This window comes from Bacillus sp. RB3, from assembly GCF_030164735.1.
In the GTDB taxonomy this organism is placed as follows: Bacteria; Bacillota; Bacilli; order Bacillales; family Bacillaceae_G; genus Bacillus_A; species Bacillus_A cereus.
Window position 1 is genome coordinate 1 of sequence record NZ_JASNGE010000005.1, and the last position, 113,675, is coordinate 113,675.

A 113,675-nucleotide genomic window follows, 5' to 3' on the forward strand; every position below is an offset into this window, starting at 1 on the left:
CCCTGTGCAATACAGAGTTCAATCCTTAGTAGCTGCTTAATATATTTGTCTAATTTTTTGGGTTCAGTTCAAAAATGTTGGTCTTTTTTTCTTGGGGAAATTTCAAAAAGGCACCTTCTTCAATAACGATAATAGGAAAGTAAAAGTTTATAAACAGAGAGATTACTTGGTACAACATCTTTTGGAGTATGTAATATAAAGCTGAAAACGATAACGAGAATGAGAAAGAGGAAAAATAAAAATAGAATTTGCTTATGTACGGAATTTTGCATATTATCCACTCCTTTTTAGGTAGTATGTCCAAAAGAAAGGAGTGTATAAAAAGTTTTAGGAGGGGAGAATGATGAACAAAAGAAAATGGTTATATAGAATAGGGATATTTTTATTTTCAATTGGTCTCGTATTAGCAAATTTTTACTCAGATATACCATCACCAATTCCTAATTTGCATAAAGGAATTGGTATAAGTATTGTTATAATTGGTCTGTTTTGTCTTATCACATCTAACTTCTACAGAAAGTCTGAATGAATATAAAAAAGGACAGTTACTCTTTTTCAGAAGTACTGTCCTTTTTAAATAACTTATTCCATAGTTTGGCGATACTCCATATAATGACGATTGCAATGGAGGCGATAATGGACCAAACAATCGATATAATTTCAAGTGTCATGTTAGGAAGGAATGTGAGAATGGATAATACTTTATGAAACAATGATTCTATTATATGAAAACTTATTTGTAATAGAATGACGATACAAAGTGTGATCCATGCTAATATTTTCTTTCCTTGTTCTTTCCACATGACATTCACCTCACGTTAGCTTAATAGTTTTAAGCCAACAGCGCCGCATAAAATGCAGCTTAAGAAAGCAAGACGACGCCAATCCGCTGATTCTCGGAAAATGAGAATGCCTAGAAGTGCACTTCCAGCAGTTCCGATTCCAGTCCAAATTGCGTAAGCAGTTCCCATCGGTAATGTGTTCATCGCAAGAGATAAGAAGAAGAAGCTTACGCCGAAGTTAGCGATTAAAATAACTTTTGGTGCCCAGCCTTTCTTTTCAGTGGCTACTTTCATAAAGAGTACACCAATAATTTCACAAATACCAGCTAGAATTAGAAATACCCAAGCCATTTTATGCGGCCTCCTTCGCTTCTTTTTCTTCTGTTACTCGTTTTAAACCAATTACTCCGAAGAAGATTAAACCGATTAATAAAACTTTTACGATAGAGAAAGGTTCTCCGAAGATGAAAATCTCTGTAAGAACGATTCCACCAGCTCCGATTCCTGTAAAGACTGCGTATACAGTGCCGACAGGTAAATCTTTATAAGCTCTAAATAATAAGACGAAACTAATTGTAATTAATAGAGCAACACCAGCCCATTCAAGTGGTGCCTCTGCTTTTTTTAGTCCAATCACCCAAAAGATTTCAATAATACCAGCGATGATTACATAAATCCATGCCATATGTCATTTCTCCTTCCTACCAGTCGTTAGGTAAAGGGCTTAAAAACGACGCATTGCAAAGGGCAATCCGTCAGTTTGAAAGTCCGCGCCAAAATACTTTCCAAGAAGCGTCTAAACGTGTCTCAAAACGATTTAAACCTGCGTATAATAGTTCAACCATAAGACCGTCGAGTAAGCATAGAAAAGCCTCTAAGGCGTCTTTTACTTCAATGTTATGCAGCTCATCTTGTTCGCTTGCTCTTTTAAATACAGGGAATAAAAGTTTTCCGACGTTTTCAATGTGTACATTTGCTTTATTAATAATTTGTTCGCGAAATGCATCAGGCGGAAAATAAGAAGTTCGTAACCAAAACATTGATTCTTCACTTTCACCAAATCGTTTTGCATACCCTTTTAATAATTTTAAAAGCAATTCTTCAGTGGACGAATTGGAAAAGCTTTCGATATCGCCTGTGAAGCTCTGCAAATCTTTTTGAAGAGCAGATTCTAAGCATATGAAATATAGCTCTTCTTTTCCTTTAAAGTGTGCGTAAATCGATGGTTTTTTAATCCCAACTTCTTGAGCAATATTTGCCAATGAAGTTCCTTCATAGCCGTAGCGTGCGAAATGAGAAAGTGCTACAGCTTTAATGCGGTTTGCTGTCATTTTCATCCCCTACCTACCGTTCGTTAGGTTCATTATATGAGATGAAAAATATAATGTCAATAGGTGAAGAGCTGAAAAAGAGCATTATAGGTAACGCTCTTTTTAGACAGTCTCTCGCTCAATTAAATGGAATGAAAGTTCTTTTGCACTGCCGACAATTTGCTCGCTTTGGATCTGCTTATGGAATAAAGAAAAAGCATGTGAGCCCATTGCGAGACCGGGATGTTCAATTGTGGAAATTTCTAATGCCTTTGAAATTTCATGATTATCAAATCCAAGGATAGCAAGGTCTTCAGGTACTCGAATACCATGTTTTCGAGCCTCTGTTAATAAACCAGCTGCAACTTGATCGTTCGCTGTGAAAATAGCAGTTGGACGATTTTTCATATTTAAAATATGATGGAGTATTTGTGCTCCGTCCTGCATTGTATAGCATTGGTGGAAAATCCATTCAGGATGCAACGTTTTCCCTTCGTTACGAAGTGTATCGGCGAACGCTTTTTCGCGCTCCATGGAATTTACACTTGTTTTTCTTGCTAAACAAATTCCGATTTTTTCATGGCCTCTACTTAGTAAATAGGCAGTACCGAGACGGAAACCTTCATAATGATCTACGTAGATGGATGAAATGAGGGGATGCTTCATTTTTTCACATGAAATAATAGGGGCAAATTTTGCAAAAGGTTCGATTTGTTCCCAAGAGCTCGTTCGGGAGCAAATAATCATCCCATCAAATTGTTTCATTTTCATCATTTCAAGAACACGAATTTCTTCAATGCTATCGTAATTCGTTTGACATAAATTAATGTGATATCCGGCAGCTAACGCTTCGTTTCCGATTCCTTCAATAATCGTACTGAAGTAGGGGAGGTTAATGAAAGGAAGCATAACGCCAATTGTATATGTTTTCCCTCTTATTAAATGGACAGCATTTATATTTTTTGCGTAGTTTAATTCTTCAACAGCATCTAGAACACGCTTACGCTTTTCTTCTTTTACGTAAGGGTGATTATTCAGGACACGAGAAACAGTTGATATCGATACACCAGCAGTTTTAGCAATTTGTTTTATATTGGCCATATGTATCACCTCTTTCCCTTATTATAAAGGGAAAATAATAAGAAAGAAAAAATCTTGACCTGAAAAGCTTTTCACAAACTATGGTATTAATAAGACTTCTTTTTATTCGCGTAACCTTTTCACTTGGGCGTAAGAATGATAGGGGTCTTTTTTGTTTGCAAAAAGTGTTGTCAAAATGTGTGAGAATAACGTGGAAAGTTTTCAAAGGTGGAGTTTGGTGACAAAGCGAATATGAAGAGAATATCAACGCTTCGTTCGTTAAGAGAGCGGTATGAAAGGGCGGAAACAAATTGAAAAAAAGAATCATTTGTTTCGTGTTTTCTAGTTTCATGCTTAGTTCGTGTTCGTTTCAGCAAACGATGCAAGAAGAAAAACACTTTGTGGGAACAACAGGAGGAGCTATGGATTGTGTTACGGATCCTATTCCGCTAAAGGAACTTCCAAAATATTTTTCGGTGAAGTTTAAAGTTCCAACGTTTTTACCGTACGACATTACAAGTGATGTGAAGGGGGAAGTAAGAACGCTTGGGAAAAAGAACACTGTCTTAACGATTAAATATAAACAGAAGGAGTCAGGTAGAAATGAGTATATTGAGTTAAATGTCGCGAACTTTCCTTATAGTTTTCCGGATCTTGTGGAAGAGAAGCGATTTCAAGAACAAATGAAACTGAATAATGGAACGTCTGCTTATTTTAAAAATAAAGATGATTATGAACGTGGTGACGAATTTGCTACGCTTATATGGAAAGAGAAAGGAATTGAATATCAACTGCTGTATCGGAATGTAGAAGAGAACGATGAAAAGGTAATCAAGCAGAATTTATTATACATTGCGAATAAGATGAAATGAAAAAACTAGCTGATTTATTCAGCTAGTTTTTTGTATGTTATTATTTCTTTTTAATTTTGCCTGTCCAAGATTTAAATCCACCTTGTAATTGGTAGAAATCTTTGTAGCCTTGTTTTTTTAAGTATTGCGCTGCACGACCTGTACGGAATCCGCTTTGGCAATATAAGTAAACAGGTTGATCTTGACGAAGTTCTTTATGGCGAAGGCGAATTTGTGATAACGGAATGTTACGTGCACCTAAAATATGCCCTGCGTTATATTCGTCTGCTTCACGAATATCGATAAGCTGTGCTTTACGGTAGCCAGCGCGAAATTCTTCTTCTGTAAGAGTTTTAATTAATTTTTTCTGATAGAAGTACATCCATACAGTGTAGCCGATAAATGCTACGATTACGGCTAATAAAATAATCCAAGTTGTTGACACGATTCTATCGCTCCCTTTTTTCTTATCCTACTTTCAATATTATAATGCCCTTATGTATTTATGCAACAGATTCATTTGCATATAAGAAGAAATTTCGTATTCTTTCACAAATTTTGTCGAATTTGGTAGACTAGAGAATGTGAAAAATAATTGGTTATATGAGGTGCAGGATGGGAAAAGAAAAATGGTGTTATATTAACTCTGGTCAATGTTCACCGGCATTTAATATGGCGTTAGATGAATGTTTATTAAATTGGCAAAGTGAAAAGAAAATGCCACCAACAATTCGTTTTTATGAATGGGAAGTACCAACATTAACAGTTGGGTATTTTCAACGTGTTGAAAAAGATATTAATATGGATGTAGTTAACGAAAAGAAATATGGATTCGTTCGTCGTCAAACAGGCGGCAGGGGTGTACTACATGACAAAGAGCTAACGTATAGTGTTATTGTGTCTGAAGATCATCCGAATATGCCGAAAACAGTTACAGAAGCGTATCGTGTTATTTCGCAAGGTTTATTAGATGGTTTTAAGGCATTAGGGTTAGAAGCATATTATGCAGTTCCAAAAACAGAAGCAGATCGTGAAAATTTAAAAAATCCACGTTCAGGCGTATGTTTTGATGCACCATCTTGGTATGAAATTGTAGTGGAAGGACGAAAAATTGCTGGTAGTGCTCAAACACGTCAAAAAGGTGTTATTTTACAGCATGGATCGATTCCATTAGAAATTGATTTAGATGAACTATATGATCTATTTTTATTCCCAAATGAACGTGTGAAGGAACGTATGAAGAGTATGTTCTCTTCTAAAGCAGTAGCAATTAATGAATTAACAGACCGTACATTTACGATAGAACAGTTAATTAAAGCGTTTGAAGTTGGCTTTGAAAAAGGATTGGATGTAGAACTTGTTCCATATGAATTAACAGAAGAACAGTTACATGAAGTTCAAACGTTAGCGAAAGAAAAGTATGAAAGTAATGAGTGGAATTATAAAAAATAAGAGGTGGCGATAGCCACCTCTTATTTTTTTATAGTAAATTAAGTACTTTTTCTACTTTGATTCCTTTATCTTGTAAAGAACGAAGGCGACTTACAACGTCCATAATTTCTTTGTCAAATGTAACGCTAATACCTTGGCTTTGTAGTTCTTCTTTTAAGCTTTCAATAGAATCATCTATGTCGATGCCAAGCTCGTAATCTTGACAAACTTCAATTGTCTTTTTCACGAGTTTAACATAATTTTCTTGTAGTTTTGAATTTGTTTCAGTCAAAGCAGGCTGCTTCGGTTTTGCAGGAGCAACCGGTGCTGTCTCTTGCTTTGTAACTGGAGTAGGGACTGCTTTTTTCACAGGCGCTGGAGTAACTAGTTCTACAGCTGCTTCTACGCTTACTGGCTTCGGTGTCGGTACCGGAGTAGGCTTAGGTGCCATAGCAGGTGTTTCCACACGCGTAACAGGCTTAGGAGCAGGCGTAATTGCTTTTGGAGCTTCTACAACTACTTCTTTTTTCGGTGCTGCTTCTACCTGTGTTTCTTCTTGCTCGGCAGCTTCTTTATTTTCTTTACTCCACATAACGCGTTCAATTTCTAGAGAAACATTGTTTTTGTTCATCGCTGTTAATGTAACTTTACCAACTTCAGCGTTTCCAGTGAAATCAACAATTTTATAAATAACACTCTTGTTCCAATCCACGTTTCCGCTCAAAAATAATTCTTCGTTACATTTCGGCGTTAAGCCCTCGATTTTAATTTCTGCGTTTACACCGTTTTCACTATATACCATAATTAGCGAAGCATTTACATCTTCGTCTGCTAACATTAGTTCACGTACCATTTTGCCGGTGCGTACTTGCGTTTTCTTCTTAACTGACATCTAATTTCTCCTCTCAAAAATTCAGTAATAATAAAAAAATCGTATAACGAAAAATAATTGCTCACGAAGATTTATGATACCGATAATAAAAGCATCACGTCAACAATTAACTTTAATTATTTTGCATTTTTCTTATTTTCTTTATGAAATTTTTCAATTTGTAAAATTAGACAGAAGAAAAAACAGCCTTTTGAAGGGCTGTTAAAAATTTGATTTTTTATATAGTAATTTATATAAAACGTAAAATAGGATAGCGATTAAAGCATTTTGCCAAAAGGTTAGATGATAAATGAGATAAGGTTGCTTTTGGAAATAAATATTTAAGAATACAGCGGAACAAAATGGAGTAGCAAATGCGAATCCAAATAGAATTCTTCTTTTCCAATTCATTTTCTGATCAAAGGAGTAACGCTTTAATAAATATAAAATAAATAGTATACCTAGTATAATTATTGAAACAGACAAAGTAGTTCCAAGGATGCTAAAAGGCGGACTTGATAATGTATTATTTTTTTCAAAGAGAAACATAAAAAATGAAATAATTGCATTTATGCCAAACTGTATAGCAAGAATTAAGCTAACAGAAAATCCAATTAAAGAAGTTTTTTCTAACTTTGTTTGGGTTGGTAAAGCTGATATAAGTTCATCACAATAAGATTGTAAGTCATCACCAAAAATGTCATAAGCATTTTTATTTTCTACTTGTGCTTCGATAAGATGATCTAATATTTCTAACAAAAGTTCTTCTACTTGATGTTCGGGTACATTAGATAACCGAAGATATACTAGCATATCACCATAAGCAATTTCGTTTTCGGAAGTTAGAAGCTCACGTTTTTTATTATTCAATTCAATCATGTCTTGTGCATTCATCCCTATCACTCCCCCTGTAATAAGTTATTTACCGTAGTAGAAACCATTCCCCAGCTTTTTTTAAATTCTTCAAGTTGTTCTAGCCCTTTATCGGTTACGTGATAATATTTTCGCTTCGGACCGAGTGAGGAAGCTTTTAATGTGCCTTCGATCAATTTTTCTTTTTGCATACGTAATAATAACGGATAGATGCTTCCTTCGCTTACGAATGTAAAGCCATGTTTATTTAATTTTGTGCTCAGTTCATATCCGTACACTTCTTCTTGTGAAATGATGTATAGGATGCAACCTTCTAGTACACCTTTTAACATTTGGCTGTGCATGATTTCACCACCTTTTACTCAGGTAACTTGCGTTGCAAGGTAGCTGTTATCCAAATTATAACCCCCAGTAACTTGCAACGCAAGTTACTGGGGGGAAACTTTAATGTCCCCCATACTAACGAGAGGGCGAAAAGCATATGAGACCATTTATGCCAAAGCTCGTTTACTTTGAACGAAAGGCACTTGAATATCCACTTGGTTTTATAGTTGCGCCAATTTAAATGCATGAAGAATGGGAAGAAGGAACCGTAAACTATTTGAGCGACAAAGATATGACGATACCAAATTTAACGCTTGAATTGATTCAGCATCGTTTTCCAAAACCATCGGAAAATATGTATATAAAAAGGATGATGCAGCAGTATTGGAAGAAACGATAAGAGGTTATATAAATGAGTTTTTTCCTAATGCAGAAATACAATATTTTACTTAAGGGCGGTCTGTATGCAAATACAGATTCTTTTTTGTTTTATATATTTAGGCTCGTTTTCAACTTGTCACGTTATTCTTTCTGGTGTATCATTTTATTGATTGCTTCGTACGGAATAAGCAAAATGAACTTGGATGGAGGAAACCGATGCCTACCCCTAGTATGGAAGATTATATTGAACAAATTTATTTGTTGATTGATGAAAAGGGTTACGCCCGCGTATCTGATATTGCTGAAGCGCTTAGTGTACATCCATCCTCTGTAACAAAAATGGTGCAAAAATTAGACAAAGATGAATATCTAATTTATGAAAAATATAGAGGGCTTGTATTAACAACAAAAGGTAAAAAAATCGGAGAACGTCTCGTATATCGTCATGACTTGCTAGAACAATTTATGCGTATTATCGGTGTGGATGAAAGTAAAATTTACAATGATGTAGAAGGAATCGAACATCATTTAAGTTGGGAAGCAATTGATCGCATTGGTGATTTAGTGGAATACTTTGAACAAGATGCAGACCGAGTGGAAACACTTCGTGGTGTTCAAAGAGCAAATGAAGAGAAAAGTAATTAAGGGGAACGTATGGCGTTTCCTTTTTTATTTCAATTCGAAAAGGATGGGAGAATTATGAAAGCAATTATTTTTGATTTTGATGGATTAATTGTGGACACAGAAACGATATGGTTTCACTCTTTCAGAGATGCTGTTCGTGAATACGGCGGGGAACTACCTTTAGAGGAATTTGCGAAATGCATTGGAACAACAGATGAGGTACTTTATACATATTTAAATGATCAATTAAAAGAGAAGTTTAACAAAAGTGCATTAAAAGAAAAAGTGGCAACTTTACATAAAGAGAAAATGAGAATACCAGAAGCTCGTGACGGGGTAAAAGAATATTTAGAAGAAGCGAAAGAAATGGGATTAAAAATCGCACTAGCTTCTAGTTCTTCTAGAGAATGGGTTATTCATTTTTTAGAAGAGCTACAAATTCGAGAATATTTTGAAGTAATTAAAACGAGAGAAGATGTTGAGAAGGTAAAACCAGATCCAGCTCTTTATCGAGTTGCAATAGAAGAATTAGGAATTAAGCCGTCTGAAGCTGTTGTATTTGAAGATTCATTAAATGGATTGAGAGCAGCAGTTGCAGCGGGATTAACGTGCGTTGTGGTACCTAATGATGTGACACGGAATTTACCATTTGAAAATCATCATCTTCGAATTGAAAGTATGAGAGAGAAAAGTTTAAAAGAAGTGCTTCAAAGTATAAAAAAAGACCGTATTTCCTAAAAGGAAGCACGGTCTTTCTTTTTGCTTTTTTTGCCTTCAATGACAGTTAAATGAGACTGTTTTCTTTTTCGTTTCAAAGTGGAAGAATTCCCTTTTTTACTTTTGTCATTAGAAGTATTTGACTTAAAGAAAGAATTGCCTAGGGGTGCTACATTTTGTTTCCCATGTTTGCGGTTCGATTGTTTTGCCGCACGCTTATATGAGCTTTGTGAATTTGCAGAACCACTGGAATTTGTAAACATCTTGTATAGCAAGTAAAAGATACCAACAACAAGTAACATGTACCCAATATTTCTTAATACACCCATGGGATTTGTAATAACAGATGAAACAAGGCCGAATATTGCCAATCCGATAATAAGCACAAATATAGCGAAAGTAAACGAACGACCGTTCATAAGGGACACCTCCTAAAAACGTATATTAAAATTAGTATATTAACGATGAGGAAAGGAGTTGAACACCATTTTTAAATAATTATTGTTTGTTCTCTAAACGTAATAATTCTTCAAACGATGCAATTGCTACTTCCACTTGATCATCTGTTGGTTCTTTCGTTGTTAATAGTTGTAGCCATAATCCAGGATATCCAAGTACGCGTAATACGGGAATATCTCGTAATCGATTTGTAAATTGTAATACTTCAAAAGAAATACCAAGTACAACTGGAATTAATAAAATTCGGTTTATAACTCGTGCCCAAAGAGGATCTGTAGGGACTAGGAAATAAACGAACATTCCAATAATGACTGTAAATATAATAAAGCTACTGCCACATCTATAATGGAGACGAGTTTGCTTTTGAACGTTTTCTAAAGTCAGAGGAAGGTTATTCTCGTAAGCATTGATTACCTTATGCTCTGCACCGTGATACTGAAATACCCGCTTAATAAGTGGGGTTAAAGAAATAAAGTATATATAGCTCAATAATAGCATGAGCTTAATGACACTTTCGACAATGATTTGCCCAGTATGAGACGGGAAAATCGGTCTTGTTAATTCAGCTAATAGTGCAGGAACTGCTGTGAAAATGACTTTACCGAATATAAAAGATAAAACGCCAACAGCTGCAACTCCTAATACCATCGTTAATTTTGATTGTTCTTCTTTTTTATTTGCAATTTGTTCATCATCTTCTGGGTGGACGTCAAATCGTTCTGAAGCGAAGTTTAAATGCTTTGCTCCATTCGCACTTGCATCCACAATAGCGGCAATCCCTCGTAAAAATGGAATTTTTTTTAGGGTAGATAGTACTTTATTACGAACGCGTGGTAATCGATAAAATTCAATCGATTTATCTTTACGACGAACCGCTGTAACAGTATATTCTCTACCGCCAAACATAACTCCTTCTATGACCGCTTGCCCGCCATATATTTGTTTTGAATCTTCTGCCATGTTAACACCAACCTGTATTTGTTTCTCTCTTATGTAGAAAAAGAGGCAATTGTCATACTGGGTTCTGTCGTTTTGAAATAAGACAATCACCGAGTTTCCTTTATTTTATCGGCAAATACAAGTAGATGACAAGGGAAAATGTTATGAGAGTCGGACATTTCTTATTCTTTTTATAGACAAATTTCGCAGGATTTAAACATGCTTCAAAATAGTTTCGGGCATACTATTGAGCGGAGGTGTCGATGTGAGTCAAGAACAATTAGGAACAAGGAATTTTGTGCAGATTGGTTTGTTTGGTGGAATCTTTTGGGGCGGGATATGGTATTTCCTTCATATATTTTCATTCACGGAGGCGGGCCCGAATTATTTCCTTTTACCATTTGCGTTTGGAAGTTGGAAAGAGGGTGTATGGGGCAATGTGTTCGGAATAGTGTGTATGGGACTTCTTTCAATTTTGATTGCCTTTTTGTATAAAGCATTTTTTGCAAAGTTTGAAGGGATTATAGCGGGAATTATTTATGGGCTATTTTGGTGGGCACTACTGTTTTTGGGGATGGGTTTAATGGCTCCTGTTATTAAAAGTGCGCTCCATTTACCAAAAGAGACAATTGTGACGACAATATGTATTTTTATATTGTATGGTGTGTTTATAGCATATTCTGTTTCTTACGCAGTAAATAGCAATAAAGCAGAACAAGAAGGGTAAGAGAAGACGAACTATTCAAATAAGTAACTCCTATGTTAAAATATTGTATAGATATTTAATATTAAGGAGTTTTAAGAATATGAAAAAGTTACTCCTCGTAAACGGTCCTAACCTAAATCGCCTCGGTGTTCGTGAGGTAAATGTATATGGAAAGGGCACGCTAACGACACTTGAAGCAGATATGAAGCAAGAAGCAGAAACAATGGGAGTGGAGTTAGAATGTTTCCAATCGAATCATGAAGGTGCCATTATCGACATTATTCATGAAGCGGAAGATATATATGAAGGGATCATTTTAAATCCGGGAGCATTTACGCATTATAGCTATGCGATTCGTGATGCCATTGCGAGCATTTCGATTCCTGTTATTGAAGTACATATTTCTAACATTCATCAGCGTGAATCGTTCCGTCATGAATCTGTGACGGCAGCTGTTTGTGCAGGTCAAATTGTAGGATTTGGTTTTTATGGCTATAAGTTAGCGTTATTTGCATTAATGGAGAAATTGAGGGAGGCATAAAGTAATGGAGAAAATTGAAAGATTACGAAGTGCATTTGATGAGGCTGGTATTGACGGTATTTTGTTAACAAATGAACATAGTCGTAGATATATGGCTAACTTCACAGGAACAGCAGGCGTTGTTCTTATTTCAAAAGATTGTGCTCAATTTATTACAGATTTCCGTTACGTCGAGCAGGCAAGTAAACAAGCGGTTGGATATGAGGTTGTACAGCACGCAGGATTGATCATTGATGAAGTGGCAAAGCAAGTGAAAGAGCTTGGAATTCAAAAACTTGGTTTTGAGCAAGATACTCTTACATATAGTTCTTATTCAGTGCATAAGGAAGCGATTGATGCTGAATTTATCCCGACTTCTGGACTTGTAGAAAAGTTACGCTTGATAAAGACTGATTCAGAGATTAAGATATTAAAGGAAGCTGCACAGATTGCAGATGCTGCCTTTGAGCATATTCTATCATTCATTCGCCCGGGAGTATCTGAAATTGAAGTGTCAAATGAACTTGAATTTTTCATGAGAAAACAAGGAGCAACATCTTCTTCGTTTGATATTATCGTTGCTTCAGGTCTTCGTTCGGCATTACCGCACGGCGTGGCATCTGAAAAAGTGATAGAAACAGGAGATTTCGTTACATTAGACTTCGGCGCTTATTACAAAGGATATTGCTCTGATATTACTCGTACGATTGCAGTCGGTGAACCATCTGATAAATTAAAAGAAATTTATAATATCGTTTTAGAAGCACAACTACGTGGTGTGAACGGTATTAAAGCTGGTTTAACAGGTCGCGAGGCTGATGCGCTAACGCGTGACTACATAACGGAAAAAGGATATGGTGAATACTTTGGACACTCTACTGGTCATGGAATAGGTCTTGAAATCCATGAAGCACCAGGTTTAGCGTTCCGTTCTCATACAGTACTTGAACCAGGTATGGCTGTAACAGTAGAACCAGGTATTTATATTCCAGGTATTGGCGGCGTACGTATTGAAGATGATATCATTGTGACAAGTGAAGGTAATGAAGTAATTACGAAATCACCAAAAGAACTTATTATTTTGTAATACACAGGAGGATTTTTTTACATGATTTCAGTAAACGATTTTCGTACAGGTTTAACAATTTCAGTGGACAATGCCCTTTGGCAAGTACTTGATTTCCAACACGTAAAGCCAGGTAAAGGTGCTGCATTCGTTCGTTCTAAACTACGTAATCTTCGCACAGGTTCTGTTCAAGAGAAAACATTCCGTGCAGGTGAGAAAGTAGAAAAAGCACACATCGAAAACCGTCGTATGCAATACTTATACGCAAGCGGTGAGGCTCACGTATTTATGGATAACGGAACTTATGAGCAAATCGAACTTGGTGAAAAACAAATCGAGCGCGAGCTTAAATTCCTAAAAGAAAACATGGAAGTAGCAATCATGACTTACCAAGGCGAAGTACTTGGTGTTGAACTTCCAAACACAGTTGAATTACAAGTTACAGAAACAGAGCCTGGTATTAAAGGTGATACTGCTTCTAACGTAACAAAACCAGCTACATTAGAAACTGGTCTGGTTGTACAAGTACCAATCTTCATTAACGAAGGCGAAATGCTTATCATCAACACTGGTGAAGGTAAATACGTTTCTCGTGCATAATAGAAAAGCACTCGTGATAATTCACGAGTGCTTTTTTTATAGGAAATAGGGTAGATAGTAAATAGCTGTTATTATAAAACTGACTAAAACAAGTGAAAGAGTACCCATAATAGATGGAGTCAAAACAATTTGAAATGGTTTTATTTCGCCAGTCTCAACGCCAGTTAATGTTTTACTTATTGCGTGATCTGTAATGTTATTTCTATGGTTACTCATAATAATTAACCACATAATTGCAAATATTGCTAAACTACCAAGGAAAAAGGTCTCTATAAATGACCAACCGACCAATAATGAAAAAAGATAAATAAGAGCTAATTCTACTACAACGGTTAAACTAACTTTCAATGCCTTCATATTTTTCCCCCTCATTCTGTAATTTCAACCAATTTAAAAAATTTTCACGTGACACGACATGCAAAGAGCAAGGTGACTTTACTTCTTTCTCTAGTGCAGCGTGTTCGTCTGGAAACTTGTTTTCCACATGCAATGAAATATAAGGTAGTTTTTCTTGTGCTTTTAAAGAGCGGATATTATTCGTTTTAGCACCAGCAAATACGTAGGAAAGTTGTAAGTCTAAAAAGGCGATTTTAAAGATTTCTTTTTTAGCAGCCTCGTTATAGCCTTTTCCCCAGTACGGATAGCCGAGCCAACTACCAATGTGAGATTGCTTTTTCTCATTATTAATATGTTTAAGTGTGGTGAGGCCAATTATTTCATTTTCTTCATTCACAATCATTCTCGATAAGGATTTCTTTTGACGCTCTTCGTCTATTGCGAAAAGAAGAAATGTTTTCGTGTCTTCGATGTTTTCTACCGTTATCCCCAATGCATTTTTTATATGTGGATCACTTGATAGCTCGAAAATCACATTTGTATAGCATAAATCTAGTGGTAATAAAGTGACGTGCTGCATGGTTTAAACCTCTTTTAAACTAAATATACCATAATATACCATGAAATAATATGAATATTCAGATTGTAATTCAGAATTTAGAGAAAAATTATGTTTTTACTTCTGAAATAGACAACCTCTGCATATGGTTGTACAAATATATTCTTTTTTAGAATACGAAGTTAGTAACTGTTACGGGAGAAGGTGGAAGAATGAAACAGTGGCTAGCGGCAATGGAAACATCCGTGCTTGTTATGGGGGCACTTCGATTATTTTCAGGTAGTGCGGAGATATTTGCTGCTTTGCTTATGCTTTATGTGAATGATGCGAAGAAAGCGTTGTTTATAAATGGTATGTTGGCGTTTGTTGGACCTACCGTATTAATTTTAACAATGACAATTGGGATAGCGAGTGTAGCAAGTGAAATTTCTTTCTTGAAGCTCTTTTTTCTAGCGCTTGGAATTTGCTGTATTTTTATCGCATTACTGAAATAGTAAGTCGAGTATAGTGGGGAGAAGCCGATGAAAGAGGTATTAGAAGTTTTACCAAAAACGATGAAGTACTTAATTGAAGAATGTAAGCAATACGATGCTTTAGAGGAAATTCGTGTTCGAATTGGAAGGCCGCTAGAGTGTATTGCACACGGAAAGGTGTTTTTTTATGACTATATCACTACTGCAGAGGATGCTATTTACTTATTGAATAAGTTAAGTCAATTCTCAATTTATACGATGGAAGAGGAATTAAAACGTGGGTATGTGACGCTTCGCGGAGGGCATAGAATCGGGTTAGCAGGAAAAGTCATTACAGAAAAAAGCGCAGTGAAAATGATTCGTGATGTCTCTTCCTTTAATATTCGTATTGCTCGTCAAAAAAAAGGGATTGCTGAACCGCTTTTGCCATATTTGTATGAAAAAAGGTGGTTAAACACGATGGTAATTGGCCCTCCCCAAACGGGAAAAACGACACTCTTAAGAGATGTAGCACGTTGCATGAGTCAAGGGGTAAGTGCTTCGGAAATTCCTTCCTGTAAAGTGGGGATCGTTGATGAACGGTCAGAAATTGCTGGTTGTGTGAAAGGGATCCCGCAATATGATTTTGGTACCCGAGTCGATGTGTTAGACGCATGTCCAAAGGCAGAAGGAATGATGATGATGATTCGTTCTATGAGTCCTGATATTTTGATCGTAGATGAAATTGGCCGTAAAGAAGATAGTGAAGCAATTATGGAGGCAGTGCATGCAGGTGTCCAGCTTTTTATAAGCGCACACGGATTTTCCTATGAGGATGTTGTGAGACGTCCATCGCTCAAGGCAGTGCTAGAGCTTGGTATATTTGATAGGTTTGTGGAGTTGTCAAAAGCGAGGGGTCCAGGAACGGTTATGCAGGTGAAAGATAAATATGGAAAACCAGTGTTATCAAATAGAAAGGCTGAGGGCGTATGGTGAAAATATTTGGTGCAGTGTTAATCGTTGCGGTCAGCACCTTTTTCGGGTTTTCGTACGCTAAAAGATACAGTGAGAGACCGAGGCAACTTAGGTTATTAAAATCAGCACTTCAATCATTAGAGGCAGAAATTATGTATGGACACACACCTTTATCTGAGGCTGCCGAGCGATTAGTTAAACAAATGCCAAAGCCATTAAATTGGATATTTCAAAGTTTCGCTAAAAAACTAGAAAGTGGAGAACAAACAGTAAGGGAAGCTTGGATAGATAGTTTGAAAGAGAATTGGAAGTTGACGGCTTTTCAACAAACCGAGTATGAAATACTGCAGCAATTTGGTGAAACGCTAGGGCAACATGATCGTGAATCACAACAAAAACATATTCGCTTATGTATTACACATTTGGAGAGAGAAGAAGAGGAAGCGAAAGCTTTACAACTGCAATACGAAAAAATGATTAAGAGCTTAGGGGTACTAGCAGGGCTACTTATTGTAATTTTACTGCTATAGGGGGGAGAAAGGCGATGTCCATTGATGTTGGATTAATATTTCAAATCGCCGGAATCGGCATTGTTTTAGCTTTCATTCATACTGTACTAAAAGAATTGAAGCGTGAGGATATTGCAAATTGGGTTATCCTTGTCGGTTTTGTCGTCATTTTATTTCATGTTGCATTTTTAATTAATACGCTATTCGACAAGATTAAAAGTGTCTTTCTCTTCCAGTAAAGGAGGCGGTTCGAATCGAAATTATACAAATTGTCGGATTAGGCCTCGTTGCTACGTTTTTAGCTGCTGTTTTGAACCAGCATAAATCTAGTATTACATCTTTATTTATTGTGTTCGTAGGTAGCGTGATGTTTCTTATTTTAATCGATCAAATTCATTCTATTTTACAAATGATTGAGAGAGTAGCGAGTGAAGCGAAAGTTAGCAACGTCTACGTGGAAACGTTACTAAAAATTATTGGAATTGCTTATATTGCCGAGTTTGGAGCTCAAATTACAAAAGATGCTGGTCAAGGTGCCATCGCTTCGAAAATTGAACTTGCTGGGAAAATCTTAATTCTCGTTATGGCAATTCCTATTTTGACGGTTGTAATTGAAACTATTCTCGGATTTTTACCGACGGGATAAGGGGGAGTGAATGTTGAGGAGGTTTGGAGCTAAGCTGCTATTTGCTTGCTTCCTTTTCTTTTCTTTACCGGTTGTTGTACAAGCTTCTCCTGTAGAAACAAACGTCGTTGATCAACAATTGGATAAGCTCGGAATTGAAGATGTGAAGCAATTTTGGGACGGGCTTGTTACAAAATATGGTGGCTATTTGCCAGAGAGTCAAAAAGGGAGTTTTATGGAGTTTGTAAAGGGAGAAAAAGAATTCTCTCTAAAAGAGTGGATGATAGGGTTATTAAAATATTTATTTCATGAGCTTGCAGCTAATGGAAAACTGCTTGGCACACTCATTATGCTCACAATCTTTAGTGCATTGTTGCAATCACTGCAATCCGCTTTTTCAAAAAGTAGTGTAAGTAAAATTGCTGATGCTGTTGTATATATGGTACTTATTATTTTTGCTTTAAATAGTTTTTATGTCGTTATGACATATGCAAGAGAAACGATACAAACAATGGTAGATTTCATATTAGCGCTATTGCCAATTTTATTGGCGCTTATAGCGACTGGTGGCGGGGTTGTATCTGTATCTTTCTTTCATCCGATTATCATTTTCTTAATGAATACAAGCGGGCTTCTTATGAATTATATCGTTCTACCGCTTTTATTACTGGCAACGATATTAAGTATTGTAAGTACAATGAGTGATCAATATAAAGTTACAAAATTGTCCAAGCTTCTGCAAAACGTTAGCGTTGGGATTATCGGTATCTTCTTAACGATTTTTTTAGGGGTATTATCTGTACAAGGAACAGCGACAGCCGTTGCTGATGGCATAGCTGTGAAAACTGCTAAATTTGTAACAGGAAACTTCATTCCAGTAGTTGGAAGGATGTTTACGGAAGCGGCAGATACTGTTATTAGCGCATCAGGATTATTGAAAAACACAGTCGGAATTATTGGGCTCGTCATTTTATGCTTAATTGTTGCTTTTCCTGCGATTCAAATTTTCTGTATTGCATTTATTTATAAATTCGCAGCAGCAGTATTACAACCGGTTGGCGGCGGAGCAATTATTCAATGTTTAGACATTATTGGAAGAAGCATCATTTACGTATTTGCTTGCTTAGCTATCGTATCATTTATGTTCTTTTTAAGTATTACAATTATTATTGCTGCGGGGAATATTACACTTATGATGCGGTAGGAGGTGAAGAGTATGCAATTTGTTACAGAGTGGATCAGAAATATTATCGTTTTTTTGCTCTTAGCGACAATGCTTCATCTTATTCTTCCAAATTCGAATTTGCAAAAATACGTTAAATTTGTTGTAAGTCTTTTGTTAGTCGTATTAATTTTAACACCCCTTTTTAAACTATTGCAGACAGATGTAAATGAAGTAATTGCAAATTTTAATGAAGAAAAGTACGTAGCAGAAGGATCTGTAAAAAATTCAATAGATTCGAAGAAAAAAGAAATACAAGCTCTAACACGTGCATATAGTTTAGAAGAGATGGCTACCAAAATGAAAAAAGAAGTAGGAAAAGAGTTTGAGAAAAAGTATGGTATGGCTGTCTCTGAAATACAAATAGTCGCAGCAGAAAATATAGAAGAAGTAAAGTCAGCGAAAGATATTCAATCTGTTGTTGTGACGTTGAAAGAAAAAGAACGTAGTAAAAATGATGCAATCGAAACAGTAAAGCCAATTGAAATTAACACGAAAGAGCCTCCAAAAAAAGTGGAAGAAACGAATGTAGAAATGAAAGATTTCTTTTCAAGCAGGTGGCAACTAGAGGGTAAACAAATCCAAGTTCAAATGGAAGGGAGGACAGGTAGAGTAAATGGACAATAAAGATAAAAATTCGAAGTTCTCATTTTTTCGAAACTTATTGAATGGGGATCAAAAAGAAAGTAACGAGAAGGGTAAAAAGGTAACACCTAAGTTTTTACTTGTCCTACTCATACTTGGAATTTTGCTTATGTTTTCTAGTAGTCTCTTTTCAAGTAAAAAAGAAGAAGTACCTGTATTTAAAGAACAAAAAACTCAAAACCAAGAAAAAGACGTACCAACTTTCGGACAAAAAAGTAATGATAGTATGTCAAATGTAGAAAAATATGAAAAAGCGTATGAACAAGAATTAAAAACTGCTTTAGAAGAAATAGCAGGAGTAAAAGACGTAACGATTAAAGTGAATTTAGATTCATCTGAAGAAAAAATTTTAGAAAAAAATACAGTGAAACGCTCACAAACAACAGGTGAAACAGATAAAACAGGCGGTAAGAGAGAAGTAGAGGACGAGTCTCTTGATGAAAAGACTGTCATTATACGTGAAGGGGATAAAGAAACTCCTGTTGTTTTACGAACAGAGAAGCCGAAAGTACGTGGTGTTCTTGTCGTAGCAAAGGGAGTGGATAATATACAAGTTAAAGCAATGGTAAAAGAAGCTGTGATAAGGCTGCTAGATGTACCGGCCCATCGCGTTTCAGTTTCACCGAAAAATTGATAGGGAGGAAATAAAGTGTTAAAAAAACAAACAGTTTGGTTATTAACGATGTTAAGTTTAGTTGTTGTACTATCTGTGTATTACGTGACAACTCCTGACAAAATGAATACAGCATCGCCAGCAACAGGTGAAAAGATTGGACAAGAAAAACAAGGTACTGATAAAGCAGTAACAAACGAAGCGCCTAAAGAAACTCCGAAAAAAGAAAATACAAGCAAAGAAACAACAAATAAAGAAACAGACAAAAAAGAAAATGCAAAAAAAGAAACAAGTAAAAAAGAGGGCAATGTATCAGTTCAATCAAGTGATGAGAATTTCACAGCTTTACGTATGCAAATGGAAGATCAGCGTAGTGAACAAAAAGCAAAATTACAAGAAGTGATGAGTTCAACAAAAGCTTCAGCAACAGAAAAGAATAAAGCGAAAGAAAATTTTGATGCCATTACGACAATGGAAACGAAGCAAGAATTACTTGAGACAGTAATTAAATCTCAAGGAGGATATCCAGATGCTCTTGTAAGAGCTGATGGTACTGATATTAGAGTAACGGTTAAAGCGGCAAAACATTCACAGAAAGAAGCAAATAAAATTATTCAACTTGTAAGAAGTGAAGGCGGATCAAAAGATGTAGGTGTGAAATTTGATCCACCAGCGAAATAAGTGAAACTTTAATCCGTAGGGATTTCCCTACGGATTATTATCTTTTACTAAGCAAAGGGTATGCAAATAGTAAAAAGAGTATGCAAGTACGTGTGAATAGAAAAAAGCTATCATTTTCGATAGCTTTTTTCTATTGCGTCTTTGTAATTATTTTTATTATGTTCAGCTCGGAATGGAGAAACACGTTGTGAGTAAAAGATTAATGGTTCATGGTACTGATGATTACTTTTTCCGGATTTGACGTGGATGCAAAGAACGCATGCCCAAACGATTACAGCAGGTAAAAAGAGAATGAGCCATATCATATTTCCACACCTCGACACAATATATTTTCTACACTTTGAACATACTATTCTTATATGAAGGAATGATGAACGGTGTGTAAACAAAAAAAAATATTTGGTAAAAATATGTTATTGACTATAGGTGTGGTGAAGAGTGAAGAGGGAATGGCATGTTTGCTGTGTAACGTTTTGAAAAAGTAGTGAATGTTTTTTAAGAAGTGGTCTTGCCAATTTCGTGTGAAACTTGGTATTATTACTAGGTATTAAATTTTTATTGGAATAATATTTTTACAGGAGTTTCGATTTATTATAAAGAAATATAAATTGGAATGTTTAAAAAATTTATCGTAAGATGGAAATAGTAAATATTTCTATTAGTTAATGAAATATATTTTCTAATAGAATACATCGTATTTTTACAGTCAATCTAGTTTTCGTGACGAGAATCTGTAAAAACGGGACAAACAAGAGTATGGGAGTGGATTTTACATGTTTAAAATTCAAGAAGTTCGCGAATTAATTAAATTAATTGATAGCTCTAATATTGATGAATTTGAATACAAAAAAGACGGTACAACAATCAAAATGAAAAAGCGTGGTAATGAAGTTGTTGCTGTGCAAGCACCTGCAGCAAAACAAGCTATGCAACCAGTAGCGCCTGTTGAAGTTGAAACGAAAGTAGCAGCAGCACAAGCAGAAGCGCCAAAACAAGAAGAGAAGAAGGCTGTTCAAAATGAAAACCTACATAAAATCACATCACCGATGGTAGGTACATTCTATTCTTCTTCTTCGCCTGATACACCTCCATATGTAAGTGTTGGGGATAGAGTATCGAAAGATTCTATCGTGTGTATTGTCGAGGCTATGAAGTTATTTAACGAAATTGATGCTGATGTAGAGGGCGAAATTGTTGAAATTCTTGTTAATAACGGACAGCTTGTTGAGTATGGACAACCGCTATTTCTTGTAAAAGCGTAATAAGGGAGTCTTTGTGATGATAAAAAAAGTATTAATAGCCAATCGTGGGGAAATTGCTGTACGAATTATTCGTGCTTGTAAAGAAATGGATATTGAAACAGTTGCAATTTATTCAGAAGCAGATAAAGAGTCACTTCACGTACAGATTGCAGACGAGGCGTATTGTGTAGGACCAACGATTTCGAAAGAAAGCTATTTAAATTTGACGAACATTATTAGCGTTGCGAAGTTAACAGGCTGCGATGCTATTCATCCGGGATACGGGTTTTTAGCAGAGAATGCAGATTTCGCAGAATTATGCCGTGAATGTAACTTGATTTTTATCGGTCCAAGTCCAGAAGCTATTTCAAAGATGGGCACAAAAGACGTTGCTCGTGATACAATGAAAGAAGCAGGGGTTCCGATTGTACCAGGTTCACAAGGGATTATTAAAAATACCGAAGAAGCGATCGAGCTTGCTAATCAAATTGGATATCCAGTTATTATTAAAGCGACTGCAGGTGGCGGCGGAAAAGGTATTCGTGTTGCACGCCATGAAGAAGAGCTTATAAAAGGAATTCAAATTACACAGCAAGAAGCTAGTACCGCTTTTGGGAACCCTGGTGTATACTTAGAAAAGTACGTTGAAGATTTCCGCCATGTTGAGATTCAAATAATGGCAGATACACACGGAAATGCCATTCATTTAGGAGAGCGTGATTGTACAATTCAGCGCCGTTTGCAAAAACTACTAGAAGAAAGTCCATCACCTGCACTTGATGAAGATATTCGCAAGCAGATGGGTGAAGCGGCAGTTAAAGCGGCGGTAGCGGTTGATTATACAGGTGCTGGTACGGTTGAGTTTATTTATGAATATAAAACGAAAACCTTTTATTTCATGGAGATGAATACGAGAATTCAGGTTGAGCATCCGGTTACTGAAATGGTAACGGGAATGGACTTAATTAAAGAGCAAATTCTTGTTGCTTCAGGAGAAAAGTTATCGTTACAGCAAGAAGAAGTACAATTTAATGGTTGGGCAATTGAATGTCGAATTAATGCGGAAAACCCTGCCAAAAAATTTATGCCATCTCCAGGTAAAGTAGAAATGTACTTACCACCAGGAGGATTTGGTATTCGCGTCGATTCAGCTGTATATCCGGGATATTCAATCCCACCTTTCTATGATTCGATGGTTGCTAAATTAATTGTTCACGGAAAAACACGTGAAGAGGCAATTGCAAAAATGAAGCGCGCACTTAGTGAATTTGTCATTGAAGGCGTACATACAACAATCCCGTTCCATTTGCAATTGCTAGATCATCCTGATTTTGTAAAAGGTGAGTTTAATACGAAATTTTTGGAAGAGCATGAACTTGTGACGCAGTGATACATTAAAGGAGGTTTTTTTCATGGCTGAACATATGTTAGATATGGGTCAAGATACAACTCTTGGTAAAGTAGAAATTGCACCAGAAGTAATTGAAGTAATTGCAGGTATTGCAGCTGCTGAAGTAGAAGGTGTAGCGGCAATGCGCGGTAATTTTGCTACAGATGTTGTTGAGAAGTTAGGTAAGAAAAATCATGGTAAAGGTGTAAAGGTTGAATTAGCAAACGAAGATATTATCGTTGACCTTTATGTTGTAATGTATTTTGGTGTAGCAATTCCAGTTGTTGCACAAAAGATTCAAGACAATATTCGCCAAGCACTCTTTACAATGACAGGACTTGAGCCAAAAGAAGTGAATGTTCACATCGTTGGCGTAACATTCGAAACACAAAAAACAGAAATCGAACCAGTGTAAGAATGAAAAGGTGCCTAGTAACATAGGCATCTTTTTTATCGTTTCATTTCTTCACAAATTACAACCCTCTAATTATTATACTATTTCAAAAAATAAGAAATAAACAAGAAAATGTGTCGTTTTTCCAAAAAACGTACATTGTGATAAGATATGGAACTTGAAGTTAATCTTTTTATTATTTTTCAGCCTTGTAACCCGTGTGTGAAACGATAAATTGTGTTATTATCATTGTATTATAAGGTTGGAAAATCAATGAAAACTGTAAGAGTAAGTGAATTGACGGCTTATAAATTATAATAATATAACAAAGTATAAGGAAAGACTTGAAGCATAAAGGAGAGTTACAATGAAACGTAGGACGGCTAGAGAAAGAGCAATGCAAGCATTATACCAAATGGATATTACAGGTGAATTAGAACCGAAAGTAGCAGTGGAAAACACGCTGGATGAAGGCGAAGAAACAAATGAGTTTCTAGAGTCACTTGTAGTAGGTTTTGTAGAAAATAAAGAAGCAATCGATGAAGCGATTCGTCAAAACTTAAAAAAGTGGAAGCTTGAGCGTATTAGTATTGTTGATCGCAGTATTTTACGTGTAGCTGTGTATGAAATGAAGTACATGGAAGAAATTCCACACAACGTAACAATTAACGAAGCAATTGAAATTGCAAAAACATTTGGGGATGAGGAATCTCGTCGTTTTATTAACGGCGTTTTATCTAATATAAAAGATACACTGTAAATTCTTTAAGGGGGAATCTTAAAATGGTAGCAGTAATCATCAAAGGAAATGAAGTTGCGGAGAAAAAACGAGCACAATTAACAGAAGAAGTTGTGAAGTTGAAAGAGCAAGGTATTGTACCAGGATTAGCAGTTATTTTAGTTGGAGAAGATCCAGCATCTCGTTCTTATGTGAAAGGAAAAGAAAAAGGCTGTGAACAAGTAGGGATTTACTCAGAGCTAATTGAACTTCCTGAAACAATTACTGAGGAACGTTTGCTTGCTGAAATCGATCGCTTAAATGGCGATGACCGTATTAATGGCATATTAGTGCAATTACCTTTACCAAAACATATTGAAGAAAAAGCTATCATTGAAAGAATTTCACCAGAAAAGGATGTAGACGGATTTCACCCAATCAGCGTGGGACGTATGATGACGGGACAAGATACATTCCTTCCATGTACACCGCATGGTATTGTAGAATTAGTAAAAGAAACAAATCTTGATATTTCTGGAAAACATGTAGTAGTAATTGGAAGAAGTAATATTGTCGGTAAACCAGTGGGACAATTGTTTTTAAATGAAAATGCCACTGTAACATATTGTCATTCTAAGACGCAAAATATGAAAGAGTTATCGAAGTTAGCTGATATTTTAATCGTAGCTGTTGGACGACCTAAAATGATAACAGCGGATTATATTAAAGAAGGAGCGGTTGTAATTGACGTTGGTGTTAACCGTTTAGAAACAGGAAAACTTTGTGGTGATGTTGACTTTGACAACGTGTTAGATGTTGCGGGTTACATTACACCTGTGCCAAAGGGTGTTGGTCCAATGACAATCACAATGCTTCTTCATAATACTGTTGAATCTGCCAAACGTGCAGGTGTCGTTTGTAAATAATTTGAGTCGGCTATGAGGAGAGAGAAATGGAGAAGCAATATTTAACCGTTACAGCGTTAACACGCTATATAAAAACAAAAATAGAATATGATCCGCATTTGCAGTCTGTTTGGTTAAAAGGTGAAATTTCCAACTTTAAAAATCATAGCCGTGGCCACATGTATTTTACATTGAAAGATGAAAATGCAAGAATCGCAGCGGTTATGTTTGCGGGCCATAATCGTAATATTAAATTCAAACCTGAAAATGGGATGAAGGTACTCGTGAAAGGGAAAATCTCTGTTTACGAGGCGAGTGGTTCTTATCAAATTTATATTCAAGACATGCAGCCTGACGGAGTCGGGAATTTACATTTAGCGTACGAACAGTTAAAAGTTCGTTTAGAAGAAGAAGGACTTTTTTCTCAAGTTTATAAAAAAGCGATTCCTCCTTACGCTAAAACAATAGGTGTGATTACGTCGCCAACAGGAGCAGCGATTCGTGATATTATAACAACGATTAAACGTCGTTATCCAATTGGGAATGTTATTGTATTTCCGGTACTTGTACAAGGGGAGTCAGCGGCTCCCTCGATTGTACAAGCGATTCGTACAGCGAATGAAATGGGAGAGATAGATGTACTAATCGTTGGTCGTGGTGGAGGTTCTATTGAGGAATTATGGGCTTTCAATGAGGAAATGGTTGCAAGAGCAATCTTTAAGAGTGAAATTCCTATTATTTCGGCAGTAGGCCATGAAACGGATTTTACAATCGCAGATTTTGTTGCAGATTTACGCGCGCCAACACCGACTGCAGCAGCTGAGCTGGCAGCACCTAACATTATAGAGTTACAAGAAAAGGTATTACAAAGAACTCTGAGATTGCAAAGAGCAATGAGAGAGTTAGTACATAAAAAAGAAGAAAAACTACAAGTGTTGCAAAAATCGTATGCGTTCCGTTATCCAAGACAAGTATATGAGCAAAAGGAAGAGCAATTAGATAGAGCGCTAGAACAGCTTGTTTTAGCGAAAGAGCGCTATATTGATAAAAAGGTGAATCAGTTAAAGCAACTTTCATTTTATTTAGAGAAGCACCACCCATCTCAAAAAATTATGCAAACGAAGGTAGCTGTTGAAACGTTGCAAAAGCAATTACAACGTGAAATGCAAACGTTACTTCAAACGAAAGAATTTGCCTTTGTAAGAGCTGCTCAAAAACTTGAAGCGTTAAGTCCGCTTAAAGTAATGATGAGAGGGTACGGGCTTGTATATGATGAAGAGAAGCAAGTGTTAAAAAGTGTGAAAGATGTAAGCCTTGGAGATGCTGTTTCAGTTCAATTACAAGATGGAATACTAGATTGTAGCGTATCAGGCATAGAGGAGCGTGAATTGAATAATGGAAAATAAATTAAGCTTTGAAGAGGCAATTTCGCAACTTGAGCATCTTGTTTCTAAGCTAGAACAAGGTGACGTACCTTTAGAAGAAGCGATTTCTTATTTTAAAGAAGGTATGGAATTATCTAAGCTTTGTGATGAGAAGCTGAAGAATGTACAAGAACAAATGGCAGTTATTCTTGGGGAAGATGGAGAGCTTGAACCGTTTACTGCTTTAGGAGATGAAGCATAGTGACGATTGCTTTTGATACTTTTTTGAAAGAAAGTAAAACTTTCGTAGAAGAAAAACTTGTAAGCTATGCAAATGAATTACAATGTCCAAATGTACTTCGTGAAGCGATGGCATATTCTTTGGAAGCGGGTGGAAAACGTCTCCGCCCGTTACTTTTGTTTGCAACATTACAAGCGTTTGGGAAAGAAAGAAATCTTGGAGTAGGTGCAGCTTGTGCTCTTGAAATGATTCATACATATTCATTAGTTCATGATGATTTACCTTGTATGGATGATGATGATTTAAGAAGAGGAAAGCCCACAAATCACAAAGTATTTGGTGAAGCGATGGCAGTTTTAGCAGGAGATGGCTTATTGACGTATGCTTTTCAAGTTATTATGGCATATGAGCAAAAAGAAATTTCTGCCGAAAAAAAAGTAAGACTTGTACTTGAACTTGCAAAAGCAGCAGGACCAGAAGGAATGGTTGGCGGACAAGTGGCAGATATGGAAGCTGAAGGGAAACGCCTTACGATTGATGAATTGGAGTACATCCATAAACATAAGACCGGAAAACTGCTTGAATTTGCTGTACTTGCGGGTGCGATACTTTCTGATGCGACAGAAGAGCAAGAAGAAAAGTTGCTTACGTTTGCCAAATATATCGGTCTAGCTTTCCAAATTCGAGATGATATTTTAGATGTCGAAGGAACTGAAGAAGAGATTGGAAAACCGATTGGTAGCGATCTTTCTAATGAAAAGAGCACATATACAACGTTGTTTACTGTAGATAGAGCAAAGGATATTTTAGAAGAAACAATTGCAGAAGCAAAAGGTGCGATTAGTTCCTTGCAATTACAAGATGAATATTTACTATCTATTTGTGATTTGATTGCAAAACGTAATAACTAATATAACAGCGTTTTCATTTGTTGAGTCATTCATCATTTTATGATATAAATGTAGGAAAAGGTTTTTCTTTTCTTGTTATTGGCAAAAATATATGTAGATTACATTGCCGTTATCACTTCGTGTTAGCGGCTATTTTTTTCATCGCCTAAAGAAATATGGTTTATAATAGGATTAGGGCGCAATAGACTGGTTAATAGCGGGACAAGACGAAAAATAGAAAAGAGAATTTCTTGTTTTGTGTAAATGTTTTTTATAATATTTGACATGTTGACAGATTATGAAATGAAAGTGAGTGATCCATGTGGATCTAACGCAAATTCAAAACCCTAGTTTTTTGAAAGATATGTCTATCAGTGAACTAGAGGGATTGAGTGAGGATATTCGTAAGTTTTTAATTGAAGAGCTCTCTCAAACAGGTGGACATATTGCACCTAATTTAGGTGTAGTAGAACTCACAATTGCTCTGCACAAATTATTTGATAGCCCGCAAGATAAATTTTTATGGGATGTAGGACATCAATCCTATGTACATAAAATTTTAACTGGACGTGCGAAAGAGTTTGGTACATTAAGGCAATATCAAGGTCTATGTGGTTTCCCGAAACGTTGCGAGAGTGAGCACGATGTATGGGAAACTGGTCATAGCTCGACTTCGTTATCGGCTGCAATGGGAATGGCTCTGGCACGTGATTTAAAGAAAACGAAAGAATATGTTATACCAATTATTGGAGATGGTGCTTTAACAGGCGGAATGGCTTTAGAGGCATTGAACCATATTGGACATGAAAAAACAGACATGATTGTTATTTTGAATGATAATGAAATGTCAATTGCACCAAACGTTGGTGCGCTTCATAATGTGCTCGGTCGTTTACGTACCGCAGGAAAATATCACTGGGTAAAAGATGAATTAGAGTATATATTAAAGAAAATCCCAGCAGTTGGCGGGAAAGTGGCTGCGACAGCAGAGAAAATAAAAGATAGTCTTAAATATTTACTAGTATCTGGTGTCTTTTTCGAAGAGTTAGGCTTTACATATTTAGGTCCAGTCGATGGGCATGATTATGAAAAGTTATTCGAAACGTTGCAATATGCAAAGAAAACAAAAGGCCCAGTGCTTGTTCACGTTATTACGAAAAAAGGAAAAGGTTATAAACCGGCTGAGAGTGACGTTATTGGAACTTGGCATGGAACAGGACCTTATAAAATTGAATCAGGTGACTTCGTTAAGCCGAAAGAAGTTGCACCAGCATGGAGTGCTGTCGTTAGTGAAACAGTACTTAAGCTAGCGAGAGCGGATGAGCGTATCGTAGCAATTACACCTGCAATGCCTGTTGGATCAAAACTTGAGAAATTCCAAAAAGAATTCCCAGATCGTATGATTGATGTAGGTATTGCAGAACAGCATGCTACAACAATGGCAGCAGGTATGGCAACGCAAGGAATGAAGCCATTCTTAGCGATTTATTCAACATTTTTACAAAGAGCATATGACCAAGTTGTTCATGATATATGCCGCCAAAATTTAAATGTTTTCATCGGAATAGATCGCTCGGGATTAGTAGGAGCAGATGGTGAAACGCATCAAGGCGTATTTGATATCTCATTCTTACGTCACTTGCCGAATATGGTGCTTATGATGCCGAAAGATGAAAATGAAGGGCAACATTTAGTTTATACGGCGATGCAATATGAAGATGGACCAATCGCATTGCGTTATGCTCGCGGTAATGGACTTGGCGTTCATATGGATAAAGAATTAAAGGCGATTCCAATCGGTACGTGGGAGACGTTAAAAGAGGGGACACAAGCAGCTATTTTAACGTTTGGTACGACAATACCAATGGCAATGGAAGCAGCTGAGCGTCTTGAAAAAGCTGGGGTTTCAGTGAAAGTAGTGAATGCTCGCTTTATTAAACCAATGGATGAAGCATATTTACATGATCTTCTAGGAAAGAATATACCGATTTTAACGATTGAAGAAGCTTGTTTAATCGGTGGTTTTGGAACAGGAGTAGTTGAATTTGCATCTGAAAATGGTTACCATAGTGCATTAGTTGAACGAATGGGTATTCCAGACCGCTTCATAGAGCACGGAAGTGTAACAAAATTATTAGAAGAAATTGGTTTAACGACAGATGCTGTTGTAGACCGTATTCATACAATGATTCCATCAAAACAAAAAAGGGCGTAACAAATGAGCGTAAAAAAAGAAAGAGTAGATGTACTATTAGTAGAGCGAGGACTTATAGAAACGCGTGAGAAAGCAAAGCGCGCCATTATGGCCGGACTCGTATATGCAAATGAGATGAGACTTGATAAGCCAGGAGAGAAAATCTCGCAAGATACTGAGATTACGGTGAAGGGACAAGTTATGCCGTATGTAAGTCGTGGTGGTTATAAACTTGAAAAGGCATTAGAGACATTTCATCTTGATTTACAAGATAAAGTTATGATAGATATTGGTTCATCAACTGGTGGCTTTACAGATTGCGCGCTTCAAAATGGAGCGAAATTATCTTATGCATTAGATGTAGGATACAATCAACTAGCGTGGAAATTACGTCAAGATGAGCGTGTTGTTGTAATGGAACGAACAAACTTCCGTTACGTGACACCAGCAGACTTAGAACGTGGTTTACCTCAATTTGCAAGTATTGATGTTTCATTTATATCATTAAAGCTTATACTGCCAGTTTTAAAAACAATGCTTATGCCTAACGGAGATGTAGCAGCGTTAATTAAACCGCAGTTTGAAGCTGGAAGAGAGCAAGTTGGGAAAAAAGGTATCGTTCGTGATAGAAAAGTACATGAAGCTGTTGTAGAAATGATTGTCGAGTTTGCTTTAAAAGAAGGCTATGATGTGGAAGGTTTAACATTCTCACCAATTACGGGTGGGGATGGTAATATTGAATTTTTAATTCATCTGAAATGGCATGGTGAACGTGAGAATGGCGAAAATCATTCTCCGATTTCTATAGAGCAAGTTGTTACAGAAGCGCATGACGTTCTAAAACAAAAAGGGAAAGGGGAATAACATATGTTGTTCCTCTTTTTGCTGTAATTGTATAATGATTGTAAAAACAATTGTGTACAAGAAACGAATTATAAGTTAACATAAATAAGTGAAGTATACCAATGTTTAAACTATGGTAAGAGATAGTGTGAGGTGCAAATGTATGAATAAAGGTCAGCGCCATATTAAAATCAGGGAAATTATTGCAAACAAAGAAATTGAAACACAAGATGAATTAGTTGATATTTTACGTAATGAGGGATTTAATGTAACGCAAGCAACAGTATCGCGCGATATTAAAGAACTGCACTTAGTGAAGGTGCCATTACATGATGGGCGCTATAAATATAGCTTGCCAGCAGATCAACGATTTAACCCGTTACAAAAATTAAAACGAAATCTAGTGGATTCATTTGTAAAATTAGACACGGCAGGACATATGCTTGTGCTAAAAACATTGCCTGGTAACGCTCATTCACTTGGAGCACTTATTGATCATTTAGAGTGGGATGAGATCATCGGAACCATCTGTGGTGATGATACTTGCTTAATTATTTGCCGTACACCTGACGATACAGGTGTTGTCTCTGATCGTTTCTTAAATATGTTGTAACAAAAAATCTTGTTTGCTTTCCATCGTAAAGTGGAAAGTGAACAAGATATTTTTATTGGTTAAAAATATGAATTTTCAATTGTAATATAATATTTTGTTTGCATAAAGTTAAAAAATAGATGGATTGACCCGTAAAACAAATGTTTGGTACAATGAAGCGGGTTAGAAGAGTATATACATACAAATATATAGCATGATTATTTGAATGAAGAACTGAGAAAATCCTTTAGTAAGGGATTATTTTATAACGAGGTGAATGGGGCATTGTTATCGGAATTATCGATTAGAAACTTTGCTATTATTGAAGCATTAAATATTTCTTTTCAAAAAGGTTTAACGGTTTTAAGCGGTGAAACAGGGGCCGGAAAATCGATTATTATTGATGCAATTAGTTTACTTGTAGGTGGCCGTGGGTCAGCAGAATTTGTTCGATATGGAACAGAAAAGGCTGAGATTGAAGGGCTATTTTATGTTGAAGATGAGAAGCATCCATGTATTGAAAAGGCAGAAGAGTTAGATATAGAAATAGAAGATGGTATGATTATTTTAAAGCGTGATATTGCTGCGAACGGGAAGAGTGTATGTCGTGTAAATGGGAAGCTTGTTACACTTAGCATATTAAAAGAAATTGGGAAAACACTTGTTGATATTCATGGACAACACGAAACGCAAGATTTAATGAATGAAGAACGACATCTGTTTATGCTTGATCACTTTGATGGGGATCGAATCGTTAAACAATTAGACATATATCAAAACGTATACGCTGACTATGAAAAATTAAAAAAACAATTGAAATCGTTAAGTGAAAATGAGCAACAAATGGCACATCGCTTAGATTTAATTCAATTTCAGCACGAGGAAATTCGCAAGGCGGATTTAAAGATGGATGAAGAAAATGAATTAACTGAGGAACGATTGCAAATTTCTAATTTTGAAAAGATTTATAAAGCGTTAGGTGATGCATATCGTTCTTTAAGTGCCGACGGACAAGGATTAGATAATGTAAGAAGTGCAATGGGGCAAATGGAAAGTATTACACATTTAGATGAAGTGTATCAAGAGAATCATGATTCAATTGCAAATAGCTATTACTTATTAGAAGAGGTTGCCTATCAACTGAGGGAAAAGCTCGATATGATGGAATATGATCCAAATCGTTTAGATGAAATTGAAACACGTTTGAATGAAATTCGTATGCTAAAGAGAAAATATGGAAATAATGTAGAAGAGATTTTAGCGTATGCTGATAAAATTGAACAGGAAATTTTTACCATTGAAAATAAAGACGTTCATATTGAAACGACGAAGAAACAGTTGAAGGAATTAGAAAGTGTTATTATGAAAGAAGCAACGTTGTTAAGTAATATGCGTCATGAGCTTGCAGAACACCTTACAAATGCAATTCATCAGGAATTAAAAGAATTATATATGGAAAAAACGAAATTTGAAGTGAGAATTATGAAGAGAGAAGGAAATGCAGAAGAGCCCCTTGTGGAAGGTGCGCCGGTAAGACTTACGGCGGATGGTTACGATCATGTGGAATTTTATATTTCAACGAACCCAGGAGAGCCGCTAAAACCACTTTCAAAGGTTGCTTCTGGCGGAGAGTTATCTCGTATCATTTTAGCTTTAAAAAGCATTTTTTCTAAGCATCAAGGGGTTGCATCTGTTATTTTTGATGAAGTGGATACGGGTGTAAGTGGCCGGGTCGCACAGGCTATTGCGGAAAAAATTTATCGAGTATCAGTAAACTCGCAAGTACTTTGTATTACGCACTTACCTCAAGTAGCTTCAATGGCAGATTCACATTTATTTATTCGAAAACAAGTAGCGAATGATCGGACAATTACATCAGTTACTGTTTTAACTATGGAGGATAAAGTAACAGAAATAGCTCGAATGATTTCTGGTGTGGAAATCACAGATTTAACGACAGAGCATGCGAAAGAATTACTTACGCAAGCGCATCATTTTAAACAGACAGCAGAGGCTATCCAGTAATGGATAGCTTTTTTTCTCAAATGACGATTTCTTAATTCTTCCGGTTATAAATAAAGCACTGCAAGGAGAGATTAAAAAGTGAAGCCAAGAGGCTGAATGTGGGGTAGGAGCGAGGAGAGTGAACAAGTTGAAATTAGAAAAATTTCGAAAAATAATAGGTCTTTGTCTCCTTGTTTCTTTAGTTTTTATTGGATGTTTTAAACCGCTTCGAACGTTTATTTCATCACCGAAACAACTTGTTGTTTTTGAAGGACAACAATCAGAAATATCATCATTACCAGTTTTCAAAGCTTCATCCACAAATCGTCATGTATTTACAGTGAGTTCGAATGAACAAAAACAAGGACTTATGGTAAATTCTCATCAAAATGGTGAAGCTGATATGGTATTTCAGCTTGCTGGTTTTCCAGTGAAAAAAGTAAATGTGAAAGTGTTAAAAGATTTTAAAGTGATTCCAGGTGGACAATCAATTGGTGTGAAATTAAATACAAAAGGTGTACTTGTTGTAGGCCATCATTTAATTCAAACTGAAAAAGGTAAAATATCTCCTGGTGAAACAGCAGGTGTACAAATTGGAGATATGATTACTGAAATTAATGGTAAAACAATTGAAAGAATGAGTGATGTAGCACCGTTTATTCATAATAGTGGAGAAACAGGTGAACCGCTTAATCTTGTATTGTTAAGAGATGGAAAATATATTCGTACGAAGCTAACTCCACAAAAAGACAACGGTGAATCGTCTTATCGAATTGGCTTGTATATCCGTGATTCGGCAGCTGGAATTGGAACGATGACATTTGTTCATCCAGATTCTATGAAATATGGGGCACTTGGTCATGTTATTTCTGATAATGATACGAAAAAGCCGATTCAAGTCGAAGATGGACAAATTATGCGCTCGACAGTTACATCAATTGAAAGAGGTAGTCATGGGAATCCAGGGGAGAAATTAGCAAGATTCTCACCAGACCGTGAAGTGATTGGCAATATTACAATTAATAGTCCATATGGTATTTTTGGAAAATTAAATACGAATATGAAAAACGGTATAATGGATAAAGCAATGCCTATCGCATTATCTCATCAAGTAAAAGAAGGACCGGCAAAAATATTAACAGTTATTGATCAAGATAAAGTAGAAGCGTTTGATATTGAAGTTGTTAGTACAGTGCAGCAAAAATTCCCAGCCACAAAGGGTATGGTAATAAAAGTAACAGATAAACGTCTATTAGCGAAAACGGGCGGTATCGTACAAGGAATGAGCGGAAGTCCAATTGTACAAAATGGAAAAGTAATTGGTGCTGTTACGCATGTATTTGTAAATGATCCAACATCAGGATATGGTGTTCATATTGAATGGATGTTACATCAAGCTGGAATTAATATTTATGATCAAGAGAAAAAAGCGAGCTAATATATATTATTAGCTCGCTTTTTCTGTTGAAAAATTCGTTGAAATTTTGTAAAAGCTCCGCAAGAGGTGTTTTTTGTTGTAAAATAAAAGGAAAGGGTTGAACGTTTCGTTGTATTTCTATGATGGAATGTGTTGCGAAAGGGAATAAATGAACGATAAACATATTTTTTTGTGATTTTATCGGAAAGTAAGAAACTTTAAAAGGGAATTTTCACACAATTGTCGAACAATTCATGTAGCCTAGAAGGATACACATGTCGGAGAATCGATTCGGTAAGGGAGGAAAAGCTGTGGAGAAAATTAAAGTATGTCTTGTGGATGATAATAAAGAACTAGTATCAATGTTAGAGAGCTATGTAGCCGCTCAAGATGATATGGAAGTAATCGGTACTGCTTATAATGGTCAAGAGTGTTTAAACTTATTAACAGATAAGCAACCTGATGTACTCGTTTTAGACATTATTATGCCACACTTAGATGGTTTAGCTGTATTGGAGAAAATGCGACATATTGAAAGGTTAAAACAGCCTAGCGTAATTATGTTGACAGCATTTGGCCAAGAAGATGTGACGAAAAAAGCAGTTGACTTAGGTGCCTCATATTTCATATTAAAACCATTTGATATGGAGAATTTAACGAGTCATATTCGTCAAGTGAGTGGTAAAGCAAACACTATGATTAAGCGTCCACTACCATCATTCCGATCAGCCACAACAGTAGATGGAAAACCGAAAAACTTAGATGCGAGTATTACGAGTATCATTCATGAAATTGGTGTACCCGCTCATATTAAAGGATATATGTATTTACGAGAAGCAATCTCCATGGTATACAATGATATCGAATTATTAGGATCGATTACGAAAGTATTGTATCCAGATATCGCAAAGAAATATAATACAACAGCAAGCCGTGTGGAGCGCGCAATTCGTCACGCAATTGAAGTAGCTTGGAGCCGTGGGAATATTGATTCTATTTCGTCCTTATTCGGTTATACAGTATCCATGTCAAAAGCAAAACCTACGAATTCTGAGTTTATCGCAATGGTTGCGGATAAGCTGAGACTTGAACATAAAGCTAGTTGAGAGTAAAAGTAGTAAGGGATTTAAGCTTTAGTAAAGCTTAATAATTCTTGAAATTGATACTCGCTATCAAATTTAAAACCAATGAACTTTTTATTTAAAGACCAATGAATGTTATAATTCGTTGGTCTTTTTATTTTGTTGAGAAAAAGAGATTATTTGATAGTATGGAAAATAAAACCTATTTTTAGTAATATTACATGTAAGTGAGTTTTTTATAAGGCAATAAAATAGATATAGATAGGGAGAAGGGGAATGGAAAATAAAATTTTAACTTGGCTAGGAATAGTAGCAGCTATGGGAGTTCTTGCTATTGCAGTTACATTTGGAATGTTAGAACTTGCAGATAATCCCGTAGATAAAGAAGTGAGTGCTCAAATAGATAAAAAAGAAGACCAAACAATAGTAGGTAGAGAGGTAGATGGGGTCTTTGTTGATGTGTATGTTACTGAAAATTCTACTGAAAGCGAAGTCATTACAGCGATGCATCGCATGACTCATCAAAAAGTGGTGGCAGAACGAAAATCGGGCTCTATCCCAATGATTCAAAGTAATACTAAAAAATTAAAAGAAATTATAAATAAGAGTAGCTTTGCGAAGAAAAATGAACTTTTAGCAATTGCTGATAGATGGGCGAAAAAAGATTTTAGTAAAATTGTAGAAGATCACAATTATTTCTCAGATGCTCAAGAAGATAGCGTTTGTAAAGCAACTAGAGCAATGGATACGTTAGAAGAGCAACATTATATTTTAACTACATTCGGGGAGGAAAAAGCGAAAGAACTATACGAATCAGGGGATGCTCCGCACGTTCAATAAAAAACAATATAAAGGGCTTCTAGTTTTTTATGATCGTGTTTTTAGGACGCAATGGGGACTTATAAATAAATGGTCTGCTTTCTTTATGACGTGTAACAAAAAAGAAAAGATGTGATTCATTATTAAATGATGAAGGAACGGCTAAATCACATCGTAGTACATCTGTTAAAGGATTTTAGTAGGAAAGGCATCCGTGATATAATAGAAAATAATAAAAAGTCCTGCAAAAAACAGGACTGTATTATTCTTCGTCTTTATTTTGTTTTTCTAATTCAACTAGTTTTTGAATTAAAATGTGCTGCGGCATATGCATGAGTTGTTCAAGTGGAACACCTAGTGCTTTTGATAAGCGGACTGCAGTATCTGGAGAGATTTGTAATGGTCTCATAGAAGTACCTCCTTTTTCGTATAGTATAGCATAAGATTGGGGGAGTGAGGATGACTCTTATATTTGCACATCGTGGTGCGGCTGGAACGTACCCAGAAAATACAATGATTTCATTTGAAGCAGCTGAGTCTTTTAGAGCAGATGGAATTGAACTTGATGTTCAATTAACGAAAGATGGAAAAGTTGTCGTCATTCACGATGAAACGGTGGACCGGACAACAAATGGAAAAGGTGCGGTTCGGAATTATGTATATGAGGACTTATGCAAGTTAGATGCAAGTTATAAATTTGGTGATAAAGTAGGTTTTTGTAAAATACCACTTTTAGAAGAGGTATTAGAATGGCTTGAACAAACGAGTTTGCTACTTAATATTGAACTTAAAAATAATAAAATTCCATACAGAGGTTTAGAGGAAGAAGTTATAACGCTTGTACGGAAATTTAGTCTAGAGGATCGTGTTATATTTTCTTCGTTTAATCACTACAGTATGAAACGGTGCCATATGATGGCTCCTGATATTCAAACAGCAATTTTATATCGCGAAGGTTTGCATAGTCCGTGGGCATACGCGAAAAAAATGGGGGCTACAGCAGTACATCCGAATTATCGTTATCTTCAAGATGCTATTGCCGAACTAACGATGGAAAGTGGTGTAGAAGTTCGACCTTATACAATTAATGAAGAAACGCTTATGCGTAAATATTTTGATATGAATATATCGGCGATTATTACTGATTACCCTGAAACGGCAAGAACGTTATTGCCAATAAAAAAATGAGACCGCGTGTAACGGTCTCATTTTTTTATTTATAAATAGTGGGGCATTCCTATCTTCTAAAGCGAGCTTGTACTTTATTTCGTTTGCGATCTCGGTGCAAGACGAAGCCACCAAAGATATAAAACCCGAGCGCGAAGCAGAGAGCGCCGATTAAAAATTGTAACCATAGTATGGAAATTGGTGGAAATAGAATCCCGAATACAGTATCTCTCATTAACTTTATACCAAACACAGCTAATGAAATAGGGATGAGTGCTAATAGTAGAGCAACGTAACGCTGCATACATAACGCTCCTTTTCAGATTATTTCGTATATTTTAATGATGTTATACGGAAAGGGGGTTTGTCAAGAGGGTGCTGAACGAGTAAGATAAGGGTGTGAAAAAATTTGCAGAGTTACTTCGAGAGGAAGTGTAATATATGAAACAAAAAGTATTAATTGTTGGTGCAGGTGAAGGCGGGAGCGCGCTGCTGAATCTGTTACAAAGTTCGAATATATTTCAAATTATAGGGATTATTGATATAAATCCGTTGGCAAAAGGACTACAAATTGCTAAGGAATACGGGATTGCAATTGGAGAAAGTGTAACTCCATTTCTTTCTATGCATATCGATGTAATATTTGATATGACAGGTGAAGATGATGTACATAAAGTTTTATTAGAAAAAAAGAAAAAAGACACTCTTCTTATACCAGGTGATATCGCAAAAATTGTTACAGGATTAGCGCATGAGAAGGAAGGGCTAATTGGGCGGTTAGAGGAACAGACGCAACAAGGAGAATTAATTTTAAATTCTACACATGACGGCATGATTGTAATTGATCGAGAGGGACAAGTTCGTCTTTTTAATAAAAGTGCAGAGCGTATTATCGGATATAAAAAAGAAGAGGCGATAGGAAAGTATATTTTAGAAGTTATTCCAACTAGTAAATTACTTCGCATTATACGTACGAAACAAATAGAAGTAAATTATGAACTGACATTAGAGAATGGAAAGAAAATTATTACAACGCGTATTCCAATATTAAAAGAAGGAGGAGAGGTACAAGGGGCATTTGCAATTTTTAAAGATATAACAGAAGTTGTAGATCTTGCGGAAGAAGTTACAGACTTAAAAGAAATTCAAACACTATTAGAGGCAATTATTAACTCATCTGAAGAAGCGATTTCGGTTGTGGATGAAAAAGGAAGAGGTTTAGTCATTAACCCAGCATATACGAAATTAACGGGTTTAACAGAAGAAGATATTATTGGGAAGCCTGCTACAACTGATATTGTAGAAGGCGAAAGTATGCATATGAAAGTACTTCGAACGCGTCGTGCGGTGCGCGGAATACATATGAAGATTGGGCAAAAAAAGCGAGATGTAATTGTAAACGTAGCACCAGTTATTGTGGATGGAATATTGAAAGGAAGCGTCGGTGTTATCCGTGACGTGTCGGAAATTCAAAAATTAACAAATGAATTGAATAGAGCAAGGCAAATTATTCGCACATTAGAAGCGAAATATTCATTTGATGATATTGTCGGAAATTCAGATGAAACAACGGCAGCTATCGAACAGGCGAAGCTAGGAGCGAATACACCAGCAACAGTACTGTTACGCGGGGAATCTGGGACTGGTAAAGAATTGTTTGCACATGCAATCCATAATGGAAGTAATCGAAAATACAATAAGTTCGTCCGTGTAAACTGTGCGGCCATTTCGGAGACGTTGTTAGAAAGTGAATTATTTGGTTATGAGGAAGGGGCGTTTTCTGGAGCGAAAAGAGGCGGGAAACGTGGGTTCTTTGAGGAAGCGAATAACGGTAGTATTTTTTTAGATGAAATAGGGGAGTTGTCTGCAAATACACAAGCGAAACTCCTTCGTGTATTGCAGGAAAAAGAAATTGTAAAAGTTGGTGGAACGAAAGCGATACCTATTAATGTTCGAGTAATTGCAGCGACACATGTGAATTTAGAAAAGGCTATTCTAGAAGGGAAGTTTAGGGAAGATTTATATTATCGATTAAATAAAATCCCAATTCAAATTCCATCTCTTCGTCAACGTAAAGGAGATATACCGACAATTGCGGACAGATTGATTCAAAAAATTAATCAAGATTACGGTCGTAATGTAGAAGGGCTCACTGATTCAGCCATTTTATATTTACAATCATACGAATGGCCAGGGAATGTGAGGGAACTTGAAAATATTCTGGGGAGAGCTATTATCTTTATGAATTATAACGAGACCTATATTGATGTACACCATTTACCGCCATTACATAATGAAGAGCAGGTGGAGTCAAAGCAATCTCATTTATTACCTGAATTAGAAGAAAAGCCACTTGAACATTTAGTGACAGAGTTTGAAGGGAATATTATTTATGAATATTTGGAGAGATTTGATGGGAATAAAACACAAACTGCAAAAGCGTTAGGAATTTCCGTTCGAAATTTATATTACAAGCTAGAAAAGTATGACCATGCAAAAAATAGCATGCAATAAATTGCGTACCGTGCAATTTATTGCATGGTATACAAAAAGTGACAAAATAAGACAGAATCTTTCGTCATTTTCCAAAGTATTGATTTTACTGCATTTTGAATGCGTTTTCATTATTGGTAAGACCACTTTTAAAAGTTGGCACGGTATTTGCTTTATAAATAGACGAGGGACGACGGAAAGGGTTGATTACAAAATATGAAGTTAGAATACTTAATTGATCAAGCAGCAGGAAAGCCTAAAAAAACTGTGGCTGTAGCAGTAGCTGAAGATCATGAAGTAATTGAAGCTGTAGCGAAAGCAATTAAATTACAGCTAGCTCAATTTCGTCTATATGGAAATCAAGAAAAAATAATGGGGATGCTACAAGAACATGGTTTACAAACTTCAGAACATGTTGAAGTGATTGCAGCAATGTCTAGTGCTGAAGCTGCAGAACTTTCTGTTAAAGCTGTGAGAAATGGTGAAGCAGATGTGCTTATGAAGGGGAACATCCCAACAGCGAATATTTTGAAGGCTGTGTTAAACAAAGAGTGGGGCCTACGTAAAGGTAGCGTACTTTCACATGTAGCAGCATTTGAAGTTCAAAATTACGACCGTCTTATTTTCGTTACAGATGCAGCGATGAACATCGCACCTGACGTAACACAAAAAGCTGCTATTATACAAAATACTGTAGAAGTTGCCCAGGCAATAGGAATCGACTTGCCCAAAGTGGCACCAATCGCAGCAGTAGAAGTTGTGAATCCAGCGATGCAGGCGACAATTGATGCAGCGATGTTAACACAAATGAATCGCCGCGGACAAATTAAAGATTGTATCGTTGATGGACCACTTGCTTTAGATAATGCAGTATCACAAATTGCAGCAGAGCATAAAGGCATAGTAAGTGATGTAGCAGGTAAGGCAGATATTTTACTCGTCCCAACGATTGAAGCTGGAAATGTGCTATATAAATCACTCGTATACTTTGCGGATGCAAAAGTAGGAGCAATGATTGCTGGCGCAAAAGCACCGATTGTTTTAACATCTCGTGCTGATTCAGCAGAAACAAAAGTATATTCATTAGCATTGGCAGTTGCGACTGCTTCAAAATAAACCAAAAAGGGTAAAACATTAGGGGGAAACGACAATGACATTAGAAATCTTCGAATACTTAGAAAAATATGATTATGAGCAAGTAGTATTTTGTCAAGATAAAGAATCTGGTTTAAAAGCAATTATTGCAATTCATGATACAACACTTGGACCGGCTCTTGGTGGAACAAGAATGTGGACATATGATTCTGAAGAAGCGGCGATTGAAGATGCATTGCGTCTTGCAAAAGGGATGACATACAAAAACGCAGCAGCTGGTTTAAACTTAGGTGGTGCGAAAACAGTAATTATCGGTGATCCTCGTAAAGATAAGAGCGAAGCAATGTTCCGTGCACTAGGACGTTATATCCAAGGACTAAACGGACGTTACATTACAGCTGAAGATGTTGGTACAACAGTAGATGATATGGATATTATCCATGAAGAAACTGACTTTGTAACAGGTATCTCACCATCATTCGGTTCTTCTGGTAACCCATCTCCAGTAACTGCATACGGTGTTTACCGTGGTATGAAAGCAGCTGCAAAAGAAGCTTTCGGTACTGATAATTTAGAAGGAAAAGTAATTGCTGTTCAAGGCGTTGGTAACGTAGCATATCACCTATGCAAACATTTACACGCTGAAGGAGCAAAATTAATCGTTACAGATATTAATAAAGAAGCTGTACAACGTGCTGTAGAAGAATTCGGTGCATCAGCAGTTGAACCAAATGAAATTTACGGTGTTGAATGCGATATTTACGCACCATGTGCATTAGGCGCAACAGTTAATGATGAAACTATTCCACAACTTAAAGCAAAAGTAATCGCAGGTTCTGCAAATAACCAATTAAAAGAAAATCGTCACGGTGACATCATTCATGAAATGGGTATTGTATACGCACCAGATTATGTAATTAATGCAGGTGGCGTAATTAACGTAGCAGACGAATTATATGGATACAATAGAGAACGTGCACTAAAACGTGTTGAGTCTATTTATGACACAATTGCAAAAGTAATCGAAATTTCAAAACGCGATGGCATAGCAACTTATGTAGCGGCAGATCGTCTAGCTGAAGAGCGCATTGCAAGCTTGAAAAATTCTCGTAGCACTTACTTACGCAACGGTCACGATATTATTAGCCGTCGCTAATCATTCATATATAACTTTTACAAAAGGCGTGGTTACCTCTTATGAGGTTTCCACTTCCTTTTAAATTTATTAGTGGAGGTAGCAACATTGTCTGTAAATCGAATTCTTGTTATTAACCCAGGTAGTACATCCACAAAAATTGGTGTTTTTGATAATGAAAGACCCGTTTTAGAAGAAACGATTCGTCATGACGTAGAACAGATTGGGAAATACAAGCGAATTATCGACCAATATGAGTTTCGAAAAGAAACGATTTTAGAAGTTCTACATTCTCATGGTATTAACATTTCAAAATTAAACGCTGTTTGTGGACGTGGTGGATTACTTCGTCCAATCGAAGGCGGTACGTATACAGTAAACGATGCGATGTTAGAAGATTTAAAAAATGGGTTTAGCGGTCATCACGCTTCAAACCTTGGAGGCATTTTAGCATATGAAATTGCTTCTGGATTAAACATTCCTGCATTTATTGTGGATCCTGTCGTTGTAGATGAGATGGAGCCAGTTGCTCGTATAAGTGGTATTGCTGGTATGGAACGTAAAAGTATCTTCCATGCATTAAATCAAAAAGCAGTTGCTCGTAAAGTAGCCGAACAGTTAAACCACAAATATGAGGATTTAAATTTATTAGTTACACATATGGGCGGTGGTATTACAGTTGGTGCTCATAAAAAAGGAAGAGTAATCGATGTGAATAACGGTTTAAACGGAGAAGGACCATTTAGTCCAGAGCGTGCTGGTACAGTACCAGTAGGGCAACTAGTAGAAATGTGTTTCTCTGGTGAGTATTACCGAGATGAAATGATTAAAAAGCTTGTCGGACAAGGTGGACTTGTAAGTTTAATCGGTACAAATGATGCGATTAAAGTAGAGAAAATGGTTGAAAAAGGTGATCCTGAAGCAACTCTTATTTATAAAGCAATGGCATATCAAGTTGCAAAAGAGATTGGCGGAGCTAGCGCTGTACTTCACGGGAAAATCGATGCAATCGTATTAACTGGTGGACTGGCATACAGTAAAATTCTTGTCGATGAAATAAAAGAGCGAGTGGACTGGATTGCAGATGTTATCGTACATCCAGGCGAAGATGAGTTAGAAGCGTTAGCAGAAGGAGCACTTCGTGTATTACGTGAAGAAGAAGCTCCAAAAGAATATGTTGTACGTGAAAAAGAAACGGTAGCTAGGGGTTGAGATAATGGCAAAAGAATATGATTTAGTCATCGTTGGCGGCGGTACTGGTGGATATGTTGCTGCAATTCGTGCATCACAACTAGGGTTAAAAACTGCACTAGTCGAAAAAGAAAATCTTGGTGGTACTTGTTTACACAAAGGATGTATCCCTAGTAAAGCTCTTTTACGTAGTGCGGAAGTATATGCAACTGCTAAAAAAAGCGAAGAGTTCGGAGTTATTGCAAGCAATGTAGAACTAAACTTTGCGAAAGTACAAGAGCGTAAAGAGAAGATTGTAACGCAGCTTCATAAAGGCGTTCAACACTTAATGAAACAAGGTAAAATTGATGTGTTTGAAGGTATTGGCCGTATTCTTGGCCCATCTATTTTCTCTCCGATGCCAGGGACAATTTCAGTTGAACTTGCAAGTGGAGAAGAGAATGAAATGTTAATTCCAAAAAATGTACTTATTGCAACAGGTTCTCGTCCAAATTCATTACCAGGTTTAGAATTAGACGGAGAGTACGTAATGTCTTCAGATCATGCCCTAAAAATGGAAACGCTTCCTAGTTCGATTATTATCGTTGGTGGCGGTGTAATCGGTATTGAGTGGGCATCTATGCTTGCTGACTTCGGTGTAGAAGTTACAGTATTAGAGTATGCAAAAACAATATTACCACTAGAAGATCAAGACGTTTCAAAAGAAATGCAACGTCTATTCAAGAAAAAAGGTATTAAAGTGGTAACTGGTGCAAAAGTATTACCAGAAACATTGGTAAAAGATAATGAAGTAACAATCCAAGCTGAACACAACGGTGAAAATAAAGAATTTAAAGCAGAAAAAATGCTTGTATCTGTAGGAAGACAAGCGAATACGCAAAATATTGGCTTAGAGAACACAGATATCGTTGTGGAAAAAGGATACATTCAAACAAATGAGTTTTATCAAACGAAAGAATCGCATATTTACGCAATTGGAGATGTAATCGGTGGCCTGCAACTTGCTCACGTTGCTTCTCATGAAGGAATTGCTGCAGTAGAACATATTGCAGGGAAAGAAGTTACACCAATTGATTACTCTATGGTATCAAAATGCGTATATAGCAGTCCAGAAGTTGCTTCTGTCGGTTTAACAGAACAAGAAGCGAAAGAAAAAGGCTATAAGTTAAAAATAGGTAAGTTCTCATTCCGCGCAATCGGAAAGGCACTTGTATACGGAGAATCAGATGGTTTCGTAAAACTTGTAGTTGATGAAGAGACAAATGACATTCTTGGTGTTCATATGATTGGACCACATGTAACAGATATGATTTCTGAAGCGGGTCTTGCAAGAGTACTTGATGCAACACCTTGGGAAGTAGCACATACAATTCATCCGCATCCATCATTATCTGAGGCGATTGGTGAAGCAGCACTTGCTGTAGATGGAAGAGCGTTACACGCATAAAAATGTGGATTTAGGAGGTTATGAAAAATGGCAGAAGTAAAAGAAAAGCGCCATGAAGAGCTTGGCTTAAGTGATGAGCAAGTATTAGAAATGTTCCGTACGATGTTACTTGCACGTAAAATTGACGAACGTATGTGGTTATTAAACCGCGCTGGTAAAATTCCATTCGTAATTTCTTGTCAAGGACAAGAGGCTGCACAAGTTGGAGCGGCGTTCGCTCTTGATAGAGAGAAAGATTATGCATTACCATACTACCGTGATATGGGTGTTGTACTAGCATTTGGTATGACAGCTAAAGAGCTTATGTTGTCTGCTTTTGCGAAAGCTGGAGATCCAAACTCTGGTGGTCGTCAAATGCCTGGTCACTTCGGTCAAAAGAAAAATCGTATTGTTACAGGTTCATCTCCAGTAACAACACAAGTACCACATGCAGTTGGTATTGCACTAGCTGGAAAAATGGAGAAGAAAGATTTAGTAACGTTCGTTACATTTGGAGAAGGTTCTTCAAACCAAGGTGACTTCCATGAAGGGGCAAACTTTGCTGGTGTACACAAACTACCTGTTATTTTTATGTGTGAAAATAACAAATATGCAATCTCTATTCCAGTTGAAAAACAATTAGCATGTAAAAACGTATCAGATCGTGCGATTGGTTACGGTATGCCTGGATATACAATAGACGGAAACGATCCACTTTCAGTATATAAAGCTGTAAAAGAAGCAGCAGATCGCGGTCGTCGTGGTGAAGGACCAACTTTAATTGAAACAGTATCATATCGTTTAACAGCACATTCTAGTGACGATGATGATCGTGTTTATCGTGATAAAGAAGAAGTAGAAGAAGCAAAGAAAAAAGATTCAATTATAACATTCGCAGCTTATTTAAAAGAAGCTGGTGTGTTAACTGAGGAATCCGAAAAACAAATGTTAGACGAAATTATGCATATCGTAAATGAAGCAACAGAATATGCAGAAAATGCTCCGTATGCAGCACCTGAAGATGCATTGAAGCACGTATACGCAGAATAGGGGGGAACGTTTCATGGCTGTAATGTCTTATATTGATGCTATTACATTAGCAATGCGCGAAGAAATGGAACGCGATGAGAAAGTATTCGTTTTAGGAGAAGATGTTGGTAAAAAAGGTGGCGTGTTTAAAGCGACACACGGTTTGTATGACCAATTTGGTGAAGATCGTGCGCTTGATGCACCGCTTGCAGAATCTGCAATTGCTGGGGTAGCAATTGGTGCAGCAATGTATGGTATGCGTCCAATCGCTGAAATGCAGTTTGCTGATTTCATCATGCCAGCAGTAAACCAAATTGTTTCTGAGGCAGCAAAAATTCGTTATCGTTCTAATAATGATTGGACTTGTCCAGTTACAATCCGTGCACCATTTGGCGGGGGGGTTCACGGTGCATTGTATCATTCACAATCTGTAGAAGCGATGTTTGCAAACCAACCAGGTTTAAAAATCGTTATCCCTTCTACACCATATGATGCAAAAGGCTTATTAAAAGCAGCCATTCGTGATGAAGATCCAGTATTATTCTTCGAACATAAACGTGCATATCGTTTAATTAAAGGTGAAGTACCAGAGGATGACTACGTATTACCAATCGGAAAAGCAGATGTAAAACGTGAAGGTGATGATATTACAGTTATCACGTACGGATTATGTGTTCATTTTGCTCTTCAAGCGGCTGAAAAGTTAGCACAAGATGGCATCTCTGCACACATTCTTGATTTACGTACTGTATATCCATTAGATAAAGAAGCAATCATTGAAGCAGCTTCTAAAACAGGTAAAGTTCTTCTTGTAACAGAAGACAATAAAGAAGGAAGCATTATGAGTGAAGTGGCAGCAATTATCGCTGAAAACTGTCTATTTGATTTAGATGCGCCAATCGCACGTCTTGCAGGTCCAGACGTTCCAGCAATGCCATATGCACCAACAATGGAAAAATTCTTTATGGTAAATCCAGATAAAGTTGAAAAAGCAATGCGTGAACTTGCGGAATTTTAATCGGGGGGACTATACATGGCTGTAGAAAATATTACAATGCCTCAGCTCGGGGAGAGCGTTACAGAGGGCACAATTAGTAAATGGCTCGTTAATGTTGGCGATCACGTAAATAAGTATGATCCGCTTGCAGAAGTAATGACTGATAAAGTAAATGCTGAAGTACCATCTTCTTTCACGGGTGTTGTGAAAGAGTTAATCGCTGGTGAAGGTGATACGTTAGCTGTAGGTGAAGTAGTTTGTGTTATTCAAGTAGAAGGCGCAGATGAAGTAGCAGCAACAGCTGTTGAGGAAAAAACTAAAGAAGAATCAAAGGCAGAAGTAGCTACGTCTGAAAAAGCACCGAAAGTAAAACAACCAACTGATGGAAAACCACGTTTTTCACCAGCTGTGTTAAAGCTTGCGGGTGAGCATAACGTTGATTTAGATCTAGTAGAAGGTACGGGAGCAAACGGCCGTATCACTCGTAAAGATATTTTAAAGCTAGTGGAATCTGGAAATATCCCACAAGCAGGTGCGGCGAAGAAAGAGGAAGCTGTAGCGGCAGTAGTAGAAGCTCGCCCAGAAGCACCAAAAGCAGCACCAGTAGCGCAAAAAGTAGAAGCTGCGAAACCAGTTTCTGTACCTACAATGCCTGGAGATATCGAAATTCCAGTAACAGGTGTGCGTAAAGCAATCGCAGCAAACATGTTACGTAGTAAACACGAAGCACCACATGCTTGGATGATGATTGAAGTAGATGTGACAAACCTTGTGTCATACCGTAACTCAATTAAAGGTGACTTTAAGAAGCGTGAAGGCTTTAACTTAACGTTCTTTGCTTTCTTCGTAAAAGCAGTAGCACAAGCGTTAAAAGAGTATCCTCAAATTAATTCAATGTGGGCTGGCGATAAAATTGTTCAGAAGAAAGATATTAACCTTTCTATCGCTGTTGCAACAGAGGAAGAACTATTTGTACCAGTAATTAAGCAAGCGGACGAGAAAACAATTAAAGGTATCGCTCGTGAAATTACAGAACTTGCAGGAAAAGTACGTACGAAATCGTTAAAAGCAGACGAAATGCAAGGTGGAACATTTACAATTAATAACACAGGATCATTCGGTTCTGTTCAATCTATGGGTATTATTAATTACCCACAAGCGGCTATTTTACAAGTTGAATCAATTGTAAAACGCCCAGTAATTATGGATAACGGTATGTTCGGTGCTCGTGATATGGTTAACTTATGTTTATCACTTGATCACCGAGTACTTGATGGTTTAATTTGTGGTAAGTTCTTAGGACGTGTTAAAGAAATTTTAGAAAACATGTCAGAAAATAATACATCTGTATATTAATAAAAAGCTCGCTTATGCGAGCTTTTTATTATCTTATTTCTTCATCTACATCCTACTATATGTATAAATATCTTTCCCAGTAATCTTACAATAAACGATTATGTATTAGGAATTTACGAAAATACATTGCTGATATATGGTATATGGATATAAAATAAGAAAAGAATAATTTTTTTGGCAAATCTTACTGATGAAACTGTAGTATAATATATTGTATTGTATGAAAAAGAGAGTTATTCTATATAAGTGTTTTATAGATAATGTGTAATCAGTCGTCAAAACATGAAGAATGTTGACTCCTGGTTTTTTATTTTTGCCGTAACAATGTTTCAGGAGGATGTCATGAAAAGAAGTACCGAGTTTCTAAAAAGTTTAGATGTAAAATTAATTTTAATTTTGTGTGCACTATGTGTGACGAGTATAGCTGCTATATATAGCAGTCAGCAAACGGGACAGTATGGAGCTGCAAACTTTGCTATGAAACAAGGTGTTAACTACATAATTGGGGTTGTATTGTTACTTCTTGTTGCAAGCATCGACTTAGATCAATTGCAAAAATTATCTTGGCCACTTTATATTGCCGGGTTTGGTTCACTTATTCTTTTGAAAATACTACCGGTTTCCACCTTCACACCTGAAAAATTAGGTGCAAAAAGATGGTTCGTTTTTCCAGTACTTGGACAAATTCAGCCGTCTGAGTTTTTCAAAATTGCATTGCTTCTTGTAGTAGCAAGCATAGCTGTGAAACATAATGCGCAGTATATGGCAAGGACATTCCAAACGGATTTAAAATTAGTAGGTAAAATTATGCTAGTTTCTCTTCCGCCTATGGCTGTTGTATATAGTCAACCTGATACAGGTATGGTGTTCTTATATGCTGCTGCTATTGCATGTATTTTATTTATGTCAGGTATTCAAAAGAAATTGATAGCATTATGTACAGTTATTCCGTTGACCATATTATCTGCTTTAATATTTATTTTCTTTAAGTATCCAGATTTTTTCTATAATAAGTTAGTTACTTTACTAAAACCTCACCAACAGTCGCGTATTGTAGGTTGGTTAAATCCATTTGAAAATGCAGATCAAGGTTATCAAACACAGCAATCGATTTTAGCTGTAGGTAGTGGAGGAATGGAAGGTAAAGGATACGGTGGAGGAAGCGTCTATATCCCAGAGAAGCATACTGACTTTATTTTCGCTACAATTGCCGAAGAAGGTGGATTTATCGTAGCAGCCTTAGTTGTCTTCTTGTTCCTATTACTACTATATCGAACAATTATTATTGGTTATTCCGCTGATAATTTATTTGGTACATTATTATGCGCTGGATCAATCGGTATATTAACAGTTCAAATATTCCAAAACATCGGTATGATCGTTGGATTAATGCCTGTAAAAGGTATTGCATTACCTTTCTTATCGTATGGGGGAAGTTCCTTATTCTCAAATATGATTATGATGGGGCTCATACTATCGGTACGGAAAACGTATAAAAAATATATGTTTTCAGTTAAGTAAAAAAAGCTGGTTCGTTTTTAAACGAACCAGCTTTTTTACATATATGCTCATAAACGTTGCAAACTAAAACAGGATAGCAGTTTGAGACGGGTAAGGAGTGCAAAGTGATGCATATGCATATTTTTGAAGGAGCACGGCATCTTTCTAATAGTGAATGGGTTATTCGGGCTATTATAGCATACATATTTTTAATATTAGTTGCGAAAGCGATGGGGCAAAGGTCTATCGCACAACTTCGTTTTTTAGATGTTGTATTAGTGTTATTGCTTGGTGGGAATATTTCTAACGCATTGTCTGATGAAAAAGTAGGGTTACTGGGCTCGATGATTACAACGTTCATACTTGTTGTACTTCATATTATAAGCTCAGTTTTAATGCTGAAATGGGATAGATGGAGACGTTTTTTAGAGCCAGCACCTATTATTCTTATACACAATGGTTCCATTGATTTTAGCAATTTGAAAAAGGCGAGAATTACCGTGGAATATTTGTTTTCGGAACTTCGTATGCGAAATGTGAGCGATATTCAAACGATTAAATTAGCATTATGGGAAGCGAACGGTGTCGTTTCTATATTTCGGTATCCAGAATATGAAGCAGTTTCGCGGCTTGATCTTAAAGTGGCGGGAAAAAAATCTCCAGTTTCTTTTGTATTAGTAAAGGATGGGAGGATACAGAAAGATGTTCTTGCATTATTAGGAAAAACAGAAGCGTGGGCGAGAGAATTTCTAGAGGAGAGTACAGAAGTGGAATCTATTATGTTAGCTACAGTAGATGAATCACATAAAATAAATATTTTGTTAAAAAAATGAAAAATATACGCATTTTGTCGTTTCGAACATATGATACAATAGTGTGGACAACGAAAAAGGAGGCGATACGGTGGGATATGTAGAAGAATTACGAAAAATAGTTGGTCATCGCCCTTTAATTTTAGTTGGTGCTGTTGTACTCGTTATAAATGAAAATGGATATGTTTTATTGCAGCAGCGGACAGAGCCGTACGGAAAATGGGGGCTACCTGGCGGGCTAATGGAGCTTAGTGAATCACCAGAAGAAACAGCTTATCGTGAAGTATATGAAGAGACAGGAATAAAAGTGAAGAACTTGCGACTAATCAATGTATTTTCTGGAGCGAACTACTTTACAAAATTAGAAAACGGTGATGAATTTCAATCTGTAACAACCGCCTATTATACGGATGAATACGAAGGGGATTTTGTTATGAATAAAGAAGAAGCAGTTCAGCTTAAATTCTTTTCAGTAACAGAACTACCTGACTATATTGTAGGATCGCATAAAAAAATGATTGCTGAATATATGAAGATTATGGAAAAAAAGATATAATAATAGTGAAAGAAATACAAAAACACAGCTCTGGTTGGTAGTCCAGACGCATGATTTCATGTCAGTAACCTTCCCCTCCGGGATGTCCCGTATTTCTAATATTTTAAAGGAGGGGCTGTCAATGGATTTGACAGTATATCACGATGGCCAATTTTTTGTTGGAATCATTACATGTAAAGAAAAAGGGAAATTGTATGGGGCGAGGTATATTTTTGGGGCGGAACCGTCAGATGAAGAAGTGCTTATGTTTGTGAATGGTTCACTTTTAGAGCATTTTCAGCACTTTGCAAAATGTGGTGTAGAAGTTAAAGAAAAACAGCGTCCTAAAAACATAAAGCGTATCATACGACAAGCAGCAAAAGAAATAAATATTAAACGTTTTACTAAGGCGCAAGAGGCGATTAGTTTATCTTATGAATTGCATAAACAAGAAAAGAAAGTGCAGTCTAAAGAGAAGCGAGAAGCTGAAAAAGAAAGAAGACGTTTAATGAAAGTACAAAAAGCAAAGAAAAAACATCGTGGTCATTAAAGAAAAGGTGTTAGAGCAAGAGCTCTAACACCTTTTCTATACTTAAATACAAGTAAACTTACTTGTATTTCATAAACATTAACTGGTAAGATACAAATAGGTAGTTTTAGAGGAGGGAAAAGAGTGATTAATTTTAACTTTTTTATGAATGATGTTGTCCGCCAAGCGCGTGAAGAGATTGTCTCTGCTGGATATACAGAATTGACGACGCCGGAAGCGGTAGAAGAAGCGTTTAAAAGAAATGGAACAACACTTGTAATGGTAAACTCTGTATGTGGTTGTGCAGGTGGTATTGCTCGTCCTGCTGCTGCGCATTCCGTACATTATGATAAACGTCCTAACCACCTTGTAACGGTGTTTGCAGGCCAAGATAAAGAAGCGACAGCAAGAGCGCGTGAATATTTCGAAGGGTACCCACCTTCTTCTCCATCATTTGCTTTATTAAAAGATGGAAAAATTGTAACGATGGTAGAGCGTCATGAAATTGAAGGTCATGAACCGATGCAAGTTATTGCGAAACTACAATCATATTTCGAAGAGAATTGTGAAGAACTATAAAAAATAAGAGAAAAGGCGGCACGTCCACAATCAAGTGGATGTGCCGCCTTTTTTATTTATTATTAAAATTTCTGAGATATGCATAGTTATGTTGTTTTATGCATCATTTTATACATAACAAACAGTGTTTATATTGTTTCGTTATTTATTTTTATTTTATATATTGCATAAAAATAAAAGTGCTGATACAATACAAACATCGAATAAATATTCTATTAAACTTTTAAATATACATTATTAGGGGGAAGAAAGATGAAGAAGTTAGTATCAATATCGTTTGCACTTATTTTAATTGTAAGTATATTCAGCGCTTGTAGTAATGAGGAATCGAAAAAAACAAAAGGAAATAAAAAAGTACTCGTAATGGGAACTTCAGCAGATTATAAACCTTATGAATATGTAGATGCGTCAAAGAGCGATGAAATTATTGGCTTTGATGTTGATGTTGCTAAATATATCGGAAAAGAACTTGGGTATGAAGTGAAAGTGAAAGATATGGATTTTGGTGGTTTATTAGCATCTCTTAGTTCAGGAAAAGTTGATTTCGTAATGGCAGGTATGACGCCAACTGCAGAGCGTAAAAATAATGTTGATTTTACAGATATTTATTTTGTTGCGAAAAATATGGTCGTTTCTAAAAAGGATTCTAACATTAAATCTGTAGAGGATTTAAAAGGGAAAAAAGTAGGGGTACAAACAGGGTCTATTCAAGAAGAGAAAGCTTCAGAATTTAAAAAACAAGTAGATTTCCAAGTTGAGGGACGTGACCGTATACCAGAAATCGTACAAGAAATTAAAGCTGGTCGTTTTGACGCTGCAATTATAGAAGATACAGTTGCTAAAAATTATTTAGAGAAAATGAAAGATTTACAAGGAATTGAAATTAAAGAAGCACCAGAAGAAGTTGGAGCAGCAATTGCCCTTCCGAAAAACAGTGATAAAACAGCTGAATTTAATAAAGTAATTAAAAAAATGCAAGAAAATGGAGAAATGGATAAATTAGTGAAGAAATGGTTTGGCAGCGGAAAATAAGCTGCCTTTCACTTTTCTGTGAGGGGAATGAAAAGAATGAACTTAGATTTTTCGGCGATTACGCCTTCGATACCATATATACTAAAAGGTTTAGAAGTTACTTTGAAAATTGTAGCAGTATCAGCTTTAGCAGGATTTATTTTAGGAACGCTATTAGCACTTTGTAAAATTGCTAGAATACGAGCATTAAATATAGCAGCAGATTTTTATACATCAATTTTTCGTGGTACACCCCTTGTATTGCAATTAATGATTATTTATTTCGGTGTCCCACAAATAATTGGTTATGAAATACCAGCATTTTTAGCTGCTGTACTTGCATTTAGCTTGAATTCAGGTGCATACATGTCAGAAGTAATTCGTGCTGGTATTCAAGCGGTTGATAAAGGACAAACAGAAGCAGCAATGGCTTTAGGGATACCGTACGGAAAAATGATGAGAAATATTATTTTCCCTCAAGCATTAAAAAATATATTACCAGCGCTTGTGAACGAATTTGCGACACTTACGAAAGAATCGGCTGTAGTAACAGTAATAGGCGCGACTGATTTAATGCGTCGTGCTTACATTGTAGGCGGTGAGACATTTAAATATCTTGAACCATTACTTTTTGTTGGACTGATTTATTATATGTTAGTCATTATTCTTACATTAGTCGGGAAGGCAATTGAAGGGAGAATGAAGAAAAGTGATTAAAATTGAAAACCTTCATAAATCATTTGGTAAAAACGAAGTATTAAAAGGAATTACAACAACAATTGAAAAAGGGGAAGTAGTCGCAATTATAGGGCCTTCTGGATCAGGAAAATCAACATTTTTACGTTGTATGAATATGTTAGAAGCACCAACGGATGGTCACATTTGGATTGGGACGGAAGAAGTAACGAATCCGAAAACGAATGTTATGCATGTTCGTGAAAATGTCGGTATGGTATTTCAACATTTTCACTTATTTCCTCATATGACTGTATTAGAAAATATTACGTATGCTCCTATCAATGTAAAAGGGGTAACGAAGCAAGAAGCTGAAAAGAAAGCTGAGAAACTTTTAGAAAAGGTTGGATTAGTAGATAAAAAAGATACGTATCCAAATCGTCTTTCGGGAGGACAAAAGCAACGTGTAGCAATTGCAAGAGCGTTAGCGATGGAACCGGAAGTTATGTTATTTGATGAACCGACATCGGCGCTAGATCCAGAGATGGTGAAAGAAGTGTTAGAAGTTATGAAATCGTTAGTTACGACAGGAATGACGATGGCTATCGTTACACATGAAATGGGCTTTGCAAAAGAAGTGGCAGATCGTGTTCTTTTCTTGGACGGAGGAAAGCTTGTAGAAGATAGTGCGCCAGAAGAATTTTTTGCAGCGCCGAAAAGTGAACGTGCGCAACAATTTTTACAAAAAATATTGTAATATGAAAAGGTTATGTGAATAATAAGTAGAAAAGGATGACATTGTGTCATCCTTTTTTTATACTAGCTGTAAATACGTTTATACATATAGGAGTAATGATATGTTTAAAATTGGATATCGTACAGTAAAAACAGCAATAGGGACAGGTGCGGCAGTTTTTATTGCTCAGTTATTAGGGTTAGAATTTTATAGTTCAGCAGGCATTTTAGTTATTTTATGTGTACAAAATACGAAGCGCAAATCACTTCAAGTGTCGTTACATCGTTTTCTAGCGTGTGTATTATCAATGGCATTCGCGTTTTGTATTTTTGAAACGATTGGCTATACACCACTTGCAATTAGCATATTGTTACTTACATTTATTCCGACTGCAGTAATGCTTAAAATTCAAGAAGGTATTGTCACGAGTTCAGTTATTGTTATGCATCTATATTCATTGAAGCAAATTACATGGCTTATAGTTGGAAATGAAATTGCTATATTAACGATAGGGATTAGCGTGGCGTTATTAGTAAATATGTATATGCCGAGTAGTGAAAATAAGCTAAAAGAGTATCAGGATAAAATAGAGAATAATTTTAAAACGATTTTGTTTGAAATGGTTGTGTATTTACGAAATCGAGAAAGTAGTTGGAGTGGAGCAGAACTCATTGAAACCGAGAATATGTTAAATGAAGCAAGAGATTTATCGTTTAAAAAACTTGAGAATGCATTTATGCGAGAAGATGATTATTACTATCGTTATTTTAATATGCGTATGCAACAATTCGAAATTTTAGAGCGAATGATACCACTAGCAGCTTCTTTATCGTGGACATATGAACAAGCTGACATGATTGCAGATGTTGTTGAAAACATTGGTAATGCTATTAGCCCTGAGAGTACTGGCGTTATTTCCTTAAGGCAGCTTCAAGAAATGAGGGAATTATTTAGAGACATGCCATTGCCAGCTACACGCGAAGAATTTGAGATACGTGCGAAACTTGTTCAACTTGTGTATGAAATGGAACAATATTTACTCATTAAAAGTCGCTTTAAGGGAAAGGATAATATAAAAGAACTTATATAGAAGGTAGGAATTATCTATGCCGTATCTTCTCTCTATCATATTATGTCTTTCTTTATCGCCGATTTGGCCTCTTGGGGATAATCCACGTGCCGGAGATCCTTTTATTATTGTAAATAAAGCAACGAATAAATTAGCTTACATTGACGATGGAAAGATTCAAAAGGTTTTTCCAGTAGCGACAGGGAAAACGAATGAATTAACTCCAGAAGGAAATTTTGATGTTGTAATGAAAGCAAAGGATCCGTATTACATTGCGAAGGATATTCCAGGTGGATCGCCAAAAAATCCACTTGGGTCAAGGTGGATTGGATTTAATGCAAGAGGAACTGATGGAAGTAAATATGGAATACATGGAACAAACCAACCGAGTTCAATTGGAAAGTATATTTCACAAGGGTGTATAAGAATGAAGAAAAACGATGTGGAATATTTGTTTGATCGCATTCCAATTGGAACGAAAGTATGGATTGTGAAATCGAAAAAATCATTTCAGCAATTGGCAAAAGAAAAAGGAGCCGTTGCATATGAAAAAGCCAACGAAAAGGTGGCTTTTTCTATTATAATAAGTTGTCTTGACATGTGTACATAACCGTGCGTTAATGAGAGTATAGAAAGATAAAATTAGATAAAGGGGTTGCTCATATGTACTTGAATCCAAAACTTTCGTATATGCAGTTTTTTATGGGATTTCTATTTGTTATTACATTCATATTGGCAACTTTTAATATATGTTCTTATCTTGTAGCGATTGTATGTATGGCATTACTTAATCTCACTTTTGTTATTGGGGCATTTCAGCAGAAACAATATACAAGTTTTGTAATAGCGCTTGTAATGTCATTTTCCTTTAGTATTGTAGCGATTGTGTTTTATATAAAATAAACCATCTCGATGTCGAGATGGTTTATTTTGTTATGTGTAAAAAGTAAAAAAAGGACGAACACATCGCCCTTTTTACCAAAACATACTCGCGCCAGCAAGTAATGTTGTTACAAGCATAGAAATTAGCATCACATAAACCATAACTTTTTGAGCTTTTTTATGCATCGTTATACCTCCTTGCAAATCAGTACAATTTCATTGTAACGAGAAATGAAATTATGGACAAGGGGAGAGTGAGGACAAAATTCGGGAGGGGATTGCAAAATATAACAGGAAATTTGAGAGTGTGTAGAGAATATAGTAAAAGGGTATATTGTTAATTTTTAGTTGGGCAAGCTGAAGAATGGAGATACGATGATGAAAATATACGAAACAGATCGTTTATACTTAAGGGAAATTGATGAGTCGTATGCTGAAACAGTTCTTCAATATTACGACAGAAATCGTGAATTTTTAAAAGCTTGGGAAGAGTATAGACCGGATGATTTTTTTACGCTAGATTATCAAAAGAAAAAGTTGCAAAAGGATAGAAAAGAGTTCGAAGAAGGGAAAATCATCAGACTATGGATTTTTAAAAAGGGTGATGATACGAAAATAATTGGGTGTATTTCATTTAATTTAATCGTTCGTGGCATTTATCAATCTTGTGTACTCAGTTATAAATTAGATAAAGCAGAGTTAAACAAAGGGTATACGACAGAAGCGCTTAGAAAAGCAATTCAAGTTGCTTTTGGGGAATTTCAGTTACATCGTATAGAAGCTCCGATTATGCCTCGTAATTTAGCATCTATACAAGTAGTAACGAAGATAGGTTTTCAATATGAAGGCGTATCTAGGAAGATGTTAATGGTAAATGGCGTGTGGGAAGATCATATGCGCTGGGTATTGTTAAATGAGTAATAGAAAGCAGATGGTTATCTAGACATGTAAACCATCTGTTTTTTGTCTTGTATTTCGAAACTTTTGCGAAATTCTGTTATAATTAATAGTGTTACATACATAATGGTAGTGCAGGAGGCGCAGTCTTATGATTAATCAAGAACGTTTAGTAAATGAATTTATGGAATTAGTACAAGTAGATTCTGAAACGAAATTTGAAGCAGAAATCTGCAAAGTATTAACGAAGAAATTTACAGATTTAGGTGTAGAAGTATTTGAAGATGACACAATGGCTGTAACTGGTCATGGTGCAGGTAACTTAATTTGTACTTTACCAGCAACAAAAGATGGTGTTGATACAATTTACTTTACTTCTCATATGGATACAGTAGTTCCTGGTAATGGAATTAAGCCTTCTATTAAAGATGGATATATCGTATCAGATGGTACAACAATTTTAGGTGCGGATGATAAAGCTGGATTAGCATCAATGTTCGAAGCAATCCGTGTTTTAAAAGAGAAAAATATCCCTCATGGTAAAATTGAATTTATTATTACAGTCGGAGAAGAATCAGGTCTTGTTGGTGCAAAAGCATTAGACCGTGAGCGTATTACAGCGAAATATGGCTACGCATTAGATAGCGATGGAAAAGTTGGTGAAATCGTTGTTGCAGCTCCAACACAAGCGAAAGTGAACGCAATTATTCGCGGGAAAACAGCTCACGCTGGTGTAGCGCCGGAGAAAGGTGTATCTGCAATTACTATCGCAGCGAAAGCAATTGCGAAGATGCCACTTGGTCGCATTGACTCTGAAACGACTGCAAATATTGGACGTTTTGAAGGTGGTACACAAACGAATATCGTTTGCGATCATGTACAAATCTTTGCAGAAGCTCGTTCTTTAATCAATGAGAAAATGGAAGCACAAGTTGCGAAAATGAAAGAAGCATTTGAAACAACTGCAAAAGAAATGGGCGGGCATGCAGACGTTGAAGTAAACGTTATGTACCCAGGATTTAAATTTGCTGATGGTGATCATGTTGTAGAAGTTGCAAAACGTGCAGCTGAAAAAATTGGTCGTACACCTTCTCTTCACCAAAGTGGTGGCGGAAGTGATGCAAACGTAATTGCAGGACATGGTATCCCAACAGTTAACTTAGCAGTTGGTTATGAAGAAATTCATACAACAAACGAGAAGATTCCTGTTGAAGAATTAGCAAAAACAGCAGAATTAGTTGTTGCAATTATTGAAGAAGTAGCGAAGTAATGGAATAGAAAAAGCGTGTAAATCAATTGTGATTTACACGCTTTTTATTTTGATTCGATTGCTTTGACAAGACGTATAAGCCAATATAAGAAAACCTATGGAAGTATATACGTTGTTGCTACATGTACTAGACGAAGGAATAATCCTAACGTATTCATATTGAAAATCGGAAGTAGTAAATAATTAATTGCAATGATTAATATAACTACAAGGAATGTATAATTGAGTTTATCCCGCTATTTGCCGGACAGTAAGCCCCCCACCTCAAAATTCAGCGAAAGTAAAGAATTTAGGTGAGGGCTGATTAAAGTTTCACTTTATTAGTTGATCTCATCATAATCAGACCCTTTCACATATATATCCTCTTTATATCGATTATAAAAAAGAACAAGTAATTATTATAACTATTGTGCAAAATTTGATATAATGAAAGAACGAACGTTCTGATTAGGGAGTGAGTACTATGCGAGAAATGTATCCGAAAAATGGTCGTGTTATTTTACATGTAGATATGAATTGCTTTTTCGCATCTGTTGAAATTGCTCATGATCCATCATTACAAGGAAAGCCATTAGCGGTTGCTGGAAATGAAAAAGAGAGAAAAGGAATTATTATAACATGTAGTTATGAGGCGAGAGAATACGGAATACGTACGACGATGCCCCTTTGGGAAGCGAAAAGGTTATGCCCGCAATTAGTTGTAAGGCGTCCTAATTTCACATTATATCGCGAAGCTTCATTTCAAATGTTTCAAGTCCTTTCCCGTTTTACAGAAAAGATACAACCAGTCTCAATAGATGAAGGATATTTAGATATTACAGATTGCTACGCACTTGGTTCGCCTCTTGAAATAGCAAAGATGATTCAACAAGCACTATTAACAGCGTTGCAGCTTCCGTGTAGTATCGGAATTGCTCCAAATCTTTTCCTAGCAAAAACAGCTTCTGATATGAAAAAACCTCTCGGTATTACCGTACTTCGAAAACGTGATATTCCAGAAATGATTTGGCCACTTCCAGTTGAAGCAATGCATGGGATTGGAGAAAAAACAGCTGAAAAATTAAATGAAATTCATATACATACAATTGAACAGTTAGCGAAGGGAGACGAGCATATCATTCGCGCTAAAATTGGGAAGCACGGTATTGATTTACAAAAGCGTGCAAAAGGTACGGATGATAGGGAAGTGGATCCGAGTCAAATGGGCCAACATAAAAGTGTCGGTAACTCGATGACTTTTTCAAAGGATATGGATGAAGAGAAAGAATTGCTTGATATGTTAGAACGTTTATCAAAATCAGTGAGTAAAAGATTACAAAAGCGAACCCTTGTCAGCTATAATATTCAAATTATGATTAAATACCATGATAGGCGAACAGTAACACGGAGTAAGCAATTGAAAAATGCAATTTGGGAAGAACGCGATATTTTTCAAGCAGCATCCCGTTTATGGAAGCAACATTGGGATGGTGATTCCGTTCGTTTACTAGGTGTTACAGCTACTGAAATAGAGTGGAAGACAGAATCGGTGAAACAATTAGATTTGTTTTCATTTGAAGAGGATGCGAAAAAAGAGCCACTACTTGCTGTCATTGATCAAATTAATGATAAGTATGGAACACCGATTTTACAACGAGGTAGTCAACTACTACGTAAGCAAGAGAAGTCGTTTCAACAAAAGTTAGAAAATAAGTTTATGTAGAAGGTGTCATGAAGTAGTAAAATCATGACACCTTTCCTATTTAACTCGCTTCTAAATTTAAAGAAGTCTTCCATCCAGCTCCAGTAACGCCAGACTCTAATAGCTTTCTACTTACTATTTTTTCAATTAAGATAGCCGCATTTGTCTTGCAATGTAATGTAGCCTGTATACAAACTTTTTGATTAGAATCTACATCTTCACTATACAATTCTTTTAAACGGAGCCCTTCTGTACTTACCATATGCATAAGTAAAAAACGAATATGTGCTTCATGTTCTTCTGAACAAGTAAGGGAAAGTAAGTAGTTCGTTTGTTCTGGTGATTCTTCTTTTGATTTTTTATTCATAAAAAGAGCAATTGGGCGAAGAAGTATATTTGCTAGTAACACGCCGGCTGCACCTAATATAGCTGCAACGAGGAAACCGGCGCCTGTAAGAGTACCGACAGCAGCTGCACACCATAAAGTAGCTGCCGTATTTAGCCCTCTAATACTAAAACCATCGCGGATAATAACGCCACCCCCTAAAAAGCCAATGCCACTAACGACTTGAGCAGCAATGCGGGATGGGCTAGCATCATGATCAAGCATGACGGATAATAAAACAAATATACAGGCACCAAGTGATACGAGAGCATTTGTCCGTAACCCAGCCATTCGGTGTCTCCATTGTCTTTCCATTCCAATGCAAGCTCCTACAATAATTGCGATAACTAATCTGAATACAATGTCGTACCATACCATCATGGTCACCTCCATATATAAATATGTGTTATGTTTTTTAGAATGAGCGGGGAATACCCACTCATTCTTATTTTTACAACCAGCTATGAAACTTTTTAATATAAAGCTTTTTTAGGAACTGTGTTAAAAAAGCGTAGCCTAATAGTATTCCTACTAACCAAGGGAAGTAGTTAAGTGGCAATGCTTGCAAACCAACGGCTGCACCAAGTGGTGAGAATGGAATATAAATCCCGATTGCCATAATAAGAGCGGTTAATAAAACGACTGGTGTTGATGCAGTGCTTTGAATAAATGGAATCTTTTGTGTTCTTATCATGTGAACAATTAAAGTTTGTGTTAACAATCCAACGACAAACCAACCGGACTGGAATAATGATTGCTCGCTCGGTGTATTTGCACCAAATACATTCCACATGACTACGTATGTGATAATATCAAATACGGAACTAATTGGGCCGATACAAATAATGAAGCTTCGTAAGTTTGCAGTATCCCATTTTCGTGGTTTTTCTAGAAACTCTTTATCCATTTTGTCCCATGGAATAGAAAGTTGTGAAATATCATAAAGTAAGTTTTGAATTAAAAGATGAATGGCAAGCATCGGTAAAAAAGGAATGAAAGCACTTGCTACTAACACGCTAAACACATTACCGAAGTTAGAGCTAGCTGTCATCTTAATATATTTTAAAATATTTCCGAATGTAGTACGTCCTTCTAAAATACCTGCTTCTAATATAGTTAAACTTTTTTCGAGTAGAATAATATCGGAAGCTTCTTTCGCAATATCAGTAGCAGTATTAACAGATATTCCGACATCAGCTTCACGTAATGCTACAGCATCGTTAATGCCGTCTCCCATGTAACCTACAGTGTGTCCATTTCCTTGTAATGCGTGTATAATACGAGATTTTTGCATTGGATTAAGCTTCGCAAATACAGTCGTTTCTTCAGCAAGTTTTGCTAATGCTTTATCTGGTAAAGAATCAATCTCGTAACCGAGGATTGGTTCGCCGATATCTAATCCAACTTCTTTACAAACCTTTCTTGTAACAATTTCGTTATCGCCAGTTAAAATTTTCACTTGTACACCATGTTTTTGTAATGCTTGAATTGCAGCTGCTGCAGATGGTTTCGGTGGATCTAAAAAGCCGATATATCCACTGAGAATCATATCAGTTTCGTCTTTTACTGCGTACTCTGTATCATTTATTCTTCTATCTTTTTTATAAGCCACAGCAATAACCCGCATACCTTCACTATTTAATGTCTCACTTAGTTTTTTGACATTTGAACGTATTTCCTCGGTGAGTGGAACGACTTTTTCATCCACTTCGGTGTAGTTACAAATTGATAAAATTTCTTCTACGGCACCTTTACAAACCATTGTATGTTCACCTGAAATATCCTTTACGATAACTGACATACGCCGGCGGGCGAAATCGAATGGAATTTCATCTAGCTTTTGAAAAGCTGATGGATTAAATTTATTGTTTTCCTCTGTATGCTTAATAACAGCTTTATCTATTAAATTTTTCAATCCAGTTTGATAGAAACTATTTAAATAGGCAAATTGCAAGACGCGATTGCATTCATTTCCCTTGGGATCTAAGTGACGAACAAGGACCACTTTATCTTCTGTTAAAGTTCCGGTTTTATCTGTACAAAGAATGTTCATAGCACCTAAGTTTTGAATAGAATTTAGCTGTTTTACAATTACTTTTTGTTTAGACATGTTAACGGCACCTTTAGCTAAATTAGCAGTTACAATCATTGGTAACATTTCAGGTGTAAGGCCAACAGCAACGGCAATAGCGAAGAAGAAAGCTTCTTGCCAATCTCCTTTTGTGAATCCATTAATGAGAAGGACAATAGGTGCCATAATAAGCATGAATGTAATTAAGAGCCAGCTTACTTTGTTTACACCTTTATCAAAGCTTGTTTCTACACGCTTTCCAATTACCTTATTTGCTAAAGAGCCGAAATACGTATCGGTACTTGTTGAGATGACAACAGCTTTTGCGCTACCACTTACAATATTTGTTCCCATGAAACAAAGGTTTTCCATATCGAGTGGATTGTAATTTTTTTTCATGTTTTTCGGTAAGATATGCTTATTTTCTGTATGGTAGCAGTGTTCGTATTTTTCTACAGGAAGTGCTTCCCCTGTCAAAGAAGATTGATTAACAAATAAATCTTTAGCGGATACAACACGCACATCAGCTGGAACGATATCACCAGCTGAAAGGGAAATAATATCGCCAGGTACAAGTTCCTCAATTGGAATTTCTGTTGTGTAATTTCGGTTTAAATTTTTTACATTTTTTGTTTCATGTACAAATCCATTTATTCTAAATACGCTCGCAGTTGTTCGAACCATAGCTTTTAACTTATCGGCAGCTTTTTGAGAACGAAATTCTTGGGAAAACCGAATCGTTGCACTAAGTAGGACCATTACAGATACGACAATCGTTCCTTGCATATCATCTGTGAAAAAGGAGAGTGCTCCAAGAGCTAATAAAACGAAAATAAATGGATTTTTAAATGCCAATAGAAATTGAATGTACCACGGCGCCATTTTATTATGAGCTATTTCATTCGGACCATATAAAGAAAGTCTGCGAGACGCTTCTTGTTTAGATAATCCATCTTGTGTTGTTTCTAAAAGTTTTAACGCAGAGCTTACATCTTGTGTTGCAACCTCCACTAATAATTCGTTATTTGTTTTCATGCTATCTTGCTCATAAGCATGCTTTGTTTCTTGTCTTTGTAAATTAAACATCGGTAGTTCCTCCTCTGTCATGAAGGAGGAAACAATCTGTTACCTAACTATTTGAAATGGTGAGGAACAGTTTCTTTCCTACCTACATGATGAAATATGAATGTAAAACGTATGGGTATCTGGGCCGAATCATCAATTGCCAACTGTTCCTCACCTCCGTACAATTTAGTAGTTTCTGAATATGCTATGTTTGTTTCATAGTAAGGTGCATATAGACGTAAAAAGACCTTTACTCAAAACGAGTAAAGGTCTGAATTCGCAGTTAAAAGAGTCCACAACAAAGACTGTTAGTAGACATAAATAAAAACAGTTTTTGTGTATGACAAAATACATGCACCTCTCCCTCGTTGAGTTTTAGCACTGTATAGCATAGGTACTGAAACCAGCTACGTTAAAAAAGGCCTTCATTCCGACCTTTCCTGTTGACCCATTGGCGTCTCTCGACATTTTTGGGCAGCAGCGTTTCTCTATACAGGAGCCTCACCTAACAGAGACCATATTCAATTACATGTTGAATGTTAGCACCGTAAAATCGTAGTGTCAATATCTTTTTTATCTGTGTTTTTAAAATATTAAACAGATTTATAATAGATATGTGGGATGAAATGCATGATATTGATTATGAATAATATGGAAAAAATATTTTTATAAAAGGGGAATTTGTAATGGGACCACAAAATTTTATTATAAATATTGAGAATCAAAAATGGTTGTTTAATGAGCATGAAGATTTATGTTCTCATGGAGAAATATATTTAAATGTGGCTGGAACGATTATTACGCAGACAGGTATGGATGAGGAATGGGGAATAAGTGAATCAGCTTTAGCTTTGTTACGAACTTTAGATAAAGAATATATTTGTGATATTGAAAATGAAGCGGGGCTTATTTTGCACGGATGTGGCACTATGCTCATGTTAGGATGCCCAATTTCAATTCATTGGACTATAAACCATATAGGTGAAAACGTGATTTTAAAGGACTTTGTCAAAGTTATTTCTACTAATCAAAAGGCTATCTACTATGAAGGACTTCATATAGAATTGAATGAAAATGAATATAGAAAACAAATTGCTTCTTTTGCACTACAAGCAAAAGAATTATTTAATAAATCAAGTGAAAAGATAATTTCAAATGAGTTTGAGCGAAGTATGTATACCGACTTTTGGACGGAATATGATCATTTGTTAAATAAGTATAAATAAAAAAGCACTGTAACCAGTGCTTTTTTATTATAGATTACGAGATTGTAGGGTTTTCAAAAATAACAATCTCTGAACTGTTTGTAGTTGAAACACGTTGGGCGTAATATGTTAAAGCTGAAGAAATATATGCTGGTAACGTATCATTTGTATGTGATGTTGTATATTCATGGATTAATTCCTTTAAAGTTGTCCATTCTAATTGTGCTGGGTGATCAGACACGAAAGAACTTACCCAGCGATCAAATGAAGATGAAAAATCAGTTTGTAAACGAAATACTTCTTTCATAATAAAACGCTCCCTTAAAATGTAGTATAATCATTTTACCATAAAACACGAACGATGGCTAAATTTTTTAAGTGTAACGTTCGTGTTATATAGTTGTCTAGATGATTGGTTATGTAAATTCAATTTGCCATTTGAAATAACATTCCGTAAGATGAGAGATAGAGTATATTTAGAGCTGGAGGAAAGAAAGTGGAATTTGTATTTTTAGGAACTGGTGCAGGTGTTCCTTCAAAAGGAAGGAACGTTTCAGCAATTGCTTTACAATTGTTAGAAGAACGAGGACAAACTTGGTTATTTGATTGTGGCGAGGCCACGCAACATCAAATATTACATACATCTGTACGTCCGCGCCGCATTGAAAAAATATTTATTACGCATTTACATGGCGATCATATTTTTGGATTGCCTGGTTTATTAGGTAGCCGTTCATTTCAAGGAGGAACTACGCCTTTAACGGTGTATGGACCGAAAGGAATTAAACAATTTATTGAAGTGGCATTATCGGTAAGTACGACACATGTGAAATATCCACTTGAAGTTGTGGAGATAACAGAAGAAGGTACCGTATTTGAAGATAATGAATTTTATGTAGAAACGAAAAGATTGTCACACGGTATAGAATGTTTTGGGTATCGTATTGTAGAGAAAGATATACAAGGTGCTCTTTTAGTTGATAAGTTGCTTGAGATGGGTGTGAAACCAGGTCCAATCTTTAAACGTTTAAAAGATGGTGAAGCAGTTGAATTAGAGGATGGCACGATATTAAATGGAAATGAGTTTATCGGCCCACCTCAAAAAGGAAGAATTATTACTATCTTAGGTGATACGCGATATTGCGAAGCGAGTAGGGAGCTTGCGCAAGATGCAGATGTACTTGTCCATGAAGCGACTTTCGCAGCAGAAGATGAGCAACAAGCGTATGATTATTTTCATTCTACATCTAAGCAAGCTGCGAGCATTGCACTTCAGGCAAATGCGAAGCGACTAATATTAACTCACATTAGTTCTCGCTATCAAGGAGATACATATAAGGAATTATTGAAAGAGGCTAGAGAGTTGTTTTCTAATACAGAAATAGCGACGGATTTGAAATCATTCCCAGTAGAAAAATGATAATTTTATAAAAAATGGTAACGGCGGGTTACCATTTTTTTATGTCTAAAAAAATTTAAAAATAAAACTGTTATTATTTTATACTTATACTTGGATGATACAGAAAATTAGGATGGTTTGAATATATAGGATAAAAATACGAAATAATGATTATTTAGAAAAACTGTTATATAAGTCAGATGACATACAAGTGATACAAATAGCAGAAATGGACTTTTATTCAGAACTTTTAAAATTCAACAAAAGTAAGCGTTTTATAAAAAACAAGCTATAATGAGGGCAGATTATAATTTATGATAAGTCACATGTATTTTAGTCATTATCGTAACAAGTGAAGTTGACTAAATCATGAGAGAGTAACACGAGAATTATAATAGGAAAGATATTACTATTATTTGTCATAAGTCTTTTTCACTTTTTAGCTAAACGATATGATTAGCGAGTGTATCTATTGCAAGTTCCTTAGTTGAAGCTTTTTATTAATAAGGTGGTGGAGATTTAATTGGTATACCACTCTTTAAAAGAGTTCAGAACATCAGCAGGTAGTCTAGGTGGAATAGCGGGTGCAAATTTAGTTGCATTAGCAATGGTTATATCACTTGTTTATGCTATGCTTGCAATGGCTTCTGTGTTAAACTTTGGATTGCTACCAGACTTTATTGTGGATTATCTTGTATCATTTTTAAATGAAAATAATGCTAAGATTCTTATGTATTATGATAACTGGTATTATTTCAGGTTATATTGGATTACTTTTATTCAAAAACTATCCAATTCGTATAGCAGAACAAATTCGTGGTACAACTGGAAAAGCGACAGATGTAGCAGCTTAATAGAATAGTAGAATAAATTTTTTTCATAGAGGTTTAGGGGGAGTTATGATGAAGTATCGCTCAGTATTTGATATTATCGGTCCAGTTATGATTGGACCATCAAGTTCACATACAGCAGGCGCGGCAAGAATGGGGCAAGTTGCTCGCCAGCTGTTTCGTCATGAACCAGAAAGAGTAAGCATTTCGTTATATGGATCATTTGCAAAGACGTATCGAGGGCATGGTACGGATGTAGCACTAATCGGTGGAATATTAGGATTTGAAACAGATGACTTACGTATTCCAGAGGCGCTAGAAATAGCAAAAGAGCGCGAAATTGAAGTGGAATTCATTGAAGAAGATGCCAATGCACCTCATCCAAATACAGCGAGAATTCGTTTGTATAAAGGTGAAGATGAAATTGAAGTTGTTGCTTGCTCAATTGGTGGCGGTAAAATTGAAGTTGTAGAATTAAACGGATTCGATCTTCAATTATCAGGCACGAGCCCAGCACTACTTATTGTAAATAACGATCGCTTTGGTGCTATTGCAGCGGTAGCTTCAATCCTTGCGAAACATGAGATTAACATTAGTACGATGAGTGTATCTCGTAAAGAAAAAGGAAGAAGAGCGCTTATGGTCATCGAAACAGATGAATTATTAGCAGATGAAGTAATTGAAGAAATAAAAGCGCAACAAAATATTTGTCAAGTAACTATTATGGAATAATTGCAGGGGGGACACACCATGTTTCGGAACGCAGCGGAACTAGTGGCGCAAGCTAAAGAACAAAATGTAAAAATCGCAGAAATTATGATTCAATGTGAAATGGAAACAAGAAGTATTTCACGTGAAGAAGTAATTGCTGGTATGGAAAAGAACTTAGTAGTGATGGAGCAAGCAGTAGAACGTGGTATTCGCGGCGTGAAATCACCAACTGGTTTAACTGGTGGAGATGCTGTAAAAGTTCAAGCGTATATGAAGAGTGGAAAAGGCTTATCTGGAGATACGATTTTGGATGCGGTAAGCAAAGCTGTTGCAACAAATGAAGTAAACGCAGCGATGGGAATTATTTGTGCAACACCAACAGCAGGGTCTGCTGGAACAGTGCCAGGTGTACTATTTGCACTAAGAGAAAAATTGCAGCCTACACGTGAAGAAATGATTGAATTCTTATTTACAGCAGGAGCTTTCGGTATGGTTGTTGCGAATAACGCTTGTATTTCTGGTGCGGCAGGAGGATGCCAAGCTGAAGTTGGTTCAGCAAGTGGAATGGCGGCTGCAGCTGCAGTTGAGATGGCTGGTGGAACACAAGATCAAGCAGCTACAGCGATGGCAATTTCATTAAAGAACATGCTTGGTTTAGTGTGTGATCCTGTTGCAGGACTTGTAGAAGTACCTTGTGTAAAACGTAATGCAGCAGGAGCTGCAAATGCGATGATCTCAGCAGATTTAGCATTAGCTGGTGTAACGAGTACAATTCCATGTGATGAAGTAATTGAGGCAATGTTTAGAATCGGACAAACGATGCCAGTAGCACTTCGTGAAACAGCAGAAGGTGGACTTGCAGCAACGCCGACTGGTCGTCGCCTGCAAGAAGAGATTTTTGGGAAGAACAATAACTAAGTGTAATTATAGAAAAAGGAGCTCAAATAAACTTGAGCTCCTTTTTCTATTTTTCTTTTGTTAGTTGTTCTAATGTTTTTCCAAGATTATGTGATCGTTTCGTTGCCTGTGTAATACAAGAAACAAGTGCTTGTTGAAATTTATGTTCTTGTAATACTTCAATACCTGCCTCAGTAGTTCCACCAGGAGAAGTAATTTCCTTTCGCAAAATAGAAGGGTGTTTGTCACTTGCTTTTAACATTTCAGCAGCACCAATCATCGTTTGAAGAATAAGTGATTTTGCAACATCTTCTTTTAAACCAATTTTTGTTGCAGCTTCTTCCATAGCTTCCACTACGTAATAAATATAAGCAGGTCCACTTCCGGATAATGCAGTGACAGCATGCATATCTTCTTCCTCTACAACAGAGACGAGACCAATCGTTTCAAATAAAGATGTTGCAGTGTGAATATGTTCCGCTGTTGCATGTTTTGAAGGGGAGATAGCGGTAGCTGATTTTAAAATGGCTGCGGATGTATTTGGCATTGCACGAATAATTGGAACGTCTTTTTGAAGTAGTTTTCTAATTGAGTGAGTAGAAACACCTGCTAGTAATGAAATAATAAGCACGTTATTATTTATGTATTCTTTAAAAGGGGTAAGCGCCTCTGCAACATCCTTTGGTTTCATTGCTAGAAAAAGAATATTTGCATCAGTAAGTAATTCTTTTTTATTATGAGTACCTTTGACACCGTATTTTTTATGTAGCTCTTGTAATCTTGTCTCGTTAGAACGATTACTTACAGTAATTTGTTCACCTTTAACGACATTTGCATGTAACAAGCCACCAATAATAGCTTCGGCAATAGAGCCTGCACCGAGAAAGGAAATGTTTTGAATAGACATGATGTTCCTCCTTTAATTTTGGTTAGAAATTCTTATAAATGTACATACATTCGTTTTTTTATAGGAAACACCTCTTTTTATCTGAAAATAATGACAAATATATATAGAAGTTGTAAACTGAAGAAGTATTCATTTTTGAACCGGAAAGAGACAGGGGGGCTAAGCATGACGGCGATTCACCGAATGGAGATTCCTGTACCATTTGCAGTGGAAACTGTGAATGTGTTTTTAGTTGAGGGGGAGACATTAACATTAATTGATACAGGGACGAATACAGAAGAGGCAAGGAATGCGTTAGAAAGTCAATTAGGTACATTAGGACATACGATAGAAGATATTGAAACAGTAGTCATTACGCATCATCATGCAGATCATTGTGGACTTTTAAATATATTTTCTGAGAAGACGAATATTATTGGACATCCTTGGAATGAGCCTTGGATCACACAAAATCCAGAATTTTTAAAGCGGTATCATGAATTTTTTAGAGAGACGGCCTTACAGTTTGGTGTGCCAGCAGCATTTTTGAAAGACGAGTCGTTATTGACGACGAGGACACTTAAATATTCTTGTAATAGATCGTTAACGCATACTGTGAGAGAAGGAGATCGTATTGATTCTTTGCCTGGATTTATAGTACTTGAAACACCAGGTCATGCTTCTACTCATATTTCTTTATATAGAGAATCTGATGGAATATTAATTGGTGGAGATGCTCTCATCAGTCATATTTCTTCGAATCCAATACTAGAACCACCATATGAAGGGCAAACAGAACGGGCACGCCCATTACTACAATATAATCAAACATTACAGCGTTTAAGCGAAATGAATATTTCACGCATTTTATCAGGGCATGGGGAAGATGTTCTAAATGTGAAACAACTTATTGAAACGAGATTACAAAAGCAAGAAACACGTGCTTTTAAAGTGCTTGAGTTATTAAAGGAAAAACCAATGACAGCATTTGAAGTATGTGTAAAACTATTTCCGGTATTATATAAAGAACAATTACCACTTACTATTTCAGAAACGGTTGGACAATTGGACTATTTAGCATATAATCAACAAGTGATGATTGATGAATCATCGCAACAATTGATTTATTATGCAAAGTAGGTGACAGCAATGACAGGACGTTTACAAAATAAAGTAATCGTCATTACAGGTGCTTCTAGTGGGATTGGTGAGCAAGTTGCAATGCAAGTTGCAGCACGGGGAGCGACTCCCGTATTAATGGCTCGAACAGAAGAGAAACTACAAGCGTTAGTAGACAAAATTAAAGAAACTTATAATACGCCTTGCTATTATTATGTATTAGATGTAAGTGAAGAGATGGAAGTACAGTCTGTTTTTTCAAAGGTATTACAAGAAGTGGGACGTATTGATATATTAGTAAACAATGCGGGATTTGGTATTTTTAAAACGTTTGAAGATGCGTCAATGGATGAAGTGAAAGATATGTTCCAAGTAAATGTATTTGGATTAGTAGCATGTACGAAAGCGGTACTACCTTATATGGTAAACAAGAACGAAGGACATATTATTAATATTGCTTCCCTTGCCGGAAAAATTGCAACTCCGAAATCAAGTGCGTATGCAGCAACGAAACATGCTGTATTAGGATTTACGAATAGTTTACGCATGGAATTAGCGAATACAGATATTTATGTTACAGCAATTAATCCAGGTCCGATAGATACAAACTTTTTTGAAATAGCGGATCAATCTGGTACCTATGTAAAGAATATGGGACGTTACATGTTAAAACCAACATACGTAGCAGAACAAATCGTAAAGTCGATGCACACGAAAAAACGTGAAGTAAACTTACCGAAGTGGATGGGAATTGGCCCGAAACTTTATGCTTTATTTCCAGGTTTATTTGAACGTGTAGCAGGTAAATCATTAAGTAAAAAATAGGAGATTTCCACATGGAAATCTCCTATTTTTTATTGTTTTCCAGTCACATAATCATAAACAATATCCTCAATCTCCTCGTATAAATCAATTTCAATATTTGAATGAGTCACCCTTTGAATATGTTTCACTAGCATTTCCTGATCTTCTTTTGATATTGGACTGCATTGATATTGCTGAAAACTTTTTATAATCATTTTCTCAATTAATTTTTCGTTCATATTTTTTCCCGCCTGTATGTACGTATGTATTGTTTTATTGTACTTGAAGTGAAATAAAAAAACTACCATGCACTATTTTTGTATAAAAATCCGGTTGTGTATATTGTTTTTCTAGTAAAATTAAGTTTTTTAAGTTTGTGAAATTTATAAATATTTAATTGACTCTATAAATATACAATATTATAATCATACTTAATTTAAAGAATCGATTTGAGGAGGAACTTATGAAAGTCGCAATTATTGGAGCCACTGGATATGGGGGCATTGAGTTAATTCGTTTATTAGAACAACATCCATATTTTTCTATAGCATCTCTTCATTCTTTTTCACAAGTTGGTGAGTGTATAACAAATGTATATCCGCATCTTCGAAATGTCCTCGTTCATACGTTACAAGAAATTGATGTGGAGACAATAGGGAAAGAAGCAGAAATCGTATTTCTAGCAACACCAGCAGGAGTATCGGCGGAGTTAACTCCCAAGTTATTAGCAGAAGGTTTAAAAGTAATTGACCTATCTGGAGACTTTCGTATGATAGATCCTTCGTCATATGAACTGTGGTATAAAAGGCCAGCAGCGAAAGAAGAAATTCTTAGAAAAGCAGTGTATGGGTTAAGTGAATGGAAAAGGACTGAGATTCAAAAGGCAAATTTAATTGCAAACCCAGGATGTTTTGCTACAGCCACATTGCTAGCGATAGCACCGTTAGTACGTAGTAGCAGGATTGAAGAAGATTCGATTATTATTGACGCGAAATCAGGGGTATCAGGAGCAGGTAAAACACCAACAACAATGACTCATTTTCCTGAGCTATACGATAACTTACACATCTATAAAGTAAACCAGCATCAGCACGTTCCAGAGATTGAGCAAATGCTTACAGAATGGAATAGTGAATTACAGCCAATTACATTTAGCACACATTTAATACCGATATCACGAGGAATCATGATTACACTTTATGCAAAAGTAAAACAAAAGATGGAAATAAAGCAACTTCAAAAATTGTATGAAGAAACGTATGAACAATCGCCTTTCATCCGAATTTGTACGCAAGGGAAATTTCCAAGTCCAAAAGAAGTGAGAGGCTCAAATTATTGTGATATTGGCATAGCTTACGATGAAAGAACAGAAAGAGTTACGGTCGTTTCTGTTATAGACAATATGATGAAAGGCGCGGCTGGGCAAGCGATTCAAAATGCAAACATAATAGCGGGACTAGAAGAGACAACAGGTTTACAACATATGCCGCTTTATCTATAAGGGGGACATGATGATTAAAGTAGCGTCTATTACAAAATTAGAAAATGGTTCAATTGTAACGCCGAAAGGCTTTTCGGCAATTGGTACTGCAAATGGTCTGAAAAAGGAGAAAAAGGATTTAGGGGCAATCGTTTGTGACGTACCAGCATCATGTGCCGCTGTGTATACAACGAATCAAATACAAGCAGCCCCTTTGCAAGTAACGAAGGATAGTATAACGGCAGAAGGGAAGTTACAAGCAATTATCGTTAATAGTGGAAATGCAAATGCTTGTACTGGAATGAAAGGATTACAAGACGCATACGAGATGCGCACATTAGGGGCGGAACATTTTGGGTTGAAAGAAAATTACGTTGCAGTAGCTTCAACAGGTGTAATTGGTGTTCCGCTGCCGATGGATATAATCCGAAAGGGAGTTGCAACTCTTATACCGACGAAGGAAGAAAGTGAAGCATATTCTTTTTCTGAAGCAATTTTAACGACGGATCTCATAACGAAAGAAACTTGCTATGAAATGATTATTGATGGGAAGAAAGTGAAGATTGCGGGTGTTGCAAAAGGTTCAGGGATGATTCATCCGAATATGGCAACGATGCTTAGTTTTATTACGACAGATGCTCATATAGAGCATGACGTATTGCAAACGGCATTATCCCAAATTACGAATCATACATTTAATCAAATTACGGTAGATGGAGATACTTCTACGAATGATATGGTCATCGTTATGGCAAGTGGATTATCAGAAACAAGGCCGATAAATATGGAACATACAGATTGGGAAACTTTCGTATGTGCTTTACAGAAGGTATGTGAAGATTTAGCAAAAAAAATTGCGCAAGATGGTGAAGGCGCTACGAAGTTAATAGAAGTAAATGTGCTAGGAGCTCAAACGAATGAAGAGGCAAAAAAAATTGCAAAGCAAATAGTCGGTTCGAGTCTTGTGAAAACAGCAATACATGGTGAAGACCCAAACTGGGGACGAATTATTAGCAGTATTGGACAAAGTGAAGTAGCTATTAGTCCGAATACAATTGACATTACTCTTCAATCTATATTGGTATTAAAAAATAGTGAGCCTCAAACATTTTCTGAAGAAGAAATGAAAGAGAGATTACAAGTAGATGAAATAGTCATTAATGTGTACTTACACTTAGGAGAAGAGACAGGATCAGCTTGGGGCTGTGACTTAAGCTATGAATATGTGAAAATAAACGCTTGTTATCGTACATAAGGAGAGAGAAGATGAGCGAATATATTGTAGTGAAATGCGGCGGTAGTATGTTGAATCAATTAAAAGCTGTGTTTTTTGAATGTATAAAGAAATTGCAACAGAAGTATAAAGTAGTGATTGTTCATGGTGGTGGGCCAGAAATTGATGCCAAATTAAAAGATTGTAACATCAACGTAGAAAAAAGAGATGGATTACGCGTAACACCAAAAGAAGTTATGGATGTTGTTCAAATGGTGCTATGCGGAAGTACGAATAAAAAACTCGTAATGAATTTACAAAAGCATAATTTACTTGCGGTAGGTTGTTCAGGATGTGACGGCAATTTACTTCAAGTTCAACCTGTCAGTGAAGAGATAGGATATGTGGGGGAAGTAAGTTATGTAGAAACAGCCTTATTAAAAGGATTAATGAATATGGAGTATATTCCTGTTATTGCTCCAATCGGGGTAAATGGTAATGAAGTTTATAACATAAATGCGGACAATGCTGCAGCTGGGATTGCGGCTGCGTTAGGGGCAAAAGAGCTTATTTTTATTACGGATGTAGATGGAATATTACATGAAGGGAATTTGGTAAAGGAAACGGATGAATCTGAAATTGCTACTTTTATAGAAACAGGTGTTATTACAGGTGGGATGATTCCGAAAGTACAGGCGGCACTAGCATCATTAAAAATGGGAGTGCAAAAGATAAGTATTGTGAATGGTACAAAAGATTTTACTGAGGTTACGGGAGAGTGTATTGGAACGACGGTAACGAAAGGTGTGAGTATTGCATGACGAGTCATCTTTTTCAAACGTATGGCAGAAGAACTATTGAGTTTGTAAAGGGAACTGGAACGAAAGTTATTGATAATAACGGTAAGGAATATTTAGATTTCACATCAGGAATTGGCGTATGTAATTTAGGACATTGTCACCCTACTGTTCTCAAAGGTGTACAAGAGCAACTTGATGATATATGGCATATATCTAACCTGTTTACAAACAGCTTGCAAGAAGAAGTTGCGTCATTATTAACAGAAAATAGAGAATTAGATTATGTGTTTTTCTGTAATAGTGGGGCAGAGGCAAATGAAGCGGCTTTAAAGTTAGCACGTAAGCATACTGGAAAATCTCTCGTCGTAACATGCCAGCAGTCTTTTCACGGTAGAACATTTGGAACGATGAGTGCAACGGGCCAAGATAAGGTAAAAGAAGGATTTGGTCCATTACTTCCATCTTTTTTACATATCCCTTTTAACGATATTAAAGCATTAGAGGAAGTAATGAATGAAGAAGTTGCGGCGGTAATGGTAGAAGTTGTTCAAGGAGAGGGAGGAGTAATACCTGCTGATCTATCTTTTTTGAAAGAGATTGAAACATTATGTAATAAGTTCGGTTCCTTATTTATTATAGACGAAGTACAAACGGGGATAGGAAGAACTGGAACACTATTCGCTTATGAACAAGTGGGAATAGAGCCTGATATCGTTACCGTTGCAAAGGCGCTTGGGAATGGGATTCCTGTCGGAGCGATGATTGGCCGGAAAGAGCTCGGAGCGTCGTTTCCTGCAGGATCACACGGTTCAACTTTTGGCGGGAATTACATCGCGATGGCTGCAGCGAAAGAAGTATTGCAAGTAAGTAAAAAACCATCGTTTTTAAAAGAAGTACAAGAAAAAGGCGAGTACGTATTAGAGAAGTTGCAAGAGGAATTACAGCATGTCGAATGTATTCAAAATATACGTGGTAAGGGGCTTATGATTGGGATTGAGTGTAAGCATGAAGTTGCAAGTTTTATAGAACAACTAGAAAACGAAGGACTTCTCGTATTACAAGCAGGTCCTAATGTGATAAGACTATTACCGCCACTCATTGTCACGAATGAAGAGTTAGAACAGGCAGTATATATAATAAAAAAAGTAGTTTGTACAAAAAACGTATCAATCATATAAGGGGGAAGTTTCATGTCAACTGTACAAGTACCGAAATTAAATACGAAAGATCTTTTAACACTAGAAGAATTAACGAAAGAAGAAATTATTTCTTTAATTGAGTTCGCTATATATTTAAAAAAGAATAAGCAAGAGCCTTTATTACAAGGCAAAATATTAGGGCTTATTTTTGATAAGCATTCAACTCGTACTCGTGTATCTTTTGAAGCAGGAATGGTACAGCTCGGGGGACATGGTATGTTTTTAAGTGGGAAAGAGATGCAAATGGGAAGAGGAGAAAGCGTTTCAGATACTGCGAAAGTATTATCGCAGTATATTGACGGGATCATGATACGTACATTCTCACACGCGGATGTAGAAGAGCTTGCAAAAGAATCGAGTATTCCTGTTATTAACGGTTTAACGGATGATCATCATCCTTGTCAAGCATTGGCAGACCTTATGACGATATACGAAGAAACAAATACATTTAAAGGAATAAAATTGGCTTACGTAGGTGACGGAAATAATGTATGTCATTCATTGTTGCTAGCGAGTGCAAAAGTCGGAATGCATATGACTGTGGCAACGCCTGTAGGGTATGAACCGAATGAAGAGATTGTAAAAAAAGCGTTAGCAATTGCCAAGGAAACAGGAGCTGAAATTGAAGTTTTGCATGATCCTGAATTAGCGGTGAATGAAGCAGATTTCATTTATACTGACGTTTGGATGAGCATGGGGCAAGAGGGCGAAGAAGAGAAGTATACTTTATTTCAACCTTACCAAATCAATAACGAACTTGTTAAGCATGCGAAGCAAACATATCGTTTCTTACACTGTTTACCTGCCCATCGTGAAGAAGAAGTAACAGGAGAAATTATAGATGGACCGCAGTCTATCGTCTTTGAGCAAGCTGGTAATCGATTGCATGCTCAAAAAGCGTTATTAGTGAGTTTATTTAAAAATGTAGAAGAGCCTTCCTAAAAGGGAGGTTTTTTTATATTAAAATGTCGGATGTATATTTGGTTAACCATTTCGATATCATTTATAATAAAAGAGAAAACTAAATTTGTTTTTCAGAGTGTGTAAGGACATACTACATATAAAAATATAGTTAAAGAGATGATGAGGGTGAAAACAACTAAGAAAACATATTCGTTTTTCCAGCGGATGTGGAGAATATTAAAGTTTCAATATTATAAGTTGCTTCGATCGCCAGAAGGCGCAAAGAAAGTATCGTTAGGGTTTGCTATAGGATTCGGCTTAGAAATGTTAGTCATTTATACGGCATCGCTCGTATATGTAATATTTTATCCAATCGTCAGGTTAGCAAAGGGATCTTTTCCTGCGGCAGTTATTGGCAATATTATTGGGAAAATATCGTTTCTCCCAGTATTTTTATTTCCGCTTGCGTATGCGCTAGGAAAAATGATTTATCCATTTCATGTACAGAAAATTCATCATGAACCATTTACGATATCGGACTTGTTTTCAAGTCACATTTTTACGATATTAAAGAGCTTATTACAAAGTGAAGTGTATGTATTAATTGGAATGACGATTTTAGGAGTTGTGTTTGGTCTCATTTCATATTTCGTTGTGCATTATTTATACGAAAAGAACCGTAAGTTACGTTTGAAGAAAAGGAAGAAACGAGTGAGAGAACCACTTGTACAATTATAAACAATGTCACATTCATTTTCTCCTTTGAATATGTTTAAGAAAAAGGAGGAGAGGATAATGTATTATTATTACGTACCTCAAGTATATCCATATGTAAATTATTATCCGGTTTATGATACGAGTAGACAATACGAATTATATCGGCAACAACAATTACAGCAATTATCACAAATACCACAATTACTAACACAACAGCCTACACAGGAAAAAAAACCATATTTAACAACATGGCCATATTCCAATGTATACTATGGTAATTATTACGAATCATAAAGCTGCTTCTATTTAGAAGCAGCTTTATACGTTTGTTTTCAAAATTAAATTTTGAATGGTTTGAAGAGAATGAATGAGCTTTTCGCGCTCTTCCTCAGATAATGTTTGGAAATTTTCTTTTAGTTTGTCTAAAATGAATTGCTGATACTGATTTACTAATAATTTCCCTTCAGCTGTTAGGGAAATTAAAATGACCCGTCGATCTTTTTCGCTATAATGACGCTCTATTAGTTCTTCTTGAATAAGTTTGTTTAATAGAGGTGTCATGTTAGGCCGTGAAATCGCTAGCCGCTTGCCGATTTCGGAAACTGCTAATGTGCCGTTTTCATGCAAAAGCAGTAATACTTGTGTATGTGATGGCGGCATATGTCTTTGAGAAGAAAATTCTCCAGGAAGCATAAATTTGCGATAAAAAAGAGGCACTAGCGAAAGAAGATGATCAACAATACGTTCCCACTCGCGTGATTCCATATAAAGGCCCCCTTCCACTATCATTGTAACAAAAAAGACATGTTATAAAAATAGAATTGTTTCATGGTCGCTTTAATATTTGTAGGATAACACTTGCTTTGTAAATGTATTGGCAATAATTGCATAGCCGTTATCATTTGGGTGTACTTGGTCAAATAATAACTCTTTTTTATCATTCGATATTAATTTGCGAATTGGTAAAACGATAGATGGTTGATTTGCTTTGGAAATGGAATAAACAGATTCATTCCAGCCATCTAAAAACATATCTGCATAACTTGCGATGGAGTCATCGAGTTGTAACGGGTTATAGAGTTCTGAGAGAATGAGTAAAGCGTCCGGATTTTGATCTCGAACTGTCTTTACAATACTTTTTATATCCGCTTCAAAATGGGCTTTTTCTTTATTTAACATTTTTATACCATCTATAACACCAACATCACGATTTAAACGAAATAAATTATTTCCTCCAATATTAATTGTAATTATATTTGCTGCTCTAATTTTTTCCTTTACATCTTCTGATTGAACTTTTTTAGCGAGACGATCTGTTGTAAGACCGTTTACCCCAAGGTTTTCTACTGTAATTGGTTTATGAATTTGTGCTTCTATTTGCTTAGAAGCTAATTCAGCAAATCCACCTTGTGTCGATCCATATCCTTTAGCGAGTGAATCACCTAATACAAGATGATAAAAAGATTCGTTTGTTTGCTTATCAATCCAATTTGGGGCAGATGTTTTTTCTGTTTTTTCTTCAGATTCATTTTGTTTTGTCTCGTCGTTCTTTTCAAAATAAGAATAAGAAATGATCAGAAGGAGGAGACAAACAATTGTTAAGATGACTTTTTTCATAAATTCATCCTCCTTGTAATTGGTAATTGTATCATATTCAGCAGTATTAGCAATGTAAGGGCATATTATATGTTTATGAAAAGTTTATAATAACTTTACAGAAAATTTGTTGAAGTTTGTCAAAAAATATTGACGATAGGAAAGAACTTTATATATGATAATGTCAGATAAGGTGAAACTTTAATGAGTGGGAGCTTTATTTCCTATTAATTAATAGTCTTCATCAATCGGGCGTTTAAGGGGACTACTCGTTAGCGCAGGGTGAAATGAAAATTGTGTCTCTAATAGAAGAAAAAAGGTATGTGGTTAGAGACAGATAGGGATTCATTTCATTATTTCTGGTAATTGTATAAGGGGGATTTTTTGTGAAAAAGTCAAAAAAAATGCTAGCTGGAGCAACTCTTGCGATTGGTGTTATAGCACCGCAAGTAATGCCAACAACAGCTCATGCAGATGAGAACACTGGGGAGAGTACAGTTAACTTACGAATTCTAGAAACATCAGATATTCACGTTAACTTAATGAATTACGATTATTATCAAACGAAAACAGATAATAAAGTAGGTCTCGTGCAAACTGCAACACTCGTTAATAAAGCACGTGAAGAAGCGAAAAACTCTGTCCTATTTGATGATGGAGATGCATTACAAGGGACACCGCTTGGAGATTATGTAGCAAATAAAATAAAAGATCCGAAGAATCGTGTGGATCCTAGTTATACACATCCATTATATCGTGTAATGAATTTAATGAAGTATGACGTCATCTCTCTTGGGAATCATGAATTTAACTACGGCTTAGACTATTTAAACAAAGTAATTAGTAAAACGGAATTCCCGGTTATTAACTCGAATGTTTATAAAGATGATCATGATAATAATGAAGCGAACGATGAAAATTATTTTAAACCATATCATATTTTAGAGAAAGAAGTAGTGGATGAAGCAGGCCAAAAACAAATAGTAAAAATTGGTGTAATAGGATTTGTCCCACCTCAAGTTATGAACTGGGATAAGGCAAATTTAGAAGGAAAAGTAAAAACGAAAGATATTGTCAAAACAGCGAATAAATTAGTACCGAAACTGAAAAATGAGGAACATGCAGATATTGTCGTTGCACTAGCGCATTCAGGTGTTGATAAGAGTGGATACAACGAAGGAATGGAAAATGCATCATATCATTTAGCAACACAAGTTCCTGGCGTAGATGCAGTATTAATGGGACATTCACATACTGAAGTGAAGGATGTATTTAATGGTGTTCCAGTTGTAATGCCTGGTGTTTTTGGTAGTAACTTAGGTATTATTGATATGCAATTGAAAAAGGTAAACGGAAAATGGGAAGTACAAAAAGATCAATCTAAGCCACAACTTCGCCCGATTGCTAATAGTAAAGGTACCCCATTAGTAGAATCTGATCAAAAATTAGTTAATGAAATTAAAGATGAGCATCAAGCGACAATCGACTATGTAAATACACCTGTAGGTGAAACGAAAGCACCAATTAATAGTTATTTTTCATTAGTACAAGATGATCCTTCCGTACAAATTGTGACAAATGCGCAAAAATGGTATGTAGAACAAGAACTTAAAAAACCAGAGTACGAAAAGATTAAAGATATTCCGGTTTTATCTGCAGGCGCACCATTTAAAGCAGGTGGCCGAAACGGTGCTACATATTATACGGATATTCCAGCTGGAACGTTAGCAATTAAAAACGTTGCAGATTTATACGTGTATCCAAATACGTTATATGCTGTAAAAGTAAATGGGGCACAAGTGAAAGAATGGCTTGAAATGTCTGCAGGTCAGTTTAATACAATTGATCCAAAGAAAACAGAAGAACAGCCATTAGTAAATATAGGCTATCCTACATATAACTTCGATATTTTAGATGGCTTAAAATACGAAATTGATGTAACACAACCGGCGAAATACGATAAAGATGGAAAAGTTGTAAATGCAAATACGAATCGTATTGTAAATATGACATATGAAGGTAAGCCAGTAGCTGATGATCAAGAGTTCATCGTCGCTACAAATAACTATCGTGGAAGTAGTCAAACGTTCCCAGGTGTAAGTAAAGGGGAGGTTGTATACCAATCACAAGATGAAACACGTCAAATCATTGTGAAGTATATGCAAAAAATAAAAAATATTGATCCAGCAGCTGATCAAAATTGGACGTTTAAACCGATTGTTGCAGATAAATTAAATACAACATTTGATTCTTCACCAAATGCACAAAAGTATATAAAGAAAGATGGGAACATATCATATGTTGGACCATCTGAAAATGAATTTGCTAAATATGCAATTGATATAACGAAGAAAAATGATGATAAAGAAACTGGTGAAGGAAATCCAACGACACCGCCAACAGGTGGGGGAGAAAATCCAACAACACCGCCAACAGGTAATGGAGAAAACCCAACACCACCAACAGAAGAAGGTAATAATGGTAATGAACCAAAACAAGATGGAAACAATACTGGATCTGGACAAACTACAACAGATGATCAAAATACAAAAGAAACAACAACAACTGTAAGTGAAAATAAAGAAGCTGAAAAAGATGAACGTGATTTACCGAAAACAGGTGCAAGTATTGCTTCTACAATTGGAGCGGGTCTTGCGTTTGTTGGAGCGGGATTACTTATGTTATTTAGAAGAAAGAAAGCGAATAGATAGTCGAGAAATATAAAAAGGATTACCGATTTGGTAATCCTTTTTGTTATATTATGAAACTGGTACTGCTTTTTCTTTTTTCCATGAAAGACCGAATCCAGTAAAGCCGACGATAATGGTTACGACTGGACATGCTAAACAGAAGATTGCGTATGGCAGGTAATCGAATGTTGGAACGCTAAGAACGTTTGTTAAGAATACGCCACTTACACCCCATGGTACGAGTGGATTAATTACTGTACCAGCATCTTCTAATACTCGTGATAAATTACGACGTTCTAAACCGACTTCATCGTATTTATTAGCAAATGCTTGTCCTGTTAAAACGATGGATAAGTACTGCTCACCGAGTAAGAAGTTTACACCAATTGCAGTTGAAGCAGTAGAAATAATTAAGCGTGTACTAGTTTTTACGAAGCTAGAGATAATATTCATCAGCTGCGCTATAATACCCATTCCTTGTAATAATCCTCCCATACAAAGAGCTAGGAAAATAAGAGCAATTGACATCATCATACTTTGCAGGCCACCGCGAGATAATAAGCTATCAATATCTTTGATACCAGTTTTAGAAACGTAACCGTCTTGCATAATTTTTATTAAATCAGCTAAAGAAGTGCTAGGTTTAAAAATAAAGAGAATAATAATCCCTACCACAATTCCTGCAAGTAATGTTGGAACTGCGGGTACCTTTTTAAATGCGAATAGGAACAGTAATAAAATAGGAATCAGTGTAACGATAGAAATCGTTGCATTTTTTTCTAATGTGTTAATAAATGCTGAGAAATCAACGTTTCCACCAGATCCGCTTCCTAAAATGAAAAATGCGATAAAAGCAATAATGAAAGCTGGCACTGTTGTCCAAAGCATGTTACGAATATGTTCAAATAAATCTACACCCGTTACAGCAGGCGCTAAGTTTGTTGTATCAGATAAAGGAGACATTTTATCTCCGAAGAATGCCCCAGAAATAATTGCCCCAGCAATAAGAGCTGGATCGTATCCAAGGGCAGTACCCATTCCCATAAAGGCAAGTCCTACAGTTGCAGCAGTTGTAAATGCACTACCGATACTCGTTCCAACAATTGCACAAACAACAAAAACAGTTGGAACGAAAATTTTTGGAGATACAAGTTGGAAGCCGTATACCATTAAAGTTGGAATAGTTCCAGCTGCGATCCAAATGCTAATTAATACGCCTACAAGTAAGAAAATAAATATAGATGGAATACCAGCTGAAATACTACTTATCATTCCTTTTTCCATAGTAGACCAATCAATTTTTTTCATAAATCCAAACGCTAATAAAAGAACGATGCCAAATAAAATCGGGATGTGTGGTGAAACTTCTAATTTGATAACACTAAAGCCAATGCAGAAAAAGATAAAAATTGTTAAAAGAACAGACTCAATTTTTGAAACCATTGTTTTCCCCTCCTAAGTAATGTGAAATAGCTCTTTTTTATATAAAATTCGCCAATATTGTATATTTCCTTCTAAAATTTAGAATTTTGTGACAAATTACCGGTAATTGTTAGTTCTTCTATATGATGCGGAAATGATTGGATAAAAAAACGTCCCTGCATATAATTATGCAGGGACGAAGAAATCGCGGTACCACCCTAGCTTGTGAAATGAATGTATCACAAAATAAAGGGTCATATGATATGCGCTTATAAAATAAAAAACGCCCCTGCAATATATGCAGGGACGAAAAATTCGCGGTACCACCCTAAATTGTGAAACAGTGTCGTTTCACCACTCTTTAGACATAACGGTCTATAACCGTCTTTCACTACTCCTCACGTTTCGTAAAAGAAGCTCCAGGGGGTAATTCATAATTCGCTCTGTACTGGTTCGCACCGACCACCAGCTCTCTGAAATCAGAAATCGAAATACTACTAAATCCTATCAACGCCGATTCATATGATGTTAGTTAAATTTTTATCATATTTTCATCTTACATGTCAATAAAAATATTAAATGTTTTTTTAGGGAAATAAAGGATAATTGTTTTTAACACTGTAAAAATGTACGTTATAATGAATTTGAAAGGGGGAGGAAAGAGTGAAGAAAAAAATAATTCTTTTTACCACTTTATTAGTTATTGGAGGAAGTGCTGGAATTTACACAGCTTTTGCGGCTGAATCAGAGCAGTTGAAACAAAAGCAAATACAACAGTCAGAAGTGAAGAAAGTAAAAGAAATAGAAGAGAAGAAATCAATGGAAAAAGCAGCAGAGAAACTAGGAGTTTCTACTGAGGGGAAAACAAAAGAAGAGGTTACGAAAGAAGTAAATACCGCTAGGTTTGAGAAGCATCATGATTTATTAATTGAGCACGCTAAGCAACTTGGAATTGATACAGAGGGGAAAAAAGATGAAGAAATTATTTTGGAAATTGGAAAGATACAGCATGGAAAGTAGAACAACTTATCGTATGATAAGTTGTTCTTTTTTAAGAACTATTTGATTTTAAAATAATTGACAGTCATTCAGATTTAATGTTAACTATATTTATAAACGAGTTAACATTAGGGGTGACAATTGTGACAATAAATAGTAAAACGATTGAAAAATCATCTTATACATATGAAGAATTAGCAGAGAAAAATAAAGCTTACGTATGGCACCCATTTACACAAATGAAAGATTATTTAGAAGAAGATCCTGTCATTATTGAACGTGGAGAGGGAAGAAAGCTATACGATGTAAATGGTAATGAATATTGGGATGGTGTTTCATCTATATGGTTAAATGTTCACGGACATCAAGTACCGGAATTAGATGAAGCAATTCGTGAGCAATTAAATAAAATTGCTCATTCTACTATGTTAGGACTTGCTAACGTTCCATCTATTTTATTAGCAGAAAAAATTATTGAGGTTGTACCAGATGGATTGAAGAAGGTATTCTATTCTGATTCAGGTTCTACCGCTGTTGAAATTGCAATTAAGATGGCTTTCCAATATTGGCAGCATAAAGGGAAACGAAAGAAACAAAGATTCGTTACATTAAAAGAAGCATATCACGGTGATACAATTGGAGCTGTTTCGGTAGGAGCAATAGACTTGTTTCACCAAGTGTATAGTTCGCTCTTATTTGATGCGATTAAAATGCCGTATCCATATACATATCGTTCTCCTTATGGAAATAATAGGGAGGAAATTGTAAAAAGCCATTTAGAAGAAATGGAAGAATTGTTGAAAGAAAAGCATGAAGAAGTAGCTGCCATCATTGTGGAGCCATTAATGCAAGGTGCTGGCGGGATGATTACAATGCCAAAAGGATATTTAAAAGGACTGCGCGATTTATGTACTAAGTACAATGTATTATTTATTACAGATGAGGTAGCGACTGGATTTGGGCGTACAGGGAAAATGTTTGCGTGTGAACATGAAAATGTGACGCCAGACATTTTAACTGCTGGGAAAGGTTTAACAGGTGGATATTTACCAATTGCAGTTACGGTAACGACGGATGAAATATATAATGCCTTCTTAGGAGAATATGAAGAACAAAAAACATTTTTCCATGGACATAGCTACACAGGCAATCCGTTAGGGTGTGCCGTAGCAATCGCGAATTTAGAGCTATATGAAAAAACAAATTTAATAGAAGAAGTGGCACATAAAACGGATTATGTGGCAGCGCAATTAGAAAAGCTCTTTGCGTATAAACATGTAGGTGATATTCGTCAGTGCGGATTAATGGTTGGTATTGAGCTTGTGAAGAATAAGGAAACGAAAGAAGCGTTTGACTGGACAGAAAGAGTTGGTGTTCAAGTATGTAAACGCGCAAGAGAGCTGGGTATGATCTTGCGACCGCTCGGTAATACGATTGTATTTATGCCACCTCTTGCTTCTACAATTGAGGAGATTGATGATATGTTACGTATTTTGTATAAAGCAATCTCGGATGTTACGGAGGGAGAATAATGAGCGGTTTTTTTATAACAGCAACAGATACTGAAGCGGGGAAAACTGTCGTTGCCGGTGCATTAGCCGGTGTATTTAGAGAATTGGGATATAACATCGGAGTATATAAACCGTTGCAAAGTGGGCATGTTGCATCAAACCCTGAGGGAGATGCGGCAAGGTTAAAAGCATTATCAGGTGTGCCGACACAAGAAAATGAAATTTGCCCTTATTCTATTGAAGAACCACTTGCTCCGAGACTTGCCATGAAAAGAGCTGGAAGAGTAGTAAAGTTAAAAGAAATTACTGATTACTATAATGAACTATTAAAAGAGTTTAATAGCTTATTTGTAGAAGGGGCAGGTGGGCTTGCTGTCCCATATACAGAAGATGCTTTAGTAATTGATTTTGCAAAAGAATTACAGTTGCCTCTTATTGTAGTAGCTCGTCCTATATTAGGAACAGTAAATCATACAGTGTTAACGATTGCTTACGCAAAGGCGCATGGCTTAACCGTAGCGGGTGTCATTTTATCAGGTTGCAAAGAATGTGAAATGGAAAGAGTGCAAGAAAATAAAGAGATGATTGAAGAGCTGAGCGGGGTACCAGTTTTAGGATTATTACCATTCTTTGAAGGTGAGTTTACGAAAGAAGAAGTATTAGAATCTGCAAAAGAACATATTATGATTTCAAAATTAGAGGAGTTTATCCAAAATGAATCAAACGTGGCGGGCGCACCTTCAATGTAAATTACAACAATTACATGAGCAAGGGCAGTATCGTGATTTGCATGTAACAGAGAAGGCAGAAGAGACTTGGCTTATTCGAGATAAAAAAAGGATGTTAAATTTAGCGTCAAATAATTATTTAGGGTTAGCTGGAGATGAAAGATTAAAAGAAGCTGCTATTGCCTGTACAAAAAGATATGGAACTGGAGCGACTGCCTCTCGTCTCGTTGTAGGAAATCATCCATTATATGAAGAGGTTGAGAGAAGCATATGTGACTGGAAAGGTACTGAAAGAGCTTTAATTGTAAATAGTGGGTATACGGCAAATATAGGTGCCATATCTTCTTTGGCCTCTCGGCACGATATTGTTTTTAGTGATAAGTTAAATCACGCAAGTATTGTTGATGGAATCCTATTAAGCGGGGCAGAGCATAAAAGGTATCGTCATAATGATTTGGATCATTTAGAGAAGCTGTTGAAAATGGCTTCGCCTGAAAAAAGGAAATTAATCGTAACAGATACCGTTTTTAGTATGGATGGTGATACTGCGTATTTAAGAGATTTAGTACAGCTGAAAGAGAAATACGGGGCAATCATTATAGTCGATGAAGCACATGCGAGTGGAATATATGGAATCGGCGGAGCTGGGTTATCTCATATAGAAAAAAATCTTGCTCAAAAAATTGATATACATATGGGGACGTTTAGCAAGGCTTTAGGGTGTTATGGTGCGTATTTGACAGGTGATGAAATTTATATAGAGTATTTACAAAATATGATGAGAAGCTTTATTTTTACTACAGCTTTACCACCAAGTACGTTAGGAGCAGTGCAAAAAGCAATTGAAATTGTAAAAGAAGATAACGAAAGAAGAGAGAACCTTATAGCAAACGGAGAATACTTCAGAACTAAATTAAGGGATGTTGGTTTTGATATTGGGAATAGTTCAACTCATATTGTACCGATTGTAGTCGGTTCAAATGAACATGCTTTACGATTTAGTAAAAGGTTGCAAGAGGCAGGGATTGCGGCCATTGCAATTCGTCCGCCAACTGTGCCGGTTCATAGTTCTCGAATTCGCTTTGCAGTTACATCGCAACATACAATAGCTGATTTAAAATGGGCTATTGACCGAATTATTCACATTGCGAAAGAAGAGGAGATTTTCGTATGAACGAGCTAAAGATTATTTTTATCCCCGGATGGGGAATGGAAGAGAATATTTGGGATTTAGTACTTCCGTATTTTAAAGGATATCCTGTTCAATGCGTAGATTGGCGTAATGTGAAAGAACGAAGTGAATTTGCGGAACGAATTATAGATGTAGCGCATAACGACAACGTAATTTTAGTTGGATGGTCACTAGGAGCGTTAGCAGCAGTTGAAGCTTATAAAAAGATTCAGGCAAAAGGCATCGTATTAATTGGTGGGACTGCTAAATTTACAAATACGAGCGACTATAGTAATGGATGGAATGCTTTGCATGTAGAACGGCTGAAAAGGAATTTGGCGAGAAGGAAAGAAGATACGCTCAAGCGGTTTTATGAAAATATGTTTACGAAAGATGAGCTAAAAGGGAATAAAAACTTTGAAGACATTGTAGACCGTTTTAAAGGTGATTCTATTCAGTCTTTACAACTAGGTTTGGATTATTTAATAGAAACAGATATGAGAGAAGAACTAAAAGAAATTAAAGTACCTATACTACTTATTCACGGAGAACAGGATGTAATATGCCCATTGTCTGCGGCACGTAGTATGACGGAGAATAGCAGCAGCGAGCTGAAAGTAGTAAGTGAAGCAGGGCATGCATTATGTGTAACGAATTTTGAATATTGTGCAAATGAGATAATTCAATTTGTAGAGGGGATACGGCATGATCAACAAAACGTTACTACAAAAACGGTTTAATGGGGCAGCCGTATCTTACGATCGATATGCAAATGTACAAAAAAAGATGGCACATTCATTACTTTCAATCTTAAAGGAACGATATAGTGAAACGGCATCAATACGTATTTTAGAACTGGGATGCGGGACGGGGTATGTAACAGAACAATTATCAAAGTTATTTCCGAAAGCACATATTACAGCAGTTGATTTTGCTGAAAGTATGATTGCGATTGCGCAAACTAGACAAAATGTAAAAAATGTAACGTTTCACTGTGAAGATATTGAGCAATTACGATTAGAAGAATCATATGATGTCATTATTTCAAATGCTACATTTCAATGGTTAAATAATTTTCAACAAGTGTTAAGAAATTTATTTCAACATTTGTCTATAGATGGGATATTACTCTTTTCAACGTTTGGACATGAAACATTTCAAGAATTGCATGCTTCGTTCCAACGTGCGAAAGAAGAAAGAAATATAAAAAATGAAATATCGATTGGTCAACGTTTTTATTCAAAAGATCAGTTGCTTCATATATGTAAGATAGAAACAGGGGATGTGCATGTTTCTGAAACATGTTACATAGAGAGTTTTACAGAAGTTAAGGAGTTTCTGCATTCTATTCGAAAAGTAGGAGCAACTAATAGCAATGAAGGATCATATTGTCAAAGTCCCTCACTCTTTCGTGCGATGCTACGCATATACGAAAGAGACTTCACGGGAAATGAAGGGATAATGGCAACGTATCATGCTTTATTTATACATATAACAAAAGAGGGGAAGAGATGAAATGAAACAAGTACAAACAAAAAGGGATTGGAAAAAACTTGCATACGACGTAGTGGAAGAGAAAATGATTACGAAAGAAGATGCAATAGCGATATTAGAAGCTGATGATACAGAAGTTTTAGAAATTATGAATGCAGCTTACATTATTCGCCATCATCACTTTGGTAAGAAAGTAAAATTGAATATGATTATTAATACGAAATCTGGATTATGTCCTGAAGATTGTGGATATTGCTCACAGTCTATTATTTCAGAAGCACCGATTGATAAATATGCATGGTTAACGCAGGAGAAGATTGTAGAAGGGGCACATGAAGCAATACGCCGTAAAGCAGGTACATATTGTATTGTAGCGTCTGGTCGTCGTCCGACGGATAAAGAGGTAAATCACGTAATTGGAGCAGTTAAGGAAATTCGTGAAACGACAGACTTGAAGATTTGTTGTTGTTTAGGTTTCTTAAATGAAGATCAAGCAGGACGTTTAGCGGAAGCAGGCGTGCACCGTTATAACCACAACTTAAATACACATGCAAATAATTACGATAGTATTTGTTCAACTCATACGTATGATGATCGTGTTGATACAGTTCAAAAAGCAAAACAAGCTGGTATTTCACCATGCTCTGGAGCGATTTTTGGCATGGGAGAAACAATTGAAGAGCGTGCTGAAATTGCATTTGAATTACAACGTATAGATGCAGATTCTATCCCTTGTAATTTCCTTGTTGCTGTAAAGGGGACACCTCTTGAAGGGCAAAAAGAGTTAACGCCAGTAGAATGTTTAAAAGTACTTGCAATGATGCGTTTTGTAAACCCAACAAAAGAAATTCGTATTTCAGGAGGACGTGAAATCAATTTACGCTCTGTACAGCCAATCGGTTTATTTGCAGCAAATTCTATTTTTGTCGGGGACTACTTAACGACAGCTGGACAAGAGCCGACTGCGGACTGGGGTATGATTGCAGATTTAGGATTTGAGATTGAAGAATGTGCATTATAAGATAAATGAAAAAGCAAACTTGTAAAAGAGTTTGCTTTTTTGTAAATAAAATGTAATAAATAGTTGTGAACGCTTGATATTATTGGTTTTTGAGCGAAAAAAAGAATTTTTGTGGACGAATTTTCCAAGCCCTAGTTGTACATAGTAAATATGTAATTTATATTGGGTTGGAGGATTTTACATGTACAAATACATATTAGCGATTATGACTTGTTTAATTTTAATAAAAGCAATAAGTTCTGATCCAGTTAAGGCTGCTGAAAATCCTGAACAAAAAGAGATGCAACAAAGAATCGAACAACACTTTCGAACGAAAGCTGAACATTTTGGATTGAAAACGGAAGGAAAAGATTTAAAGGAAGTTAGAAAAGAAATTACTATTATAGAAGAAGCGAAAAAAAGAGAGAATGTATGGAGAACAGCACAAGCTCTTCATATAAAAACAGAAGGAAAAACGATGAATGAATTAATAAAAGATGTACAAAAAAAGGTGAAAAAATAAAAAGAGGCCGCAGCCTCTTTTTTTATGCCCATTGTTTTGATAAGTGAGCCATTTCAATTGCAGCAACAGCTGATTCATATCCTTTATTACCAGCTTTCGTACCTGCGCGTTCAATCGCTTGTTCAATTGTTTCTGTCGTTAATACGCCGAAAATAACTGGGATGTCCATTTGTAGTGATAAAGACGCAACACCTTTTGCTACCTCATTACAAACGTAATCGTAGTGAGTTGTAGCACCTCGGATTACAGTACCTAATGTAATAACAGCATCATACTTTCCGCTACTAGCCATCTTTTTAGCGATTAAAGGAATTTCAAATGCACCAGGAACCCAAGCAACATCAATATCACTTTCTTCTACACCGTGACGCTTTAATCCGTCTAAAGCGCCGCCAAGTAACTTACTTGTAATAAATTCGTTAAAACGTCCAACAACAACTCCAACTTTTAATCCTGTACCAACTAAATGACCTTCGAATACCATAATAAATCTCTCCTTTAATTATAAGTTTAGTAAGTGTCCTAATTTATTTACTTTCGTTTGTAAATACGATTTATTCTCTTCTTTTGCCGGCATTTGCAACGGTACACGCTCGACTACTTCTAAATCGTAACCTTGTAAGCCAGCAATTTTTCTTGGGTTATTCGTTAATAATCGTAAGCTTTGTAAACCTAAATCTTTTAATATTTGAGCACCGATACCGTAATCACGAAGATCAGCAGGGAAGCCGAGTTTTTCATTTGCTTCTACAGTATCGAATCCTTCTTCTTGTAATTTATAAGCGCGAAGCTTATTAAGAAGCCCAATGCCTCTTCCTTCTTGTCTCATATAAAGAAGAACACCTTTTCCTTCACGCTCAATTTGAGCAAGTGCTGCATGGAGTTGTGGTCCGCAATCGCAGCGATGTGAACCGAATACATCTCCTGTTAAGCATTCAGAATGAACACGTACAAGTACCGGTTCACCTGTTGAAATATCACCTTTTACAAGTGCGATATGTTCTTTCGTATCTAATGAGTTAGAATAGCCAATTGCGTGGAAAGTACCGAAATCTGTAGGTAATGTAATTTCCACTTCTCTCGTCACAAGTGTTTCATGATCGCGGCGATAAGCAATTAAATCTTCTATTGTAATCATTTTTATATCAAATTGTTTTGCACATTCTATTAAATCAGGTACACGTGCCATCGTGCCGTCCTCATTTATAATTTCGCAAATAACTCCAGCTGGTTCGGCACAGCATAGCTTTGCTAAATCAACAGCAGCTTCTGTATGACCTGCACGACGCAGGACACCGCCTTCTTTCGCAATTAATGGAAAGATATGTCCAGGTCGATTGAAATCAGCGCCTTTTGATGCGGGGTTTAACAATTCTTGTATCGTAGTTGCACGTTCGTGAGCGCTAATCCCTGTTGTTGTAGAAACATGGTCAATGCTCACTGTAAACGCAGTATGATGTGAATCTGTATTATGAGATACCATTGGTTCTAATTGTAGACGTTCTGCGTACCCTGCTGTAATCGGTACACAAACGAGACCACGGCCATGTGTAATCATAAAATTAATTGTTTCTGGTGTAATGTACTCTGCTAAAGCAATAAAATCGCCTTCATTTTCTCGGTTTTCATCATCACATACGATAACGACTTTACCTTGTTTTAAATCTTCTAGAGCTTCTTCAATACGATGAAACATTGTGCTTCCCCCTTATAGAAATCCGTTTTCTTGTAAAAAGCTTTCAGTCATTGAACCTACTCGTTTTGTAGGTTTAGTAATAAAGCGTTCGATATATTTACCAATCATGTCACACTCAATGTTTACGATATCTCCGGCATTTTTTTCCCCAATGACAGATTCGCTTACTGTGTGCGGGATGAGTGAAATCGTTATGGAAGATTCGTCTATAGCAAATATCGTTAAACTCGTTCCATCAACAGCAATGGACCCTTTCTGCAAACAATAGCGCAGCAGTTCATCAGAAATTGCTATTTTGTAATAGACGGCATTGTAATGTTGTTTTTTATTTAAAATCGTTCCGGTGCCATCAATATGTCCTGAAACGAAATGTCCACCGAATCGTCCGTTTGCAGCCATTGCTCGCTCTAAATTTACTTTAGAGTGCGGTTTAAGCATGCGAAGTGATGTCGACTGCATCGTTTCAGGCATTGCATCAACTGTAAATGAAGTAGTTGTAAAGCTCGTTACAGTTAAGCAAATACCGTTAACCGCGATACTATCACCTAAGTGAACATCTGATAAAATTTTCTTTGCATGAATCGTTAATTTCATCGCTTCTCCGCTTTGTTGCATGTTTGCTATCGTTCCTAATTCTTCTACAATTCCTGTAAACATTTCGTCACCTCGTTTCGGGCATTCGCAACGATTTTTATATCATCACCAATTTGTTTCATCTCTTGAATTTTCAAGGAAAGCGCATCTTGTAATTTTGAAAAACCATTTCCTCCAAATAAAGTAGGAGCATCTTTCCCACCAATTAATTTCGGGCTTATATAGGTTACAATTTCATTAAAATTGTTTGTTTTTAAGAAACTTGCATGAATCGATTGGCCACCTTCAACGAATAGAGAAAGAATTTGTTTCTCTCCAAGAAAGGAAAGAAGGTCCTCGATTTCTATATGCTTCGTTTCCATTTGGAATATAGCTATATTTTTAGATTCATAAGAAGATATTTTCTCTTTCTTTACATCCTTACCGACAATAATCCATGTCGGTGCTAAACCATCTGTTATAACATGAGAAGATGGTGGCGTTCGTAAATGGGTATCTAAAACAACGCGAATAGGATGTTTCCCACCATTTGGAATTCTTGTTGTTAAATGAGGATTATCAGCTATAACTGTATTCACTCCAACAAGAATTGCATCATGTGTATGGCGATATTGGTGAACATCAGCACGTGCTTCTTCACCTGTAATCCACTTACTTTCACCAGTTACAGTTGCTGTTTTTCCATCTAAGCTCATCGCTGTTTTGATTGTTACAAAAGGGCGTTTCGTTTTCATGTAGTGAAAAAAGTAGCGATTTAATAAAACTGCTTCTGCTTCAAGAACACCAGTAGTTACTTCAATTCTAGCTTCCTCTAATCTTCTTTTTCCGTTACCAGAAACGAGCGGATTACAATCGAGAGTAGCAATTACAACACGCTTAACTCCTTTTTCGATGAGCAATTCACAGCAAGGTGGTGTTTTTCCAAAGTGGCTACACGGTTCCAGTGTTACATAAACGGTAGCGTCTTTGGCGTTCTGACCAGCCATTTGAAGGGCATGAACTTCTGCGTGTTCTTCACCAGCTCGTAAATGAGCGCCCATACCAACGATGTTTCCATCTTTTACAACAACAGCACCAACCATAGGATTTGGACTTGTTTGTCCTGATGTTCCTTCTGCTAACTGCAGGGCAATCCTCATATATTCTTGATCTGTCATTTTCTTCACCTCTCCAAAAAAAATCAAAAAACCCCAAGGATTTAATATCCTTGGGGTTTGGGAGACGTGATTTCTAGAAATATAGTTTGAATACGAAAGCATAGGAAAGAAACCTAACGATAATTGATATTTCTGCATAAGGAAAAAACCTAGCAAAATATCGAATTTTTAAACGCTAGTTGTCTCTTTTTATTTCAGTATAAAAAATAAGTATAGAAAATTAAACATATATAAAGAATCAAAATGAATCTTTAAAAATATGCATACTGAAATAAAAGTGTATTCACTATATAAAAAACTAGAAACATATCCTTCTCCCATCCAGACTATACTGTCGGCCCTAGAGTTTCACTAGATCCACCGTTTTCGAGTTGAAAACGGGTCACGGACTTAGAAGTTTTCACTTCATCACCGCCGGTTGGGAATTTCACCCGACCCCGAAGGATGCTGTTTGCTCAAATTATAGCACAAAAAAAATAAAAGGCTAGTAAAAAATATTCGAATGTGAAGAATTGTGTGAAAATATATGCAGGCTGGAATGGAAATAAAAGTATTAGAAATGTTGTAAAGAGAAGGGATATAACGGAGTTGCTAAAAAGAAAAAACATGCACAAAAAAATGTGCATGTCACATGTAAAATTATTCTGCCTCTGGTGCTCTAACAACGGACTCGAATTTACCTTTATGCGAAGCGTCGCAATAAGGCATATTTTTTGATAAACCACAACGGCATAAAGAAAATGCCGGTTTTGCTGGGAATGCATTCCCTTGTGAGTCGACTAATTCCACGTCCCCTGTAACGCGAAAAGAGCCATTATCATTTACTTTAATTTGTACTTTTGCCAACGTTATCCCTCCTTCCCAAACGCTTAATTTCATCATATAATCAAGGGAAGTGCTTGGCAATATAAAGTGAAACTTTAATTAGTGGGGGAGGCATCCCCCACTAATTATTAGTTGAACCAATCGGGCTTTTAGGGGCAGTTAATCTCCTACCTAACTTCTTTGTTTCAGCCGAATTTTGAGGTGGGAGTTTTACTGCCCGCAAATAGCGGAGAAAAAAGAGCACTTTGTTTGAGAAAGAAGAGAGTGTTATAATAGTTTTCATAACTGACTAGAGTAAGGTGACGAGAGATGGATAAACAATTACATACATTACGAAACATTGCAAATGAGCGCACGTGGGCATCATTTTTGAATGATAATCATCCATATAGTTTGTTACATTGGTCCATTGCAGGTGTAGGGCAAGAGGCAAAGGATGTTTGGTTACTTCAAGATGAAGTAACATTTCAAACGACAGAATTCCCAACGTTAGATGATGCAATGCAATGGATTTCTGAAAATATGGAACAAGTTACAGACGTTTTAGCGCAATAAAAAACAGGCTTATGCAAGCCTGTTTTTTGTTTCTTTCACATATGTGTTTAAAAATTGATCGACGGCTGCTTCGTACTCTTCTTTATTTTCGTTATAAGAGCAAGCGTGTGCACCGTGTTCTGCAATATAAAGCTGCTTATTATTTTCTTTCGCTTCATATAACGCTTTTGTCATATCAGCTAAAATATAGTCGTCATCTTTACTATGAATAAAGAGAACGGGATTGTTAATGTTTTTTATACAGTCGATTGGTGAAACTTCACGAATTGTATAACCGTCACGAACTTTCAAAAATGCGTTTGCTAAAGGTAATAAAGGCCATTTTGGTAAATGGAATTCAACCTTTAAACGGTGCTGTAATTGTCCGTGAAAATCAGAGAAAGGACAATCTGCAATATAGAAATCAGCACCATCTTCTACAAGTCCTGCGTATTGAAGAAGTGTTGCAGCTCCCATAGATTCACCATGAATACCAAGTGTAATATTGGTGCCAAAACGGTTTTTTAGCCAGTCAACTACGGATTTTAAATCATGTTTTTCATAGTATCCATAGCTTGTTGTTTTTCCGCCAGTTTTACCATGACGACGATGATCGTAAATGAGGACGTTATATCCCCTTTTTAAGAATAAGTTTGCATATTTTACAGAGTTTATTTTATTTACAGTTACACCGTGGCAAAAAACCATAAACTTATTGGTGGAATGACCAGCAGGAATGTAATATCCGTGAAGGTCGTATCCGAATTGTGAAGGGATATGAATTTCTTCTTTATGAAGAGCATCAAAATCCTCTATACGAAAATGTTTTTTCGTTTCTCTTTCGAGTACTTCTTCCTCTGTTTTTTTCTTTAAGTACATCACTTTATTTGTAAAGAAAATCCCAAGGGCAGTTATTGCACCTAGTATAGTAAACAATGCTGCAAAAAAACGTTTCATACTTTACCTCATCCTCCAAATACCGTTACATGTGATACACTTATATTGTATCACAATGATATAAAAGGGGAGAAATAGGAAATGCTGCATATACAAAAAATTACGCCAGCGATGAAAGAAACAATCCGAATGTTCATGTGTGGGAATTGGGGAAGTTCATTGATGGTTTCACGTGGTAAGGGACATCAGTTAGAAGAGTTGCCAGGATTTGTTGCGCTCTCAGATGACAGAATAATCGGAATTATAACGTATGAAGTGACCGGAAATATGTGCGAAATTGTATCGCTAGATAGCTTTGAAGAAAGAAAAGGAATAGGGACGAAACTTGTGGATTGTGTATTACAAGTTGCAGAAGAAGAACGGTGCAGACAGGTTTGGCTTATTACAACAAATGATAATATGAATGCGTTACGATTTTACCAAAAACGTAATTTTGTAATGACTAATTTATATGTGAATGCGGTAGAGGAGGCACGAAAAATTAAGAAAGAAATTCCACGTATGGGATATGATAATATCCCAATTTTACATGAAATTCAGTTGGAATATCGTTTGGTGAAATAATGTAACAATTTTCAGAAATATGAGTTATTAATCTTGACGGATAGTGTAATTTAGGTTACCGTGAAATTGTAATCTATTACCATATTAAGGGGTGACGATGTGGCAACTATACGTGATGTTGCAAAATTGGCAGGTGTTTCAGTCGCAACCGTTTCACGAGTTATGAATGAAAAAGGATACGTTCATGAGGACACAGTAAAACAAGTAAAGGAAGCAATTAAAGAATTACGTTATAGGCCAAACAGTGCAACGAAGCCACTATTTAAAGAGAATTCAACGATAATTGCATTACTTGTAGATAATTTATGTAACCAATCAAACATCACTTTGCTACATTGTATTGAGGAAATAGCATATAAAGAAGGCTATCAAATCATTATTTGTAATATAGAGAATAAAGATAGATACATACATATGCTGAAGCAAAATAACATTGCAGGTGTTATTTTGACAAGAGCAGTTTTTAAAAGTATAGGAGAAATTCCATTTCCGTTTGTTGTGATTGATAAGCAACAATCACATGGAAATTATTATGAAAGTGGACAGAGTGCTGTTTCTTTATTAAAAGAGAAAGGGTGTCACTTTCTTGCATATTTCGGTGAGGGAGAAGAAAGTGAAGAAATGGAAGATCATATAGCAGGGTTTTTAGACGCTGTTTGGGATGAAGGAATCTCTTATCGAGAAGAATGTGTACAAGGATATACAAATAAACAATTTATTACATTATTGCAAAACAATCCGTATATAGATGGAATTGTAACCTCAAGTGATCAGATTGCTATTGATTTAATTCGGTCAGCGAGATTTCTAAATATACATATACCAGATAAATTAAAAATTGTTGGACCGAATGGGAGCATAGAGTGTGAATGGAGAGGTTCATCACTACCGACAATAGAAAGCTATGTCAGAGATAATGGAAAAGTAGCTTTTCAACAATTAAAAGGAAAAATAAAAAAGTAAAAGGTGCGTTTTATACGCACCTTTTTATAATGTAATTGCGGCAATAAAGCCAAATATAAGTAACGGTATATTGTAATGTAGAAAAGTGGGTACACATGTATCCCATATATGATGGTGCTGACCATCAGCATTTAAACCGGATGTTGGTCCAAGGGTACTATCCGATGCTGGAGATCCTGCGTCACCTAGCGCTCCGGCTGTACCGATAATTGCAATTGTGGCCATTGGACTAAATCCAAGCTGAATGCAAAGAGGTACAAAAATGGTTGTTAAGATAGGGATGGTTGAAAAGGATGAACCAATTCCCATCGTAACGAGAAGTCCAATAACGAGCATAAGAAATGCAGCGAGTGGTTTGTTATTTCCGATTAGATGTGCACTCGTTTGCACTAGAGATTCAACATGTCCTGTTTTTCGAAGAACAGCGCCGAATCCGGCGGCAGCAATCATAACAAAGCCAATAAAGGACATCATACGCATTCCGCTTGTTAATATCGCATCTGCTTCTTTAAGTGGTAGACTGCCACTAACTGATAAGACGATAATACCTGCTAAAGCACCGAAAATCATTGATTCTGTTGTTAATTGAACAGTTAATGTAGCAATGATAGATAATAACCCGAAAGTAATGCTACGTTTTGTATAGGGAACGATTTCATTTTCGGTAGTATGAATTTGTTCTGTTTCATACGTACGAGGTTTTCGGTACGTAATGAATACCGCTACACATAATCCAATAATCATACCGATTGCTGGAATAGTCATTGCTTTTGGAATAAGTGTGACATCAAATGTAAGGCCGCTTTGCGCAGCGTTGGTTTGTAATACGTCATGATAAATTTTTCCGAATCCTGCAGGGATCCACATATAAGGAGTAATCAATCCAAATGTAATAATACATGTGACAAGTCTGCGATCCACTTTCAGCTCATTTAATACTTTTAAAAGTGCTGGAATTAAGATGGGGATGAAAGCAATGTGAACAGGAATCAAATTTTGTGAGAAACAAGCCATCGTTAAAATAATGAATAAAATAAGTATTTTAGAATAAACTTGTTTTTGCGTGTCTTGTTCATTGCCAATCCATTTTAATGCAGTTTGAATCATAGCATCTGGAAGTCCTGTTTTGGAAAGGGAAATAGCGAAACCACCAAGCATTGCATAACTTAAAGCGATTGGAGCACTATTTCCAAGACCAGTTGTAAAAGTGTTAATCGTTTCTGAAATACCGAGTCCGCCGATAATTCCGCCTGTTAAAGCTCCAACAATGATGGCGACAATGACCTGGACACGTAACAAACTAAGCAATAGCATAATTGCTACTGCGACGAGTACAGCGTTCATAATAAATGTAATCTCCCTAAATTTTTATTCTGTTAAGACAAGTAAATATGAAATGTTTTGCTATGTTTATACATACTTGCGACATATTATTATAAAATGTTTTCTATGAAATGTAAAAGAGCCTTTTGTTACTAATGCTGAAAAGCTAGCTCTTGTTTAATTGATTGCAAAGAATTAGCGAATAATTCTGGTTCTTCTAAATCAGGAGAATGTGCTGAATTTGGGAACCAAATCATCTTTTTTATAGGCGCTTCAATAATATCGCAATATTCTTGAACGAGTGCATAAGGAGTTTGATAATCATAGCGACCAGAACAAAAATAAACTGGAATAGATAAACTTGAGATAGAAGAAAAGAAATCGATTGTCAGCATTTCTTCCCATAAAACGCCAGATTTTAAATTTCCTGCGAGAAATTTGAACCAATCTAATAGCGTATACTCAGGAGAAAAGAAACCTTTTCGTATGAAAGAAAAGGAAGATCCGTTTTGGATTGCTCCTCCAAATGTGCCAAGCCACTTTCTTTGAATAATGAGACGTCTCGTATCTAAAAATGGTGGTTTGCCTAATTTTAAAAGGGAAGCTAATGCCTTTTTATGATCATGTTTTTTTGCAGAATGAATTAAATGTTGATATAGCAATTCTTCATTTTGTTTCATATGTACAATTTGCCCAATACCGATGTAAGCCTCGATATACTTTGGATATTGATGTGCTATGTTAAGCCCAATAATACTTCCCCAAGAATGACCAGCGAGAAATAGTTTTTGTTTGTTGAACCTTTTAAGTACATATTGAATCACTTCTTTTGCATCGGAAACGAATTGTTCGATTGTGAAATTTGCTCCGAAATCTTTCAGTGAAAAGGATTTACCAGCCCCGCGCTGATCCCAATTAATAACAATAAATTGCTTCTCTAATTCTTTTTGAAAATGGCGAATAAATCCGATTTGTGCCATCCCAGGTCCGCCGTGACAGCATAATAAAATAGGTTGCTCTACGTTTTGTCCACGCATAAGGAGAGTTTGTTTTCGATTATTAATCATAACGCTTTCTATCGTAGCGATACTGTTAGGAATGAGTTGTTTGTTTTCATTATAGAACTGAGGGGTGTAGCTACGAAAAAGCATATTGAAAACCTCCTTTTGTGAAATCGTATGAATCGCACAGGCTATTCATTTTGCATATACTGTTAGAAAATCATTGTAACATACCATACTAGTGTCATTTCAACACGGGAGGAGGGAAATTGTGACGATTGGAGAAATTATAGATGGTTTAAATAGACGTGAACCCATCGCTATTATAGCAAAACGTCTTGAAATAAGCCCGTATACATTATCGAAGAAATTAAGATTGATTGGATACGAATATGATGGAGAGCAGAAGAAACGTATTTTTGTAGGAGATGGAGAAGAACCACGTCACTTACAACTCCAAGAAGCGACCGCCCTTCAATATGAGAAAACAGATTATCAATTGTTAATTTATGAGCAATTACAAAGCATTTATGAATTATTAAGAAAAAGAGAAGAAGTAATTGTACCAATTATGAGTAAAAGTACAGAGAAGAAGAGACGAACCTTTTCTATTAATACAGAAATATTATCACAATTGGACCTTATATCGGAATCGAAAGGAATTCAAAAATCTAAACTTGTAGAAGAGGCGTTGCACCAATTTTTACAGCAATATGAAGTTGACAAAACATCACATTTTGATAACTAAAGAAAAGGATACTATGTTCATTGGAAGAACGAGTATCCTTTTTATGATGTATATTACGTATAAAATAGAGGATCAGTATAAATCCTTTATGGCGTGAAAAATGAAATTTATTATTAGAGAAACACTTAATTTACTTTTTGAATTCTTCCATCAATAACTGGCTGAATTGGTTCTTTTAATTGTTTTACGTAATCGACTAACGCTTCAAAGTCGTTTGGACCAGTTTCTGCATTTTTACCATTTTTAAATGATACGAATCCGTCACCGCCAGAAGCTAAGAAGGCATTTGCAACTACGCTATACACTTTAGATGGAGATAATTCTTCTCCGTTTGTTAAACGTATATTTGTAACTTTTTCACCGTTTGGTTTATTTGCATCCCACGTATATTGAATACCTGAAATTTGAAGCATTCTTGTTGTTCCTTTTTGCCATTGCTGATTTAAAATATCGCGAATGTCTTGACCTGTTAAATCTACTTTAATTAATTGATTTCCAAAAGGTTGAATGCCGTATAACTCACCCCACGTAATATCACCAGCATCTAAGTCATTACGAATGCCACCAGGATTCATGAGGGCGATTTGAGTTTGCATCGTTTGACGCTGAGCATCGGCAACTAAATTTCCAAGAGTGGACTCACCAGCATCATTTTGTTTACGGTCGATAGGTGCTGTAGATTTTCCGACCACTTCATTTACAAGTGGTGCGATTTTTTCTTTATATTGATCTAGTTTTTTCTTTACTTGTTTATCAGGTTCTACACCTTCATGATACGTTGTAACAACTTCAGCTTTTTTCTTTACAATATCCTTTGTTTTACGATCAATTGTTACATCCACGTCTGAGAAAGCCGTTCCGTATGAATTTGCTTGGACAATTAGTTTATTATTTACTGTACCATTTACATACGTATGACTATGTCCACCGAAAATAACATCAACTTCTGGGTCTGTTTCATTTGCAATTCGAGTAAGATCGCCATTTGTTACTCCAGACTCATCGGTTGTTCCACCGACATGAGCAAGAACGACGATAGATTTAACGCCGAGGCGTTTTAATTGTTGTGTTGATTTATTAATTGCTTCTACTTCATCAGTAATTTGTACATTTTTAAGCATCGTAGGCATAACGACATTTGGTGTATCAGTTGTAACAACCCCAATGAATCCTACAGGAACACCATCTACCATTTTTACAGTAAACGGTGGTAAAAATAAGCGGCCAGTTGATTTGTTGTAGAAGTTAGCAGCTACATAGGGGAAGTTAGCTCCTTTGAAATTCCCTGTTTTTTCATGATATCCACCGTAAATGAGGCGTTGCATTTCATCAATACCTTCATCAAATTCATGGTTTCCGATTGTACCAACATCAAATTTTAAGTCATTTAAAAATTCAATTGTCGGTTCATCTTGTAATAATGCTGAAACTGGTGGACTAGCTCCGACGATATCACCAGCATGTACGAGAAGTGTATTAGGGTTTTGTTTTTTACGTTCTTTTAAATAAGTAGCTAAGTAATCAGCGCCACCAGCTTCTTTATTATTGATTTTTTTAACAGTATCTAGTTGTCCATGGAAATCATTAATACCAAGCATTTGTACGTCTATGTAGCGGTTTTGTTCAGCTGGATTCTGAGATGGGGGAGCGGCAAATACGCTTGAAAAAGTAATGGTGCTTAAAACAGCAACGGCAGGAATAATTTTTTTCCACATAATATAATTCTCCTTTTTTTATAATCTGACATCATACGACATAATTTTAATAGATTCATAGGATTATAGCTACACAAAAATTTAGTCTTTTCGAAAAATTAACATATTTACAAAAGGTGAATAATAGAGTAAAGACCCTTTTTTATTGTCGATTTCATCGTGTATCTACTATAATGGAGAAAAAAGTAAAAGGTGAGTAGCATGAAGAAAAAGAAACAAAGACAAATACAAAGACAAAGACAATCACAAGTGAATCAACCAAAGAAAGAAACACTTACATTAGGCGATCAATTAAATGATTCACTCATGCAACAATTAAAGAGTAAGAAGAAAGAGTTGCAAGTGAGAGAAGAGGAAAAAGAGGCAGCTGAACTGGAAAGAAAGCGCCAAGAACAAAAAGAACGTGAAAAGAATAAATCATTTGAAGAACTGCTAAGTGAAAGTAACCTCACTTGGAAAGACTTTAAATAATAAAAAAATGATCAGTGAAATACCACTGATCATTTTTTGACAAGCTTGTAAGAAAAGGGGAGTTAGAATGAGAAAAATTGTCGTTGTTCCACATGAAAACCATTGGAGTGAAAAATTTCAAATGGAGGCTGAAAGATTAAAGTCAGCGATGCCAGAAACGGTAAAAATTCATCATATTGGAAGTACGTCAGTGCCTGGACTAGCAGCTAAACCTATTATTGATATGATCATGGAAGTAGAAAATATCGAAAGAGTAGATGGGTGGAATGAACGATTTATAGAGCTTGGTTACATCGTAAAAGGGGAAAATGGTATTTCAAGACGCCGATATTTTATTCATGGAACTGAAGAAAAACGTTCGTATCATTTACACGTGTTTGAAAAAGGAAATCCAGAGATTGTAAGGCATTTAGCGTTTCGTGATTATATGATGGCTCATTGTGAAGAAGCAGAGGCATATGCAACCTTAAAGAGAGAATTAGCCGAAAAGTATACATATGATGGCACGTTATATACGGAAGGGAAAAATGAGTTTGTGCGCAATGTGGATGAAAAAGCGAAAGAATGGAGAGAAAATAACGTGAATGAATGAGTTCACGTTATTTTTTAGCTATATAAAAGTGTTATGTAAACTGTACTTATGTTTTGACTTTTGGGATGAATCTTGTTGAAATAAAGTTGTGGCTTATAAAAATGTAACAATGAAAGGGAGACGACTGTGCATATTCCAACAACTACACTTCATAATGGCGTGAAAATGCCGATGATTGGTCTAGGCGTATATAAAGCGAAAGAAGGAGACGAAGTAAAACAAGCAGTAAAAACAGCGTTAGAAGTTGGATACCGTTCGATTGATACAGCAACTGTATATGAAAATGAAAGCGGTGTCGGAGAGGCGATACGTGAATCAGGAATTCCAAGAGAAGATATATTTATTACAACAAAAGTATGGAACGACGATCAAGGATATGAGGAGACACTCGAGGCATTTGAAAAGAGTTTGAAAAAATTACAAATGGACTATGTAGATTTATATTTAATACATTGGCCGGTAAGAGGGAAGTATGTTGATACGTACCGAGCTTTGGAAAAATTGTATGAAGAAGGTAAAGTGCGCGCGATTGGTGTTTCTAATTTTCATAAACATCATTTAGAACTATTATTACCAAATTGCAAAGTGAAGCCGATGGTAAACCAAGTGGAACTTCATCCGATGTTGACGCAATTTGAGTTGCGCAATTATTGTCAAGATGAGCAAATTCAAATGGAAGCATGGAGTCCGTTAATGAGGGGCGGAGAAGTATTCCAGCATCCAATCATTCAGGCTATTGCTAACAAATATGAAAAAACACCTGCACAAGTTATATTAAGGTGGGATATTCAAAGCGGGATTGTTACAATTCCTAAATCTGTTACACCATCTCGTATTAAAGAAAACTTTACTATTTTTGATTTTGCACTAACTGAAGAAGAGATACGTCAAATTAACACGTTGAATCGTGATTTACATGTAGGAACGAATCCTGATAAATATGATACGTTATAAAAAAGACTGTCTCCTAATACTGGAGACAGTCTTCTGTTTTATCGATAATTCGATATTTTTAACGATGCAAAGCATATGTGTCATATTTAACAATCTTTTGAAGTTGTATATATTCTTCTTTCGTTAAAGGTAACTGTTGACTAGCTCGTATATTTTCCTGTAATTGTTGAAGAGAGCTTGCACCAGGTATAACAGCTGCAACAGTCTTATTATGTAAGCAATATTGAATAGCTGTTCCTGTTAAAGAGCATTCTCCAATCGTTTCTTTTACACTCGCTAGAGTTGTATGTAATTCATCGTAAGAATAAGAGAGATAATCCTTTTCCTTTACTCTTTCTATTTTTCTTGCATTGTTGTCAGTTAAAATTCCTTTTGCAAGTGGCCCGCGGGCAATGACGCTAATTTGGTGTTCATTCAGAAGGGGGAACCATTCTTCTGGACGACGATTTAAAAGGCTATATTCCATTAGTACACTAACGATGTTTGAGCGTTTTGCATACTTACGAACGACATTTGGGCGTATAGAAGAAATACCGTAATGGCGAATAATACCTTCCTTTTTCAATTCTTCAAAAGCTTCAATTGTTTCATCTATTGGATCTTCAATCGTTCCGCCATGAAGTTGGTAAAGGTCAATATAATCAGTTTGAAGTCTACGTAAACTTTCCTTTACTTCAGTCTTTATGTAAGCTTTAGAAGGATCCCAAGACCAGCCATTTTTTTCTTCTGTCCAACGATTTCCAACCTTCGTTGTAAGTACAATTTGGTCTCTTCTTCCCTTCAAGGCTTTTCCAACAAATTCTTCATTTAATCCGTAATCATATAAATCTGCTGTATCAAAAAAATTAATTCCTAAATCGATCGCTTCATCGATAATATGCATAGCTTCTGTTTCAGATGTACCGAGAGACATACAGCCAAGGCCCATTTCTGTAACAAACAAATCTGAGTTTCCTAATTGACGTTTTTTCATAGGTCAACCTCCTTACCTTTATTGTACGAGAGGGAAAAGAGGTTGACAAACGTTTACTTTTCGTTGCGCATTAACTGCCCGTAAAAGCATGATTAATGTTTCACTTTATTTGCTGTAATCCACTCTTGTACAGTTGTATACTCTTTGCTATATTGCTTTAGCTTATGGCGAATTTGCCATGCTTTTCCGACTAAAGTGACGCGATTTGGTAAAATATAAACCTTCATTTCTATCACGCTCCTTTCAATGTGGTAAAATGTATGAGGAAAGAATAGGAAATAGAACAGGGAGATGAAGTAGTATGAGTAATCTTGCAGAGAGAACAGTAAAAACTGAGCCGATTTTTGATGGTAGAGTTATAAAAGTTCGTGTTGATGATGTAGTATTACCAAATGGAGCAATGAGTAAACGTGAAATTGTAAATCACCCTGGTGCAGTTGCTATTATTGCTATTACTGATGAGGGGAAAATTGTGCTTGTTGAGCAGTATCGTAAAGCACTTGAAAAGGCGATTATAGAAATTCCGGCTGGTAAGTTAGAACCTGGTGAAAAATCTGAGGTAACAGCAGTTCGTGAATTAGAAGAGGAAACAGGATATGTATGTGAAAATATGGAGCTCATTACTTCTTTCTATACATCTCCAGGATTCGCAGATGAAATTTTATATGTATATAAAGCGACAGGTTTGACAAAAAAAGAAAATAAAGCTGAGTTAGATGAAGATGAGTTTGTGGAATTAATGGAAGTATCGTTAGAAGAAGCGATTACTCTTATGAAAGATCTTCGTATTCATGATGCGAAGACGATGTTTGCAGTACAATATTTACAACTACAAAAATAAACACTCGCCAAAGGCGAGTGTTTTTTAATTGATTTTTGCATATACACGTGCATCACGTAAGCTACCATCTGGTGCTAGGAAATCATTTTCCATTGTACCTTCTAGAATGAATTCTAGACGTTCTGCTAAGCTACATGCATTTATATTTGTTGCATCAGTACGAATTTCAATTCTTCTAGCGCCTAGTTTATCAAAGGCGAACTGAATTGCACCTTTAACAGCTTCGGTCATATAGCCTTGTTTTGTATAGGCACTATGTAGCCAGAAGTGAAGTGAAAACTTTGGAATATCCCAGTTTTCAGGCTTTAGTGTAATTGCTCCGATGAATGTACCAGATACTTTATCGTATAAGTGAAAATCAAGTGTTTCACGAAGTAAAAACTGTCCGTGAGCTTCGCGAACAATTTCTTCAGCACTCTCTTCTGTTTCAGCGTTAATTGGTATCCACGGTACTAAGTCTTCTAGAGAAGCTTGGATTGCTTCATATACTTCTGCACCATCACCTGGAAATGGTTTACGAACTTGCAAGCGTTCAGTTTGAAATAATGTTGGAAAATCTAATAATAATGGTTTCAAGAGAAATCCCTCCTATTCTCTACTTTTTAGTTTAGCAAAGTAGAGCGGAATTTCAATGTTAATTCGTCATACTTTTTTCTTTCTTTCATACATTTTTAATAAGAGTGTGAACGGAGGGAAGAAAAATGTGGCGAAAAAATTGGCAAGACCGTGTAATGTCTCACATACAGGAAAACTCTTCATTATATATATTTAACGCCGTTTTATTATTGATGGGAGTAATATTCGGAGCTATTCTGGTGAATAGTTTACAAATCAATCAAAAACAAGATTTATCATTTTATTTACAACGTTTTTTTGGACAAGTCTCTAAAGGAGAATTTGCCATTGCGGGCGAAATGTTTCGAGAAAGTTACTTTTCGCAATTAAAATACATCGGATTTATTTGGATTTTAGGGATTTCAATTATTGGATTACCACTTATTTTTATTTTATTATTTGTAAAAGGAGTTGTCGTTGGATTTACAGTTGGTTTTTTAGTAAGTCAGCATGGATGGAATGGATTATTATTAGCATTTGTATCTGTTTTGCCACAAAATTTAATTATCATTCCAGTCTTTCTCGTTATGACAACTATTGCTGCAAGTTTTTCTTTACGGATGATTAGGCATCAATTTATTAGAAAAATAACCGAGCCACTATTACCATTATTAATACGTTATACATGCTTCTTTCTCGTAATTGGAGTGGTGTTAGCACTTGCTTCTAGTGTGGAGGCTTACGCATCACCAGTTTTAATGAAAGAAGTCGTTGAGGCTATTAATAAAAAATAAATACTTTTTGAGAATAATTATCAATTTGTTTTTATTGTTTTTTTCTTTTGACAGAAGCCCTTCTTCTGATATAATGGTGTAAGAGTGGCGAGGAGGGAGTAGTACCGAATGGAAGAAAGAATTGAACGAATTAAGAAGCAATTACATGCAGCGAGCTACAAATTAACACCGCAACGTGAAGCAACAGTTCGTGTGCTGCTAGAAAATGAAGAAGATCATTTAAGCGCAGAAGATGTTTACCTCCTTGTAAAAGAAAAGTCGCCAGAGATCGGATTAGCAACCGTCTATCGAACTTTAGAACTATTATCTGAGTTAAAAGTTGTCGATAAGATTAACTTCGGAGACGGTGTTTCACGCTATGACTTACGCCAAGAAGGTGCGCAGCGTTTCCACCATCATTTGATTTGTACACAATGTGGTGCTGTACAAGAAATACAAGAAGATTTACTTGGTGAAGTGGAAAGGAAAGTAGAACGAGACTGGAGCTTTAAGGTGAAAGATCATCGTTTAACATTCCATGGGATTTGTAAAAATTGTCAAGAAAATGAAACGGATGAAAAATAACCTTTTCCTATTTATCTAGGAAGAGGTTTTTTATTTGAATAAGGTATAAATTGGTGAAAGCTTGGCATATGTTGTAATAACTTATATTTTGGAGGAATTTACAATGCGCCGAGCTTTAAAATTAACTTTTGATGGAATAAAAGTATTTTTATTATTTACAAGTTGTACGATTTTGTTTTATTTCGCTATACTATGGATAAATGAAGAATATGAAAGCTATCATCGTTATGAAAAACCTAAAGAAGAGACTGTAGAAAAAGTATCAGGGAATGAAGAACCGGCAAAGGATGCTTTCGTAAATAGAATGATGTTTTTCTATGAAAATGGGGAGTAGTGTAGAGTGGAAGATCAATTAAAAGATTTTATTCATTATATGGTTGTCGAAAAAGGATTAGCAAAGAATACAGTAGTATCTTATGAACGGGATTTAAAAAGCTACGTAAAGTATTTGCAAAATGTGGAACAGACGAAAACTTTTCATGAAGTGACCCGTTTACACATTGTTAATTTTTTGCAGTATTTAAAAGAGAACGGAAAATCTTCGAAAACATTGGCGCGTCATATCGCATCAATTCGTTCGTTCCACCAATTTTTACTTCGTGAACGAGCGGTAGAACACGACCCATCCGTACATATTGAAACGCCACAAGGGGAACGGAAATTACCAAAAGTATTATCAGTTGATGAAGTAGAGGCGTTACTTCAAACACCAAAAATGACAAGTGCTTTTGGGATTCGTGATAAGGCGATGCTAGAGTTACTGTATGCGACAGGACTTCGTGTTTCAGAATTGATTGCACTCAATTTAGAAGATGTACATTTAACGATGGGATTTGTTCGTTGCATAGGGAAAGGGAATAAAGAAAGAATTATTCCACTAGGAAGTTTAGCAACGGAAGCGATTCAAAAGTATATTGAAAAAGGAAGAAGAGAATTAATGGGGAAAAAAGTAGTAGATGCACTCTTTTTAAACCATCATGGTAATCGTTTATCAAGACAAGGATTTTGGAAAATATTAAAACGATTAGCGAAAGAAGCAAATATTGAAAAAGAGCTTACACCTCATACGTTGCGTCACTCGTTTGCTACGCACTTATTAGAAAATGGAGCAGATTTACGTGCTGTACAAGAAATGCTTGGACATGCAGATATTTCAACGACTCAAATCTATACGCACGTTTCAAAAACTAGATTAAAAGATGTATATAAACAGTTTCATCCGAGAGCATAGTTACTATGCTCTTTTTTCATAGATTAAGAGGGGAAGACCGCTTCACAGAAACTTCACAAACATTTCGTATATTGTTTTCAGCAGAAGACTGGAATATTACAATGTATTTCCTCTATACTAAATAAAGTATAAAGGAGGAAATGATGATGAAAAAACTGATTATAACTTTATTTATCGCGATGCTAGCGTTGGCTGGCTGTAATACAAACAAAGAAGAACCGAAAAAAGAACAGAAACTTGAAGCTGTAAAAGTAGCAGTACAAACAAATCCGAAAGAAATTAAACCAGGTGAAAAAACAGAAGTACAAGCACTTGTTACACAAGGGAAAGAAAAAGTAACGGATGCCGATGATGTAAAGTTTGAAATTTGGAAAGATGGCGACGAAAAACACGAGATGTTAGATGGTAAGCATAAAGGAAAAGGTGTTTATGCAGTAGAGAAAACATTCGAAACGGATGGAGTATACCATATTATCGCTCACACAAATGCACGTGAAATGCACGTTATGCCAGAAGTAAAAGTTGCTGTAGGAAATGCGAAAGTAGAAGATGCAAAAAAAGAAAATAGTGATCACAGTGCAGGACATGGAGATCATAAAAGTGACACAATGATCCATCTTATGGCTGGAGACATAAAGGCAAATGCTGAATCTACAATGAAAGTTCATTTAAAGCAAAAAGAAGAAGCATTAACTGGTGCTGAAGTACAACTAGAGATTTGGAAAGATGGTGTTGAAAAACACGAATTTATTCCAGCGAAAGAAGGAAATAAAGGAGAGTATGAAACGAAACATACTTTCAAAGAGAACGGTGCTTACAAAGTGAAAGTACATGTAAGAAAAGGCGAATTGCATGAACATAAAGAAGAAACAATAGAAGTAAAATAAAAAGTAGCTCTTTAGAGCTACTTTTTATTTTTAATATGAAGAAATAAATCATAAAAAAATTAGCACTTCGTTGCAGAATGGATTACAATAGAAGTGTGAAGAAAATGAGAAATTCTACGAAAATGTATTAAAAAGAAAGCGTAAACATGTTATGATATCAGTATCAGATGTCTGACATCTGACTTAGAAAAAACTAGAAATGTTTTTGAATCGTTTCAAGTAAACGAAATAGGTTAGAAAATGATTTAAAGAAGTACTGTTTGACAATGAGAATTCTTTTGGATAACAGTTTCACTTTATAGCGTTTTGAACATACTACAAGAAGTAGAACTGAACTTATAGGAGGTCGCAGTTATGAATAAATATAAACGTATATTCCTAGTCGTAATGGACTCTGTGGGAATCGGTGAAGCACCAGATGCTGAGCAATTTGGTGATTTAGGATCTGACACAATTGGTCACATTGCTGAACATATGAATGGGTTACAAATGCCTAACATGGTGAAATTAGGTCTTGGTAACATTCGAGAAATGAAAGGTATCTCTAAAGTAGAGAAACCACTTGGATATTACACAAAAATGCAAGAGAAATCTACTGGTAAAGATACAATGACAGGTCACTGGGAAATCATGGGCCTTTACATTGATACACCATTCCAAGTGTTCCCGGAAGGATTCCCGAAAGAATTACTTGATGAATTAGAAGAAAAAACAGGCCGTAAAATTATCGGTAATAAGCCAGCTTCAGGAACTGAGATTCTTGATGAACTTGGTCAAGAGCAAATGGAAACAGGCTCTTTAATCGTTTATACTTCTGCTGATAGCGTATTGCAAATTGCAGCACACGAAGAAGTAGTGCCACTTGATGAGTTATATAAAATCTGTAAAATTGCACGTGAATTAACATTAGATGAGAAATACATGGTAGGTCGTGTTATTGCTCGTCCATTCGTTGGTGAACCTGGAAACTTTACACGTACACCAAACCGTCATGACTATGCACTAAAACCATTCGGCCGTACAGTAATGAATGAATTAAAAGATAGTGACTACGATGTAATTGCTATCGGTAAAATCTCTGATATTTATGATGGCGAAGGGGTAACGGAATCACTTCGTACGAAGTCTAACATGGATGGAATGGATAAGCTTGTAGATACATTAAATATGGACTTTACAGGTCTTAGCTTCTTAAACTTAGTTGACTTTGATGCATTATTCGGCCACCGCCGTGATCCACAAGGATACGGAGAAGCTCTGCAAGAATATGATGCACGTCTTCCAGAAGTATTCGCAAAACTAAAAGAAGATGATTTATTATTAATTACAGCAGACCACGGTAATGATCCAATTCACCCTGGTACTGACCATACACGTGAATATGTACCATTATTAGCATATAGCCCAAGCATGAAAGAAGGCGGACAAGAGTTACCACTTCGTCAAACATTTGCTGATATTGGTGCAACAGTAGCAGAAAACTTCGGTGTGAAAATGCCAGAATACGGAACAAGCTTCTTAAACGAGCTAAAGAAATAGGGGGATAAACAAATGAATCGTGAACTTATTACAAAATCAGCTTCATACTTAAAAGAGAAATTTCAAGAGACACCACAAGTAGGACTAATCCTTGGATCAGGACTAGGTGTATTAGCAGACGAAATTGAGAACGCAGTAACAGTACCTTACAGTGAAATCCCTGAGTTCCCAGTATCAACTGTAGAAGGCCATGCAGGTCAACTAGTATTCGGTACACTTCAAGGTGTAACAGTAGTAGCAATGCAAGGACGTTTCCACTTCTATGAAGGATACGACATGCAAAAAGTAACATTCCCAGTTCGTGTTATGAAAGAACTAGGTGTAGAAACAGTTGTTGTAACAAACGCAGCTGGTGGTGTAAATACATCATTTGAGCCAGGCGATCTTATGTTAATTTCAGACCACATTAACTTCATGGGTACGAATCCATTAATCGGACCGAATGATTCTGAAATGGGCGTACGTTTCCCTGATATGTCTACATCATATACACTAGAACTTCGCGAAATGGCGAAACAAGTTGCAGCAGACTTAAATATTAAAGTACAAGAAGGTGTATACGTGGGAATGACAGGTCCTGTATATGAAACACCTGCTGAAATTCGTATGCTTCGTACACTTGGCGGAGATGCAGTTGGTATGTCAACAGTACCTGAAGTAATTGTAGCGCGTCATGCTGGTATGAAAGTATTAGGTATTTCTTGTATTTCAAATATGGCAGCTGGTATTTTAGATCAACCACTTCATCACGATGAAGTAATTGAAACGACAGAACGTGTTAAAGCGAACTTCTTAGCATTAGTAAAAGCAATCGTAAAACAAATGAAGGGGTGACTTCACAATGAGAATGGTGGACCTAATTGCAAAAAAACGTGACGGACATGCATTAACGACAGAAGAAATTAACTTTATTGTTGAAGGATATACGAATGGTGATATTCCTGATTATCAAGTAAGTTCACTTGCAATGGCAATTTTCTTCCAAGATATGAACGATCAAGAGCGTGCTGATTTAACGATGGCAATGGTAAATAGCGGTGATACAATCGACTTATCGGCTATTGAAGGT

Annotated in this window: 131 protein-coding genes, 2 pseudogenes, 2 riboswitches and 1 other annotated feature (1 of these 136 running past the window's edge); of the genes and pseudogenes, 96 read left to right on the top strand and 37 right to left on the bottom strand. The window is 36.1% G+C overall.

From position 1 onward, the window contains the following. Window positions 1-340 precede the first annotated feature (340 nt). Window positions 341-529: a hypothetical protein gene (locus QO049_RS08940; RefSeq protein WP_246961213.1), complete on the top strand. Its 189-nt coding sequence runs from the start codon at window positions 341-343 to the stop codon at window positions 527-529. 16 nt (window positions 530-545) lie between these two features. On the opposite strand, the gene QO049_RS08945 is transcribed toward QO049_RS08940, so the two are convergent. From QO049_RS08945 to QO049_RS08965, 5 genes are all read right to left on the bottom strand, one after another. Next, window positions 546-803, bottom strand: coding sequence for a DUF3975 family protein (locus QO049_RS08945; protein WP_000265427.1), 258 nt, complete (start codon window positions 801-803; stop codon window positions 546-548). A gap of 15 nt (window positions 804-818) precedes the next feature. After that, window positions 819-1,133, bottom strand: a complete 315-nt coding sequence (locus QO049_RS08950) for a DMT family transporter (protein ID WP_000312623.1) — start codon at window positions 1,131-1,133, stop codon at window positions 819-821. A gap of 1 nt (window position 1,134) precedes the next feature. Then, window positions 1,135-1,467, bottom strand: a complete 333-nt coding sequence (locus QO049_RS08955; protein WP_000312339.1) for a DMT family transporter — start codon at window positions 1,465-1,467, stop codon at window positions 1,135-1,137. 70 nt (window positions 1,468-1,537) lie between these two features. After that, window positions 1,538-2,119, bottom strand: a complete 582-nt coding sequence (locus tag QO049_RS08960) for a TetR/AcrR family transcriptional regulator (RefSeq protein WP_002005730.1) — start codon at window positions 2,117-2,119, stop codon at window positions 1,538-1,540. A 96-nt stretch (window positions 2,120-2,215) separates the two neighbouring features. Further along, window positions 2,216-3,193 carry a LacI family DNA-binding transcriptional regulator gene (locus QO049_RS08965; protein WP_001273979.1) on the bottom strand — a complete coding sequence of 326 codons (978 nt, stop codon included), beginning with the start codon at window positions 3,191-3,193 and terminating at the stop codon, window positions 2,216-2,218. 314 nt (window positions 3,194-3,507) lie between these two features. Here QO049_RS08965 and QO049_RS08970 point away from each other — a divergent pair, with 314 nt between their 5' ends. Beyond that, on the top strand, window positions 3,508-4,044 hold the full coding sequence (locus QO049_RS08970) for a DNA polymerase III subunit delta (RefSeq protein WP_246963090.1): 537 nt from the start codon (window positions 3,508-3,510) through the stop codon (window positions 4,042-4,044). Window positions 4,045-4,084: 40 nt separating this feature from the next. On the opposite strand, the gene QO049_RS08975 is transcribed toward QO049_RS08970, so the two are convergent. Then, entirely contained in the window at window positions 4,085-4,468 is a 384-nt protein-coding gene (locus QO049_RS08975) for a rhodanese-like domain-containing protein (RefSeq protein ID WP_000108653.1), read from the bottom strand. 170 nt (window positions 4,469-4,638) lie between these two features. On the opposite strand from QO049_RS08975, the gene QO049_RS08980 reads away from it, so the two are divergent. Then, on the top strand, window positions 4,639-5,475 hold the full coding sequence (locus QO049_RS08980; RefSeq protein WP_000514081.1) for a lipoate--protein ligase family protein: 837 nt from the start codon (window positions 4,639-4,641) through the stop codon (window positions 5,473-5,475). A 28-nt stretch (window positions 5,476-5,503) separates the two neighbouring features. On the opposite strand, the gene QO049_RS08985 is transcribed toward QO049_RS08980, so the two are convergent. From QO049_RS08985 to QO049_RS08995, 3 genes are all read right to left on the bottom strand, one after another. After that, window positions 5,504-6,346: a hypothetical protein gene (locus QO049_RS08985; protein ID WP_000111900.1), complete on the bottom strand. Its 843-nt coding sequence runs from the start codon at window positions 6,344-6,346 to the stop codon at window positions 5,504-5,506. 201 nt (window positions 6,347-6,547) lie between these two features. Next, on the bottom strand, window positions 6,548-7,219 hold the full coding sequence (locus tag QO049_RS08990) for a DUF1129 family protein (RefSeq protein ID WP_246961210.1): 672 nt from the start codon (window positions 7,217-7,219) through the stop codon (window positions 6,548-6,550). Window positions 7,220-7,224: 5 nt separating this feature from the next. Continuing rightward, window positions 7,225-7,542 (bottom strand): PadR family transcriptional regulator, encoded by a 318-nt coding sequence (locus QO049_RS08995; RefSeq protein ID WP_000556081.1) that lies wholly within the window; start codon window positions 7,540-7,542, stop codon window positions 7,225-7,227. A gap of 188 nt (window positions 7,543-7,730) precedes the next feature. On the opposite strand from QO049_RS08995, the pseudogene QO049_RS09000 reads away from it, so the two are divergent. From QO049_RS09000 to QO049_RS09010, 3 genes and pseudogenes are all read left to right on the top strand, one after another. After that, window positions 7,731-7,975: pseudogene (locus QO049_RS09000) on the top strand (spore photoproduct lyase family protein); the annotation flags it as partial. A 144-nt stretch (window positions 7,976-8,119) separates the two neighbouring features. Further along, the gene (mntR, locus tag QO049_RS09005) at window positions 8,120-8,548 is read left to right on the top strand and encodes a transcriptional regulator MntR (RefSeq protein ID WP_048655612.1); all 429 of its coding nucleotides are present in this window, start codon (window positions 8,120-8,122) and stop codon (window positions 8,546-8,548) included. Window positions 8,549-8,602: 54 nt separating this feature from the next. Continuing rightward, window positions 8,603-9,265, top strand: coding sequence for an HAD family hydrolase (locus tag QO049_RS09010; RefSeq protein WP_025966333.1), 663 nt, complete (start codon window positions 8,603-8,605; stop codon window positions 9,263-9,265). Here the strand turns inward: QO049_RS09010 and QO049_RS09015 are convergent. Continuing rightward, on the bottom strand, window positions 9,262-9,663 hold the full coding sequence (locus QO049_RS09015; RefSeq protein WP_001014463.1) for an SA1362 family protein: 402 nt from the start codon (window positions 9,661-9,663) through the stop codon (window positions 9,262-9,264). The two genes, QO049_RS09010 and QO049_RS09015, sit on opposite strands and share 4 nt — an antisense overlap. Before the next feature lie 79 nt (window positions 9,664-9,742). After that, window positions 9,743-10,663 (bottom strand): DUF1385 domain-containing protein, encoded by a 921-nt coding sequence (locus tag QO049_RS09020; RefSeq protein ID WP_246961207.1) that lies wholly within the window; start codon window positions 10,661-10,663, stop codon window positions 9,743-9,745. A gap of 244 nt (window positions 10,664-10,907) precedes the next feature. Between QO049_RS09020 and QO049_RS09025 the strand changes: the two genes are divergently transcribed. The 4 genes from QO049_RS09025 to efp all read left to right on the top strand — a co-directional run bounded on the left by QO049_RS09025 (window position 10,908) and on the right by efp (window position 13,534). Continuing rightward, entirely contained in the window at window positions 10,908-11,369 is a 462-nt protein-coding gene (locus QO049_RS09025; protein ID WP_000076880.1) for a YqhR family membrane protein, read from the top strand. 79 nt (window positions 11,370-11,448) lie between these two features. Beyond that, entirely contained in the window at window positions 11,449-11,889 is a 441-nt protein-coding gene (gene aroQ, locus QO049_RS09030; protein ID WP_000735147.1) for a type II 3-dehydroquinate dehydratase, read from the top strand. A 4-nt stretch (window positions 11,890-11,893) separates the two neighbouring features. Continuing rightward, window positions 11,894-12,955, top strand: coding sequence for a Xaa-Pro dipeptidase (gene pepQ / locus QO049_RS09035; RefSeq protein ID WP_087948559.1), 1,062 nt, complete (start codon window positions 11,894-11,896; stop codon window positions 12,953-12,955). Between the two features lie 21 nt (window positions 12,956-12,976). Beyond that, window positions 12,977-13,534, top strand: coding sequence for an elongation factor P (gene efp / locus QO049_RS09040; RefSeq protein ID WP_000626516.1), 558 nt, complete (start codon window positions 12,977-12,979; stop codon window positions 13,532-13,534). Window positions 13,535-13,570: 36 nt separating this feature from the next. Here efp and QO049_RS09045 read toward each other — a convergent pair whose 3' ends face one another. Continuing rightward, the gene (locus QO049_RS09045) at window positions 13,571-13,891 is read right to left on the bottom strand and encodes a hypothetical protein (RefSeq protein WP_000645695.1); all 321 of its coding nucleotides are present in this window, start codon (window positions 13,889-13,891) and stop codon (window positions 13,571-13,573) included. Then, the gene (locus tag QO049_RS09050) at window positions 13,872-14,450 is read right to left on the bottom strand and encodes a GNAT family N-acetyltransferase (RefSeq protein ID WP_001164984.1); all 579 of its coding nucleotides are present in this window, start codon (window positions 14,448-14,450) and stop codon (window positions 13,872-13,874) included. Before QO049_RS09050 ends, QO049_RS09045 begins: the two co-directional genes overlap by 20 nt. 191 nt (window positions 14,451-14,641) lie before the next feature. Here QO049_RS09050 and QO049_RS09055 point away from each other — a divergent pair, with 191 nt between their 5' ends. From QO049_RS09055 to QO049_RS09095, 9 genes are read left to right on the top strand one after another with little or no spacing between them, the layout of a single operon-like run. Beyond that, window positions 14,642-14,923 (top strand): YqhV family protein, encoded by a 282-nt coding sequence (locus tag QO049_RS09055; RefSeq protein ID WP_000816050.1) that lies wholly within the window; start codon window positions 14,642-14,644, stop codon window positions 14,921-14,923. 27 nt (window positions 14,924-14,950) lie between these two features. Continuing rightward, window positions 14,951-15,877 carry a stage III sporulation protein AA gene (spoIIIAA, locus tag QO049_RS09060; RefSeq protein ID WP_246961201.1) on the top strand — a complete coding sequence of 309 codons (927 nt, stop codon included), beginning with the start codon at window positions 14,951-14,953 and terminating at the stop codon, window positions 15,875-15,877. Then, window positions 15,871-16,386: a stage III sporulation protein SpoIIIAB gene (spoIIIAB, locus tag QO049_RS09065; RefSeq protein ID WP_000238702.1), complete on the top strand. Its 516-nt coding sequence runs from the start codon at window positions 15,871-15,873 to the stop codon at window positions 16,384-16,386. The genes spoIIIAA and spoIIIAB overlap by 7 nt, the downstream gene beginning before the upstream one ends. A gap of 14 nt (window positions 16,387-16,400) precedes the next feature. Further along, window positions 16,401-16,604, top strand: a complete 204-nt coding sequence (gene spoIIIAC, locus QO049_RS09070; protein ID WP_000020914.1) for a stage III sporulation protein AC — start codon at window positions 16,401-16,403, stop codon at window positions 16,602-16,604. Between the two features lie 23 nt (window positions 16,605-16,627). Then, window positions 16,628-17,011: a stage III sporulation protein AD gene (spoIIIAD, locus tag QO049_RS09075; protein WP_077393170.1), complete on the top strand. Its 384-nt coding sequence runs from the start codon at window positions 16,628-16,630 to the stop codon at window positions 17,009-17,011. A 10-nt stretch (window positions 17,012-17,021) separates the two neighbouring features. Next, window positions 17,022-18,194: a stage III sporulation protein AE gene (spoIIIAE, locus tag QO049_RS09080; RefSeq protein WP_000946110.1), complete on the top strand. Its 1,173-nt coding sequence runs from the start codon at window positions 17,022-17,024 to the stop codon at window positions 18,192-18,194. A 12-nt stretch (window positions 18,195-18,206) separates the two neighbouring features. Beyond that, on the top strand, window positions 18,207-18,839 hold the full coding sequence (gene spoIIIAF / locus QO049_RS09085; RefSeq protein WP_001161033.1) for a stage III sporulation protein AF: 633 nt from the start codon (window positions 18,207-18,209) through the stop codon (window positions 18,837-18,839). Next, window positions 18,829-19,491, top strand: coding sequence for a stage III sporulation protein AG (spoIIIAG, locus tag QO049_RS09090; protein ID WP_000368890.1), 663 nt, complete (start codon window positions 18,829-18,831; stop codon window positions 19,489-19,491). Before spoIIIAF ends, spoIIIAG begins: the two co-directional genes overlap by 11 nt. 15 nt (window positions 19,492-19,506) lie before the next feature. Further along, a complete protein-coding gene (locus QO049_RS09095; RefSeq protein WP_000914710.1) occupies window positions 19,507-20,151 on the top strand; it encodes a SpoIIIAH-like family protein in 645 nt (214 codons plus the stop codon). A gap of 110 nt (window positions 20,152-20,261) precedes the next feature. Here the strand turns inward: QO049_RS09095 and QO049_RS09100 are convergent, their stop codons facing one another. Then, the gene (locus tag QO049_RS09100) at window positions 20,262-20,456 is read right to left on the bottom strand and encodes a DNA recombination protein RecO (protein ID WP_246961198.1); all 195 of its coding nucleotides are present in this window, start codon (window positions 20,454-20,456) and stop codon (window positions 20,262-20,264) included. 468 nt (window positions 20,457-20,924) lie between these two features. Here QO049_RS09100 and accB point away from each other — a divergent pair, with 468 nt between their 5' ends. The 15 genes from accB (at window position 20,925) to QO049_RS09175 (ending at window position 36,266) form a co-directional block, all read left to right on the top strand. Continuing rightward, window positions 20,925-21,413 carry an acetyl-CoA carboxylase biotin carboxyl carrier protein gene (accB, locus tag QO049_RS09105; RefSeq protein ID WP_000472859.1) on the top strand — a complete coding sequence of 163 codons (489 nt, stop codon included), beginning with the start codon at window positions 20,925-20,927 and terminating at the stop codon, window positions 21,411-21,413. 16 nt (window positions 21,414-21,429) lie between these two features. Further along, the gene (gene accC, locus QO049_RS09110; RefSeq protein WP_000592870.1) at window positions 21,430-22,782 is read left to right on the top strand and encodes an acetyl-CoA carboxylase biotin carboxylase subunit; all 1,353 of its coding nucleotides are present in this window, start codon (window positions 21,430-21,432) and stop codon (window positions 22,780-22,782) included. A 22-nt stretch (window positions 22,783-22,804) separates the two neighbouring features. After that, complete coding sequence (locus QO049_RS09115) at window positions 22,805-23,197, top strand: Asp23/Gls24 family envelope stress response protein (RefSeq protein WP_000807630.1); 393 nt, start codon at window positions 22,805-22,807, stop codon at window positions 23,195-23,197. A 346-nt stretch (window positions 23,198-23,543) separates the two neighbouring features. Further along, window positions 23,544-23,936, top strand: a complete 393-nt coding sequence (gene nusB / locus QO049_RS09120; protein WP_000830247.1) for a N utilization substance protein NusB — start codon at window positions 23,544-23,546, stop codon at window positions 23,934-23,936. A gap of 23 nt (window positions 23,937-23,959) precedes the next feature. Continuing rightward, window positions 23,960-24,820 (top strand): bifunctional methylenetetrahydrofolate dehydrogenase/methenyltetrahydrofolate cyclohydrolase FolD, encoded by an 861-nt coding sequence (gene folD / locus QO049_RS09125; RefSeq protein ID WP_000226732.1) that lies wholly within the window; start codon window positions 23,960-23,962, stop codon window positions 24,818-24,820. 26 nt (window positions 24,821-24,846) lie between these two features. After that, the gene (gene xseA, locus QO049_RS09130) at window positions 24,847-26,205 is read left to right on the top strand and encodes an exodeoxyribonuclease VII large subunit (protein WP_000415249.1); all 1,359 of its coding nucleotides are present in this window, start codon (window positions 24,847-24,849) and stop codon (window positions 26,203-26,205) included. After that, entirely contained in the window at window positions 26,195-26,425 is a 231-nt protein-coding gene (gene xseB / locus QO049_RS09135; RefSeq protein WP_000428423.1) for an exodeoxyribonuclease VII small subunit, read from the top strand. The genes xseA and xseB overlap by 11 nt, the downstream gene beginning before the upstream one ends. Beyond that, the gene (ispA, locus tag QO049_RS09140) at window positions 26,425-27,315 is read left to right on the top strand and encodes a (2E,6E)-farnesyl diphosphate synthase (protein WP_000150374.1); all 891 of its coding nucleotides are present in this window, start codon (window positions 26,425-26,427) and stop codon (window positions 27,313-27,315) included. The genes xseB and ispA overlap by 1 nt, the downstream gene beginning before the upstream one ends. A gap of 301 nt (window positions 27,316-27,616) precedes the next feature. Beyond that, on the top strand, window positions 27,617-29,509 hold the full coding sequence (gene dxs / locus QO049_RS09145) for a 1-deoxy-D-xylulose-5-phosphate synthase (RefSeq protein ID WP_000366454.1): 1,893 nt from the start codon (window positions 27,617-27,619) through the stop codon (window positions 29,507-29,509). A 3-nt stretch (window positions 29,510-29,512) separates the two neighbouring features. Further along, on the top strand, window positions 29,513-30,352 hold the full coding sequence (locus QO049_RS09150) for a TlyA family RNA methyltransferase (RefSeq protein ID WP_000111874.1): 840 nt from the start codon (window positions 29,513-29,515) through the stop codon (window positions 30,350-30,352). A gap of 142 nt (window positions 30,353-30,494) precedes the next feature. Beyond that, complete coding sequence (gene argR, locus QO049_RS09155) at window positions 30,495-30,944, top strand: arginine repressor ArgR (RefSeq protein ID WP_001032580.1); 450 nt, start codon at window positions 30,495-30,497, stop codon at window positions 30,942-30,944. Window positions 30,945-31,208: 264 nt separating this feature from the next. After that, a complete protein-coding gene (gene recN, locus QO049_RS09160) occupies window positions 31,209-32,948 on the top strand; it encodes a DNA repair protein RecN (protein WP_000947765.1) in 1,740 nt (579 codons plus the stop codon). Between the two features lie 118 nt (window positions 32,949-33,066). Further along, a complete protein-coding gene (gene spoIVB, locus QO049_RS09165) occupies window positions 33,067-34,365 on the top strand; it encodes a SpoIVB peptidase (RefSeq protein ID WP_002000940.1) in 1,299 nt (432 codons plus the stop codon). A gap of 290 nt (window positions 34,366-34,655) precedes the next feature. Next, on the top strand, window positions 34,656-35,450 hold the full coding sequence (spo0A, locus tag QO049_RS09170) for a sporulation transcription factor Spo0A (RefSeq protein WP_021727703.1): 795 nt from the start codon (window positions 34,656-34,658) through the stop codon (window positions 35,448-35,450). 252 nt (window positions 35,451-35,702) lie between these two features. Continuing rightward, window positions 35,703-36,266 (top strand): PRK06770 family protein, encoded by a 564-nt coding sequence (locus QO049_RS09175; RefSeq protein ID WP_246961192.1) that lies wholly within the window; start codon window positions 35,703-35,705, stop codon window positions 36,264-36,266. 241 nt (window positions 36,267-36,507) lie between these two features. On the opposite strand, the gene QO049_RS09180 is transcribed toward QO049_RS09175, so the two are convergent. Then, the gene (locus QO049_RS09180) at window positions 36,508-36,654 is read right to left on the bottom strand and encodes a YycC family protein (RefSeq protein ID WP_001247671.1); all 147 of its coding nucleotides are present in this window, start codon (window positions 36,652-36,654) and stop codon (window positions 36,508-36,510) included. Between the two features lie 50 nt (window positions 36,655-36,704). Here QO049_RS09180 and QO049_RS09185 point away from each other — a divergent pair, with 50 nt between their 5' ends. Further along, entirely contained in the window at window positions 36,705-37,433 is a 729-nt protein-coding gene (locus QO049_RS09185; protein WP_000172580.1) for a glycerophosphodiester phosphodiesterase, read from the top strand. Window positions 37,434-37,482: 49 nt separating this feature from the next. On the opposite strand, the gene QO049_RS09190 is transcribed toward QO049_RS09185, so the two are convergent. Beyond that, entirely contained in the window at window positions 37,483-37,716 is a 234-nt protein-coding gene (locus QO049_RS09190; RefSeq protein ID WP_001190210.1) for a DUF2627 domain-containing protein, read from the bottom strand. Between the two features lie 137 nt (window positions 37,717-37,853). On the opposite strand from QO049_RS09190, the gene QO049_RS09195 reads away from it, so the two are divergent. From QO049_RS09195 to QO049_RS09285, 19 genes and pseudogenes are all read left to right on the top strand, one after another. Beyond that, window positions 37,854-39,926, top strand: coding sequence for a sigma-54 interaction domain-containing protein (locus tag QO049_RS09195; protein ID WP_246961190.1), 2,073 nt, complete (start codon window positions 37,854-37,856; stop codon window positions 39,924-39,926). Window positions 39,927-40,121: 195 nt separating this feature from the next. Further along, window positions 40,122-41,021, top strand: coding sequence for a phosphate butyryltransferase (gene yqiS, locus QO049_RS09200; protein ID WP_000764670.1), 900 nt, complete (start codon window positions 40,122-40,124; stop codon window positions 41,019-41,021). Window positions 41,022-41,055: 34 nt separating this feature from the next. Further along, a complete protein-coding gene (locus QO049_RS09205; RefSeq protein ID WP_000171357.1) occupies window positions 41,056-42,156 on the top strand; it encodes a leucine dehydrogenase in 1,101 nt (366 codons plus the stop codon). 87 nt (window positions 42,157-42,243) lie between these two features. Further along, the gene (gene buk, locus QO049_RS09210) at window positions 42,244-43,347 is read left to right on the top strand and encodes a butyrate kinase (protein WP_000115780.1); all 1,104 of its coding nucleotides are present in this window, start codon (window positions 42,244-42,246) and stop codon (window positions 43,345-43,347) included. A 4-nt stretch (window positions 43,348-43,351) separates the two neighbouring features. Continuing rightward, the gene (lpdA, locus tag QO049_RS09215) at window positions 43,352-44,773 is read left to right on the top strand and encodes a dihydrolipoyl dehydrogenase (protein WP_246961187.1); all 1,422 of its coding nucleotides are present in this window, start codon (window positions 43,352-43,354) and stop codon (window positions 44,771-44,773) included. A 27-nt stretch (window positions 44,774-44,800) separates the two neighbouring features. Continuing rightward, the gene (gene bfmBAA / locus QO049_RS09220) at window positions 44,801-45,802 is read left to right on the top strand and encodes a 3-methyl-2-oxobutanoate dehydrogenase subunit alpha (protein WP_246961184.1); all 1,002 of its coding nucleotides are present in this window, start codon (window positions 44,801-44,803) and stop codon (window positions 45,800-45,802) included. Window positions 45,803-45,815: 13 nt separating this feature from the next. Next, the gene (bfmBAB, locus tag QO049_RS09225) at window positions 45,816-46,799 is read left to right on the top strand and encodes a 3-methyl-2-oxobutanoate dehydrogenase subunit beta (protein ID WP_000290071.1); all 984 of its coding nucleotides are present in this window, start codon (window positions 45,816-45,818) and stop codon (window positions 46,797-46,799) included. A 15-nt stretch (window positions 46,800-46,814) separates the two neighbouring features. Beyond that, on the top strand, window positions 46,815-48,134 hold the full coding sequence (locus tag QO049_RS09230) for a dihydrolipoamide acetyltransferase family protein (RefSeq protein ID WP_000257681.1): 1,320 nt from the start codon (window positions 46,815-46,817) through the stop codon (window positions 48,132-48,134). Between the two features lie 342 nt (window positions 48,135-48,476). Next, window positions 48,477-49,655 (top strand): FtsW/RodA/SpoVE family cell cycle protein, encoded by a 1,179-nt coding sequence (locus QO049_RS09235; RefSeq protein WP_000831182.1) that lies wholly within the window; start codon window positions 48,477-48,479, stop codon window positions 49,653-49,655. Between the two features lie 107 nt (window positions 49,656-49,762). Beyond that, window positions 49,763-50,467 (top strand): DUF421 domain-containing protein, encoded by a 705-nt coding sequence (locus tag QO049_RS09240; protein ID WP_069605392.1) that lies wholly within the window; start codon window positions 49,763-49,765, stop codon window positions 50,465-50,467. 70 nt (window positions 50,468-50,537) lie between these two features. Beyond that, window positions 50,538-51,002, top strand: a complete 465-nt coding sequence (locus QO049_RS09245; protein ID WP_000542555.1) for an NUDIX hydrolase — start codon at window positions 50,538-50,540, stop codon at window positions 51,000-51,002. Between the two features lie 121 nt (window positions 51,003-51,123). Beyond that, window positions 51,124-51,531, top strand: coding sequence for a YjdF family protein (locus tag QO049_RS09250; RefSeq protein ID WP_246961182.1), 408 nt, complete (start codon window positions 51,124-51,126; stop codon window positions 51,529-51,531). A gap of 144 nt (window positions 51,532-51,675) precedes the next feature. After that, window positions 51,676-52,089 (top strand): BrxA/BrxB family bacilliredoxin, encoded by a 414-nt coding sequence (locus tag QO049_RS09255; RefSeq protein WP_001979317.1) that lies wholly within the window; start codon window positions 51,676-51,678, stop codon window positions 52,087-52,089. A 252-nt stretch (window positions 52,090-52,341) separates the two neighbouring features. After that, a complete protein-coding gene (locus QO049_RS09260; RefSeq protein WP_284489257.1) occupies window positions 52,342-53,121 on the top strand; it encodes a transporter substrate-binding domain-containing protein in 780 nt (259 codons plus the stop codon). Between the two features lie 36 nt (window positions 53,122-53,157). After that, window positions 53,158-53,817, top strand: coding sequence for an amino acid ABC transporter permease (locus tag QO049_RS09265; RefSeq protein WP_001046915.1), 660 nt, complete (start codon window positions 53,158-53,160; stop codon window positions 53,815-53,817). Beyond that, complete coding sequence (locus tag QO049_RS09270) at window positions 53,810-54,532, top strand: amino acid ABC transporter ATP-binding protein (RefSeq protein ID WP_000590202.1); 723 nt, start codon at window positions 53,810-53,812, stop codon at window positions 54,530-54,532. The genes QO049_RS09265 and QO049_RS09270 overlap by 8 nt, the downstream gene beginning before the upstream one ends. Window positions 54,533-54,632: 100 nt before the next feature. Further along, window positions 54,633-55,601 carry an aromatic acid exporter family protein gene (locus tag QO049_RS09275; protein ID WP_000472665.1) on the top strand — a complete coding sequence of 323 codons (969 nt, stop codon included), beginning with the start codon at window positions 54,633-54,635 and terminating at the stop codon, window positions 55,599-55,601. Between the two features lie 16 nt (window positions 55,602-55,617). Next, window positions 55,618-56,177 (top strand): annotated as a pseudogene (locus tag QO049_RS09280) (L,D-transpeptidase). Between the two features lie 66 nt (window positions 56,178-56,243). After that, the gene (locus QO049_RS09285; protein WP_000281167.1) at window positions 56,244-56,483 is read left to right on the top strand and encodes a DUF3894 domain-containing protein; all 240 of its coding nucleotides are present in this window, start codon (window positions 56,244-56,246) and stop codon (window positions 56,481-56,483) included. Between the two features lie 72 nt (window positions 56,484-56,555). Here the strand turns inward: QO049_RS09285 and prli42 are convergent, their stop codons facing one another. Then, window positions 56,556-56,648, bottom strand: a complete 93-nt coding sequence (prli42, locus tag QO049_RS09290; RefSeq protein ID WP_000549040.1) for a stressosome-associated protein Prli42 — start codon at window positions 56,646-56,648, stop codon at window positions 56,556-56,558. 189 nt (window positions 56,649-56,837) lie between these two features. Here prli42 and QO049_RS09295 point away from each other — a divergent pair, with 189 nt between their 5' ends. The 3 genes from QO049_RS09295 (at window position 56,838) to QO049_RS09305 (ending at window position 60,331) form a co-directional block, all read left to right on the top strand. Beyond that, window positions 56,838-57,383, top strand: coding sequence for a GNAT family N-acetyltransferase (locus tag QO049_RS09295; protein ID WP_001987197.1), 546 nt, complete (start codon window positions 56,838-56,840; stop codon window positions 57,381-57,383). A 127-nt stretch (window positions 57,384-57,510) separates the two neighbouring features. Beyond that, window positions 57,511-58,629, top strand: a complete 1,119-nt coding sequence (locus QO049_RS09300; protein ID WP_000609803.1) for a tripeptidase T — start codon at window positions 57,511-57,513, stop codon at window positions 58,627-58,629. Between the two features lie 463 nt (window positions 58,630-59,092). Further along, window positions 59,093-60,331, top strand: coding sequence for a DNA polymerase IV (locus QO049_RS09305; RefSeq protein ID WP_246961173.1), 1,239 nt, complete (start codon window positions 59,093-59,095; stop codon window positions 60,329-60,331). A gap of 40 nt (window positions 60,332-60,371) precedes the next feature. On the opposite strand, the gene QO049_RS09310 is transcribed toward QO049_RS09305, so the two are convergent. Next, a complete protein-coding gene (locus QO049_RS09310; protein ID WP_284489258.1) occupies window positions 60,372-61,073 on the bottom strand; it encodes an MgtC/SapB family protein in 702 nt (233 codons plus the stop codon). A gap of 73 nt (window positions 61,074-61,146) precedes the next feature. Further along, window positions 61,147-63,852, bottom strand: a complete 2,706-nt coding sequence (mgtA, locus tag QO049_RS09315) for a magnesium-translocating P-type ATPase (RefSeq protein ID WP_000482691.1) — start codon at window positions 63,850-63,852, stop codon at window positions 61,147-61,149. Window positions 63,853-64,183: 331 nt separating this feature from the next. After that, window positions 64,184-64,351, bottom strand: a riboswitch (M-box (ykoK) riboswitch). 166 nt (window positions 64,352-64,517) lie between these two features. Between mgtA and QO049_RS09320 the strand changes: the two genes are divergently transcribed. Beyond that, window positions 64,518-65,057, top strand: coding sequence for a hypothetical protein (locus QO049_RS09320; protein WP_000529164.1), 540 nt, complete (start codon window positions 64,518-64,520; stop codon window positions 65,055-65,057). 34 nt (window positions 65,058-65,091) lie between these two features. Here QO049_RS09320 and QO049_RS09325 read toward each other — a convergent pair whose 3' ends face one another. Next, window positions 65,092-65,343: a DUF3932 family protein gene (locus tag QO049_RS09325; protein WP_000665709.1), complete on the bottom strand. Its 252-nt coding sequence runs from the start codon at window positions 65,341-65,343 to the stop codon at window positions 65,092-65,094. 189 nt (window positions 65,344-65,532) lie between these two features. Here QO049_RS09325 and rnz point away from each other — a divergent pair, with 189 nt between their 5' ends. From rnz to sdaAA, 4 genes are all read left to right on the top strand, one after another. Further along, complete coding sequence (gene rnz, locus QO049_RS09330; RefSeq protein WP_000397453.1) at window positions 65,533-66,456, top strand: ribonuclease Z; 924 nt, start codon at window positions 65,533-65,535, stop codon at window positions 66,454-66,456. Window positions 66,457-67,012: 556 nt separating this feature from the next. After that, window positions 67,013-67,297 carry a hypothetical protein gene (locus QO049_RS09335; RefSeq protein ID WP_048567782.1) on the top strand — a complete coding sequence of 95 codons (285 nt, stop codon included), beginning with the start codon at window positions 67,013-67,015 and terminating at the stop codon, window positions 67,295-67,297. Window positions 67,298-67,337: 40 nt separating this feature from the next. Next, window positions 67,338-67,997: an L-serine ammonia-lyase, iron-sulfur-dependent subunit beta gene (gene sdaAB, locus QO049_RS09340; RefSeq protein ID WP_000877445.1), complete on the top strand. Its 660-nt coding sequence runs from the start codon at window positions 67,338-67,340 to the stop codon at window positions 67,995-67,997. 18 nt (window positions 67,998-68,015) lie between these two features. Next, entirely contained in the window at window positions 68,016-68,894 is an 879-nt protein-coding gene (sdaAA, locus tag QO049_RS09345; protein WP_000489461.1) for an L-serine ammonia-lyase, iron-sulfur-dependent, subunit alpha, read from the top strand. A 46-nt stretch (window positions 68,895-68,940) separates the two neighbouring features. Here sdaAA and proI read toward each other — a convergent pair whose 3' ends face one another. Continuing rightward, on the bottom strand, window positions 68,941-69,780 hold the full coding sequence (proI, locus tag QO049_RS09350; RefSeq protein ID WP_000027253.1) for a pyrroline-5-carboxylate reductase ProI: 840 nt from the start codon (window positions 69,778-69,780) through the stop codon (window positions 68,941-68,943). A gap of 165 nt (window positions 69,781-69,945) precedes the next feature. On the opposite strand from proI, the gene QO049_RS09355 reads away from it, so the two are divergent. Beyond that, on the top strand, window positions 69,946-70,899 hold the full coding sequence (locus tag QO049_RS09355; RefSeq protein WP_000125134.1) for an MBL fold metallo-hydrolase: 954 nt from the start codon (window positions 69,946-69,948) through the stop codon (window positions 70,897-70,899). A 9-nt stretch (window positions 70,900-70,908) separates the two neighbouring features. Next, window positions 70,909-71,703, top strand: a complete 795-nt coding sequence (locus QO049_RS09360) for an SDR family NAD(P)-dependent oxidoreductase (RefSeq protein WP_098294563.1) — start codon at window positions 70,909-70,911, stop codon at window positions 71,701-71,703. Window positions 71,704-71,732: 29 nt separating this feature from the next. Here QO049_RS09360 and QO049_RS09365 read toward each other — a convergent pair whose 3' ends face one another. Further along, a complete protein-coding gene (locus QO049_RS09365) occupies window positions 71,733-71,921 on the bottom strand; it encodes a YqzH family protein (RefSeq protein ID WP_246961156.1) in 189 nt (62 codons plus the stop codon). 224 nt (window positions 71,922-72,145) lie between these two features. Between QO049_RS09365 and argC the strand changes: the two genes are divergently transcribed. The 7 genes from argC (at window position 72,146) to QO049_RS09400 (ending at window position 78,288) form a co-directional block, all read left to right on the top strand. Beyond that, on the top strand, window positions 72,146-73,183 hold the full coding sequence (gene argC / locus QO049_RS09370) for an N-acetyl-gamma-glutamyl-phosphate reductase (protein ID WP_000861251.1): 1,038 nt from the start codon (window positions 72,146-72,148) through the stop codon (window positions 73,181-73,183). Between the two features lie 10 nt (window positions 73,184-73,193). Then, window positions 73,194-74,417 carry a bifunctional glutamate N-acetyltransferase/amino-acid acetyltransferase ArgJ gene (gene argJ, locus QO049_RS09375; protein WP_134995732.1) on the top strand — a complete coding sequence of 408 codons (1,224 nt, stop codon included), beginning with the start codon at window positions 73,194-73,196 and terminating at the stop codon, window positions 74,415-74,417. 11 nt (window positions 74,418-74,428) lie between these two features. Further along, window positions 74,429-75,196: an acetylglutamate kinase gene (gene argB, locus QO049_RS09380; protein WP_000006080.1), complete on the top strand. Its 768-nt coding sequence runs from the start codon at window positions 74,429-74,431 to the stop codon at window positions 75,194-75,196. After that, complete coding sequence (locus tag QO049_RS09385; protein WP_000200559.1) at window positions 75,193-76,353, top strand: acetylornithine transaminase; 1,161 nt, start codon at window positions 75,193-75,195, stop codon at window positions 76,351-76,353. Before argB ends, QO049_RS09385 begins: the two co-directional genes overlap by 4 nt. A gap of 12 nt (window positions 76,354-76,365) precedes the next feature. After that, window positions 76,366-77,316, top strand: coding sequence for an ornithine carbamoyltransferase (gene argF, locus QO049_RS09390; protein WP_000108852.1), 951 nt, complete (start codon window positions 76,366-76,368; stop codon window positions 77,314-77,316). Between the two features lie 138 nt (window positions 77,317-77,454). Further along, complete coding sequence (locus QO049_RS09395; RefSeq protein ID WP_002005691.1) at window positions 77,455-78,015, top strand: DUF2062 domain-containing protein; 561 nt, start codon at window positions 77,455-77,457, stop codon at window positions 78,013-78,015. A gap of 57 nt (window positions 78,016-78,072) precedes the next feature. Continuing rightward, window positions 78,073-78,288 (top strand): hypothetical protein, encoded by a 216-nt coding sequence (locus tag QO049_RS09400; protein ID WP_246961153.1) that lies wholly within the window; start codon window positions 78,073-78,075, stop codon window positions 78,286-78,288. A gap of 24 nt (window positions 78,289-78,312) precedes the next feature. Here the strand turns inward: QO049_RS09400 and QO049_RS09405 are convergent, their stop codons facing one another. Next, window positions 78,313-78,759, bottom strand: a complete 447-nt coding sequence (locus tag QO049_RS09405; RefSeq protein WP_000445819.1) for a MarR family winged helix-turn-helix transcriptional regulator — start codon at window positions 78,757-78,759, stop codon at window positions 78,313-78,315. 72 nt (window positions 78,760-78,831) lie between these two features. Continuing rightward, window positions 78,832-79,611: a GDSL-type esterase/lipase family protein gene (locus QO049_RS09410; RefSeq protein ID WP_000755850.1), complete on the bottom strand. Its 780-nt coding sequence runs from the start codon at window positions 79,609-79,611 to the stop codon at window positions 78,832-78,834. 365 nt (window positions 79,612-79,976) lie between these two features. Between QO049_RS09410 and cpdB the strand changes: the two genes are divergently transcribed. After that, window positions 79,977-82,301, top strand: a complete 2,325-nt coding sequence (gene cpdB, locus QO049_RS09415; RefSeq protein ID WP_284489259.1) for a bifunctional 2',3'-cyclic-nucleotide 2'-phosphodiesterase/3'-nucleotidase — start codon at window positions 79,977-79,979, stop codon at window positions 82,299-82,301. A gap of 48 nt (window positions 82,302-82,349) precedes the next feature. Here the strand turns inward: cpdB and nhaC are convergent, their stop codons facing one another. Next, the gene (gene nhaC / locus QO049_RS09420) at window positions 82,350-83,723 is read right to left on the bottom strand and encodes a Na+/H+ antiporter NhaC (protein ID WP_000253716.1); all 1,374 of its coding nucleotides are present in this window, start codon (window positions 83,721-83,723) and stop codon (window positions 82,350-82,352) included. A 278-nt stretch (window positions 83,724-84,001) separates the two neighbouring features. Then, window positions 84,002-84,222 (bottom strand) — a binding site (T-box leader). Window positions 84,223-84,365: 143 nt separating this feature from the next. Here nhaC and QO049_RS09425 point away from each other — a divergent pair. The 8 genes from QO049_RS09425 to QO049_RS09460 all read left to right on the top strand — a co-directional run bounded on the left by QO049_RS09425 (window position 84,366) and on the right by QO049_RS09460 (window position 91,128). Next, on the top strand, window positions 84,366-84,722 hold the full coding sequence (locus QO049_RS09425; protein WP_246961148.1) for a hypothetical protein: 357 nt from the start codon (window positions 84,366-84,368) through the stop codon (window positions 84,720-84,722). 77 nt (window positions 84,723-84,799) lie between these two features. After that, entirely contained in the window at window positions 84,800-86,233 is a 1,434-nt protein-coding gene (gene bioA / locus QO049_RS09430) for an adenosylmethionine--8-amino-7-oxononanoate transaminase (protein ID WP_246961145.1), read from the top strand. Further along, window positions 86,233-86,961, top strand: coding sequence for a dethiobiotin synthase (bioD, locus tag QO049_RS09435; RefSeq protein ID WP_246961142.1), 729 nt, complete (start codon window positions 86,233-86,235; stop codon window positions 86,959-86,961). The genes bioA and bioD overlap by 1 nt, the downstream gene beginning before the upstream one ends. Next, a complete protein-coding gene (gene bioF, locus QO049_RS09440) occupies window positions 86,927-88,114 on the top strand; it encodes an 8-amino-7-oxononanoate synthase (protein WP_070179487.1) in 1,188 nt (395 codons plus the stop codon). The genes bioD and bioF overlap by 35 nt, the downstream gene beginning before the upstream one ends. Further along, window positions 88,111-88,851, top strand: coding sequence for an alpha/beta fold hydrolase (locus tag QO049_RS09445; protein WP_070179486.1), 741 nt, complete (start codon window positions 88,111-88,113; stop codon window positions 88,849-88,851). Before bioF ends, QO049_RS09445 begins: the two co-directional genes overlap by 4 nt. Then, a complete protein-coding gene (bioC, locus tag QO049_RS09450; RefSeq protein ID WP_084063989.1) occupies window positions 88,817-89,626 on the top strand; it encodes a malonyl-ACP O-methyltransferase BioC in 810 nt (269 codons plus the stop codon). The genes QO049_RS09445 and bioC overlap by 35 nt, the downstream gene beginning before the upstream one ends. 1 nt (window position 89,627) lies before the next feature. Continuing rightward, window positions 89,628-90,626, top strand: coding sequence for a biotin synthase (gene bioB, locus QO049_RS09455; RefSeq protein WP_000815856.1), 999 nt, complete (start codon window positions 89,628-89,630; stop codon window positions 90,624-90,626). Between the two features lie 181 nt (window positions 90,627-90,807). Continuing rightward, on the top strand, window positions 90,808-91,128 hold the full coding sequence (locus QO049_RS09460; RefSeq protein WP_000280032.1) for a hypothetical protein: 321 nt from the start codon (window positions 90,808-90,810) through the stop codon (window positions 91,126-91,128). Between the two features lie 22 nt (window positions 91,129-91,150). Here the strand turns inward: QO049_RS09460 and ribH are convergent, their stop codons facing one another. From ribH to QO049_RS09485, 5 genes are all read right to left on the bottom strand, one after another. Continuing rightward, entirely contained in the window at window positions 91,151-91,612 is a 462-nt protein-coding gene (gene ribH / locus QO049_RS09465) for a 6,7-dimethyl-8-ribityllumazine synthase (protein WP_000230899.1), read from the bottom strand. 18 nt (window positions 91,613-91,630) lie between these two features. Beyond that, the gene (gene ribBA / locus QO049_RS09470; protein WP_246961140.1) at window positions 91,631-92,824 is read right to left on the bottom strand and encodes a bifunctional 3,4-dihydroxy-2-butanone 4-phosphate synthase/GTP cyclohydrolase II; all 1,194 of its coding nucleotides are present in this window, start codon (window positions 92,822-92,824) and stop codon (window positions 91,631-91,633) included. 12 nt (window positions 92,825-92,836) lie between these two features. Next, window positions 92,837-93,481 carry a riboflavin synthase subunit alpha gene (gene ribE, locus QO049_RS09475; RefSeq protein WP_016111642.1) on the bottom strand — a complete coding sequence of 215 codons (645 nt, stop codon included), beginning with the start codon at window positions 93,479-93,481 and terminating at the stop codon, window positions 92,837-92,839. Further along, window positions 93,463-94,575 carry a bifunctional diaminohydroxyphosphoribosylaminopyrimidine deaminase/5-amino-6-(5-phosphoribosylamino)uracil reductase RibD gene (gene ribD / locus QO049_RS09480; RefSeq protein WP_000131988.1) on the bottom strand — a complete coding sequence of 371 codons (1,113 nt, stop codon included), beginning with the start codon at window positions 94,573-94,575 and terminating at the stop codon, window positions 93,463-93,465. Before ribD ends, ribE begins: the two co-directional genes overlap by 19 nt. Before the next feature lie 305 nt (window positions 94,576-94,880). After that, a riboswitch (FMN riboswitch) is annotated at window positions 94,881-95,024 on the bottom strand. A 190-nt stretch (window positions 95,025-95,214) separates the two neighbouring features. Beyond that, window positions 95,215-95,421, bottom strand: a complete 207-nt coding sequence (locus QO049_RS09485) for a CDGSH iron-sulfur domain-containing protein (protein ID WP_001151579.1) — start codon at window positions 95,419-95,421, stop codon at window positions 95,215-95,217. A 288-nt stretch (window positions 95,422-95,709) separates the two neighbouring features. Here QO049_RS09485 and QO049_RS09490 point away from each other — a divergent pair, with 288 nt between their 5' ends. Beyond that, window positions 95,710-95,955, top strand: a complete 246-nt coding sequence (locus QO049_RS09490) for a DUF2552 family protein (RefSeq protein WP_000360793.1) — start codon at window positions 95,710-95,712, stop codon at window positions 95,953-95,955. 9 nt (window positions 95,956-95,964) lie between these two features. Here the strand turns inward: QO049_RS09490 and QO049_RS09495 are convergent, their stop codons facing one another. Next, window positions 95,965-96,891 carry an alpha/beta hydrolase gene (locus QO049_RS09495; protein ID WP_000819234.1) on the bottom strand — a complete coding sequence of 309 codons (927 nt, stop codon included), beginning with the start codon at window positions 96,889-96,891 and terminating at the stop codon, window positions 95,965-95,967. An 81-nt stretch (window positions 96,892-96,972) separates the two neighbouring features. Between QO049_RS09495 and QO049_RS09500 the strand changes: the two genes are divergently transcribed. Both QO049_RS09500 and QO049_RS09505 read left to right on the top strand, forming a co-directional pair. Further along, window positions 96,973-97,455: a GNAT family N-acetyltransferase gene (locus QO049_RS09500; protein ID WP_098283370.1), complete on the top strand. Its 483-nt coding sequence runs from the start codon at window positions 96,973-96,975 to the stop codon at window positions 97,453-97,455. Window positions 97,456-97,554: 99 nt separating this feature from the next. After that, complete coding sequence (locus QO049_RS09505) at window positions 97,555-98,418, top strand: LacI family DNA-binding transcriptional regulator (RefSeq protein ID WP_246961137.1); 864 nt, start codon at window positions 97,555-97,557, stop codon at window positions 98,416-98,418. A gap of 24 nt (window positions 98,419-98,442) precedes the next feature. Here QO049_RS09505 and QO049_RS09510 read toward each other — a convergent pair whose 3' ends face one another. Both QO049_RS09510 and QO049_RS09515 read right to left on the bottom strand, forming a co-directional pair. After that, window positions 98,443-99,762, bottom strand: coding sequence for a Na+/H+ antiporter family protein (locus tag QO049_RS09510; RefSeq protein WP_284489260.1), 1,320 nt, complete (start codon window positions 99,760-99,762; stop codon window positions 98,443-98,445). 131 nt (window positions 99,763-99,893) lie between these two features. Then, the gene (locus QO049_RS09515) at window positions 99,894-100,892 is read right to left on the bottom strand and encodes an alpha/beta fold hydrolase (RefSeq protein ID WP_000898966.1); all 999 of its coding nucleotides are present in this window, start codon (window positions 100,890-100,892) and stop codon (window positions 99,894-99,896) included. Window positions 100,893-101,013: 121 nt separating this feature from the next. On the opposite strand from QO049_RS09515, the gene QO049_RS09520 reads away from it, so the two are divergent. Continuing rightward, entirely contained in the window at window positions 101,014-101,490 is a 477-nt protein-coding gene (locus QO049_RS09520) for a ribbon-helix-helix domain-containing protein (protein ID WP_000151926.1), read from the top strand. Window positions 101,491-101,615: 125 nt separating this feature from the next. Here the strand turns inward: QO049_RS09520 and QO049_RS09525 are convergent, their stop codons facing one another. After that, entirely contained in the window at window positions 101,616-103,205 is a 1,590-nt protein-coding gene (locus QO049_RS09525) for a bifunctional metallophosphatase/5'-nucleotidase (RefSeq protein WP_246961131.1), read from the bottom strand. Window positions 103,206-103,406: 201 nt separating this feature from the next. Here QO049_RS09525 and QO049_RS09530 point away from each other — a divergent pair, with 201 nt between their 5' ends. From QO049_RS09530 to QO049_RS09540, 3 genes are all read left to right on the top strand, one after another. Then, a complete protein-coding gene (locus QO049_RS09530; protein ID WP_016118586.1) occupies window positions 103,407-103,676 on the top strand; it encodes a YqkE family protein in 270 nt (89 codons plus the stop codon). Between the two features lie 67 nt (window positions 103,677-103,743). Next, the gene (locus QO049_RS09535) at window positions 103,744-104,268 is read left to right on the top strand and encodes a GrpB family protein (RefSeq protein WP_246961115.1); all 525 of its coding nucleotides are present in this window, start codon (window positions 103,744-103,746) and stop codon (window positions 104,266-104,268) included. Window positions 104,269-104,394: 126 nt separating this feature from the next. Beyond that, on the top strand, window positions 104,395-105,222 hold the full coding sequence (locus QO049_RS09540; protein WP_000547992.1) for an aldo/keto reductase: 828 nt from the start codon (window positions 104,395-104,397) through the stop codon (window positions 105,220-105,222). Between the two features lie 58 nt (window positions 105,223-105,280). Here the strand turns inward: QO049_RS09540 and QO049_RS09545 are convergent, their stop codons facing one another. Together QO049_RS09545 and mciZ are read right to left on the bottom strand one after the other, a co-directional pair. Then, the gene (locus QO049_RS09545; RefSeq protein WP_246961112.1) at window positions 105,281-106,195 is read right to left on the bottom strand and encodes an aldo/keto reductase; all 915 of its coding nucleotides are present in this window, start codon (window positions 106,193-106,195) and stop codon (window positions 105,281-105,283) included. Between the two features lie 92 nt (window positions 106,196-106,287). Next, window positions 106,288-106,422, bottom strand: coding sequence for a Z-ring formation inhibitor MciZ (gene mciZ, locus QO049_RS09550; protein WP_000870302.1), 135 nt, complete (start codon window positions 106,420-106,422; stop codon window positions 106,288-106,290). 74 nt (window positions 106,423-106,496) lie between these two features. On the opposite strand from mciZ, the gene QO049_RS09555 reads away from it, so the two are divergent. Then, a complete protein-coding gene (locus tag QO049_RS09555; RefSeq protein ID WP_098963109.1) occupies window positions 106,497-107,036 on the top strand; it encodes an NUDIX domain-containing protein in 540 nt (179 codons plus the stop codon). A gap of 24 nt (window positions 107,037-107,060) precedes the next feature. Here QO049_RS09555 and QO049_RS09560 read toward each other — a convergent pair whose 3' ends face one another. Beyond that, window positions 107,061-107,612, bottom strand: coding sequence for a GNAT family N-acetyltransferase (locus tag QO049_RS09560; protein ID WP_000803479.1), 552 nt, complete (start codon window positions 107,610-107,612; stop codon window positions 107,061-107,063). A 155-nt stretch (window positions 107,613-107,767) separates the two neighbouring features. Between QO049_RS09560 and spoIIM the strand changes: the two genes are divergently transcribed. The 8 genes from spoIIM to QO049_RS09600 all read left to right on the top strand — a co-directional run. Next, window positions 107,768-108,385 (top strand): stage II sporulation protein M, encoded by a 618-nt coding sequence (gene spoIIM / locus QO049_RS09565; protein ID WP_013142149.1) that lies wholly within the window; start codon window positions 107,768-107,770, stop codon window positions 108,383-108,385. A gap of 108 nt (window positions 108,386-108,493) precedes the next feature. Then, window positions 108,494-108,949 (top strand): ferric iron uptake transcriptional regulator, encoded by a 456-nt coding sequence (gene fur, locus QO049_RS09570; protein WP_000392657.1) that lies wholly within the window; start codon window positions 108,494-108,496, stop codon window positions 108,947-108,949. A gap of 103 nt (window positions 108,950-109,052) precedes the next feature. After that, entirely contained in the window at window positions 109,053-109,283 is a 231-nt protein-coding gene (locus QO049_RS09575; protein WP_001250432.1) for a YqzK family protein, read from the top strand. 6 nt (window positions 109,284-109,289) lie between these two features. Then, the gene (gene xerD / locus QO049_RS09580; RefSeq protein ID WP_000390088.1) at window positions 109,290-110,180 is read left to right on the top strand and encodes a site-specific tyrosine recombinase XerD; all 891 of its coding nucleotides are present in this window, start codon (window positions 109,290-109,292) and stop codon (window positions 110,178-110,180) included. Window positions 110,181-110,326: 146 nt separating this feature from the next. After that, a complete protein-coding gene (locus QO049_RS09585) occupies window positions 110,327-111,067 on the top strand; it encodes a FixH family protein (RefSeq protein WP_000733456.1) in 741 nt (246 codons plus the stop codon). 354 nt (window positions 111,068-111,421) lie between these two features. Further along, window positions 111,422-112,606: a phosphopentomutase gene (gene deoB, locus QO049_RS09590; RefSeq protein WP_001046079.1), complete on the top strand. Its 1,185-nt coding sequence runs from the start codon at window positions 111,422-111,424 to the stop codon at window positions 112,604-112,606. A gap of 12 nt (window positions 112,607-112,618) precedes the next feature. Further along, on the top strand, window positions 112,619-113,440 hold the full coding sequence (locus QO049_RS09595; protein WP_246961110.1) for a purine-nucleoside phosphorylase: 822 nt from the start codon (window positions 112,619-112,621) through the stop codon (window positions 113,438-113,440). Window positions 113,441-113,447: 7 nt separating this feature from the next. After that, a protein-coding gene (locus tag QO049_RS09600; RefSeq protein WP_001243069.1) for a pyrimidine-nucleoside phosphorylase crosses the window boundary here: on the top strand, window positions 113,448-113,675 show its 5' portion. It continues 1,077 nt past the right edge of the window; 228 of the gene's 1,305 nt are visible here — the first part of the coding sequence; its start codon is at window positions 113,448-113,450; its stop codon lies beyond the right edge, outside the window.

What these genes read in the sequence shown, in the direction of transcription:
- QO049_RS08940 (WP_246961213.1), top strand. Translation starts at nt 341, where the DNA reads ATGATGAACAAAAGAAAATGGTTATATAGAATAGGGATATTTTTATTT.
- QO049_RS08945 (WP_000265427.1), bottom strand. Translation starts at nt 803, where the DNA reads ATGTGGAAAGAACAAGGAAAGAAAATATTAGCATGGATCACACTTTGT.
- QO049_RS08950 (WP_000312623.1), bottom strand. Translation starts at nt 1,133, where the DNA reads ATGGCTTGGGTATTTCTAATTCTAGCTGGTATTTGTGAAATTATTGGT.
- QO049_RS08955 (WP_000312339.1), bottom strand. Translation starts at nt 1,467, where the DNA reads ATGGCATGGATTTATGTAATCATCGCTGGTATTATTGAAATCTTTTGG.
- QO049_RS08960 (WP_002005730.1), bottom strand. Translation starts at nt 2,119, where the DNA reads ATGAAAATGACAGCAAACCGCATTAAAGCTGTAGCACTTTCTCATTTC.
- QO049_RS08965 (WP_001273979.1), bottom strand. Translation starts at nt 3,193, where the DNA reads ATGGCCAATATAAAACAAATTGCTAAAACTGCTGGTGTATCGATATCA.
- QO049_RS08980 (WP_000514081.1), top strand. Translation starts at nt 4,639, where the DNA reads ATGGGAAAAGAAAAATGGTGTTATATTAACTCTGGTCAATGTTCACCG.
- QO049_RS08985 (WP_000111900.1), bottom strand. Translation starts at nt 6,346, where the DNA reads ATGTCAGTTAAGAAGAAAACGCAAGTACGCACCGGCAAAATGGTACGT.
- QO049_RS08990 (WP_246961210.1), bottom strand. Translation starts at nt 7,219, where the DNA reads ATGAATGCACAAGACATGATTGAATTGAATAATAAAAAACGTGAGCTT.
- QO049_RS08995 (WP_000556081.1), bottom strand. Translation starts at nt 7,542, where the DNA reads ATGCACAGCCAAATGTTAAAAGGTGTACTAGAAGGTTGCATCCTATAC.
- mntR (WP_048655612.1), top strand. Translation starts at nt 8,120, where the DNA reads ATGCCTACCCCTAGTATGGAAGATTATATTGAACAAATTTATTTGTTG.
- QO049_RS09010 (WP_025966333.1), top strand. Translation starts at nt 8,603, where the DNA reads ATGAAAGCAATTATTTTTGATTTTGATGGATTAATTGTGGACACAGAA.
- QO049_RS09015 (WP_001014463.1), bottom strand. Translation starts at nt 9,663, where the DNA reads ATGAACGGTCGTTCGTTTACTTTCGCTATATTTGTGCTTATTATCGGA.
- QO049_RS09020 (WP_246961207.1), bottom strand. Translation starts at nt 10,663, where the DNA reads ATGGCAGAAGATTCAAAACAAATATATGGCGGGCAAGCGGTCATAGAA.
- aroQ (WP_000735147.1), top strand. Translation starts at nt 11,449, where the DNA reads ATGAAAAAGTTACTCCTCGTAAACGGTCCTAACCTAAATCGCCTCGGT.
- pepQ (WP_087948559.1), top strand. Translation starts at nt 11,894, where the DNA reads ATGGAGAAAATTGAAAGATTACGAAGTGCATTTGATGAGGCTGGTATT.
- efp (WP_000626516.1), top strand. Translation starts at nt 12,977, where the DNA reads ATGATTTCAGTAAACGATTTTCGTACAGGTTTAACAATTTCAGTGGAC.
- QO049_RS09045 (WP_000645695.1), bottom strand. Translation starts at nt 13,891, where the DNA reads ATGAAGGCATTGAAAGTTAGTTTAACCGTTGTAGTAGAATTAGCTCTT.
- QO049_RS09050 (WP_001164984.1), bottom strand. Translation starts at nt 14,450, where the DNA reads ATGCAGCACGTCACTTTATTACCACTAGATTTATGCTATACAAATGTG.
- QO049_RS09055 (WP_000816050.1), top strand. Translation starts at nt 14,642, where the DNA reads ATGAAACAGTGGCTAGCGGCAATGGAAACATCCGTGCTTGTTATGGGG.
- spoIIIAA (WP_246961201.1), top strand. Translation starts at nt 14,951, where the DNA reads ATGAAAGAGGTATTAGAAGTTTTACCAAAAACGATGAAGTACTTAATT.
- spoIIIAB (WP_000238702.1), top strand. Translation starts at nt 15,871, where the DNA reads ATGGTGAAAATATTTGGTGCAGTGTTAATCGTTGCGGTCAGCACCTTT.
- spoIIIAC (WP_000020914.1), top strand. Translation starts at nt 16,401, where the DNA reads ATGTCCATTGATGTTGGATTAATATTTCAAATCGCCGGAATCGGCATT.
- spoIIIAE (WP_000946110.1), top strand. Translation starts at nt 17,022, where the DNA reads ATGTTGAGGAGGTTTGGAGCTAAGCTGCTATTTGCTTGCTTCCTTTTC.
- spoIIIAF (WP_001161033.1), top strand. Translation starts at nt 18,207, where the DNA reads ATGCAATTTGTTACAGAGTGGATCAGAAATATTATCGTTTTTTTGCTC.
- spoIIIAG (WP_000368890.1), top strand. Translation starts at nt 18,829, where the DNA reads ATGGACAATAAAGATAAAAATTCGAAGTTCTCATTTTTTCGAAACTTA.
- QO049_RS09100 (WP_246961198.1), bottom strand. Translation starts at nt 20,456, where the DNA reads ATGATATGGCTCATTCTCTTTTTACCTGCTGTAATCGTTTGGGCATGC.
- accB (WP_000472859.1), top strand. Translation starts at nt 20,925, where the DNA reads ATGTTTAAAATTCAAGAAGTTCGCGAATTAATTAAATTAATTGATAGC.
- accC (WP_000592870.1), top strand. Translation starts at nt 21,430, where the DNA reads ATGATAAAAAAAGTATTAATAGCCAATCGTGGGGAAATTGCTGTACGA.
- QO049_RS09115 (WP_000807630.1), top strand. Translation starts at nt 22,805, where the DNA reads ATGGCTGAACATATGTTAGATATGGGTCAAGATACAACTCTTGGTAAA.
- nusB (WP_000830247.1), top strand. Translation starts at nt 23,544, where the DNA reads ATGAAACGTAGGACGGCTAGAGAAAGAGCAATGCAAGCATTATACCAA.
- folD (WP_000226732.1), top strand. Translation starts at nt 23,960, where the DNA reads ATGGTAGCAGTAATCATCAAAGGAAATGAAGTTGCGGAGAAAAAACGA.
- xseA (WP_000415249.1), top strand. Translation starts at nt 24,847, where the DNA reads ATGGAGAAGCAATATTTAACCGTTACAGCGTTAACACGCTATATAAAA.
- xseB (WP_000428423.1), top strand. Translation starts at nt 26,195, where the DNA reads ATGGAAAATAAATTAAGCTTTGAAGAGGCAATTTCGCAACTTGAGCAT.
- QO049_RS09150 (WP_000111874.1), top strand. Translation starts at nt 29,513, where the DNA reads ATGAGCGTAAAAAAAGAAAGAGTAGATGTACTATTAGTAGAGCGAGGA.
- argR (WP_001032580.1), top strand. Translation starts at nt 30,495, where the DNA reads ATGAATAAAGGTCAGCGCCATATTAAAATCAGGGAAATTATTGCAAAC.
- QO049_RS09175 (WP_246961192.1), top strand. Translation starts at nt 35,703, where the DNA reads ATGGAAAATAAAATTTTAACTTGGCTAGGAATAGTAGCAGCTATGGGA.
- QO049_RS09180 (WP_001247671.1), bottom strand. Translation starts at nt 36,654, where the DNA reads ATGAGACCATTACAAATCTCTCCAGATACTGCAGTCCGCTTATCAAAA.
- QO049_RS09185 (WP_000172580.1), top strand. Translation starts at nt 36,705, where the DNA reads ATGACTCTTATATTTGCACATCGTGGTGCGGCTGGAACGTACCCAGAA.
- QO049_RS09190 (WP_001190210.1), bottom strand. Translation starts at nt 37,716, where the DNA reads ATGCAGCGTTACGTTGCTCTACTATTAGCACTCATCCCTATTTCATTA.
- QO049_RS09195 (WP_246961190.1), top strand. Translation starts at nt 37,854, where the DNA reads ATGAAACAAAAAGTATTAATTGTTGGTGCAGGTGAAGGCGGGAGCGCG.
- yqiS (WP_000764670.1), top strand. Translation starts at nt 40,122, where the DNA reads ATGAAGTTAGAATACTTAATTGATCAAGCAGCAGGAAAGCCTAAAAAA.
- QO049_RS09205 (WP_000171357.1), top strand. Translation starts at nt 41,056, where the DNA reads ATGACATTAGAAATCTTCGAATACTTAGAAAAATATGATTATGAGCAA.
- lpdA (WP_246961187.1), top strand. Translation starts at nt 43,352, where the DNA reads ATGGCAAAAGAATATGATTTAGTCATCGTTGGCGGCGGTACTGGTGGA.
- bfmBAA (WP_246961184.1), top strand. Translation starts at nt 44,801, where the DNA reads ATGGCAGAAGTAAAAGAAAAGCGCCATGAAGAGCTTGGCTTAAGTGAT.
- bfmBAB (WP_000290071.1), top strand. Translation starts at nt 45,816, where the DNA reads ATGGCTGTAATGTCTTATATTGATGCTATTACATTAGCAATGCGCGAA.
- QO049_RS09230 (WP_000257681.1), top strand. Translation starts at nt 46,815, where the DNA reads ATGGCTGTAGAAAATATTACAATGCCTCAGCTCGGGGAGAGCGTTACA.
- QO049_RS09235 (WP_000831182.1), top strand. Translation starts at nt 48,477, where the DNA reads ATGAAAAGAAGTACCGAGTTTCTAAAAAGTTTAGATGTAAAATTAATT.
- QO049_RS09240 (WP_069605392.1), top strand. Translation starts at nt 49,763, where the DNA reads ATGCATATGCATATTTTTGAAGGAGCACGGCATCTTTCTAATAGTGAA.
- QO049_RS09250 (WP_246961182.1), top strand. Translation starts at nt 51,124, where the DNA reads ATGGATTTGACAGTATATCACGATGGCCAATTTTTTGTTGGAATCATT.
- QO049_RS09255 (WP_001979317.1), top strand. Translation starts at nt 51,676, where the DNA reads ATGAATGATGTTGTCCGCCAAGCGCGTGAAGAGATTGTCTCTGCTGGA.
- QO049_RS09260 (WP_284489257.1), top strand. Translation starts at nt 52,342, where the DNA reads ATGAAGAAGTTAGTATCAATATCGTTTGCACTTATTTTAATTGTAAGT.
- QO049_RS09265 (WP_001046915.1), top strand. Translation starts at nt 53,158, where the DNA reads ATGAACTTAGATTTTTCGGCGATTACGCCTTCGATACCATATATACTA.
- QO049_RS09275 (WP_000472665.1), top strand. Translation starts at nt 54,633, where the DNA reads ATGTTTAAAATTGGATATCGTACAGTAAAAACAGCAATAGGGACAGGT.
- QO049_RS09285 (WP_000281167.1), top strand. Translation starts at nt 56,244, where the DNA reads ATGTACTTGAATCCAAAACTTTCGTATATGCAGTTTTTTATGGGATTT.
- prli42 (WP_000549040.1), bottom strand. Translation starts at nt 56,648, where the DNA reads ATGCATAAAAAAGCTCAAAAAGTTATGGTTTATGTGATGCTAATTTCT.
- QO049_RS09295 (WP_001987197.1), top strand. Translation starts at nt 56,838, where the DNA reads ATGATGAAAATATACGAAACAGATCGTTTATACTTAAGGGAAATTGAT.
- QO049_RS09300 (WP_000609803.1), top strand. Translation starts at nt 57,511, where the DNA reads ATGATTAATCAAGAACGTTTAGTAAATGAATTTATGGAATTAGTACAA.
- QO049_RS09305 (WP_246961173.1), top strand. Translation starts at nt 59,093, where the DNA reads ATGCGAGAAATGTATCCGAAAAATGGTCGTGTTATTTTACATGTAGAT.
- QO049_RS09310 (WP_284489258.1), bottom strand. Translation starts at nt 61,073, where the DNA reads ATGGTATGGTACGACATTGTATTCAGATTAGTTATCGCAATTATTGTA.
- mgtA (WP_000482691.1), bottom strand. Translation starts at nt 63,852, where the DNA reads ATGTTTAATTTACAAAGACAAGAAACAAAGCATGCTTATGAGCAAGAT.
- QO049_RS09320 (WP_000529164.1), top strand. Translation starts at nt 64,518, where the DNA reads ATGGGACCACAAAATTTTATTATAAATATTGAGAATCAAAAATGGTTG.
- QO049_RS09325 (WP_000665709.1), bottom strand. Translation starts at nt 65,343, where the DNA reads ATGAAAGAAGTATTTCGTTTACAAACTGATTTTTCATCTTCATTTGAT.
- sdaAB (WP_000877445.1), top strand. Translation starts at nt 67,338, where the DNA reads ATGAAGTATCGCTCAGTATTTGATATTATCGGTCCAGTTATGATTGGA.
- sdaAA (WP_000489461.1), top strand. Translation starts at nt 68,016, where the DNA reads ATGTTTCGGAACGCAGCGGAACTAGTGGCGCAAGCTAAAGAACAAAAT.
- proI (WP_000027253.1), bottom strand. Translation starts at nt 69,780, where the DNA reads ATGTCTATTCAAAACATTTCCTTTCTCGGTGCAGGCTCTATTGCCGAA.
- QO049_RS09355 (WP_000125134.1), top strand. Translation starts at nt 69,946, where the DNA reads ATGACGGCGATTCACCGAATGGAGATTCCTGTACCATTTGCAGTGGAA.
- QO049_RS09360 (WP_098294563.1), top strand. Translation starts at nt 70,909, where the DNA reads ATGACAGGACGTTTACAAAATAAAGTAATCGTCATTACAGGTGCTTCT.
- QO049_RS09365 (WP_246961156.1), bottom strand. Translation starts at nt 71,921, where the DNA reads ATGAACGAAAAATTAATTGAGAAAATGATTATAAAAAGTTTTCAGCAA.
- argC (WP_000861251.1), top strand. Translation starts at nt 72,146, where the DNA reads ATGAAAGTCGCAATTATTGGAGCCACTGGATATGGGGGCATTGAGTTA.
- argJ (WP_134995732.1), top strand. Translation starts at nt 73,194, where the DNA reads ATGATTAAAGTAGCGTCTATTACAAAATTAGAAAATGGTTCAATTGTA.
- argB (WP_000006080.1), top strand. Translation starts at nt 74,429, where the DNA reads ATGAGCGAATATATTGTAGTGAAATGCGGCGGTAGTATGTTGAATCAA.
- QO049_RS09385 (WP_000200559.1), top strand. Translation starts at nt 75,193, where the DNA reads ATGACGAGTCATCTTTTTCAAACGTATGGCAGAAGAACTATTGAGTTT.
- argF (WP_000108852.1), top strand. Translation starts at nt 76,366, where the DNA reads ATGTCAACTGTACAAGTACCGAAATTAAATACGAAAGATCTTTTAACA.
- QO049_RS09395 (WP_002005691.1), top strand. Translation starts at nt 77,455, where the DNA reads ATGATGAGGGTGAAAACAACTAAGAAAACATATTCGTTTTTCCAGCGG.
- QO049_RS09400 (WP_246961153.1), top strand. Translation starts at nt 78,073, where the DNA reads ATGTATTATTATTACGTACCTCAAGTATATCCATATGTAAATTATTAT.
- QO049_RS09405 (WP_000445819.1), bottom strand. Translation starts at nt 78,759, where the DNA reads ATGGAATCACGCGAGTGGGAACGTATTGTTGATCATCTTCTTTCGCTA.
- QO049_RS09410 (WP_000755850.1), bottom strand. Translation starts at nt 79,611, where the DNA reads ATGAAAAAAGTCATCTTAACAATTGTTTGTCTCCTCCTTCTGATCATT.
- nhaC (WP_000253716.1), bottom strand. Translation starts at nt 83,723, where the DNA reads ATGGTTTCAAAAATTGAGTCTGTTCTTTTAACAATTTTTATCTTTTTC.
- bioA (WP_246961145.1), top strand. Translation starts at nt 84,800, where the DNA reads ATGTTAACTATATTTATAAACGAGTTAACATTAGGGGTGACAATTGTG.
- bioD (WP_246961142.1), top strand. Translation starts at nt 86,233, where the DNA reads ATGAGCGGTTTTTTTATAACAGCAACAGATACTGAAGCGGGGAAAACT.
- bioF (WP_070179487.1), top strand. Translation starts at nt 86,927, where the DNA reads ATGAATCAAACGTGGCGGGCGCACCTTCAATGTAAATTACAACAATTA.
- QO049_RS09445 (WP_070179486.1), top strand. Translation starts at nt 88,111, where the DNA reads ATGAACGAGCTAAAGATTATTTTTATCCCCGGATGGGGAATGGAAGAG.
- bioC (WP_084063989.1), top strand. Translation starts at nt 88,817, where the DNA reads ATGATCAACAAAACGTTACTACAAAAACGGTTTAATGGGGCAGCCGTA.
- bioB (WP_000815856.1), top strand. Translation starts at nt 89,628, where the DNA reads ATGAAACAAGTACAAACAAAAAGGGATTGGAAAAAACTTGCATACGAC.
- QO049_RS09460 (WP_000280032.1), top strand. Translation starts at nt 90,808, where the DNA reads ATGTACAAATACATATTAGCGATTATGACTTGTTTAATTTTAATAAAA.
- ribH (WP_000230899.1), bottom strand. Translation starts at nt 91,612, where the DNA reads ATGGTATTCGAAGGTCATTTAGTTGGTACAGGATTAAAAGTTGGAGTT.
- ribBA (WP_246961140.1), bottom strand. Translation starts at nt 92,824, where the DNA reads ATGTTTCATCGTATTGAAGAAGCTCTAGAAGATTTAAAACAAGGTAAA.
- ribE (WP_016111642.1), bottom strand. Translation starts at nt 93,481, where the DNA reads ATGTTTACAGGAATTGTAGAAGAATTAGGAACGATAGCAAACATGCAA.
- ribD (WP_000131988.1), bottom strand. Translation starts at nt 94,575, where the DNA reads ATGACAGATCAAGAATATATGAGGATTGCCCTGCAGTTAGCAGAAGGA.
- QO049_RS09490 (WP_000360793.1), top strand. Translation starts at nt 95,710, where the DNA reads ATGGATAAACAATTACATACATTACGAAACATTGCAAATGAGCGCACG.
- QO049_RS09495 (WP_000819234.1), bottom strand. Translation starts at nt 96,891, where the DNA reads ATGAAACGTTTTTTTGCAGCATTGTTTACTATACTAGGTGCAATAACT.
- QO049_RS09500 (WP_098283370.1), top strand. Translation starts at nt 96,973, where the DNA reads ATGCTGCATATACAAAAAATTACGCCAGCGATGAAAGAAACAATCCGA.
- QO049_RS09510 (WP_284489260.1), bottom strand. Translation starts at nt 99,762, where the DNA reads ATGAACGCTGTACTCGTCGCAGTAGCAATTATGCTATTGCTTAGTTTG.
- QO049_RS09515 (WP_000898966.1), bottom strand. Translation starts at nt 100,892, where the DNA reads ATGCTTTTTCGTAGCTACACCCCTCAGTTCTATAATGAAAACAAACAA.
- QO049_RS09525 (WP_246961131.1), bottom strand. Translation starts at nt 103,205, where the DNA reads ATGTGGAAAAAAATTATTCCTGCCGTTGCTGTTTTAAGCACCATTACT.
- QO049_RS09530 (WP_016118586.1), top strand. Translation starts at nt 103,407, where the DNA reads ATGAAGAAAAAGAAACAAAGACAAATACAAAGACAAAGACAATCACAA.
- QO049_RS09535 (WP_246961115.1), top strand. Translation starts at nt 103,744, where the DNA reads ATGAGAAAAATTGTCGTTGTTCCACATGAAAACCATTGGAGTGAAAAA.
- QO049_RS09545 (WP_246961112.1), bottom strand. Translation starts at nt 106,195, where the DNA reads ATGAAAAAACGTCAATTAGGAAACTCAGATTTGTTTGTTACAGAAATG.
- mciZ (WP_000870302.1), bottom strand. Translation starts at nt 106,422, where the DNA reads ATGAAGGTTTATATTTTACCAAATCGCGTCACTTTAGTCGGAAAAGCA.
- QO049_RS09555 (WP_098963109.1), top strand. Translation starts at nt 106,497, where the DNA reads ATGAGTAATCTTGCAGAGAGAACAGTAAAAACTGAGCCGATTTTTGAT.
- spoIIM (WP_013142149.1), top strand. Translation starts at nt 107,768, where the DNA reads ATGTCTCACATACAGGAAAACTCTTCATTATATATATTTAACGCCGTT.
- fur (WP_000392657.1), top strand. Translation starts at nt 108,494, where the DNA reads ATGGAAGAAAGAATTGAACGAATTAAGAAGCAATTACATGCAGCGAGC.
- QO049_RS09575 (WP_001250432.1), top strand. Translation starts at nt 109,053, where the DNA reads ATGCGCCGAGCTTTAAAATTAACTTTTGATGGAATAAAAGTATTTTTA.
- QO049_RS09585 (WP_000733456.1), top strand. Translation starts at nt 110,327, where the DNA reads ATGAAAAAACTGATTATAACTTTATTTATCGCGATGCTAGCGTTGGCT.
- deoB (WP_001046079.1), top strand. Translation starts at nt 111,422, where the DNA reads ATGAATAAATATAAACGTATATTCCTAGTCGTAATGGACTCTGTGGGA.
- QO049_RS09595 (WP_246961110.1), top strand. Translation starts at nt 112,619, where the DNA reads ATGAATCGTGAACTTATTACAAAATCAGCTTCATACTTAAAAGAGAAA.